The organism is Chryseobacterium sp. 22458 (assembly GCF_052044975.1).
Lineage (GTDB): Bacteria > Bacteroidota > Bacteroidia > Flavobacteriales > Weeksellaceae > Chryseobacterium.
On record NZ_JBQEOA010000003.1, the window covers coordinates 1 to 115,343 of the forward strand.

The following is a 115,343-nucleotide window of genomic DNA, read 5'->3' on the forward strand; positions in this document are numbered from 1 at the left end:
TTACTGAATCTCTTTCGTTTTTCAGTGGGGCAAAGATAGAAACTTCATCATTACCCCGCAAGTTTATTTAACATAAATTTCATATTCGGAACGTATTTTATCATAATGAACTGATCCGTAGAGAGAAAAATTTTAAACGATTGTTTGAGGATGGGGGATGGAGGGCGAGAAAATGGGAAGGTGAAGGTTTTTTTGGAGTATATATAATGAGAATAAGTAATAAGTAATGAGTAATGAGTAATGAGTAATGAGTAATGAGTAATGAGTAATGAGTAATGAGTAATGAGTAATGAGTAATGTTTAATGAGGGTATAAGTGATGGTATACTTATATTATACTATGCTATTAGATTTTTTAATATAAAGAAGCATGTATGAAATGAGTGTTGACATGCCTAAGGCATGACAAACTGGACGCATATGCCTCACGTGGGCAGTTTGTGTTTTCAGGTTTTGGCTAAAGCCTGTGGAATTTTTTCTTTTTGAGGAGAACGGGCTAAAGCCCGTTCCTATTGAATACGGTGTACCTTACTATTATTATTACTTATTACTTATTACTTATTACTTATTACTTATTACTTATTACTTATACTAATGTGTACTTCTCCCCTAGCCCTGATAGGAACGGTTACCCCGCAACATGGGTTGGAGAGCTGCTGGATTGGCCCATGGAAGCGCAAGGCGTGAGGAGTATGAGTGGATAGCAGGAAATAGCTCCTGAAAAAAATTGGAGGTTTTGAGAATATGAAAGATGAGCGAACGGGTTTGAGAGTTTGCGAATTGCTATTCTGCGTGTATAATAGATAGAAAACATTGAAGAAGTGTCTAAAAAAACATTCCGTAAGAATCCTGATAAAGCAGACTCCTACGGAATGATTTTAAAACGAAGTATATTTATTTTTAGTTCAGAACATAGGATGTTCCGTCTCTTCCGTCTTTTAATTCTATGCCTTCAGCAAGCAGTTTGTCTCTGATCTGGTCTGAAAGTTCGAAGTTTTTGGATTTTCTCGCCTGATTTCTTAATTCGATCAATACTTTCAAAGTCTGATCAAGCTTTTCATTATTGTTCTCCTCTACAGTCTGTAATCCTAGAACATCAAAGATAAAGGCATTCAATGTTGACTTTAGATCTTCAATATCTGCCGTTGAGATTGTTTCTTTACCATCATTTAAGGCAAAGATATATTTTACAGCTTCAAATAAATGAGCGATCAGGATTGGAGAGTTAAAATCATCTGTGAGGGCATCATAACATTTGTTCTTCCATTCTGTAAGGCTAAAACCAGATTGTTTTGTATCGTCAGGAGTAATGGAATTCAATACTTTCACAGCCTCCATCAGTCTGATAAATCCTTTTTCACTGGCAATCATGGCATCGTTTGAAATATCCAGCACACTTCTGTAATGTGCCTGCAGGAAGCAGAAACGTACAATTGAAGGGTGGAAAGGTTTTTCAAAGAAGTCATTATCTCCTGCTACCAGCTGCATCGGAAGGATATAGTTTCCTGTAGATTTACTCATACGCTGGGAGTTCATCGTCAGCATATTGGCATGCATCCAGTAATGTACCGGAGCTGCTCCATTGCAGGCTTTCCCCTGGGCAATTTCACATTCGTGGTGAGGGAATTTAAGATCCATTCCACCTCCATGTATATCGAATGTTTCACCTAAATATTTAGTACTCATTGCAGTACATTCAAGATGCCATCCCGGGAAGCCTTCTCCCCAAGGAGAGTTCCATCTCATGATGTGAGCTGGGGATGCTTTTTTCCAAAGGGCAAAATCCTGTGGGTTTTTCTTTTCTCCTTGTCCGTCAAGGTCTCTGGTATTGGCGAAAAGTTCTTCAATATTACGTTTTGACAGTTCACCGTAGTTCAACCCTCTTTTATTGTATTCCAATACATCGAAATATACGGAACCATTGCTTTCATAAGCAAAGCCTGTGTCTATCAGTTTTTGAGTAAGCTCAATCTGTTCAACAATGTGGCCGGTTGCTGTAGGTTCAATATTCGGAGGAAGAAGATTAAACATATCCAGAACTTTATGGAAATCCACTGTATATTTCTGTACAATTTCCATGGGTTCCAGTTTTTCAAGACGGGTTTGCTTAACGAATCTGTCATTATTTACATCTCCGTCATCAGTAAGGTGCCCTGCATCGGTAATATTTCTTACATATCTTACTTTATACCCCAAATGCATTAAGGTACGGTAAATAAAATCGAAGGAAAGGAAAGTCCTTACATTTCCCAAGTGCACGTTGCTGTATACTGTAGGTCCGCAGACATACATTCCTACGTTTCCTTCCAAGATGGGTTTGAATATTTCTTTTTCCGCTGTAAGCGAGTTGTATATTTTTAGTTGCATTTATTTTTTATTAAAAGATTCAATAGTTTTAAGATTCAAAAATTAGTTAAAATAAAAATCTGTCACAACAGATAATTGTTGTGATGAAAATTTTATCGGAAACCTTTTTAAATTTTATCATAATTAAATCGCTTTTAAATGATGCTGCAAATGATCTACATAATCATTGATGATGAACTCCAAGGTAAACCTCTGAGGTTCTGTTTTGGTGGTATCACAGGTTCTTTGCAGTGCCTCATCAGGAATATTTTCTACGACATGAACAATCTGATAATTTAATGCTTTCCAGAGAGCAATAAGCTCTGTTGTGGGAACATTCTGATAGTTCTGGGCCTTTACCCAGGCATTCTGATCGTATACGATATTCTCGTTCTCTTTATATTGAGTGACTACAAATCTACGGATATTTGTCAAAGCACTGTCACAAAGATGCCCAATTATCTCTTTTTTGGACCATTTCTCCGGTGTGGCTTTATAGCTCCATTCTTCTTCAGAAATATTCTGAAATCTAAGAAGCTCTGAGTCAATAATATTTTTAAGGATTTGGTATTCCATAATTAGTAATCCAGTTTTGCATGACTTCCTACATAATGTAAGAATTCCTGTCTTGTGATAGGGTTTGTTCTGAAGATCCCGCTCAATTCTGCTGTAATGGTGGAGCTTGCTGTGTCTTTAATTCCTCTGCAATTTACACAAAGGTGCTTTGCATCGATGATACAAGCTACATCTTTTGTTCCCAGCGCTTCTTTTAAAGCATCTACAACCTGCATGGTCAATCTTTCCTGAACCTGTGGTCTTTTCGCATAGTAATCAACAATTCTGTTAATTTTAGAAAGTCCGATTACTTCTCCGTTGGAGATATAGGCAACATGAGCTCTCCCTATAATGGGTAAAAAGTGATGTTCACAGAAAGAATACACCGTGATATCTTTTTCCACCAGCATCTGGCGGTATTTGTATTTATTGGAAAATGTTGAGATACCCGGTTTGTTTTCCGGAAGAAGTCCTCCGAAAATTTCATTGACATACATTTTGGCAACACGCTTTGGAGAATCTTTTAAGGAATCGTCTGTCATATCCAGTCCCAGGGTTTCCATAATCTCCCCGAAAAGTTCAGTAATCTTTTCTATTTTTTCCTGTGGCGATTTATCAAAAGCATCTTTTCTTATAGGCGTATGTTCTTTTCCAGTGAAAATATCATCGTCGTTATCAGTAAAATCAACCATTTTTATTTAATTTGCAGCAAAAATACGGATAATATCTGTTCCTCTATATTCAATTGGGACGAAAAAGATTATCTTTTATAACCTACTCTGATTAAAAAGCCTATGATTATTGTCGAAGAAGTACAAAGCAAAGACCAAAAAAAGGAATTTCTGGAATTTCCGGCACAACTTTATCAGCACGACAAAAATTATATTCGTCCTCTGGATCAGAATATTGAAGAAATTTTCGATCCCAAAAAAAATAAGTTCTTCAAAAATGGGGAATGTAAGAGATTTCTGTTTAAAAAAAATCACAAAACCATTGGTAAGGTAGCTGTTTTTATCAATAACTGCTATGAACAAAAGCAACCTACCGGAGGAATCGGTTTTTTTGACTGTATCAATGATCAGCAGACAGCCGATTTTATTTTCGATCATTGTAAAGACTGGCTTCAGAAAAAGGGAATGGAAGCAATGGATGGTCCTATTAATTTCGGAGAAAGGGATAAGTTCTGGGGACTTCTGACTGATGGTTTCATTGAACCATTATTTGGAATGAACTACAATTTTCCCTATTACAAAGAACTTTTTGAAAATTATGGTTTTGAGATTTACTTTGAGCAGCTTTGTTTTACAAGACCTGTTTTTGCGGAAGTTTCCAGGATTTTCACCATTGCCTATGAAAGGAATAAACGAAATCCTGCCATTTCTGCACAGCCGATGAAGAAAAACAATCTCGAAAAGTTTGCCAGAGACTTTACAGAAATTTATAATAAAGCATGGGCGGCCCATGGAGAAGGAAAACAGTTGGAAGAAGCGAAAGTCCTGAAGATGTTTACCAAGATGAAACCCATCATTAATGAACATATTTCATGGTTTGTGTATGAAAATGAGACTCCTATTGCCATGTGGATCAATATTCCGGACCTGAATCAGTGGTTTAAATATCTGAATGGGAAATTCGGGTTGTTTGAAAAGCTTGTATTCTGGTTCCTGAAACAGTTTAAAAAGAATGAAAAAATGGTTGGCCTTGTTTTCGGGGTGGTTCCTGAATGGCAAAAGAAGGGAATCGACGGATATATGATCTGGGAAGGCACCCAGCATCTGAGAAAACATACGGACTTTACCATCACTGAGCTCCAATGGATTGGCGACTTCAATCCTAAAATGATCAAAATTGCAGAGACTCTTGATACAACAGTGACAAGAAAACTGGCTACCTACAGATATCTGTTTGACAGGAATAAAATGTTTGAAAGACATCCTTATTTGTAATTTTGACTCCTTTTTTGCTTTAAATACCAGATTTTCGCTATAATTAAAAGATAATATTTGTATTTTTGAAAATAACTTTGAATAAACTTAAATAAAACCATCAAAATGAGAAAAGTAATTATGGGCGCCTTATTGGTGTCTTTCACTATCACTTATGCACAAAATTTAACACCAGGCGGCTATCAGGCCAGCTATTCAAGTACGCTTTCTGTAAACAGTCTTGGAGGAGATCATGCTGTATTCGGAGTAAAATCCGAAAACTCGGGAAGAGCTTTAAAATATGATGAAATCATTGGGTCACCTTATTACAGTACTGAATTCCATTCTGCTAAAGTAGCGGAAAACTTCGATAAGATTCCTGTAAGGTATAACAGCTACAAGGATGAAATAGAGTTTCAGAAGGATGGAAAGCCATGGGTTTTACCTAAAGAAGAGCAATATTCCAGAATTGAAGTGGCTTCTCCTAAAAATACCATCGTATTGCTTCAGACTAATGATGAGTTAAACGGTTATTTCTTTGAAATTGCTAATGGCCAAAATAAACTTTATAAAAAGGTAAAGACCAAATTTAATGATGCTGTACCGGCGTCCAATTCCTATGCTTCTGATAAAGCAGCTTTCTTTAAAACATTAGATCCGGTTTATTATATCAAAACTGAAAAAGGTTTTATCAAGAAACCTAGAAAACTAAAAGATATTGTGGAATTATTCCCGGCAAAAAAAGAATCTCTGGAGACTTTCGTAAAATCGAATAATATTAAATTCAATAAAGAAGAAGACCTCATCAAACTGGTAAGCTTCATGAACGGATAAAAATAAACCCCTGTGAGATTCACAGGGGTTCCTTCATTTTTGGTACTTTTATTAGAATAGCTCACCGGCTACTTTTTTTATGTTATCACTTTTTCCCATTGAGTAAAAGTGTAGAACTGGAACTCCAAAATCCAGTAATTCTTTGCACTGGGCAATGGCCCATTCTATTCCGATCTGTTTAACAGCTTCATTATTTTTAGCATTCTCCACTTCACTGATAAGCTCTTCCGGAAGGTCTATTTTGAATACCTGTGGCAGAATTTTCAAGTGCTTTTTGGTGGCAATCGGCTTTATTCCGGGGATAATAGGAACGGTAATTCCCATTTCTCTTGCTTTCTGAACGAATTCAATATACTTTTTATTGTCAAAGAACATTTGAGTGACAATATAATCTGCTCCGGCATCTACTTTTTGTTTCAGCCACTTCAAATCATAATTCATGGAAGGGGCTTCCATGTGCTTTTCAGGATATCCGGCAACACCGATGCAGAATTTATTCAATTCATCACAAGCTTGTTCTTCATTGTGAAGATATTTTCCTCTTCCCAGATCATTAATCTGATTCACCAGATCCATTGCACTGGCATGGCCACCTTGTGTAGGCTCAAAATACTGATGTCCTTTCATCGCATCACCTCTTAAAGCCATTACATTGTCAATCCCAAGATACATACAGTCTACAAGAAGGTATTCGGTTTCTTCTTTGGTAAAGCCTCCACACAATAAGTGGGGAACGGTATCTACATTATATTTATGCTGAATGGCCGCACAGATTCCCAATGTTCCGGGGCGCATTCTTGTGATACGGCGCTCCATAAGGCCATTTCCTTTGTCTAAATAGATGTATTCCTCTCTTGAAGTGGTAACATCGATGAATGGAGGTTTGAATTCCATCAACGGGTCTATATTCGTGTATAGGTCTTCAATACCAATTCCCTTTTGTGGCGGAACTACTTCTAAGGAGAATAAGGTTTTTCCATTTGCGTTTTTAATGTGTTCTGTTATCTTCATGTTTAATTTTAATCTGCTAAATTGGGTGACAACCATTTTCTAGCTTCCTGGATGCTACAACTTCTTCTGTCTGCATAATCCTTAAGCTGATCTTCTGTAATTTTTCCTAATCCGAAATACTTGGCATGCGGGCTTCCGAAATAGTATCCTGAAACGGATGCTGTAGGGAACATGGCTAAGCTTTCTGTAAGGAAAACACCTGTATTTTCTTCTGCTTTTAGAAGATCCCAGATGGTTTTCTTTTCCAGGTGGTCAGGACAAGCCGGATATCCCGGTGCCGGACGTATTCCTTTGTATTTTTCTGCAATCAGTTCTTCGTTACTCAATTCTTCCTGAACGGCGTAGCCCCAATATTCTGTTCTTACTTTTTTATGTAAAAATTCAGCATAGGCTTCTGCAAAACGGTCTGCCAGAGCTTTTACCATGATTGCATTGTAATCATCGTTAGCTTTTTCATATTCTGCTGCCAATTCATCGGTGCCAAAACCTGTAGTTACACAGAAAGCGCCCATATAATCGGTCTTTCCTGAACTTTGTGGTGCAATAAAGTCGCTTAAAGCCAGATAATCTTTCCCTTTTGATCTTTGAGCCTGCTGTCTCAGGGTTAAAAATTTTACCTGCTCATTATTGTTTTCGTCAAAAATGATGATATCATCAGTTTCATTGGAATTGGCTTTGAAAATTCCAAAGACCGCTTTTGCTGTTAATAGCTTTTCATCCAGAATTCTTTTTAAAATGACCTGAGCATCTTTGAATAATTCTTTGGCCTGCACTCCTACTACCTCATCTTCTAAGATATTCGGGTATTTCCCGTGAAGATCCCAGCTTCTGAAAAATGGAGACCAGTCTATGAAAGGTAACAATTCATTCAGATCCTGATTTTCGATTACTTTTATACCTAAATTGTTCGGTGTAAAAATTTCTTCGTTCTCCCAGTCTATTTTGAATTTGTTTTCTCTTGCTTCTTCAATAGAGACATAATCTTTATCTACCTGTCTGCTCAGAAACTTTTCTCTGAAATCTGAGTAATCATTCTTCAAATCGGAAACATATTCTTTATTTCTGTCTCCCAATAATGAGCTTACTACATTTACGGCTCTTGAAGCATCATTGACGTGAACGACTGCATTTTTATATTTCAAATCGATTTTCACAGCAGTATGTGCCTTTGAAGTAGTAGCACCACCGATCAATAAAGGAAAATCTAAGTTCTGTCTTTCTAATTCTGAGGCGATGTACACCATTTCATCCAAACTTGGCGTAATCAGTCCACTCAATCCTATGACATCTACTTTTTCGGCAATGGCAGTCTGAATGATCTTTTCGGCAGGAACCATTACCCCAAGGTCAACGATTTCATAATTGTTGCAACCCAGCACTACACTCACAATATTCTTTCCGATATCATGAACGTCCCCTTTTACCGTTGCCATTAATATTTTTCCGTTGGCAGGTTTTGATCCGTCTTTTTCAGCTTCAATGAAAGGCTGAAGATAAGCTACTGCTTTTTTCATTACTCTAGCCGACTTCACAACCTGTGGCAGGAACATTTTTCCGCTTCCGAATAAATCTCCCACAACTCCCATTCCTGTCATCAGATTAATTTCAATAACATGAAGTGGTCTTTCTGCCAATTGCCTTGCTTCCTCTACATCTTCTTCAATAAAACGGTCAATTCCTTTTACCAAAGCATAGGTAATTCTTTCCTGCAATGGATTGTTTCTCCATTCTAAGTCTTCCGTCTTTTCTTTTTTTACTGATTTATGTTTTTCGGAATAATCAAGAAGTCTTTCCGTAGCATCTTCTCTCCTGTCAAGGATCACATCTTCTACAAGTTCCAGCAAGTCCTTATTGATCTCGTCGTAAACTTCCAACATGGCAGGATTTACAATACCGATGTTCATTCCTGCCTGAATGGCATGGTAAAGAAATACGGAGTGCATCGCTTCTCTTACCGTATCATTTCCACGGAATGAAAAGGAAACGTTGCTTACTCCTCCACTTACAGATGCATAAGGAAGATTTTGTCTTACCCAGCGTGTAGCTTCAATAAAGTCGATGGCATTTTTTCTGTGCTCATCCATTCCTGTCGCCACCGGAAAGATATTTAAATCGAAAATGATATCTTCAGCCGGAAAGCCGATCTGGTTCACAAGAATGTCATAAGACCGTTTTGAAATTTCGATTCTTCTTTCAAGATTGTCGGCCTGCCCTACCTCATCAAATGCCATCACAATAACTGCCGCTCCATATCTTTTAATGGCTTTGGCATGTTTGATAAATTCTTCCTCTCCTTCTTTTAAGCTGATAGAGTTGACCACACATTTCCCCTGTGCCACCTGGAGACCTGCTTCCAGAATTTCCCATTTGGAAGAGTCTACCATAATTGGAATTCTTGCAATATCCGGTTCAGAAGCTATCAAGTTCAGGAATTTGACCATCGATGCTTTTCCATCGATCAAACCATCATCAAAGTTGACATCCAAAATCTGGGCGCCTCCTTCTACCTGATGGCGGGCAATGTCTAATGCTTCAGAGAATTTTTCCTCTTTGATGAGTCTTAAAAATTTTTTGGACCCGGCAACATTCGTCCTTTCACCTACGTTGATGAAATTACTTTCCGGCGTTATGATAAGAGGCTCAAGGCCTGATAATCTTAAATATTTCATTTTATTCTTCTAAAATATAGTAGGCATTATTGGCATTCTGTCTCAATAAATCCCTATGCTTGCTTAAAGCAGTGATCAATGGAAATCTTTTATAAGCCAGGTCATGTTCTTTTGCAAATTGTTCAATTTCCTCTGTGATCTCATTGTAATACATATAACTGTAGTTCGGAAACAGATGATGGGCAACATGGAAATTAAAATTTCCCAACAAGTTTCTCACAAACCAGTTATTTTCTTTTAAATCATTGGTCACTTCAAACTGGTGATGAAGCCAGCTGAAAGGAAGACCGTTGTCTTTATTTAATTTTGGAAAGGCATTATCAGGAAGCGGATGCAGAGGCAGTAAAACAAACAATGCAAAAATACTTGCTGAAATAACCTGTAAAAACCAGGCTCCCAAAGCCAATCCTATTGATACTTTAAAGAACACAACAGGGATTACAATCTGATAAAAAAAGTAAAACAGCTTATAGCTTATCATTTTTACCTTTTCAATAACCGGTATTTTTCCCTGTGTCTTTAAAATCACCCTTTCCTTATCAAAGAAGTCTCTGAAGTCTCTTATAAACATCCAGTTGAACAAATACAACGGATAGACTAAAAAGAAAAACTTATCCTGATACTTCTGAATACCTTTTGCTTTAATCCATGGGACAATCAAAAGCAAACCGCTCTGCTCAATATCCGTATCCCATCCGTCCACATTCGGATAGGCATGATGGCTTGCAATATGTCTTTTCTTCCAGATATAGGAGTTGGCCCCTACGAAATCAAAAATGTGCAGCACTACCCCATTCAGTCTTTTACTTTTAAAGATGTTATTATGGGCTGCTTCATGGATCAGATTTAAATAAATTAAAACCAGAGAGATTCCCATTAAAACAAAACTGAGTATATACAGCCAATGTTTTTCGGCATTAAAGACTGCGAAAAAATATAAACCGAGATAGATCAGTGGCAGAATAACCGCCTTTATCTTAATATAAATATCCCTGTTTTCAGGAATTTCTTCTACCCGTTGATTTACTTTCTTTCTCAGTTCATTGAACAATCTGGCATCATCTGAATCTTTTAAGTAACTCGGCTTTTCCATTATATTAAATTTTGTGGTTTATTTAAAGATAATATTTATAACCCAGCCTTCATTCTTGATTTTAATTTAAAAAATCTATCTGATCATACAAATTCTTTCAATTTTCTTGGTGGATAAGTCTCTACCAGATCTGCAATTGCCTTGATATGCTCAGGTGTTGTACCGCAGCATCCCCCGATAATATTGATCAGCCCTTTCTCTGCATATTCTTTAATCTGTCTGGCCATATCTTCAGGAGTTTCATCATATTTCCCGAAAGCATTTGGTAAACCTGCATTCGGATAAGCCGAAACATAAAATTCCGAATTATGGGCCAGGGTTTCCAGATAAGGAGTTAACTGGTCTGCTCCTAAAGCACAGTTAAAGCCTACGCTTAATAGATTCAGGTGGGAAACTGAGATCAGAAAGGCTTCAGCAGTCTGCCCGCTCAATGTTCTCCCTGAAGCATCGGTAATGGTTCCGGAAACCATGATCGGAATTTTAATTCCTCTTTCTTCCTGTAATTCATCAATGGCAAACAAAGCAGCTTTGGCATTCAGGGTATCAAAAATGGTTTCTACGAGCAGGATATCTGAACCTCCGTCTAATAAAGCTTCACATTGTTGTTTGTAGGCGACTCTCAGTTCTTCAAACGTAATGGCTCTGTATCCCGGGTCATTTACGTCAGGGCTTAAGCTTGCCGTTCTGTTGGTAGGGCCGATGGATCCTGCCACGAACCTTGGTTTATACGGATTCTTTGCAGTGTATTCATCGCATGCTTTTCTGGCGATTTTCGCAGACTCATAGTTCAGTTCATAAACCAAATCTTCCATGTGATAATCTGCCATGGCGATTGTTGTTCCTGAAAATGTATTGGTCTCAATGATATCAGCTCCCGCTTCAAGGTATTTTTTATGAACTTCTTCAATAGCTTGAGGCTGGGTAAGGGAAAGCAAATCATTGTTTCCTTTTACAGGATGTTCCCAATCTTTGAACCGGTCACCACGGTAATCTTCTTCTTCAAATTTATATCGCTGCAGCATGGTTCCCATGGCTCCGTCCAGGACAAGGATGCGTTCTTTGAGGGCTTTGTTTAATGATTCTATATTTGTCATCTTCTTTATAGTTGTTGAGTGAGCTGATAGGGTTTCGTTCTATCTTTGGGTTAAACCTTGATTAATCTAAAGCCTGTTTTAGGTCTGCAATGATATCATCTACATTTTCCAAACCTACCGAACAACGTACCAGTCCTGCAGTAATTCCCACTTCGTTTCTTTCTTCGTCTGACAGTTTAGAGTGTGTAGTAGAGGCCGGATGGGTAACGATCGTTCTTGTATCCCCCAGATTCGCAGACAATGAACACATTTGTATTTTGTCTAAGAAGTTTCTTCCTCCTTCTATTCCTCCTTTTATTTCAAAGGCAACAATGTTTCCTCCGAGCTTCATCTGCTTTTTGGCCACTTCATAGCTTGGGTGGGATTTAAGGAATGGATATTTTACCAGCTCAACGTTTGGATGTGCTTCTAAAAATTCAGCAACCTTCAAAGCATTTTCACAGTGTTTTTCTACACGGATTGCTAATGTTTCCAAACTTTTTGACAACACCCATGCGTTAAAAGGGGATAATGCAGGTCCTGTATTTCTTGCAAAAAGATAGATTTCTCTGATCAGGTCTGCTTTTCCTACTGCTATTCCTCCCAATACTCTTCCCTGTCCGTCAATCAGTTTCGTTGCAGAATGTACAACAACATCCGCACCATATTTAATCGGTTGCTGAAGATAAGGTGTTGCAAAACAGTTATCTACAATAAAGATCAGATTATGTTTCCTGGCTATCTGCCCAAAAAACTCAAGATCAAGAATTTCAATCGCAGGATTGGTAGGGGTTTCCAGATATAGGATTTTCGTATTGGGTTTGATATACTGCTCAACGTTCTCTGCGTCTTCAGCTTTGAAATAAGTGGTCTCAATATTCCATTTTGGGAAATACTTGGTGAACAGCGTGTGAGTAGATCCGAAAACCGACTGACAGCTTACGATATGATCTCCAGCGCTCAATAATGCTGCAAATGTTGAATAAATGGCAGCCATTCCTGTGGCAAATGCATATCCTGCTTCTGCTCCTTCCATTTTTGCAATTTTCTCTGTGAATTCGCTTACATTCGGATTAGAGAAACGGCTGTACAGGTTTTTGGGTTTTTCTTCTGCAAAGCTTGCTCTCATATCTTCTGCATCCTGGAAAATAAAGCTTGAAGTAAGATATAGTGGAGTGGAATGTTCATCAAACTGAGTTCTTTCAGTCTGGGTTCTTATTGCTGATGTTTCGAAATTTTCCATATAGTTTTAATTGTCAATTTACTGATGAATTGATTTATTTTGTTTCACTTACTCTTAAAATATCTCCGAATACTCCTCTTGCCGTTACCTGAGCTCCGGCTCCGGCTCCCATAATCACGATTGGGTTTTCACCGTAGCTTTCAGTATAAATTTCAAAGATTGAATCTGAACCTTTCAACTGTCCTAAAGCTGAAGTGGCAGGTACAGAAATCAGTTTTACATCCAACTCGCCTTTGTCTTTCTGTAAGTCACCATGTAAATCACCTACATATCTCAACACATGACCAAGTTCCTGGTTTTCTTTTATTTTCTGGTATTCTTCATCTAACTCTTCCAGTCTCGTAAGGAATTCCGGTTTTGAAACAGAAAGAAGACTTTCAGGAACCAGATTCTGAATATTGATATCTTCAAATTCATTGATCAGATCTAATTCTCTGGCCAGGATCAATAATTTTCTTGCCACATCATTTCCTGACAGGTCTTCTCTTGGGTCCGGTTCTGTATATCCTTTTTCCAGAGCTTCATTGATGATTGTTGAGAATTTATCGTCTCTCAAAGAAAAATTGTTGAACACATAGCTTAATGTTCCTGAGAATACACCTTTGATTCTTGTAATATTTTCTCCTGAAAGATGCAGCAATTTGATGGTATCAATTAATGGTAATCCTGCGCCCACATTGGTTTCATACAGATAACGTCTGTTGTTTTTGCTCAACGTATATCTTAGTTTTCTGTATTCTTCAATCGGAAGAGTATTGAAAATTTTGTTGGAAGAAACAAGATCGAATCCGTTTTCTGCCAAAGCATGATAGTTTTTCACAAAATCTTTACTTGCGGTGTTATCCACAACGATCAGATTTTCCAACTGATTTTCGTTGGAGAAATTGATTAATTCTTCAACATTCGATGGATGTTCAGCTGTTAAAACCTCATCAGTCCAATTGGCATCAAATCCCTTTTTGTTGAAAGCAATTTTCTTAGAGTTGGCTACTGCAACTACTTTAAGATCTATCTTTTTACGTTTTTTAATTTCTTCTGCAGACTCCAAAACCTGTTGAATCAATGTTTTTCCTACATTTCCATGACCTATAATGGCCAGATGAACGGTTTTAGGCTTTTTGAAAATTTCAGATTCTATGATGTTCTTTGTTTTCTCATCCTGAGAAGAAGTAACTACAATATTGACTCTGTTTTCTCCTGCCACCTGGTTAAGAAGCAACGGGAATACATTATTTCTCGCCAGCTCGGCAAAAACCTTGTTGAAATCTTCTGCTACGAAACCAATAACAGAAACGTTGTTGATGCTATAGATCTGGGAAACCTTTCCTGATTTTCTTTCTTCTTCAAATTCATCTATAAGACAGGCTACCGCTTTTTCCGCATCATTTTCATGTACCAGTATGGAGATTCCGTTTTCTACCGCCTGCTGGGAGATCACCCCTACACTGATCCTTGCTAAAGTCAGCGCCTTAAAAATTCGTCCGTCAATCCCGATTTCTCCCAGGAAATCTTCACCTTCAAATTTGACGATTGATCTGTTCTTTAAAAATTTTATTTCATTAGCCTTTTTCATTACTTTATAAAATGTTTTTTATGATATTATTTAATTGTTGATATTCCATTAGGAAGGCATCATGCCCATGTATTGATTGAATCTCGTGATAAGAAACAGTCTTGTTTTTCTCTTTTAAACTCTCGAAGCACATTCGGATTTCAGAAGCCGGGAAGAATAAGTCTGTATCTACGGAGATCATGTGCATTCGTGCCTGTATGTTCTCCAGTGCTTCTTCAGCAACATTTATATTCATCAGGAGATGATTCATCAGTTTGTAACTTTTTAAACTAAACCTTTCGTTTAGTGCGTTACCGTGATAAACCAACCAGTCTTCTGATTCCAGACGCTGTTTTTCCTGATTGTATGTATTTTGAAATCTGTCATTGAGCGATTGTGGAGTTCTGTAGCATAACATCGCATGAATTCTCGCTTTTTGTAAAGGTTCATCTTTATCATTCAATAAAAATTTCTGAACCAGACATTGTGCATGAAGCCAATCATGGGTTCTGTAATCACATGCTATAGGGATAAATATTTCAGCAAGATTTGGCTGTTTGGCCAGCATTTCCCATGCAATTCCTCCTCCAAGGGAGCCTCCGATAATGGCATATATATTTTTGATCTCTAAAGCTTCCAGCCCTTTCAGAAACAGATTGGCTATATCTGAAGGGGTGAAGTCTTGATAATCTTCAATTAAAAAATGATCGTAACCGTTTCCGGGAATATTGAAAGACAGAACTGTGTATCTATTGGTATCAACAATCTGATTTTCTCCTACCAATTGTTTCCACCAGCCTTTTTCGCCGGATACTGTTGAGTTTCCGGTAAGGGCATGATTGATCAAAATAATGGGAGCCGTAAAGAGCTCTTTCCCGAAAAGCTCATAGCTCAACGGGATATGGTATTCCTTTTGGGAATTTGTTTGATACGAAAGATTAATATAGTTTAGTTCTGTTTTCAATTCTATTATTTTAATACAATTGAAAATGCCACAGGAAATGGCTGAAAAAGAACTTCAGTAAGTTATCTGTCCAAAATAATTTTGGTAGAACGTAGCACCTTCTTTGCTTTCACAAAGGGTTGCTAAGGTTTCATCGGGTCTAATCCCTCAACCTTTCTTGATAACATTTTCAATATTTGAATGAACGAATGGTGCAAAGGTAGTTCTTTTCTTTTAATTTCAAAATAAAAATATTTTAATATTTAAAAAAGCCCTTAAATACAAGTGTTTCAGAAGCATATTAAGAATTATTCAGATGAAAAAAATTGGAATTACTTTTCAAAAAAACTAACTTCGTATTGAAAAATGACTACCTATGACTGCCGAAAAAGAAAGATTACAAGATACCAAATGGAAAAACTGGGGACCTTATGTAAGCAACCGGCAATGGGGCAATGTACGGGAAGATTACAGCCCGAACGGAAATGCATGGAACTTTACCAATCATCATAATGCCGAAAGCTATGCCTATCGCTGGGGCGAAGAAGGTATTGCAGGAATCTCTGATGTGAAACAGCTTTTCTGTTTTGCTTTTTCATTCTGGAATAAAAAAGATAAAATTGTAAAGGAGCGGTTTTTCGGGTTGAGCAATCCGCAGGGAAATCATGGCGAAGATATCAAAGAAATCTTTTATTATCTGGATAATACACCTACCCACAGCTATATGAAGATGGTGTACAAATACCCGATCAATGAATTTCCATATGATGAGCTTGTACTTGAAAACGGAAGAAGAAGTAAACAGGATCCGGAGTACGAAATTTTTGACACCGGAATTTTTGACAATGATGAGTATTTTGATATTTTCATTGAATACTGTAAGGCAGATCACAATGATATTCTGGCCAGAGTTACCATCTGTAACCGAAGCAGGAATGACGCTCCTATTGTCGTAATACCTACTGCCTGGTTCAGAAATAACTGGAAATGGGGGTATAATACCTATAAAGCGGAAATGAATGCAGCTTCTGATGACGGAAGTATCAATATCGGGCACGACAGTATTTCGATCAAAAAGTTTTATTCGAGAAACGTAAATGCTCAAAGTGTATTTTGTGAGAATGAAACCAATACCCCGAAGCTTTACGGTACTCCATTGGCTGAAAACAGTTACTACAAAGACGGGATTAATGATTTCGTCATTCATAAAACTGATACGGTAAATCCTGAGCAAAAAGGGACTAAGGCTGCTTTTCTGATCGATGAGATTATTGGAGCCGGACAATCTAAGGTCTTTGAATTTAGATTATGTCCTGACGAAACAGAGGAGCCTTTTGAAGGGTTTGATGAAACCTTCAGTATAAGAAAGTCTGAAACAGAAGAATTTTACAATGAAGTTCAATATGATACGGTACATGAAGATGAAAGGAATGTTCAAAGACAGGCATTTGCCGGACTTCTTTGGAACAAACAGTTCTACCATTACAATATCGGAAAGTGGCTGAAAGGGGATCCGAATTTTGAAGCTCCGAGAAATTTCAATGAATATGTAAGAAATACAGAGTGGAATCATCTTCATAATAAGGATATTATTTCCATGCCTGATAAATGGGAATATCCATGGTATGCTACCTGGGATCTGGCTTTTCACTGTGTTCCTTTTTCCATCATTGATGCTGAGTTTGCCAAAGGGCAGCTTTTACTGCTCACCAAAGAATGGTATATGCATCCTAACGGGCAGCTTCCGGCTTATGAATGGAATATGAGTGATGTGAATCCGCCTGTACATGCATGGTCCTGCTTCCGTGTTTTTAAAATTGATGAAAAAAACAATGGAAAGCCGGATTTATTATTTTTAGAAAAAGTATTCCAGAAGTTGCTGCTGAATTTTACATGGTGGGTGAACCGAAAGGATAAAAACGGTAAAAATATTTTCGGGGGAGGTTTCCTGGGACTTGATAACATCGGAGCTTTTGACCGTAATATGGTACTAAAGGATGGGCAGCACCTTGAACAGGCTGACGGAACAAGCTGGATGGCTATGTATGCCCTGAATATGATGCGGATAGCAATGGAGCTTGCCCAATACTATCAGGTATATGAAGATATGGCTATCAAATTTTTTGAACATTATCTGTATATCGCAGAGGCCATGGAAAATCTGGGTGACGGAACAAAAGGTCTCTGGAATGAGGAAGACGGATTCTTCTATGATGTACTTCAGCTCGGGAACGGGGAAAGTGTTTCTTTAAGGCTGAGAAGTATTGTGGGATTAATTCCGATGTTTGCCGTTGAGATAGTAGATCACCGTTTACTGGAAAAGATGCCGAATTTCAGAAGCAGAATGGAATGGATCTTAAAGAACAAACCTGAGCTCACCAAACTGGTATCACACTGGGATGAAGAGGGCCATGGAAGAAAACACCTGATGAGTATTCTCCGTAAAAACAGATTGACAAAGGTTCTCACAAGAATGCTTGATGAGAAAGAGTTCTTAAGCTCTTATGGAATCCGGGCCATGTCTAAGGTGTATGAAGAGAATCCTTTTATTTTTTCTGTACATGGAACTGAAAATATGGTCTATTATACTCCAGCTGAAAGTGACAGCCGGATGTTTGGAGGAAACAGCAACTGGCGCGGACCAATCTGGTTCCCCATCAACTTCCTGATTGTGGAAAGCTTACAACGTTTTCACTATTACTATGGCAACAGCCTTAAGGTAGAATTCCCAACCGGAAGTGGTGATAAGAGAAATCTTGATGAAGTAGCTCAAAATATCAGCAAGAGACTATGCTCGATATTTTTAAAGGATGAACACGGGCAACGTGCCTTCAACGGAGGGAACCCGAAGTTCAATTATGATGAGCATTTTAAAGATTATATTACTTTCTTTGAATATTTCCATGGGGATAACGGAAGAGGTGTTGGAGCATCACACCAGACCGGATGGACAGCCACCGTGGCGAAATTGATAAAACCGAGACTTACTTTTTAATAAGTAATGAGTAATGAATAATAAAAAAGCCGGATAAATCATCCGGCTTTTTCTATTTTTAAATAAGAGATTAAATTTTTTCTCCATTTACATAGACTTCGTATCCTATTTCTACATTCGGTTCTAATGTTTTTGATACGGAACAGTATTTCTCAAAAGATAGTTCTGCAGCTTTCAGTGCCTTTTTAGGATCAATTTCACCTTCTAAAAGGAATTTCACATTGATTGATTTAAAAGGCTTCGCATCATCTACCTGTACTCTCTCTCCTTCTACTTCCGCCTGAAAGCTTCTGATCTCCTGACGCTGCTTTTTTAAAATAGAAACCACATCAATCCCGCTGCATCCTGCTACTGCCATCAGTACACTTTCCATCGGAGAAACTCCTTTTGCTCCCGGCTGGGAAGTGTTATCCAAAAGAATAGAATTGCCCTGAGAGTTTGTACATTCAAATAAAAAATCGTCGTTTATTCTGTTAAGTGTTATTTTCATTATTGCTTATTGCTTATTGCTTATTGCTTATTGCTTATTGCTTATTGCAAAGTTATAAAATTCCTCTTGCTTTTATCTCCAGATATTTATTGATAACATCGATATTTAAATTTTCAGGAAGCGTATATACGGTATAAATTCCATATTTACGGAGTTCCTGAATGATCAGTTTTTTTTCGAATTCAAATTTTTCAGCCACAATCTCATCATAGATTTCCTGCATATTTTCAGGGTTTTTGTTGATCAGTGTCTGTAATTCAGCATTTTTGAAAAATACGACTACCAGTAAATGGTTTTTGGCGATTCCACGAAGGTATTTCAATTGGCGGTTAAGCCCGTCCAGCGTTTCAAAATTAGTAAAAAGCAAAATAAGGCTTCTTTGATTGACGGAATATTTTACATCCTGATACAAGCGGTTGAAATCACTTTCAAAGAAATCGGTTTTAATATTATAAAGGGCTTCTGATATTTTTTTCAGCTGTCCTGATTTATTATCGGCCGCAATTTTATTCTCTGCCTTTTTTGAGAAGGTCATCATCCCTGCCCTGTCTCCTTTTCGGATAATAATATGTGATAATGCCATTGCAGCATTGATTGAATAATCCAGAAGGCTGAGTCCGTTGAAAGGCATTTTCATCGTTCTTCCTTTATCAATCAGCATAAAAATACGCTGTGATTTTTCATCCTGAAACTGATTGACCATAAGTCGGTTGGTTTTAGAAGTTGCTTTCCAGTTGATGGTTCTGATATCATCTCCGGGAACATATTCTTTGATCTGCTCAAATTCCATGGTGTGCCCCAATTTTCTGACTCTCTTGATCCCACCCATCAGAAATTCGCTTTGCAAGGCCATCAGTTCATATTTTCTGAGATGGATAAATGACGGGTAAGCTGGCAGTGCCGCATCTTTCTGAAAAGTATATCTCCTTGAAACGAATCCCAAAGGTGAAGAAGCATAGATATTCAAACCTCCAAAATGGTATTCGCCTCTTTCTTTAGGTTCTAATGTATATTGAAAAAAGGTATTGGCACCGGAGTCTATCTTTTTCTCAATTGAAAAGTCCCTTTTCTGAAACTGGAACGGGATCTCATCAATAATTCTTGTATTGATTTTAAAACTGTAATTATTTTTGATATCAATTTTTACAAAATTCTCATCGCCATTAGACAGTTTTTCAGGCAATATCCTCTGAGCCTGCAGTGCATTCTTCTGATTAAAAAGCAGGAGATAATCTACCATAGCTGCGAGGAAGCAGATCAATAAGGCAATGTGAGCTCCCCACATCAGGACCGGAAAGAAAAATGCCAGAACATACAACACCCCCACTCCGATGAGTGTAAAGAAGAAACGTGTATTGATGTATAAGTTTTTCATTGTTTAGGTTACAGGTTGCGGGTGAAAGGTTTTAGATGGTCGTTTATTAGCTTTTTCACCTCGGAATTTCTATTCCTTCTAAAATCTGGCGTATAATTTCGTCTGCTGTAAGACCTTCCATTTCTCTTTCAGGAGAAACAATTACACGGTGTCTCAGGACTGCATAACTCGCTTCTTTAATATCTTCAGGGGTTACAAAATCTCTTCCTCTTAAGGCTGCAAAGGCTTTTGAAGCGGTAAGAAGGGCTAATGAGGCTCTTGGAGAGGCTCCCAAATATAAAAACTGGTTTTCTCTTGTGTTGATAATAATTTTAGCAATATATTCCATCAGCTGTGTTTCCACAACTATTTCTTTTACAAGATGCTGATAGTTTTTCAGCTGTTCTGCTGTAATGACATGATTAATCCCTTCTGTTTTATCTTCTTTTTTGCTTTCATGCTGATTTTTTATGATCGCAATTTCCTGCTGAAGGTTAGGGTATCCTACATTGATTTTGAACAGGAAACGGTCTAGCTGGGCTTCAGGAAGTCTGTAAGTTCCTTCATGCTCTATCGGGTTTTGGGTGGCAATAACAAGGAACGGGTCTTCCATGATATACCGGGTACCATCCATTGTGATCTGTCTTTCTTCCATAACTTCAAACAAGGCTGACTGAGTTTTGGCAGGCGATCTGTTGATTTCATCAATCAATATGAAATTGGAAAAGACAGGTCCTTTTTTAAATTCAAACTCCGAGTTCTTTACACTGAAAACTGAGGTTCCCAAAATATCAGAAGGCATCAGATCCGGTGTAAACTGAATTCTGCTGAATCCTACATCAATGGTCTTTGCTAATAATTTTGCTGTAATTGTTTTGGCTACTCCCGGGACACCTTCAATAAGGACGTGCCCATTTGAAAGTAATGCCGCCAGAAGATGTTCAATCATACTCTCCTGCCCTACAATGACTTTTCCAATCTCAGCTTTTACTTTATCGAGACTTGCACGAAGTTCAATCATATCTATTCTTGACTGAAACTGATCTTCACTTTTATTAAGATTTATAGAAGTTTGATTTTCTATGTTCGGGTTATCAAGGTTTTCCATAATTTTTTATTTTTTTAATAGGACGGTGTCCTATCTTTTGTTAAATCGTCCCGTTGGGACTCTTTGCTGTTTTATTTTAAAATTTCATCAAGCAGTTTATTGATCCTTACAAGGTCTTCTTTCATTACTCCGGCGTAAGAATCCTGGGCTTTTTTAATAAGATGAATAGCTTCATTGATCATTTCCATAGGCTTTCCTGTTTTCAACTGAAGTTTTTTGGCAAATTCTTCATCCAGGCTCTGGGTATCGATGAGTAAATCCATTCTTACCTTATTCAGGAAATACTGGGCTTTCTTTGCCATCATATCATGAAAATCACCCTCCTGAAGATAAAGATTTCCGATGCTTTTTACAAATTCCAGTGATGTGTTTTTCAAAGGTTCTATTACCGGCACAATTCTCTGCTTTCTTTTGGCATTAAAAAAAATAAACAATACCAATCCTCCGAGTAAAACCCACCATGCATATTTCAGTGCCGGATTTGAGAGTATGAATCTCATAAAGAAACGGGATTCTTTACTGTTACTTTTTACAAACCATAGGGTTTCCCTATCCTGAAGATAAGAAAAAACATCCTGTGCATATTTTATATTTCCGGGTTTCAGCAGGTAGTAATTGGTGAGAAAAAGAGGTTCGCTATGAACATAAATATTTCCTTTTCCGAATTTCACTTTAATAAAATTCGCCTGGTCCGTATTTCTTTTTTCCACTGTTTTTCCTAATACCTGAACTCCGGGCTTGATAAACGAAAATCCTCTTCCTGACGGAAGTTTATCTAATTTAATAAAATCATTCTGATATTTCTTATCTGTAAGTTTCAGTACATTTTCTTCTTCAAATGAGATTTCCGAATCATAATATCCTATACTGTCTGAAACTTCTTTAGGCATACGGCTTACCATCAGCATTGCATCAGATCCTTCTGAAACCTGTTCCAGAATTTTTTTCCAGGATGCTGCATCCAATTCATTTTCGATGACCATTATATTATGAGGGCCTTTTTGATTCCGGCTATAATATTCGTAAGGAGCCTGCTCCATTCTCTTCAGGTTATTCTTAAAGAGGTTTTTCGCTTCATTATTGAAAACAAACAGGCCGAAAGGAGATTTTTCATGAATATCGAAATTCTTACGCCAGTTGACGGTCTCTTTTTTATTAACTTCAAGCAACGCCAGAATAATCATCACAATGATGAAGATTACAGCATATATTTTGAAAGTTTTGTTCATGGTTGATAGGGTTAGGGTTTAAATGCCTGATATTTGTTTTTAAATTTCTGATAGCTTTGTTCTTCAATATTGAACTCTCCATACCAGACATAATCGAAAATATAGGAAAGTTCTGAGAAGTCCTGCTTAAGATGGGCGGCTTTCAGCTCTGCAGCATAGTCTTTATTGGTTTTTTCCGGATTCCAGGTGATCAGCTTTTTATCACTTAATTTTTTCAAAATAAACAGAAACTGATACCGTATTGCTGAACGATAATCTCCTGCATGTTCAAATCCGGCTATACTTTCAGGAAAATTAATCTCATGGATGTTTTCATGGAGTTCCTCTACATTCAGGTCCAGTTTTTTGTTTTTCTTTCCAAAAATGAAGTTCCCGTCTTTTCCAAGAATATATCTGATGATAAAATAAAGCAGAAATCCTACAAGAATAATGACAAACAGACGAATAAGAAGTCCGGTAAACTCCAGGGATTTTGTAAATGCTGTTTCCCCGAAAATACTTTGCAGCAATTTATTTATTTTCCGCATCAGTTTTTGCCCGAAAGATTCTTTAGGTTTTGACACCGAATAATCAAACTCGTTGCCTTTATACCTTGACGGAACATTTTCTTTGAATTGCTTGGGATAGACCACATTTTCCGAAACCGGATTTTTAACCAATACCGAATCGGCACGCAGCATATTCCTGTAGTGCCCGGTGGTATAAAGGGAGTCTACAAGGTCATCTTCCGCAGGTCCGTTGTCCTGAGCACGAACGAGCCCAAGAGAAAGAAAAAACAGTATGAAAAAAATCTTATTCATTGATCCCGATGGTATCTATTTCTTCAAGTTCTACTTTCTGATGAAGATCTGTTCTGCTGTCGTAATACATCAGTCCGACATTCACGTACATGAGATTGGAAAGAAAGAATGATAACAGCATAGAAATTCCATAAAATACAAAAAATACAATTCCTGTAGCGCCGGTAAAGGGATTCTGTTCAAACTTACCGTCCGGGGCAGATGTCAGTACAGCTCCGTAAAAGAATATAAGCGGAATATAAGTGAATACCGAAGAAATAATGGAGATAATGGTAATCATGATGATAGATCCTCCCCAATACTTCCAATAAGGTGATTTCTCTCTTCCGTTCGGATAGGAGAACTGCGCCCGTATGGAATAACTAAGGCTTTCAAAAAATCTTCTGTCCGAATTGAAATAATCATACATCAGAAATGTAATAACATTGAACAGTGTAGGATAAATAAGGAATATGAGGAAAATTCCTATAATCAGAAATATCAGAATATAAGAAAATCCCATCACGAAAAAAGCTAATGGAGTGACAATAAAAATCAGACCAATACACAGCTTGGCTATTTTTCCGGCGTTATTTTTAAAGTCTCCTACAATTTCATCGGTCTTTATGCTATTGGCTCCCTGTGCAATTCTTTTAAGATAAAAAACAGGAAACAGATAACTGACAATGGCAAGTATCATAAAAAGCAGAAAAGTAAGTAAAGCCACTGCGATCAGCATTCCTGCGTTATCGGAAAAATATTTTTCAAAATAATAGGTATCACCATTCATATTGGATCCGAAAATCTGAGAAAAAAGTTCTCTATATCCAAAGATAACCACTACTACCATTAAGATTAACAGTAAACCATTGATCAGCAGGTAGCTCTTAAAGTAGTTCTTCCCATAGAGTTTAAAGAAGTTGAAACTATCACTGATGAAAGTTCCGAAATCTCTTTTTTTATAAAATTGTATCATTGATGTTTTTATTAGTTTTTTTATTGACAACAGACGGATATACAATATAGTAAAAAATGACGATTGCAAGGGATCCGAAAATAATAAGCAAATTCACCATCAAAGGCATTCTCAACGCATGTCTGGTCACATAACCTTCTATAATTCCGGCACAAATTGTGAAAGGAATGGTACTGAGAAATATTTTAAATGAATCTTTAAATCCTTTTTTAAAAGAATTGAATCTTGAAAAAGTCCTGGGAAATAAAATAGATGCCCCAAGAATCAACCCGCACATAGCCTCAATGACCATGGCAAAGATTTCAAATACTCCATGCAGCCAGATTCCCCTGGCACTGTCTTTTAAAGCTCCGTAGTCATAAAAAAAGTACTGAAAGGCCCCAAGCATCACGCTGTTGGAAAGCAGCGCAAATAAAGTCCCTATTCCTCCCGTAATCCCATAAATATATAACTTCGCTCCTACCTGGATATTATTGAAGATAATCCCTATCGTACTTCCCCAGGTAGAACCGCTCTCGTATACAGCAACGGCATTTCCTTTTTTTATATTTTCTATGGTTTCATTCACGTAGGATTCTCCATTGGGAATGGCAACTGCTAAGAAACTTTTGTCATAGATTGCAGAAAGCACTCCGATAGAAGTGAACAGCGTAAAAAACAGAAAAGCATACAACAGATACCTCCGGTAATGATATACCAGTAAAGGAACTTCCGTTCTGAAAAAATAAATCAGCCGGTTTTCTTCTACCCTTTTCGTTTTATAGATCTTTTGAAAAATCTGAGAAGACAGATGATTCAGGTAGACCGTTGTATTACTTTTGGGATAATAAGTCTGGGCAAAAGAAAGATCATTGATCAGGTTTATATATAACGAAGACAGGTCATCAGGATTTTTTTTTATTTTCCCATCAATAACCTGTTCTATTCCCAACCATTTTTCTTTATTTTGTTTAATGAAATAAACTTCTCTCATAACTGTAAGGCTAAAATAATAAAAATTATGTCTCAAATTGCGATAAATACCTCACAAAATGTAAATATCAGCTTCACTATTGCCAGTATAGGAGAAAGAATGCTTGCATTCATTGTTGATCTTCTGATAAGGGTTGCCTATATCGTTGCTATACTTTATCTGTTCTTCAATATTTTCGATTTGGGATATTTATTAAACGGACTGGATGAATGGTCTGTACGGGCTGTTTACATCATTCTTACTTTTCCCGTTTATATCTACCCTGTCGTTCTGGAAAGCTTGATGGAAGGGCAGACTCCGGGTAAAAGACTTATGAAAATAAGAGTAGTGAAGATTGATGGCTACCAGGCCAGTTTCGGAGATTATATGATCCGCTGGATCTTCAGAATTGTAGACGTTTCTTTTGCGGGAATTGTAGGTTTAATTTCAATGGTTGTTTCCAAAAATAACCAAAGGCTGGGAGATATCGCTTCCGGTACGGCTGTCATTTCTTTAAAAAATAATATTAACATCTCTCATACCATCTTAGAAAATATCAAGGAAGATTATGTCCCTTCCTTCCCTCAGGTAATTGCATTAAGTGATAATGATATGAGGATCATTAAAGACAATTATACCAAAGCACTGAAAGTGGATGACCGCCAGATTATCACTAAGCTTTCCGACAAAATCAAAAATATCCTGAAACTGGAAATTGATCCCACAAAAATGACTGAAAGGCAGTTTATCAGTATTATCATTAAAGATTATAACTACTATACAGGGAAAGAGTAATTCAACGCATCTATAAACCGACGGTCTATTTTTTGTATCTTTATTAATAAAATCTGATTTATGAAATTTGAAAACAATAAATCCGGAAACGGTGGCGTCCTTACTTTAAATAATGAAATAAAAGAAGTAGGGAGACTTACCTATACCATCTTCCCCGAAGATCATAAACTGATCATTTCCTTTGTATTGGTACATCCTGAATTTGAAGGCAGAGGAATGGGAAAATATTTAGTTGAGGAAGCCATCAGATTTTCAAGGGAAAATAACTGGAAGGTTTATCCTCATTGTTCCTATGCAAGATCTGTAATGATGAGAATGAATGATGTGGAAGATATTTTTTCAAAGAATTAGAACTTCATTCCTGAGTATTTCTTCAATATCATCAGGGTAGTCGACTTTCAGATGATGATCTGAGGCTACCCATTCCATAATTTCCTGAAGCTTTAAACTTTTGGAATTAGGGATTCCCATTTTATCCAGTGCACAGGCATTACATTCCTGCTCGTATTGGTTATGAATAGGGATTACAAATAATTTTTTATCCATAAAAAGTGCTTCTGCAGGAGTCTCAAAACCCGCATTGCATAAAATTCCATCACAGCCTTCAAAATATTTCAGGTATTCATTTTCGTCAATAGGAAATACTTCAACATTTTTCACTCTCACACGCACCTTACTATATTTCGAGAACACCTTCCACTCCACAGGAATCTTCTTTAAAACCCTGATAATATTCTCATCTGCAAAGCTTGGAAGATAAACAAGATAATACCCCTGTTTGTAAGGGTTAAGATTACGGATCTTTCTTCTGATGACCGGCTTTTTTATCTGTGGATGGTAATTTTCAAAATGGAATCCTATTTTTCTTTCACTGGGAACATAATACTTTAAAATCATTTCTCCCAGAAAATCCTTTTTTAAAGGTTTCGGGGTCTCAGGAAAACTCATTGATGCCTGATGGCTAAGTTCTATCATAGGAAGCTTCTTTAATTTGGAAGCCCAACCTGTTAATGGCTCGTAATCATTAATAATTAGATCATACCCGGAAAGATCAAGCTGTTTTATGATCCTGGCTGCTTCTAAAAATTTATTTTCCGTAAATGTTTTAAGATATGATAAACCGCCTGTTTTATTATAAAGAAGAGAAATTCCTTTATATTGAAAATCAATATCAAACCCGGCCTTTAATTGCGATTGATGGCCACTGATCAGGGTATCCACCGAAGCATATTTTTTCAGAATAGGAATAATCTCCTGTGCCCTGGCCACATGCCCGTTTCCAGTTCCCTGGAATGCATAAAGAACCTTCATTTAGGAAAAATTGGTTACTATTTTCAAAAGCGCTGAGGGATCCATATCCTGAATCTCCTCCATTTCATCATCATTCAGCAAATGTTTATGCTCATCATAGTAGAAGATTTTCCATTCTTTATCATGATATTCTAATGCGGAGAGATTCTCAATCCAGTCTCCTGAATTCAGATAAGTACATGAGCCTTTTTTATTGCTTACTTCACGGATCTGTGGCTGATGGATATGTCCGCAAACCACATAATCATATTGATTGTCAATGGCAAGTTCAGAAGCTGTAAGTTCAAAATCACCGATATATTTTACTGCTTTTTTCACATTGTTTTTGATTTTTTTTGAGAATGAATATTTTTCTTTACCCATTTTCTCCAAGAACCAATTTACAACATTATTGATAATAATTAAGAGATCATATCCTTTTCCGCCAAGTTTGGCGATCCATTTAGAATGTTGGACGGATGCATCGAAAACATCGCCATGAAATATCCAAGTTTTTTTCTGATCAATATTCAGGCAGATCTTATTACAGACTTTAAGTTTTCCAAGTTCAAAATCAGTGAATTTCCGGAACATTTCATCATGATTGCCTGTAATATAATAGACATCTGTATTTTTGGTAGCGAATGAAAGTATCTTTCTGATCACTTTCAGATGAGGTTTAGGGAAGTAAGACTTTTTGAACTGCCAGATATCAATGATATCTCCATTCAGAACTAAAGTTTTAGGCTGTATAGAGTTGAGGTATCGCAACAATTCTTTAGCCTTACATCCATAAGTTCCCAAATGAACATCCGATATAACAACTAATTCAACGTTTCTTTTCATCCGTATATTTTCAGCTTTTTAATTTGGCCGGATGGAACGTCTCGGTATTTCCTGTTTATGTAAAAAACACGGCAAGACGTTTCATAGTTTTGTGCAAAGAAACTAATTGAAAGTTAACTGTATATGAATGCTATATTATTTTTTATAAAGAGTTCATCAACTCTTCTGTGATTTCCATATTGTGGTAAACATTCTGAACATCATCATCATCTTCGAAGCGCTCAAGCATTTTCATATTGGCTTTGAACTGCTCTTCGTTTACTTCTTTTGTATTGTTCGGAATTCTTTGAAGTTCTGCACTCTTTGCTTCAATTCCAAGCTCATCTAATTTATGAGATAAAGAACCGAAATCTTCAAAGGCAGTGGTAATCATTACTTCTTCTTCGTCTTTTTCCACATCTTCTGCACCTCCGTCAATCATTTCCATTTCAAAGTCATCCCATTCCATTTTAACCTGAGCCAGATCAATGGTAAAAATACCTTTTCTATCAAAGATAAATGCCAGTTCACCATTTTTCCCAAGGTTTCCGTCGAACTTGTTAAAAATTGCTCTTACGTTTGCTACCGTTCTTGTAGTATTGTTTGTAGTACATTCTACAAAGAAAGCAACACCTCCCTGTCCGTATCCTTCGTAAGTGATTTCTTCATAGTTTTCAGCATCAGCACCACTTGCCTTCTTGATGGCTCTTTCTACGTTGTCTTTAGGCATGTTTGCCCCTTTTGCGTTCTGGATGCATCTTCTCAATGCAGGGTTAGATTCAGGATCTGTTCCTCCGGCTTTTACAGCCAGTGCAATATCTTTTCCTATTTTAGAGAATGTCTTGGCCATCTTATCCCATCTGGCCATTTTAGAAGCTTTTCTATATTCAAATGCTCTTCCCATTTTATATTTTAAATTTCAACAAAATTACTTAAAAGTCAACAAAAAAAAAATACCTCCAAAAAAATTGGAGGTATTCATTATTTAGAAAAATTAATTATTTTTTCTTTTTAGCAGCAGCTTTTTTCTTAGCTGGAGCTTTTTTAGTAGCTTTTTTAGTAGCTTTTTTCACTGGAGCAACATCAGATTTCTGATATTTGTTCCATTCACTGTCATCACCAATGTATCTAACAGTTACTTTTCTATCAGCTTGTCTTTCAGCATCAGATGCAGTTTCTGCAACTTTAGCATTTTGCTCTCCGATACCTACTGATTTTAATGCATTAGTATCTACACCTCTTGCATCTAAAGCAGCAACTACAGAAGCAGCTCTTTCTTTAGATAATTTCAAGTTGTAAGCATCACTTCCTTTTTTGTCAGTTTCTCCAACTAATAGGAATCTACCCCCATCTTTCTTAATGATTTCAGAAGCAGTATCTAAAGCACCTTTAGATTCAGGCTTAATTGTAGCTTTGTTGAAATCAAAGTATACACTCTTAAGATTCTTTTCAACGTCAGTAGCTGTTACTTCTTTTGGCTTAGGACATCCGTTGTATTCAGGAAGACCTGGAACAGTAGGACAAGCATCATCTTTATCTAGGATACCGTCACCGTCTGTATCTGGCCAAGGACAACCGTTGTTTTCAGCAGGACCTGCTACAGTAGGACAAGCATCATCTTTATCGATTACACCGTCACCGTCTGTATCTGGCCAAGGACATCCGTTGTTTTCAACTGGACCAGCCACTTCTGGACATTGATCATCTTTATCTGGAACTCCATCACCATCTGTATCAGGACATCCCTGGAATTCTGGTAAACCTGGTGTATCTGGACAAAGATCGTCTTTATCTAGGATACCATCCTTATCTCTATCTCTGTTTCCGAATCTGAATAAGATAGAAGCAGAAGCTTGCCAGAAGTTAGCAACTGTAGATTTGTCACCTGGAGTTGATACATAATCTCCCTGGATACCAAGACCGAAGTTTTTAGTTACCCAGAAGTTAGCACCAGCACCTGTAGCTAAAGCAAAGTGGTTAGCTTTACCATTCTCGTTACCATCTTTTCCATTTTGAACAGTTTCGATAGCATTACCGTTAGCATCAACACTTGTTCTTGGGAAAGTAAGTGCAGTATAGTCGTGTCTTAAATAGTTAGCACCAACTCTTAAGTATGGATCAAACCAAGATTCTTCGTTCCATAAAAGACCAGCAGCTTTAGCCTGGAAACCAATACCTGTCATTAGGAAAAATTCTTTCCCCATGTTGAATCTTTTGTTTTCAACATTTCCAACAGAAGTTTGCCAGTCAATTACTAAACCTTTTCCAATGTTTCTAGCAACTGTTAACTTAGATAATGGAGGTGTGATAGAGAAGTTGTTCATATTGAACATTCTCTTCGTTAAATTTTTAGCAGAGAACGTATTACTAAACGTAGAACGTGCTGCTACATGGTTTTCAGCGTGAGCACCAACTCCGATCAACCACGGATTGTTGGTAGTCTGTGCGAAAACAGTAGAAGCGACAGTAAGCGCCAATGCTGAAATTCCTAATTTTAGATTTTTCATAGAATTAAATGATTAAATAATTGATAATGCAAAATAAATATAATTTTTCTTTATATACAAAGTTTTTCAAATGATTTTTAACTTTTCTTTAATATTCTGTCCAGGTTCCGTTTATTTTCTCTATCTTTTATCGCCTCTCTTTTATCGAAAAGCTTTTTCCCTCTACCAAGTGCTATCAGCACCTTTGCTTTGCCCCGATCAGTGATATATAATTTCAAAGGTATAATCGTATTTCCTGCATCTTTTAACTTTTTTTCAAGTTTTTGCAATTCTTTTTTGTGCAAGAGCAATTTCCGTTCCCTTTTTGTTTTGTGATTGTAAAAAGTTCCTAATTTATACTCATCAATCATCATATTAATGATGTATAATTCCCCATCAATAAACTGACAGAAGGATTCTGTGATGGATGCTTTGGATGAACGTAAAGATTTTATTTCTGTACCTGTCAAAACCATTCCGGCTTCATATTCTTCAAGAATTTCATATTCAAAGCGGGCTCTTTTGTTTAATATGCTAACTGTTTTCTCAATCTTCATCATTTTAAAATTTCGTTAATGAAATATATAAAAAATACGATACATTTAAAAACTTGACTATTATATTATTACAAAATACCCAAATTCTTTTTGTATTTTTGCGCCAAATTTACAAAACTATATGTTAACAGTATCTAACTTATCTTTACAATTCGGGAAAAGAGTTCTTTTTGACGAGGTAAATATTATGTTTACCAAAGGAAACTGCTACGGAATTATCGGAGCAAACGGAGCGGGAAAGTCCACATTCCTTAAAATATTAACAGGAAAGCAGGATCCGACAACAGGTAACGTATCTCTGGAACCAGGGAAAAGAATGTCAGTTTTGGAGCAGGATCACTTTGCTTATGATCAGTATACTGTTCTTGAAGCTGTTTTAAGAGGTAATAAGAGATTATTTGAGATAAAAGAGGAAATGGATGCGTTATACGCAAAAGAAGATTTCTCTGATGAAGACGGGATTAAAGCCGGTGAACTAGGTGTAATCTATGACGAAATGGGAGGATGGACTGCAGAATCTGATGCACAGACCATGCTTTCAAACGTAGGTATTTCTGATGACATGCACTGGCAGCTGATGAGTGAGCTTGAGAACAAGGACAAAGTAAAAGTTCTTTTGGCACAGGCACTTTTCGGAAATCCTGACGTATTGATTCTGGATGAGCCTACCAACGACCTTGATATTGACACAATCTCTTGGCTGGAGGATTTCCTTGCTGATTATGAAAATACCGTAATCGTAGTATCTCACGACCGTCACTTCCTTGATACAGTTTGTACGCACATTGGAGACCTTGATTACTCTAAGCTTAACCTTTATACAGGTAACTACTCTTTCTGGTATCAGGCTTCCCAGCTGGCAACAAGACAGAGAGCTCAGGCTAATAAAAAAGCTGAAGAGAAGAAAAAAGAACTTCAGGACTTTATTGCTAGATTCAGCTCAAACGTAGCGAAAGCTAAGCAGGCTACTGCAAGAAAGAAAATGATCGACAAATTAAACATTGACGATATCAAACCTTCTTCAAGAAGATATCCTGCCATCATTTTTGAAATGGAAAGAGAGGCAGGAGATCAGATTCTTGATGTAAAAGGTCTTGAGAAAACAAAAGATGGCGAATTATTATTCTCTAATATCGACTTAAATCTTAAAAAGGGAGATAAAGTAGCAGTACTTTCTAAAAACTCTTTAGCGATTACGGAATTCTTCGAAATTTTAGCTGGAAACGTTGAAGCAGACAAAGGATCTGTTGCCTGGGGTGTTACAACAACTCAATCTCACATGCCACTGGATAACACAAAGTTCTTCCAGGAAGACCAAAGTCTTGTAGACTGGCTGAGACAATTCACTAAAAATGATGAAGAGCGTCACGAAGAATTTGTAAGAGGATTCTTAGGAAGAATGCTATTCTCTGGTGATGAAGCGCTAAAGTCTTGTAAAGTACTTTCCGGAGGTGAAAAAATGAGATGTATGTTCAGTAGAATGATGCTTCAGAAAGCTAACGTTCTTTTATTAGATGAACCTACCAACCACTTAGATCTTGAAAGTATCACGACACTGAACAACTCACTGTCTAACTTCAAAGGAAATATTTTACTGGCATCTCATGACCACGAAATGCTATCAACAGTCTGTAACAGGATCATCGAACTGACTCCTACCGGAATCATCGACAGAGAAATGACTTATGACGAATACCTTGCTGATAAAAAGGTAAAAGAATTAAGAGAAAAAATGTATTCTTAATCACTGAAGCTTTTATTTATAAAACAAATAGCTACTCTTTTCAGAGTAGCTATTTTCATAAAAACACTTAAATAAGCTTATTAATTTTTAATAAACTTATGACGAGAGAATGTTCCGTCAATACTTTTGAAAGAAAGGATATACACCCCTTTGATTAACTGAGAAACATCTATTTTCTGATCAATTTTATCGGATGATAAGACTAGCTTACCTGAAACGTCAAATATTTTAGCTTCTGTAATTTTCTTTTTGCTTCTTATCTGTAAATAGTCTGATGTCGGATTAGGATATACATCCACATTATTATTCTGAAATTCACTATCCTGAGTACTTAAATTAGATTGTGTAACTGAAATATCATCCAACATAATCGTTCCTGACATATTAACATTAGCAGCCGGGGTATAATTTTGAAATCCGAAATAATAAACACCTGTAGATATGGGAGTAACGGTAAATGTTGCTGTTGTTGCTGATGTTACATTCACGTCAGGGTAGTCAGCAATAATATTGACCATAGATGTATCAACAGGTGATTCACCATATGCCACCTTTAAGCTTTGCGGGCTTTGATAATTAGCATAAATAAAGCTGAGTGTATAGCTTGTTCCTGCCTGCAGATTAATACCTTGCGTATAAAACCAAGCATCAGAATCAGCCATGCTATACATACTGCAAAAAATGCCATTAGAATCAAATCCCGGAACAACACCAGTAAGGTCAGACACACTCCATCCTCCAAAGAAGCCCGTTGACTGCATTGAAGTACATGCAGGAATACTGTAATTATTCACCGCATTAAAATTCTCTAAATAAGGCACATCTACAGCATCACAAGCCGTTGTAAAACTAACCAAAGAACTCCAATCACTTGTGCTTCCCGCTCCGCAATTATTTCTTACCCAAACATAGTATAAAGTATTCGGAGAAAGCCCCGGAATATTTATTGATGATCCCGTAACCCCTGTAATCGTAGGTACAGTTGAATGGATTGGAGGCGTATTGTTTGTACTCCTGTAGATTTCATAAGAAGAGCTTGCTGGTACCGGACTCCATGAAATGGTAGCAGAATTTGAAGTTACATTCGATGAAGTTATATTATCCGGCGTTATACAACTGTTTGCAGCTAGATAAGAAAAACCAAACACATTCAATATCTCTGATCCTGATGAAGTTTTAGTTACTTTAACGTTTGCTATATTTTTAGTCTGATTAGCTGCACTTATTGGCAAAGTGATCTCGTACAATCGCGGGTTATATGTATCGTTTTCAATATTATCACTGATACGGCTTACTCTACCAATGCCCTTTATTGTAAAGAAACTTCCCCAGTACCAGTCACTCACAGAATTATCAACAAAAGTTTGAGATGTTCCATCTGTAAAAGTCACAAGAATATCCGCTACAGAATTTCCACTTCCTGTAGTTGCCAGTATATATAATTTAGAAGCTTTTGGAGTAGAATCAAATGATAAAGTTCCGGAATCATTTGCATTTAAAAGCCTTAAGGAATTATTAGAGCTATAAGAGCCCAATTGAAACGATAATCCTGATGTATTTTCAGAATTGATCAATCCATTATCCGGAAGCCCTGATGCAGGGCTAGCTCCTGAAGCATTGACAAAGTCTTTTGACATAAATACAAATCCATTAGCCGGATCATCTACACTTTGAGTGGTACTTGATGAAGCAGCACCTGCTCCATTTGCAATCAGGTCTTCGTTATAACCGCTTGTAACATTTAAGGTTTGATAATTCTGGGCATTGATTTTACTGCAAAGAAAAGCAGCCATAAAGCCCAACAGACAAAATGTAATTTTTTTATTCATTATTTATATTTTTATACAATACAAATATAAATTTAAAAATCAAATAAATAATATATTAACTATTATTAACATATTTAAATCAATAAAACAATATAAAAATTATATTATAATAATTAATTTTTAAAATATTCTGAATCTGATATTTTATATTTTAATGAATATTTTTTCCTCTTATTTAGATTTCTGTTATTTAAAAAAATTGCAAACTTTATTATTCTATTTTTCAAATAGTTATCTGTATTGAACAAAATACCTCAAAGCAATGCTTTGAGGTATTTTCGTTTAAACAATAAATAAAATAATTATTTTGTAAGTTTCGTTGTTGGAATAGCTACTGTTCCCGGATCTTTCCATAAACCGTCTTTTTCGGCTCTCTTTTTGATCGCCTGGGCTCTTTTTTCACTGTCCGGATGAGAATTGAACATTTTCTCAAAACCGGTCTGTGTACTTCCCTGTGAAAGCAAGGCTAATTTTTTGAAAGCAGTATATGCTCCTACCACATCATATTTGTTGGCTTTCATGAAATCATAAGAATAGGTATCTGCCTCAGATTCCTGTTTTTTGCTATGAGAAGCATCTAAGAATGCATTGGCCATTTTCCCTACCTGGCTATCATTAAGGGTAGCTACTGCTGATGACGCAGATGATGCAGCATCCAATGCCGCCGCTTTCAGATAAGCTGATTTCATGGCATCTTTGGTATCCTGATTCTTAACGTGACCGATCTCGTGACCAATTACAGCCAATAGCTCGTTATCAGTCATAATATCCATTAGAGAAGAGAATACACGAACACTTCCGTCTGCACAGGCAAAGGCGTTAATATCCTTTACTTTATACACTTTGTAATTCAGGTTCAGCCCGTCCTGAGATTTGTGCTTTCCAAAAAGTTTATTCAGTCTTACAGTATACGGATCTTTTGGTCCGGCTACAGGATTGTTTTTATCCATCCAATCTACAGATTCTTTGGATAACTTAATGGCATCTTCGTTGGTAAATGTTAAAGCTTTTGCACCATTCGAAACTATTCCGGCTGCTTTGCCAAGATTGATTTTCTGTGCATTGATCGAATGCATTGCCCCTAATAACATAAGGCATACAGTAATTTTTTTCATAATCATTTAAAATTTGGAGCACGAAGATAATTAATTTTTAACAATTATTAAGGCAAAACTTAAGTCTCGTTCTTTACGGAATGCTATTTTTTTTCCTTATTTTTGTGAACATGAGTCAAAAATGGATTTATAAGCCCGAACCCGATGAGGAAATTGTGGACGGACTAAGTTCGTCACTTGGTTTTGGTACTTTTGAATCTAAACTTCTCGTTCTAAGAGGAATTGACAATTATCAGAAGGCGAGAGAATTTTTCAAACCAAACCTTAACGATATACACAACCCGTTTTTAATGGCAGACATGCAAAAAGCCGTAGAGCGTATTGCAACAGCTATTGAAAATGGTGAAAAAATACTGGTATATGGCGATTATGATGTGGACGGAACCACAGCAGTTGCTTTGATGTACCTATACCTCAGCAAAATTGTTGAGAAAAAATACCTGGATTACTATATCCCGGACAGAAATTCTGAAGGGTACGGAATTTCTACGGAAGGAATTGATTTTGCCAAAGAAAACGGCTTTTCATTAATCATTGCCCTGGACTGTGGAATCAAGGCCATTGATATGATCAATTATGCTTCTGATCTTGGTATTGATTTCATTATCTGTGACCATCACCTTCCGGGAGAAGAAATTCCTGATGCCGCAGCAGTACTTGATCCTAAAAGAAGTGACTGCCGATACCCTTTTAAAGAGCTTTCGGGATGCGGTGTAGGCTTCAAACTCTGCCAGGGCCTGAATACCATCTATAAAATTCCGGAAGCGGAATTGTTTGAACTTACAGATCTTCTTGCCATTTCGATTGCAGCCGATATTGTCTCCATGACAGGAGAAAACAGGGTTCTGGCCAAAATGGGATTAAAAACGCTCAGAAAGACCAGAAATCTTGGATTGCGATTATTGATTCCTGAGGATAAACTTTCTCATTTTGAAATTTCAAATATTGTTTTTGAGATTGCCCCAAAAATCAACGCTGCCGGAAGAATTTCACACGGTAAAGCTGCTGTAGAGCTTATGGTTTCTGACAACCTGAAGCATGCCAACCAGATCGTGAATGACATCATGAACCTCAACGATGAAAGACGTGAGCTGGATATGAATTCTACCCTTTCTGCTTTAAACCAGATCATAGAATCCCAGCAGGAAACCAAACATACCACTATCGTTTACCACCCTGAATGGAATAAAGGAGTCATTGGTATTGTAGCTTCCAGATTGATTGAAACTTACTATAAGCCTACTCTTGTATTTACTGATGGTAATAACGGAGAAATGGTGGCTTCTGCAAGATCGGTTTCTGATTTTGACGTACATGAAGCGCTTGATATGTGTTCGGAATACTTCCTTAAATTCGGGGGACATCATGCTGCGGCAGGACTTTCAATGGAGAAAGAGAAGTTTGCGGCGTTCAAAGAAAAGTTTGAGAAAATTGTTTCTGAAAAAATTAAGGAACATCAGAAGGAACCGTCTATCAGTATTGATACTGAAATCAGCATTGATGAAATCAACAGGGAGTTTATCAACTTCCACAGAAAGCTGGCTCCTTTCGGACCTCATAATATGAAACCTATCTTCACATTGACTAATCAGAAGCTTTCCGGCTATGTAAAAACAATGGGAAAGGACAACAATCACCTGAAATTTTATATCAAACAGGAATCTACGGGAAGAAATATAGAATGTGTCGGCTTCAAGCTGGGGCAATTTGTTGAAGATTTTAAAAATAAAAATTTCGATCTGGCATTCACCCTTGAGGAAAATCACTGGAAAGGCAATGTAACGCATTATCTCAATATCAAAGATGTGAAATTCAGGGAGTAAAAAGCTTGCAGGATTTAGGTAAATAAATTTAAAATTCCTTACACCTAATAACCTTATTTTTATACCCTAAACTGTTGTCACCTGTTATCTGCTACCTACTATTAACAAAAAATGAAAAAAATCGGTTTATTTTTTGGGTCTTTCAACCCTATTCATATCGGGCATCTTATTCTGGCCAATTATATTCTGGAAAATTCCGATATGGATGAACTTTGGTTTGTAGTAAGCCCGCAAAACCCTTTTAAGGATAAAAAATCTTTGCTGAAAGACCATAACAGGCTTGATATGGTGCAGCTTGCCGTAAAGAACTATCCTAATATGAGGGCTTCGAATGTAGAATTTTCTTTACCGAAACCCAGTTATACGATCGACACCCTTACCTACCTTCATGAAAAACATCCGGACTATTCTTTCAGCCTGATCATGGGTAAAGATAACCTGGATAGTCTTCACAAGTGGAAAAACTCTGATATTCTGATCGAAAATCACCATATCATTGTGTATCCCAGAGTTTTTGAAGGAGAAAAAAAGGATTCCGAATATTTACAGCATGACAATATTTCCCTGATCAAGGCTCCTGTAATAGAACTTTCTGCTACAGAGATCCGCAATATGATAAAAGAAGGTAAGAATGTAAGACCTATGCTGCCTCCAGAGGTTTTTGACTATTTGGACGGAAGCAGTTTTTACAAGTAGCAGGAGCTCTTTTAATGTGAATGTTGATCCTGATTCTCAAAAACACCATTCAGTTACTGTTGTTACATTAATGTTGGATGAAAAAGGCAATCCTTTAAAGGAAGCTGAATTTCAACACAACATTTACCCTGAGAATAACAGAAAATATATTCCTTATTTTGAAAAAGAGCTTAAAAAGTTTATAAAAACCACTAAATTTGCCCCTGCAAACTACAGAGGCTATCCGATAAAGTGTGAGACCTCATTTTTTATACATTATAAATAGTTATTCATGAACTTCATCGAAAAATTTTTCTCAAAATATCCTCAGGAAAAAATCATCAGATGGTTTAAGCAAATTTGTCTTGCAGAAGCTATTTCTTGTGTATTACTCTATTGTGTGGCCATGATCTGGATCCGGTATGATGAGAATCTTTATTCTATTATTTTCATCAGCGTTATTGGTAGTTTACACGGCTTATTTTTTACACTTTATCTTTTACTCTGTCTACCTGCCAGAAAAATTTATCATTGGGATGATGAAGATTTTGTGTTTGCTTTACTCGCTGCATTTTTTCCTTTTGCAACGGTTTGGGTAGATAAAAAACTGGCTCAATTCGACAGAGAATAAAATTATTTTTCATAAAATTTCAAGTTTTGCTGTAACAAAATTATTGTTACAGTTGTCTTATTATACAGAAAGTTCAGACAATCATTTTTTTAATATGAATTTTTATTAACTGAAAATCAGAATGTTATATTTATTTAAAAATATTTTTAAGTACTTTGTATTGCATGATACTAAATTTATTACATATCTTTGTAATGTTAAATAACAAACCATACAAGCTATTAATTAAAAAATAATAATCATGAAAACTCAAATTTTTATTGCAGCCCTATTTTTCAGCGGACTTGTTGCAGCTCAGAAAAAAGACAGTTTGAAGGTTAACAGCATTGAGGCTGTCAATATTAAGAAACAGGTTTTCAAAAAGCAGGGTGACCGCCTGGTGTATGATGTGGCAGCTTCTCCTATTGCCAAAGGAACCAATACATTCAACCTTTTGAAGCAGACCCCGATGATTTCCAGCATCGATGGAAAAACACTGAAGATTTTAGGAAAATCTGATGCTATCATTTACATCAACAACAAGAAAACCAATATGGATTCTGAGGCATTGATCGAAATGCTGAAATCTACTCCGTCAGAGGATATCCAGAAAATAGAAGTGATTACGGTTCCCGGAAGTGAGTTCCAGGTAGAATCTAAGGAAGGGGTTATCAATATTGTCATGAAGAAAAACAAGAATAACGGCTATAACGGAACTATGAAAATGCAGAATGAGCAGGGTTATTACAACAACCCTAATGCGGGAGGTTCTTTCAATTTCAGGCAGGGAAAATGGTCCGGGAATTCTAATTTCAGAATGGGCAGCTGGACGGAAAGACAAAAGTATACGCTGTCTAACGGAGATCCTACTTTCAGAAATGAGTCTTACGGGTCTAATGATGATCCGAATAAAAATTTCGGCGGCGGCTTCAATATTGATTATGAGATCAGCAAGAAACAAAGTCTGGGGCTGTCTTATAATATGAGATACAACAAGAGCTTCAACTCTGTTCTGGATATGACAAACTGGCAAAACGGACAGCTATCTAACAGAACTGTAAATCACGAGGATGCCCAAACCAGAAATCACTCATTCAATTTAAATTATGAAATAAAAACGGATTCTATCGGCAGTAAACTGACCTCTAATGTTTCTTATCTATGGTTTAACAGGGACAAGGTAAGCTTTAACGAAAGTTTTCCTTTGAACAATGACAAGAATAACAAGTATTCTGCCCTGCATCAATCAGTACCACAGATCATTAACAATTACGCAGCCAATATCGATTATCTGAAAAAAACGTCAAAAGGGGCAACATGGCTCATGGGAATCAGTTATAATCACACCAATACCGATAACGATACCAGACAGGATGTATTACAGAACGGGGGTTTTGTACCGGATTCCAAACAGACGAATCATTTCATTTACAAGGAAAATATTTTAGGGATCTATTTGAACTACGAAAGAAAATTATCTGAAAAGTTATCCGGAAAAATAGGCGCCCGCTATGAAATGACAAGAAGTACAGGAGATATTCTGGGGAAAACGGGTTTTGAAAGAAATTATAATAACCTGTTGCCTTACCTGAACCTTAACTATGCCATCAATTCTGATCACAACCTGAGCTATACTTTTTCCAGCAGAATCAGAAGACCGAGATTCTGGGAGCTGAATCCGTCCAGAACGTATTTCACTCCTGACAATTATACACAGAATAATCCATTTGTACTGGCTGCCAAATTTTATAATCAGGAATTGAACTATATGTACAAGAATGCTTTCTATGCCAATCTTAGTTTTAATATGGTAGAAGATGCTGCTGCTTCTGACCTGCTTCCTCTACAGGGTATTTTAACCAAGCCTAAAAGAGATGAAAATGGTAATATTATCTACAATCAGCAAGGAAATATGATCATGGAAAAAACGAGGTTCCTGAGATATATAAGAACCAATTATGGTAAGAACAGGGAAATCAATTTAACACTTGGAATGAATAAATCCTGGTTTAACGATATATGGACGACCAATTATTCTATGAATCTGAGCTATAATACCTTTACAGGAGGAGTTTGGCAGGACCCAACTTCCCAGCTAGGGCCATACGAAACAGAGGAACTTGAACCTTATATTGTAGATGTTAAAAACTACAATATGTCTGTAACCATCAATAATATTATACGTCTCTCTTCCAAAAAAGACTGGTTTTTAGGGGTTAATTATTTCTTCGGAAGTAAAGTGGCTATGGAAGGAGGCACCATAGGATCAAGACAAAGCTTCGATCTCAGCCTGAAAAAAATTCTTGGTGACTGGACTGTTGTAGCAGAGGTCAACGACATGTTTAATCAAAGTTTTTACAGAGTTGAAGGAATACAGCCTAACGGGAAATATAATAATATTACCAACTTCAATTATCCAAGGCTAATAAGCATCGGGGTTACATACAATTTCGGAAATCAGAAACTGAAAAAAGCAAGGGAGATGAAATCAGCCAATGACGCTGTAAAATCAAGAACCTGATCTATAAAAACTTATCACATCAACCACTCTCAAATACCATAAAAATGAAACGCACTCTCTTATCCATAGCCTTAATTTTCGGGACTTTTGCCTTTGCCCAGGAAAAGAAATCCGATACGGTAAAAACAAAAAGCATAGAAGGCATCACTCTTACCAAACAGGTCTTTAAAAAACAAAGCGACCGTTTTGTATATGATGTTGCAGCCTCTCCTGTTGCCAAAGGAAACACAACTTTTGATCTCCTGAAGCAGACCCCATTATTGTCATCTACGGATGATAAGACATTGAAAATCGCAGGAAAAAACAATGCCCTGATCTACATCAATGGCAGAAAAAGCAATATGGATGCTGAATCTCTGGTTCAGTTCCTGAAAAATACTCCGGCTGAGAATATTCAGAAAATTGAAGTCATTACCGTTCCGGGAAGTGAATTTCAGGTAGAATCATCTGACGGAATCATCAATATCGTTTTAAAGAAAAAAATGAGTGACGGTCTCAACGGAAATATGAGAATGTCTAATACCACCAATAAATACAACGGAAGCCAGGCCAGCTTCTCTGCCAACTACAGAAAAGGGAAACTGGGTGTAAGTGCCAGCCTTAGCGGAGGAGAGAACATTGAGGCTCAGACCTATACTTTAAGAAACGGAACCGCCAGCACTTCTAACGAATCTACAGGAGACATTGATGATCCGAACAAAAACATCGGGGGTTATCTGAACATCGACTATCAACTGAATGATAACAGCAATCTTGCTCTGTCCTGGAACACATGGGCCAATAAAAGCTATAATTCAACAGTCAATCTTTTTAATACGATCAAAGATGATGACGGCACAAGATATACCTGGTCTAAAAACAGGGAAGATGCAAGGTCTTATAACAATTCACTGAATTTAAATTATGAGCTGAAAACAGATTCATTGGGCAGTAAATTGAATTTAAATGCGGCCTACCTTAATTACAGAAGATTCCAGTTTACAGATAACAAAACTTTTATTTCTGATGCTAATATGGGCATAGGAAAGAACTCTACACAGGTGATTCAGAATCTGCCACAGATTATCAACAATTTCTCCGGAATGGCTGATTATATTCAGAAATTTAAAAATGACCTGACTATTTCCGTAGGAGGAAACTACAACAAAACCAAAACAGACAACGATTCTAAAAACATCACTTATTTTTTTGATCCTGCAAAAGATCCGGATCCAAGGCCCAACCATTTTATCTATGATGAAAACATTTACGGTTTCTATGTAACGGCAGAGAAAAAATTCTCGGATAAAATTTCCGGAAAAATAGGTGCCAGATACGAAATTACCAATAGTCTGGGAACTTCAGACAACGCTCCTACTGATGCATTGAAAAGGATTGAAAGAAATTATAAAAATATACTTCCTTATCTGAGCTTCAACTATGCCATCAATGATAAAAATAATATTTCGTATTCCTTTTCAAGCAGAATGAGAAGACCCAGCTTCTGGGAACTGAATCCGGTGAAAAATATCCTTACCGATGATAATTATACCCAGAACAACCCATTTGTAAAAGCATCTTCCACTTACAACCAGGAGCTGACCTATATGTATAAAAACTCTTATTTCCTTATTCTGAACCATTCTTACATTCAGGATGCCATTACCCAGGTTCCGCTGCAGGGATATCCTGTGTCACCCGACGGCACTGTAGGTGAAAATCCTGTTCTCAGATACATCAGAACCAATTTCGGAAATAAGCAGGAAATGTCTGCAATGGTAGGAATTCAAAAGTCTTTCTTTAAACAATACTGGACAACCAACTTCAATATCGGGATTCAGCATAACATCAATAACGGAAGTCTTGATACTGACCCTACTACCGGCGACCGTTTCAAAAACAGGGAAGGTGAATATATCGTCTATACCAACAAAACGAATTCCACCAGTCTCCTGATCCAGACCAACAATACCATCCGCCTGGATAAAGCCAAAACCTGGTTCTTCGGTCTTAATTATTTCTTTGTAGACCGTCAGCAGATTGAGCTTGGTTCACTGAAAAACCTGATGAGCCTGGATCTTAGTATAAAGAAACTCTGGAACGACTGGACCTTTGCTGTGAATGTGAATGATATTTTAAATACCAATATCGTGAAAATTGAAGATTATCAGGCTAACGGAAACTATAATTACATTCATCAGAACCGTTACAACAGAAGCGTAACAGTAAGCCTTACCTATAATTTCGGAAACAAAAAAGTGAAAAAGGTAAGAGACATTGAAGGGGCGTCAGATTCTATTAAGAGCAGAACCAGATAAAATATATCTTTCTTCATATTCAATTAATTATTTTGTATAACCCGTTGATTTTTCATCGGGTTTTTTATCTTTAATGCATGAAAGGATCAACCGCTATATTTGCATTTCTGACTTTATTTCTTCTGTTGATCAGCTGCAAAGATAAAAAGGTCAGCTTCGGAGAGCATATCAGTTTTAATAAAGAGACTGACCTCTCTTACGGACCTGATTCTGATCAGGTGATGGACCTATATATTCCCCACAAAAAAGGAGATACCACAAGAGAAGCCTTCATCGTAATCCACGGTGGTGGTTGGCGTGCCGGAAACAAATCTCAATTGACTTTCTTTACCCTTTCCCTGATGAAAAAGTTCCCGGAGCATATTTTTGTGAATATGAATTACAGACTCGCTTCGGAAACGAATTATGCATTACCCAACCAACTTTATGATATTCGGGAGGTTTCTCAGCTTTTAACGAAAAAATTAGGCTATAGTCCAAGGCTGATTTTATTGGGAAACAGTGCCGGGGGGCATTTATCAATGCTGTATGCTTATCATTCCGATCCTCTGAAAAAGGTTAAAGCAGTCATTAATATCGTAGGACCTGCAGATCTCTCTGATCAGAGTTTCAGAAATTACCAGGAATATTCTTTTGTAGAAAGAAGGCTTGTAGATCCCCGTGTCCCGGAGCCCGGAATTTCCCGGATAGATTTTGCCAGCCCTATCCGCTGGATTGATCACACATCACCTCCTACTTTGTCCTACTACGGAACAACGGACCGTGTTATCCCCTTTACACAAGGTAAAATTCTGGATTCTGTCTTAACCCAAAATAATGTTATGCATGAAAGCTACTCCTTTAATGGTGGCCACCTGGACTGGGACCAGTCTCCGAATGACGCTTTCCTGATTGACAAAATAGACCTTTTCCTTAAACATATTGATAAGAAATAAATGCTTTGGAGGTAAGCAGAAACAAGAGGCAGGAAGTTATTATAAACTCTCATTTCAATCGTAATTATAGATTAAAAAATCATATAAACTTGTAATAGTTATACCTTTCACTCAAAGTACTTCCTACTTCCGGCCTCCAGCTTCCTGACCTTATTCAGATTTCACAATTTCAGTTTTCTCAGACACTCCGTTAGCATTGAAAGCTTCAATCTGGAAATAATAGGCATCCGTTCTGTCTGCACCTGTAAAGAAATATTCATTCTTACCGTATACCATAATGCTGCCGTACATTTTGTCAGGCGATTTTCCCCAGTAGATCACATAACCGTCAGCTTCCGGGTTCTGCTGCCATTTCATCCAGATACTTCTTCTTTCACCATATTTTTTAGGATCAGATCTCAACGGAACAAATCCCTGTACTTTTCCTGGTTTTTCTCCTGCTCCCTTTCCAAATACCCTGAAACCGCTCAGAGCAAATTTTCCGGTAGGCATTTTAAGATTTTCCATTTTAAGGAATCTTGCTTTTGCAGGTTTTTCCAGTTCAACATAATCGTGGGGAACATCTTTTGTATTTTTGCTTTTATCAACAATAACGTTCCATCTTTTGCCGTCATTGGATCCGTAAATCTTATACTGATGCATCTTCCCTGAGGTTTTCCCCATAAACTCGGCATCCTGATCAGCATAATTGATCTGAATGGCATTAATGGCAGAAACTTCACCAAGATCTGTCTGAAACCATTCCCCGGAATTTCCGGTTTTAGCACTCCAATAGGTTTTAATATCTTCATCTACGGCATAATTAGGCTGATATCCTCCCAAAGTGGATGACACCTGAACCGGTTTGTTGTAATTCAGCAGCATCCATCCGGCAAAAAGCCCTTTTGTAAAATCTTTTCCCTGAGCATACTGAGGAAGGTAAGTCGGATAATCACCATAGGCCGTATTGCAGTACATTACATCATCTTTATCAAAGCCTGCAGGCCAGATTCCCAGCCTTCTTTCAAAATTATTTTTAGTGGAAATAAAAATGGTTGAAACATGCCACCAGTTTTTGTAATTGTCTTCAAAAGTGGCTCCGTGCCCTGCCCCTCTGGCAAAACCTCCCGGCTTATAGGAAAAAGGGTTGTGCTGCTGATACTCGAAGCCTTCCAACGGACTTTTACTCACATATACTCCATCAGAATATCCGCTGAATTCCGTTGCCGGGGCTCCATACTGCATATAATATTTTCCGTTATGCTTAGTCATCCAGGCACCTTCCACAAAAGGCTGAAGAAAAACATTGTCATTATACTCCCCGAAACGTTCCCAGCCATGATCTTCTGGCTTTAGCTTGATGATTGGTTTTACAAATCCTTCGGACTGAAGGTTTTTAACTTTCACTTCTGTTCCCAGTAACGGCCATTCATTACTGGATCCCCAGTACAGGTACAGTTTATTTTTATTTTCATCGTAATGAAATGCGGGATCCCATGCGCCAACTTTCAAGGTGTCCACCGCTATTTTCCAGTCGTCTTTAGTAGGATTGGTGCTCTTCCAGATCGGGAAATCCTGTTCCCATGTGGAGCCATAAACATACAGGGTATCTTTCATTGCCCATACCGCCGGAGCATTCAGATCGTGAATGTATTTATTGTCTCTGAGAAATTTTCTTTTAACGAACTTCCAGTCGAGCATATCATCGCTATACCAGTATCCTTCCTGGTTGGTAGAAAAAAGAAAGAGTTTATCTTTAAAATTGACAATTACCGGATCGGCTGTAGCCCGGTGTTTTCCCTGTTTGGAAAAGGCTTCAAAAGGGGTATAACCGTAATCGACATTGATAGGATTACAGAATGTTTTCTGCTGTCCGTTTGCCCATATTCCCAGGAAAATGGCTAATGATAAAAGGTATTGTCTCATTTTTAGATTTTTAACATTCAGGACAAAGTTAACTAACTTTTTTCGGTTTTCTCCAGATAAAACCGTCCAGAAGGTAATGGGTAAGCTGTGGGACCACCAATAAAGGAATTAGGAACTGAAGTATTGTTTCCGGCACAGTAAAATCCAGTGAAAAATGTTCATTCCAGACCAGGGTTTCCCATAAGAACTCTTCAAGCAGGGCAAAACACAGGATCACTCCGATAAACAGGAATATTCCCATGGCAGATTTAAAAATAAGCAATCTGTCCAGCTGATGATTTTCTTTCTGCCTGATCTCCCGGATATAGATCAGTGCAACGTAAGGAATCCCATGTGAGACGACATTCAGAAAGGTAAAAAGAAGGTCATTATTAAAGTAAACAATTCCAAAATACCAGGAAAGGAATGTTCCGGTGATTAGGGATGTTTTAGGGATGTTCAGCTGTTTTGTTTTAAAAGTTTCATCAGCTGTTTTTGCGATCCAGATGATCAGTATGGCAAAGTACAGCGGTGTAGCAATACGCAGGTAATCCGGAAGGTTCTGAAGCCAGTTAAATTCATTGCTGACAAACCATGTAAAGGCTCTCGGGGTTTTAAACCAATACAACATGGGATAAATTGTAGCGGTGTAAACGGCCACCTCATCAATCCTCTTTCTCCAGTTATTCGGTTCAAAGCGTGCATAGATCCGCATAAAACCATACTGCTGACGTATGAAATGGAATACAGCAATCAATGCCAGTACTGACCAGAAAGTGAGCCCTCCCAACTGGAATAAAGCAATCCCAAGTCCCCAGCTCAATAAAGGAATTCCGATATATAAAAGTTTTCTCTTCTGTACTTCTCCTTTTACAAAATACGTTTTGAACAGTGTAGAATAAACATGGGCTACATCTACAAATACAATGAGGAAAAGCCATGTATAAAAAGAATAGCTGTTTTCAAGTGCCTGAATCTGCTTCTGAAAGATGAAAATGATCAGCAATACCAGAAAAGGCGGAGATAATATAAACCACCAGTCTGTTTTCGCATTATGTATCCAAGGCTGTTTCATTTCTATGATATCATTTGTGCCGCCGTTCTGGCTCCCTGATAAAAGGCTTCTTCAAAAATAGATATTCCTGAGAGATCAGAATGGGCAAAAAATATTTTATTGCCAATAGTTTCTTTGGCTGTTTGAGCTGCTTTTCCAAAAATCTGTCCGGGAACCGGAGCGATCATGGCATGCCCTATTTTATGGAACTGCATTTCCAGGATAAAGTCTTCTATCAACGGGTGGGCTTTCTTCAGATCTTCTAAAACTAAAGTTTTCAGTTCAGCTTCTTTCATTGCATAGAGTCCTTTCCTTGCCTTTTTACAATCTGCTGTAGAAAAGCTTTTGTAGTAAGTAATCACCTTTTCACCAAGGATCTGGTTGATGTTCTGATGCTGATCATAAATATATCCCAAACCCGAAGAACCATAGATCACATTATCCCAGGCCAGTTCTTCATCGCCCCCGAATTCATTCCGAAGCGTAATAGTCGTAAGAAGCCAGGGAACATAATGAAATGATGATGCTTTTTTATTATCAAAGATTCTTTCATTCACAAACTGTGGTGTAGCAAACAAGACTTTCTCTGCGATGATCTTCTTTGTTTTTTCCGAAGAATTATCAAAGCTCAATACTTCAACTTTATCATTGATTTTTACATCAAAGACCAGATGTCCGGATAAATGCTTTTCCTCTGTGTATTTTAAAAAATGCCGGGTCAGTCTGGCGTTTCCTTCCGGCCATGTGAATACCTGATCTTTATAGTTTTTGCTCCAGTTATTCTTCCTTCCTGCAAAGTAATGGATTCCCGCCCAGGCTGAAACATAGTCTATTCCCAATCCGTAATCGTCCCTGCAGGAGTAATCCAATAGCCACAACAACTCTTCCGACTGGAAATGCTGTTGTTTAAGCCAATCTCTGAAAAGAATATTTTCTAATTGTACCACCTCATTTTCCTTACTGGAATCATGCACGGGAATGGCAAACCAATATTTCCCTTCAGTGTCTTTTCTGATGCGGAACTCATCCATCATTTTGAAAAAACGGGTAAGTTCGTCCTGGGTAGCAGCTGAAATTCCTTTTTGTGGAACCACATCATTCTGCCATGAATTTTTGAAGAACAGTCTCTCCTGCTGTGGAAAGGTCATCTGGTATTCATCCAGAACAGGCTCTCCGTTCTCTTCTGTTCCGAGACAAATTCCGCCTTCTTTCAGGAATTCTATGATTTCTGTATTTTCTTTATTGGGTAATGGTAAATAGTGAGCTCCCAGAGGGAATTTTGAGAATGTATTCTGCCCATTGGAAGAGTTTCCACCCAAATGGTTTTCCATTTCCAAAAGCAGATAATCTTTCTCATGATTCTGATTAAAGAATCTGCAGGCAGAAAGTCCAGAAATCCCACCGCCTACAACGAGATATTTTGTGTGGATAACTTCTGAAAACTGTGGAAAGTCTTTTGCCCACAGCTTGTGTCCCAATACGTGATCGGTTCCTGTAATTTTAAGCAGTAAGGATTTTACCTTCTTTCCGCAATACTGCAGAAAAGGGATTATAAGGCTACCTAAAAATATAGTTTTAAGGAAATCCTTTCTACTGTACCTTGCCCCACTCTTCATCAAAATAACGGACTAATATCTGGTTATCCAGACGGTTAACTTCTACATCTTTCACCTTCATATCTTTGTTGAAATAAGACATCTGTGGAAAGTTGTAATCATAGTACTTTAAGTCGGGAAGCCTTCTGTAAATTCTGTTATTGACAGGTTCAAATGAAGCCATTGAGAATCCCCATTCCCCAAATGAGGGTACATAGGTATGATAGGCTGCCGTGAAGGGAAAGATCTGATTGATCGTTTTTTCTATACACCAGAAAGATTTGGGTGCAAAGTATGGTGAAGTAGTCTGAACCACAATTTTGGTATCAAGAGTAGCAAGTCTCTCAAGTTCTTTATAAAACTGTAAGGAATATAGTTTTCCTAAGCTGTAATTGGACGGGTCAGGAAAGTCTATGATGATGACATCAAACTTCTTTTTGTTCCCTTTTACCCAAATGTAAGCATCTTTATTGATTACTTCCACTTTGGGATCAGAAAAAGAATTTTGGTTCAGCCTGCGCATCGTTTCATTGTTCTTAAAAAACTGAGTCATTTCACCATCAAGGTCTACAAGGGTAATTTTTTTGACGTCTTTGTATTTCAATACTTCTCTTGCAGCAAAACCATCTCCACCTCCAAGGATCAGGATCTGATCAATATTTTTGGCCATAGACATTGCCGGATGTACCAAAGCTTCATGGTAACGGTATTCATCTGTGGATGAAAACTGTAAGTTGTTATTTAAATATAAACGGAATTCATGGGTATTCCTTGTCAATACAATTCTTTGGTAAGGTGAACTTTTGGTAAACACTACATTTTCGCCATATAGCTTCTCTTCTGAATAAGACAAAATCCTATCTGAAAAGAAGAAAAGCCCCAACAAAAAGGCAAATGCACCAATTGATTTCACTTTTAGAGAAAGCGGTTTCGACAGTTCTTTAGTAAGGTAATAGCAAAGAAATATGGCAATAGAAACATTGATCAGTCCAAAAAACAATGGTGTTTTTACGATGCCCAGTTTCGGAATCAAAACCAGCGGAAAAAGAATTGATGCCAGTAAAGCACCGATATAATCGAATGCAAAGACATTTGAAACTAAATCTTTAAACTGTACCCTGTCTTTCAGAATATTCATCAGAAGCGGAATTTCCACCCCTACCAGACATCCGGTAAAAAAGACAAAAAGATACAGAACGCTTTCAAAATGTGCTAAGGTATTGAAGAGAATAAAAAGAACCACAGAACTGATTCCGCCTACTATTCCAACCAGGATCTCAATCTCAACGAATTTATCGATGAGGTTTCCTTTAATGAATTTCGCCAGATAGGAACCTACTCCCATCGAAAATAAATAAACACCGATAATGAAAGAAAACTGCTTTACAGAATCTCCCAGAAGGTAGCTTGCCAGTGCTCCCGCCACCAACTCATAAATCAACCCGCATGTAGCAATAACAAATACCGAAAACAATAAAAGCAGCTCAAGAGGGATCCTCTTTTTATCCATGAATTGCAGCGCTTATGATCATTGAAATCCCGATGATAAATGCCCCGAACACAATTGCCAGTGCAATATTTTTATTCTGGGCAATCTCGTGCCATGTTTTTTCCGGAGTGAGTTTTTCTATAACGAAATAGCATACCAGCAGAATGGCAATTCCTAAAAATGAATAAAGAACTGAATTGAATATTGGTAATAGATTGATGTTGTCCATAGTTTTATATTTTATTTGTGATAATATCTGTAAAATCCTACTCCACTTCCTCTGGAATGGCTTCTGGTGGTTCCGTCACGATAGGTTTCTGTTTTGGCACAGTCGCAGACCTGATTTCCCTGATAGGTAAGGTATACAAACCATGACAGGAAAAACCCACCAAGCAGGCAGAGGATCCAGTTTTGTCTTATATAGTCTAAAATATTGGTGATCATTATGATGGAGAATAGGGTGAATTTGAGCTATTGTTCCATTTTTTCACATTGAAAAAATGTTTTCCGATAAGCATTGCTACAAAAAGGGCAACCATTATAAACAGAATAAATCCGAAATTCCAGAATGATACGGGAAGCCAGGTAGCTTTAAGCTGTACATAAGTATTGCTTGAAATGGGATCTGTAGTGAGCTTTGGAGCTTCAGCATTAATCAGAGAGTCCAGCTTTTGGGTCCCGAAAGACGCCTTTGTCAACCGGGCAACTTCCGACGTATCTTTTTCCAGTGTCTTCCCGTCTGCAAAGGTTGTCGTCTGTCCCTTATAGATATCGGTAATTTCTATGGTTCCTGATTTATCCCGTGATATCATCACTTTTGAATCCGGTGACTGAAGGTTGGAAAAGGTAGGTAAAGAGCCTTCCTTCTCTGCAGAAATAAGAAAATGATAGTTTCCGGAACCTACTCCGCAAAGATTAAATTCTTCGGCCTGGCTTCCTTCTGACCAGCTTTCTCCATCTTCATAGCCATGATATTGCTCGATATCTCTGGAGGTATAGATAATTTCATTGGTTTTTTCATTCACAAGACTCAGCTGGATATTGGCCCAGGAATTGTCCACTCCTGAAAATGCATTTACCTTTAATGGCGCCGAACCTCCGGAAAGGGTAAAGCTTTTGCTGACCATTTCCTTATCCTGTACATCAGCGAAATTGATGGTCTCTGCAAAAACGGTTTCATTGGTTCTTGAAGTATATACATACATCTGAAGCAGGCATATGAGCAATGCCGCTATACAAAAGATATTGATGGCCTGCCTTGTATCTACGTAATATGGCTGCACGATCCCTATACCGGTATAAAACGGCATATTCGCTATTTTAAAAGCTCTTTTGACTTTATCCCTGGGAATGTGGGCTCCATAGAAATACTGTATTTTTTTTCCTGTTTTCTCCTGAGAGATCATACGGGTTCCATTGACGTATTCTTTGTAGGTAGCAAGACTGAAATCCAGCTTTTCATCAAAAAAGCCTGCAGCAGCGTGAATGCTGCATTGGGAAGTTTCATACCAACGGTAATTTCTCCCGGCATAGGTGGCTATCTGGGAATCCTTGCTTTTAAAATCAGTAGCCGGTATCGGTATCAGGAATACCCAATGCCCGTCACTTTCACTCAAAAAGGCATCATTACCTTTGCTGTCTTTAAGGTAATATTCACGCCAGAAAATACTGGATCCATATTTCCTTACAATAATTGCGGTAACGGTATATTCCGTATCTCCGATTTTACCTTTCTGTCCGATATCCAGTACAACATTTTCAGTGGGTACTTTCAGATGTCTGGCATGGTTATTTAATGCTACATCAATGAGATGGGAACAGGTTTGACAAACATATTCCCTGACAGGAAATGTAAGGTCTAATTTATTTTCCGAATCGCATGCTGGGCAGACATAATGCATATTCTATCTGTAAATTTTGTGTTTCTGAATGGTATTAGCTTTAAAATATTGAACCACCTCATCAGCTATCTGCTCTACTTTTGCCGTGTTATCCTGAGTATAATTACAAAGAAAAACATCAAACGTAAGCTGTCTGAATTCCGGCCATGTATGAATACAAAGATGTGATTCTTTCAGGCATACCGCTGAAGTAAAACTCTGGTTTTCAAAAACATGACTGGTAACACCTACAATTTCCACTTCTTTGGTTCTCAGAATTTGTTCTGTAAATTCCAGAAAACCTTCGCTGTCTAATAACAAATCTTCCGACTCTGTTTCCAAAGTCAGAAGAATATGTAAACCTTTATTTGATAATGGGTTCAATTAATTTTTTCGTAAATATATTATTTTTTTGGAAGAAAAACCTCAGCAAGCATACATCTTGCACTTCCGCCTCCGTTTACTTCGATCGTATTCAGGTCTGAATAGATGATTTCACAGTATTTTTCTATGGCTGCTACCTGTTCATGCGTTAGAGATTGATAAGCGGTCTGACTCATTACCAGGAACTTTTCCCCATCTTTATTTTGAACCTGAAGCATATTTCCTGCAAACTGCTGCATCTGCTCTTCAGAAATTTCAACAATCTCTTTTCCTGAGTTTTTGATGGTTTCAATAACCTTTTCTCTTTCCAGCTCATCATCAATACAATCAAGGCATATCACCACAAACCTGTCTGCAACGCACATCATTACATTGGTGTGGTATATAGGCAGCCTTTCTGTACCTACTGTCTGATAAGAATGGAAAACAACCGGTGTGAAACCGTATTTTGTACAGAATTCCCTGAACAGTTTTTCATCCAGTCTTAAAGAAACCGAACCATATGCAATTTTATTGTCATGATCAAAGATCATACTGCCTGTTCCTTCCAGAAAATGCCCCTGAGTTTCAGAGAATGACCAGTCATCAATTTCATCAATTTCAAATCCAAGGTTTTCGATGCTTTCAAGAATATCTTCTCTTCGCTCCACTCTTCTGTTGGATGCGAACATCGGATATAAAACTACTTTTCCGTCTTTATGAAAACTCACCCAGTTATTGGGGAAAATGGAATCCGGGGTATGAGGATCCAATGTATCTTTTATGGTAATCACATTGATTCCTTTTCCTCTAAGCTTTCCTACAAAAGTATTGAACTCTGCCAGAGCTTTTGACTGGATATCAGAACCTGTTTGCTCCACCTGGAAATAATTGTTTTTCGCCGTTTCCGCGTTGTAGCCGAAAGCGATCGGCTCTATCATTAGTACTGTATCTGTTGTTTGCATTTTTTTTGATTTAAAAATTAAAAGATTGAAGATTGAAAGATTATAACACTTCCACTCTCAAACCCTAAAACACTCCTACCCGATTATTCTCTCACAAGCGGCATGGTAGAGCATCTCAGCAGCCCTCCCATTTTAGAGATTTCTCTGTAAGGAATTTCTTCAACGGTCATTCCCCAGACATCTCTCAGGTGGTTGTTCATTCTTGTGAATGCTTTGTCTGAAACTACTACCTCGGGAGAAATAGAAAAAATATTCGGGAACATTTCAAACATTTCTTCGTCATTGATATGGAAACAGTTTTCTTCTCCGAAAATATCAATGATCAGGCGGTAGTCACTTTCATCTACAAATCCGTTTTTATAGATGATGCATTTATCTTCTCCTACCGGGTTGAAGGTACAGTCCAGATGCAGGATTCCTTCAAACGGGACTTTATCATTTTTCTTAAGTTCAAGATCAATGATTCTTTTCTTAGGAAAATATTCTTTTAAAATTTCGATGGCGTATTCGTTGGTTCTCGCCGTTTTATAGTTTCTGTAATCTTCGCTGAAGCAGGTTCCGATGAAAAGAAAGTCATTCCATACAATAACATCTCCCCCCTCGATATGGGCTGTTTCCGGAAGATTGATAATTTTTCTCCATGCCACTTTTTCAAAAACACTTTTATATGCTTCCTGTTCGTCTGCTCTGTCTGCAATCACATTGGAAATGATCATTTTGTCGTCAATCACAAAGGCTACATCTCTTGAAAAAACCTGATTGTAGTCTTCAATGATGCTTGGACGCAGAACTTCTACGTCGTATTTTTTCAGAACAGCTTCAAAAGCGTTCATTTCGTTGATAATATCCTCCTCTTTAGGATAAATATTATGTTCGATTGAGTAATATGACTTAGCGTCATAACTTTCCTCTAATGTGGGAACGGCTCCCAAAGAATTAGGCTGGCCTAGTACTACTGACCTCAGCCTTCCCGTTTCGTTTTTAATGTTTAGTCTCATAAAGATTTATGCAATACTACAAATATAAGTAAAGGTCTGTATCTGGAAAACTTTTGAATTGCTTTATCCCCTATAATTTTACCCGATATTCCGGTTACTCTAAGGAAGGTTTTATTTACAGTTATTTTATCCTCAGAATACAATATATGCAGAAAATACCACCATAGATTTTCACTTAAAATTTTAGCCTGCGTCCTTGTTGAGCAATTGGTTTCATTTTTCAGGTAAAATTATATTGGCAGTACTCATTTTTGATCATATTTCTATGAAAATCGTCTCATTAGATCAGCAACCAGTTTATTGGCATAGAATTCATTGCCCCCCTACAAACAACTGTTTTCCATCTACATACAACTCTGAAAAAACAATCACAACCCTCTTGAAATTCATAAATTAGTGACATAATTCTCGAGAGATTATACAACAAAATTTTACTATTTAACATCAAAAAAACAAAGTCATGAGCAAGAAAAATCCGGTGCTGAAAAATGCACAAAAATTAGGAAGAGAGCAGCAAAAGTCTGTGATGGGAGGAGAATTTATGCCAGGAACCAAAGTATGCTGTGAGTGGGATGATACCACTGGGAAATGTTTCTTATGGATATGCAGCAAATGCCAGTGCCCATAAAAATATGGAGAAAGCCGTTTCAAATTAATGAAACGGCTTTTATTATTTTATCACGGATCATCAACATAAACTTTCCATTTCATATTACAGAGTGATCGCATATTATTTAAAAACATGACTACTATTACTGGTTTTGATACAACTCATTATATTCCAAACATATAATAATATAATTTCTTTTTCAGAATAAAATAAATTCATATATTAGTGATATAATTTACATGAAATTATATTGTTTTAAAACTTACTATTAACATCAAAAATCAAGATCATGAACAAAAACAATTCAGTGCTTAAGCACGCTCAAAAATTAGGAAGAGAGCAACAAAAATCAGTAACCGGAGGAATCGGTCCTATTAAACCAAGATACTGCTGTGAGTGGAATGACGATGGCAGCTGCAGAATCTGGACTTGTGGTAACTGTGTTTGCCCGTAAGAATAATAAGCCTGCTTTTTCTAAGCAGGTTTTTCTTTTATCTTGCTCTGTTTTCTTCTTCTGTTCTCTGAGTTTCTTTTGCCTGATACTTTGAACTTCCGAAAGTATAGCTTAGCGAGAGAAAAAATCTACTGCTGTCCCACCAATGGGTAAAGCGGTTGTCCATGATCTGTTTATGCCTGAATTCAAGATTCTGATCATTGGAATCAAAAATATTATTGTACCCAATCTTTGTATTCAGCTTATTATCCAGCCATAATTTCTGAACAGACAGATCTACAGCATAGCGTGGTTTAATAATGTAAAGGCTGTTCCCTGTTTTAGATTCATAGTTAGCAAACAGGTTAATTGTATATCCTTTGGGTAAAGTAAAGACCTGGTTTAGCCTTATTTCATAATTATAAACAGCCAATGCGAAGACTTCTTCAAGATAAGGCCTGAATTCGTAATTGTAATATCCCGCCAACTGACTGCTGGCATTCCACCATTTTGTAATTTTTAATGGAAAACTGATCTCCACAGAAGCAAACTTACGGTACGGGAGATTGGTACCGAGATATTGGAGTACATTGGTTTCCGGGTTGTAGACAGGATAACGGGTCATTACATCACTTTCTTTTCCTATGCTAAAGCTGGTAATCCAGTTTTTATAACGGTAAGTAGCCTTAATCTGGCTGGTAAGGGATGGCAAAAGATAAGGATTCCCTATCCAATAGTTCAATGGACTGAAGTAAGACCGGAATGGATTAAGCTGTGAAAAAACGGGTCTGGTTATTTTTCTGCTGTAGGAAAGAGACCATTCATTAGATTTATTGGAAGAATAATTGGCACTGAAAGACGGCAGCCATTCAGGATAGTTTCTCGAAACAACGGAATCAATGGTAACTGCATTTGAAATACTCTGAGTATTTTCAAATCTTAGCCCTACATTCATCTGAAATTTTCCAATTTTCTGCCTGTAAGCGATATAGCCGGCTATAATTTTTTCTTTGTACGTGAAAATATTGCTTCTCGTAGGATCAAATACAAATTGATTGTTGACAGACAGGGTATCATACCTGATATTATTATGAGTAAGTGAATGGCTGTATTTAAATCCAGCTTCTATTTCTGCATTTCCGATTTTTTGTGAGGCATCAATCTGGCCCGTATAAATATCGATTTTATTAAAAAGATCAGATTTCCAATAAGATATAAGTCCCGAAGAAGGTTTATCTCTATTGATGAATTCATCCTGCTGTTTGTTTTTCACAGAAAGATAATTCCCTAAAAAACCTATTTTAAAATCTTTATTCTGAAAAGTATAATCAGTAGCCAGCCCATAATTATTCTGTGAATAGTCTATTGGATTTTCGCTTCCGGTATTAAAAACAACCTGTGTTTCACTTTTATCAGCAGTATACAATGTTCCTGTACGCATACGGTCATTCGTTCTGAAATTACTCCTCAGATATAAACCGAATTTATTTTTAGCATTTAACCTGAAATCTGCACCGGCCTGAATGCTGTAAACCGAGCCCTTGTCTTTCTGATAGGTATTGGTTCGCAAGATATTGGTATTAGCCAATTTCTGTAAAGCATTATAGCGATATGTGGAAATCCCATCATTATAACCCATCAGCAGATTATAGGCAACTTTCTCCGTATTATATGAAAGGTTTACTGTATTTTCTCTGTAATTAAACCTATTGACATAAATATTTCCATTATAATTTCCTCTCCAGCCAAGATTGCTGTTTTTTTTAAATTTAATATCAATAATCCCTTTGAATTCTGCATCGTATTTTGATGATGGATTGGTATTTACTTCAATAGACTCTACCATTTCCGGTGATAATGAGCGCAAATAAGCCTGCAGCTCCTGCGTACTCAGCACTACAGCTTTTCCATCTATAAATACTGCCGGAGTGACTCTTCCCCCCACAAAGATACCGTCTTCCTGATCTACAATTACTCCCGGTGTTTTTCTCAACACTTCAAGAAGGTTGGCAGATGTTTTAAAATCTTTATTACCGGAAACGGCCATCGTCAGATTTCCATCATTCAGCTTTATATTTCTTGTTGGAGATTGAATAATGACTTCTGAAATATCAGTCGTTTTATCATTTATATGCTTCAGAGAATCGGTTGGTTTACCTGTTGTAACCTGTTGTGCTTTTCCAAAAAATGATAAAAAGAGAAGCAGCAATAACAGCCATAATTTGATGATCATATCTCTTAAATTTATGAGATCAAAAATATTGGGCTACCGTAAAAAAGAGGTTTTGAAGTTAAAATCCCGAAGTACAAAATTATAAATCTGAACTCTGAAACCTTGTATCAGAAGGGGATTGAGACTGTTTGTATAAAAGCGGAGTTGTATTTTTAATTTTCTTGAAAGTGGAGAAAAATGTAGACTTGGAGTTGAAACCTACTTCATAGCCGATCTCTTCAATTTTGAAATAAGACCCGTTTTCAATTTTTTCACAGGCTTCATCAATCCTGTATTCGTTAATGTAAGTTGAAAAGCTTTTGCCCAGATTATCATTCAGCAACTGGGAAAGCTGATGGGCAGACATATTCATTCTGGATGCAAGATCACCCAGTTTCAGATTAGGATTTTTATATAATTCTTCTGAATGCATCAGCCGTTCTAATTTTATGGTAAAGCTACTGGCCTGAGCCCCTGAAATCTTTTTATTAGAATATCTTTCAGTTCCTTTTACCGGAAGCTGCTGATATTTTTTGTTGAATAAAATTAAAAAATTGGCATACAGCACAAATGAAAATACCAGACTTCCTCCAGCGCAGTAGATCTGTACCCAGCCTGTTGAAATCAGCTGGTATGTTAAAAAGATAATGATATTACTGATCAGAACCGGAAAAACAAACTGGTTAGGATTTTTGTGATTCTGTTTTGAAAAATTGTAGTATTGATACGCTGCAAGGAAGACAAATACAGACCATACAGTATAAATAAAGGTTCCGAAATAATGTTCCCATGTAACAGGGAAAAGCAGATATAATAAACCGACCGCTCCTAAAATGATAGTTAGTATTCCAAACCATCTCTGGCAGTTCTTCCAATTAAAATGTTCCTGCTGGAAGGAAGATTTCACATAATAATATAGCGCCGGTCCTGTAAAAAATAAGGCAGAAAGTCCCAGATGCGGAATAATTCTTGGCAGATCCGGGTAAAAATAAATGCATACAGCAATGCCGACTCTGGTGCTCAGCATCAGCAAAAGAAGTCCAAGGAAAAAATCCGGAATATATTTCAACTTCTTTACAAACAGCAGATAGATTCCCAGAAGAAGCCCGTTGAAAGCTCCCACTGCACTGAAGAAAAATAGCATCTGTTGCCCGAAAGTCATGGTTTACTTATTTTAAATACAAATACTGATCCCTATCATTCATCTGGTTTTAGCCAGAATTGATATTCTGCAGGAGTAAATTTAGTCATTTATTGCATTCAATTTCAACAGGATATATAATTTTGTGAAAATTTATTTATGTTTTGGCTGAAGCCAATGGATGTTCTGTTTTATGATGTAAACGGGCTAAAGCCCGTTTCTATTGAATGATAATAATTGTGGATAACAATTTGGAGGCAGCTCGTGATCATTAAAAACAAAAAATCCCAAAGCAAGCCTTGGGATTTTTTTATGGTGTAAGCAAATATTATCTGCTTGCAATATCGATGTAGTTTCTTTGCTGAGCGCCTTGGTAAACCTGTCTTGGTCTTCCGATCGGGTCTCCTTTCAGTCTCATTTCTTTCCACTGAGAAATCCATCCCGGAAGTCTTCCTAATGCAAACATTACGGTGAACATTTCTGTAGGAATTCCTAATGCTCTGTAGATAATTCCAGAATAGAAATCTACGTTTGGATATAGTTTTCTTTCTACGAAGTAATCATCTTCAAGAGCTACTCTTTCTAACTGCATTGCAATATCAAGAGCTTTATCCTGAATACCTAATGCTGTAAGGATATCATCAGCAGCTTTCTTGATAATTTTCGCTCTTGGGTCGAAGTTTTTGTAAACTCTGTGTCCGAATCCCATCAAACGGAAGTTATCACTCTTATCTTTAGCTTTAGCAACGTATTTAGATACATCACCACCATCTTTTTCGATCAATTCAAGCATTTCGATTACTGCCTGGTTAGCTCCACCGTGAAGTGGTCCCCAAAGTGCAGATACCCCTGCAGAGATAGAAGCGAAAAGACCTGTGTGAGCAGAACCTACCATTCTTACTGTAGAAGTAGAACAGTTTTGCTCGTGGTCTGCGTGAAGGATTAATAATTTATCTAAAGCATTTACAACTACCGGATCGATTTCGAAATCAGCGTTTGGTAATCTGAATGCCATTTTGTAGAAGTTCTCTACATAGTTTAGGTTGTTATCTCCATGGTTTAATGGTAAACCTTGAGTTTTTCTGTAAGTCCATGCACAAAGGTGAGAGAACTTAGCGATCATCAGCTCAGCTGCGTGATCCATTTCTTCTTTAGAGTTTACGTTAACTGCTTTTGGGTTGAAAGCTGTCAAAGCAGAAGTTAAAGAAGATAAAACTCCCATAGGGTGAGCAGAACGAGGAAAAACATCAATGATCTTTTTCATTTCGTCTGCGATGAAGTTATATTTTTTGATATTGTTGTCGAAAGAAGTAAACTGATCCTGAGTAGGTAATTCTCCATGTAATAAAAGATACATTACTTCTGTGAAGTTAGATTTTTCAGCAATCTGCTCAATTGGATAACCTCTGTAGAATAATTCTCCTTTATCTCCGTCTAAGTAAGTGATGTCGCTAATGGTAGCTCCTGTATTTTTGTAACCTAAATCCAGAGTGATCAAACCTGTCTGGTCTCTTAATTTTGAAATATCAATCCCTCTGTCTCCGATAGTACTATCCACGATTGGATATTCATATGAATTACCGTCGTAATTCAATATTACTTTGTTGTCTGACATTATTTATTTATTTTTTTTAAATATACCACTTTCCATAAAATACGGCAAACTAAAAATTTCGCTTGCCGTTATTTATAAATTCGATTAATTATCTTTTGATTTTAAATGCTTCCAATCCTGGGAAAATCGCAGTTTCGCCTAAAGCTTCTTCGATTCTCAATAATTGGTTGTATTTTGCCATTCTGTCTGATCTTGAAGCTGAACCTGTTTTGATCTGTCCACAGTTCATTGCTACGGCTAAATCAGCAATTGTAGAATCTTCAGTTTCTCCTGATCTGTGAGACATTACTGAAGTGAACTTGTTGTTCTGAGCCATCTGTACGGCTGCCATTGTTTCAGAAAGAGAACCGATCTGGTTTACTTTTACAAGGATTGAGTTGGCAATACCTTCTTTTACTCCTCTTGATAATCTGTCTACGTTGGTTACGAATAAATCATCACCTACCAATTGTACTCTGTCACCGATTTTATCTGTAAGCATTTTCCAACCTTCCCAGTCATCTTCCTGCATACCGTCTTCGATAGAGATGATCGGATATTTATTGGCCAATTCAGCAAGGTAAGAAACCTGCTCTTCTCTTGATCTGTGAGCTCCTTTATCTCCTTCGAATTTTCTGTAATCGTAAGTTCCGTCTTTGTAGAATTCTGAAGCGGCACAGTCTAATGCTAACATAATGTCATCACCAGGCTTGTATCCTGCTTTTTCGATTGCCTGAAGTAAAGTATCCAAAGCATCTTCTGTTCCATTGAAAGTAGGTGCGAAACCTCCTTCGTCTCCTACCGCTGTAGAAAGACCTCTTCCTTTAAGGATTGACTTAAGATTATGGAAAATTTCAGTTCCTTTTCTCAAAGCGTGAGAGAAAGAATCAGCTTTTACCGGCATGATCATAAATTCCTGGAATGCGATAGGAGCATCTGAGTGAGATCCACCATTGATTACATTCATCATTGGAACAGGAAGTGTGTTTGCATTTACTCCTCCTACATATTTATAAAGCGGCATTCCCAATTCTGCAGCGGCAGCTCTTGCTACGGCCAGAGAAACACCAAGAATAGCATTAGCGCCTAGATTTCCTTTGTTAGCCGTTCCGTCAAGATCAATCATAATCTGATCGATATAGTTTTGTTCGAAAACCGGCTGCCCCACTAAATTCTCTGCAATTACTTCTTTTACATTTTCAACAGCTTTCAGAACTCCTTTCCCCTGGTATTCTGAACCTCCGTCACGTAATTCTACGGCTTCGTGTTCCCCTGTAGATGCTCCTGAAGGAACAGCTGCGCGGCCCATAGCACCGTTTTCTGTAAATACATCTACTTCAATGGTAGGATTACCTCTGGAATCTAAAATCTGTCTTGCTTCTATGTAAGAAATTGCACTCATTTTTTATTTTTTTTAGTTTAGACAAATTTAATCAAAATTTAACTTTTAGGGGCATTGAAGCGGCATCTTTTTAAAATAAATCAGAGTTAAATTTTAGTTAATTTATATTATGATAAACACAGTAATTATATTCCCAAAAAGCCTGTGGAAATCTTTAGTTTTGTCATATGCGTTTTCACATAAAAACTTCTCCAATATTTCTGAATAACTGGAGAAGCTGTTGTTTAAATTCATTGAAAAAATTAAAGATATGCTGGTTATTAGTTTCACCGGTTGGGCTATTGTCTGTTGGGTGACGGTGCCAGCAATCCGGCCAAAGTACCAATGGCTCCTGACGAGATCGCTGTACAGATGGTGATCACTTCAATTTTGATACTGCCACCTTTTATACAGAGCGCAAAAATACCTGTAATAATCATCAGTATCACAAGCCCCAGGATGATCACAATGGAGCGGCAGATCCAGATATCATCTCTCGGAGGGATATTAGACCGAACCCATCTGTGGCTTCTATCACTCTGGCCTATGCTATTTCTGTTGGCAAGGGATCTTACATACTGAATCCTTCCGTTTGTTGAAGTTTTCATGGCTATCAGTTTTATAGTATAAAGTTCCGCCAAAAAAACATACGGGTCAATTACCCAAACGGGTGATTTCAAGAAATGGTGGTAAAAAAAGATAATGATTATAATGTTATTTTGAAGAACAGACTTGTTCCCGGCTTTTCAGACAGTATTCTACATTCGCCGTTCAGTTCATCCATTCTTCTTTTCATATTCCGGAGACCGTTCCCTTTCCGGCATTCTTGAGGAATACCTTTTCCATTATCTGAAATTTTCATGATAAAAACATTCGCATTCTGGGAAAACGAAAGCCTGAGCTGATCTGCCCGGCTGTGTTTATAGGCATTGTTAACGGCTTCTTTCAGGCATAGGAACATATTTCTTCTCTGCTCTGTAGAAATAGGGGTTTCTCTAATGAGATCTTCACATTCTGAGCGTAATACGATTTTTGTTTTTTTAAGGAAGTTTCCTGCATATGATATTGCATAATCAGTAAAGCTTCCCAGGGTGTCGTTTCCAGAATTCAAACTCCAAAGCATCTCCCGCATAGAGATATTCATTTCCTCTGAAGTTTTCAGCATTTCGTCAATGTCTTTCTGTAGCTCTCTATCTTCCGCTCTTTGCCTTAGAAATTCTGCCTGAAGTTTCAATGCTGAAATTCCTGCGCCAAGATCATCATGCATATCATGGGAAATGCGTTCCCGTTCATGTTCGAGCATTTTTTGTTTTTCGAGTTCGTTCTGGAGGAGCTGGTTCTGGTATTCGGCTTCTTTGAGCTGTTTTTCTTTTAAATTCAGTAATTGCTTTCGGTTATACATCACAACAATGAAAATAATGAAGCCTACAAATAGCATCATTACAATGATTGCTGTGATATACACTATTTTTAATTCTATAGGAAGATTTTTCATTGCCTGCAAAATAAGCTGCGTAAGAACAGCAAATAAGTTATGATATTTATGAATGTAAAAACTTTAGCAATTTCCATCAAAAAGTTACGATCTGTAGTATTAAAAAAATACATGGGAAGCATTCTGAAAATATAGAACACAGCCCAAAAAAGCAGAGAACTGCTTAACCAGAAGAAACATTGGTTTAAAATATTTCCGTCTTCGTCTTTCCTTGAAATTTTCCTGTAAAGCCAGAATAATGAAATAAAAATAAGGAACAGGCAATACAGATATCCTGTCATAATAGAATAGTTGGTCTCAGAAATAAAAATAAAGAGACAGCCCAACAGCAGAAAAATAAACGATGCCGCCTTAATCACAACACTATTTCCGGTTTCTCTGTAATAAATATACCCGAAATAGCCAATACAAAACAGGTCTAAGTAGTTGTATATTCTTGCTGTAATAAAATTGGCTTTAGCCGTGATTAATATCTCAGCCCCAACAGTCACCCCGAAATAAAGAAAAAAAAACTGTTTCCACAGCCTTTTATACGCTATGGAAACAATAAAATTTGTATTGATTACAGTATAATATATGATATCAGGTATCGTCATTTTTTAACAGTTTCCTGGAGGACAAAGCCCGTTTCTGTCATATAATGCGGTATCATCAGCAGGTTTCAATTCACCATCAACATATTTTTCTACCACCATAATAAAGGTCAACCTATTATAGTATATTTCATTTATCAGATGCATTGCAGGATAAAAAGAAACTACAAAAGTTAATAAAGGTTCTTTTGCAGACTGTCTTAAAAATTCCTGATAAACTCCATCTCTTACAATAAAGCGCTTTGTATTTCCGGGATTAGGATCTCCTTCGGGAATATAAGTATCTAATATACCCTTCAGATTTCTGGCATAAAATTCTTTATGGTCTAAAAACTCCTGTTCTGTTATACTTATTTTAGAATCACAATTGTTTACAATATAGTACTGATCTTCTTTGGAATCCTGCCACATGAAAATCAATCCCTCATTCTCAATCTCTCCTAAAAAGATATAAGCTTCATTTACATTATTGAAAATATCTTTAAGAACGGTTTCTGTAATCAGTAATGGTTTTTCATAATTCTCAGCTACACTGCTATAAAACTTGTTAATCATCCCTGGGGCATCTGCCGGGGCCATAATGCTATCATCCGTTAAAGGAGGATCAGTTTTTACAAGTTCGTTTAATTGCTGATGGTCTAAACCATGGAAGCCTTTATTAAAGTCTCCTGTTATTTTAGTAAGGATATTATCTATTTCTATCCCTGTCTCAGATTGTTCATACACTTTCATTTTACTCCAGTCAATGTGGTCTGCAGTAAGTTTTAGATTTTTTGTACTCATGGTTTCTTAGTTTTTAAAATTGTTAAATTTGTTTATTGCTTCTACTTTATTGCTGACATGCAGCTTCCGGTAGATATTGCCTACATGTTTTTTTACAGTATCAATGCTAATGCATTTCTGATCTGCAATTTCTTTGTACAAAAGTCCTTGTGAAAGCAGTTCCAGTATTTCCTTTTCACGTTCTGTGAGCTCATCGAAGCCTTTGATCTCGGGCAGTTTCTTTTCAAAGTGTTTCAGGACTTTTCTGGCGATCGAAAAGCTCATAGGTGCTCCACCGTTATAGATATCCCGGATGGAAGACAGAATTTTATCCATGCTTTCTCCTTTTACAAGATAGCCCATGGCCCCGGCTTTTAAGGAATTAAAGATTTTTTCATCATCTTCAAAGCTTGTACACATGATGAACTGGGTATCCGGCATATCCTTCCTGAGGTGTTGAATGATTTCTATTCCCAGCATATCAGGAAGCTGGATATCCATCATCACTACATTCGGGGAAATTTCCGGGAGCTTTTTCAATGCTGTGCTTCCGTCAAAGAACTGAGCCGTCACCTTCATATCATTCTGATAATTGATGATCTTCTTCAACGCATTGTTGTAGTTCTTTTCGTCTTCTACTATGGCAATGGAAATGCTCATGTCATTTTTGTTTGAAGCAAATTTCAACAGAAAACAGGTAAGAAGCAATTACACCTTTGTGTAATCTTATAATGAGTTTACAATTATGGTTAGTTTTTGGTCTATTAAATTTAATCAATTTTTCATTGCGAAGTTCAGTTTCATTTAAATAATTTATGAATTATTTAACCAACTGATCCAGGATCGGATGATCTATGCTGCTGACCGTATTCTGAGACCTGATCTGTTCAAAAATCTGAATGAGGTTCTCTCCTTTTTTTAACCAGACTCCGGGAATATACAATGTTTGCTGGGGCCCTACCATGCTCCAGTATCTCCCGATATTTTTACCGTTGATAAAGACAATCCCTTTACCAAATTTCCGCATATCCAGAAAAGTATCTCCGGTTTCTTCCAGTTTAAATTCTGCTTCCTGAATCACCGGAACACGATCAGCAATATTTTTTTTCTGATATGTATGTTTGGGGAATTGATCAAATGGTAAAGAAAACATCTGCCAGTTTCCTGAGATGATATTTCCATTGATCCGGATAGGTTCTATGATGCCTTTGAGGTTATGGACAATCTCTGCACCGTAATTGATGCGGCCCATATTTTCCACAACAATATCCAAACGGTCTCCGGTTTTGAGGTCAATCTCAATATCGTACTTTTTATTGATCCTGTTCATCTCACCTTTCCAGACTCCATTCACATAAATATTGGCATAATCTCTTAATCCTTTGATGTTCAATAATCCTTTTTGGTCATTATCAAATTGTCTCCTATATATCACATATCCGTTTCCGATATTAAGATCTTCAAATGTAAGAGGCTGATCATTGGTAACAGGTTTTTTCTTATCTATGAGGTCAAACAGACTGTTGATTTTTGTAAACTCAATAGCCGGAATCGTAATTACTTTTGGCGGTTTCGGAACTTCCGGCAGTGTGGTCTGATTTATTTTTTGAAATATTTCTCTTAAAGCATTGTATTTTGGAGTAGCCCAACCTGATTCACTGATAGGGGCATCATAATCATAGCTTGTGAGATCCGGCTGAATATCGAAATCTTTATTGTAATTGGCTCCGCTTGTAAAACCGAAGTTGGTTCCACCATGAATCATATAATAATTGCAAGAAATTCCATTTTTTATGTATAGATCTGTTTGCTTCACTACTTCTTCTGTAGCAACTTTCACAAAGGGCTCTGCCCAGTGGTCCAGCCAACCCGGATAATATTCTGCTACCATATACGGGCCTTTCCCTGCATTGTATTCATTGATGCTTTTCTTTAACACCTCAATATCACTTTCTCCGTTGGCAGTAGGTAAAGCTCCTTGTATAGAACCTCCTTTAAAAAGTGAGCTTCCATCTGAAGTAAATAACGGAACAGTGATACCACCTTTTAACAGCATATTCTTTATTTTGTGGCTGTATTTCCTGTGTTCTTCCAACGGTATATCTTTTCTCTGGGCGACGTAAGATCCAAATTCATTCTCTGCCTGAACCATGATCACAGGGCCACCATTACTGATCTGCAACGGAACGATCTGCCTGGCAAGCTGATTGATGTATTTTTCACATTCATCCAGAAATGCTTTATTATCTCTTCTTATTTCCAGGTTTTTATTCTTTTGCAGCCACCACGGGTACCCTCCGAATTCCCATTCTGCACATACATAAGGCCCGGGACGAATGATAACGTACAAGCCAACCTCCTGTGCTGTTTTTATGAATCTCCGCAGGTCTTTCTCTCCTGAAAAGTTCCATTTTCCGGGTGCTTCCTCATGGTAGTTCCAAAAGACGTAAGTAGTCACGGCATTCAGTCCCATTGCTTTCATCATCTGCATTCTGTGCTTCCAGTATTCAGACGGTACTCTTGGGTAATGCATTTCTCCGGAATAGATGGTGAATGGTTTTCCGTTCAATAAAAAGTGGCCGTTTTTAATTTCAAAATTTCCTTTTTGAGAAAACAACGTATTAATGAAGAAAACAAAAAGAATACTATATAAATACCGGCTGAAATTTCTCATATTTGAAGGCATGATTTTTGTAAAATTAAAGAATAAAAATCATATTGAATATCAAATAATATAATCATGAAAAAAAGTCTTCTGGTACTGGGTGCAGTACTAACCTTAACAGCCATCAGCTGCAAAAAAAATGAAAGCGGAAATAAAAGCGTTATCAAAACAGACAGCTCAGAAACAGTTATTACAGATACCAATGGAAAAATAGATTCTGTAACTCAAAGTTCTTCTACAACAAACATAAATGGTCAGAAAACTGAGAAGACCGATTTTGTTTATAAAGCTACAGACGGAACTCTGGTAAAAGTAGTATTCAAAAATGATCCGAAGGAAAGCACGGTAGCTATAACCAGCAACAAAAAAACGTTTACTCTTCCAAAATCGGAAACCAATGGGGATGAAACCGTCTACAAGAAGGATGATATGACCGCAAGAATAAAAGGAGACAGTATTCACCTTGAGCAGGGCAATAACATCATCGAACTGAAAAGAACAAAGATTTAAAATACCATGTCCCTCGATATTGAGGGACATTTTATTTTATGTTGATAAACTCAGACTTTCTCCAGCAGATCACTATTGATCCATCCGTATACCGGCTCGCCATCTTTTCCTGCCTCCATTAAAACATACACATAAAACCATCCCAATTTACTTTTAATAAATTCAACCGGGGTATCTTTTTTGAGTTTAACGATAAGATCTGATTCAGTTCTGGCATCTTTTCTTACATTGGCAAAATCGGCCGCTACATTGTACATATCTGCGGTATCATCTTCCCTTCCAAATAATTTTGCTCTGAGGCTTTCCATAGGAAATGCAGGTCCCGGATCGTTTTTTCTGAAAGGCGCAATATCATCATGCCCCAGAATATCTTTGATATTATATGTTTCCGTCAGGAGTTTACACACCTGAAAACAGCTTTCAATCTGTCTTTCTGTAAAGCTATGCCAATAGGAGGTTGTATTCTCATGTTTATGCATAGCCTCTACCACCACATCTTTCGGATATTCCTTTTCAAACCATGAGTAGTATCTTTCGTTGACTTTTGTAAGTTTCCCCGGATTTTCCAGTTCGATACTTATAGAAAAATCATTGAATCCTGATCGGTCTGCCCAACGGCTTCTTCCCGCATGCCAGGCTTTTTTATTGAACTCTACCATTTGAGTGATCCTGCCGTCTCTATCAATAATGATATGAACGGAAGCTTTTGCTGTAGGTTCTTTAAACCAGTTGATCGTATTTTCAACTCCATGCCCCGCAGTAAAATGAATGATAATGTATTCAGGAATAATAATTCCCTCTTTATTAGGTGTCTCTATAAAGTTAACACTCTCCCCGGAAATTGTTTTTTCTAACTTATCCTCTACAATAATCATGATTAGTTTTATTAAGCCTGCAAATTTATTCTAAAAAAATTAATTAAGCGTTAAAGAAATAAATAAAACCATCCGTAATTCGAATTATTTTATTAAAATTTAATATTATATTTTGATTTACAGCCTTACAATATTCATGATTAATTTATTCAGGATATTATTTTTAGATATTTCGTCTTTTGAAAAGAATTATTTGAAGTTGGTGTAAAAAAAACCATCCGGAATCCGGATGGTTTTATATTGATATCTGAATGAATATTATTCTTCAGTTTTTTCTTCAGTAGTGTCAGCTTTAGCTTCTTCTACTTTCTCTTCTACTGCAGGAGCTTCAGCCACTACAGCTTCAGCTTTTTTAGGTGCAGCAGTTGATCTTCTGCTTCTTCTTGTAGCTTTTTTCTCCTCAGCATTCGGGTTGTAAAGCTCGTTGAAATCTACTAATTCGATAAGAGCAGTATCAGCAGCATCACCTGGTCTGAATCCTGTCTTGATGATTCTTGTATAACCACCGTTTCTTTCAGCGATTTTAGGAGCTACAGTTCTGAATAATTCAGCAACCGCAAATTTATTTTGAAGGTAAGAGAATACTACTCTTCTGTTGTGTGTAGTATCTTCTTTTGCTTTTGTTAATAGAGGCTCAACATATACTCTTAAAGCTTTAGCTTTAGCTACAGTAGTGTTGATTCTTTTATGCTCAATTAGAGAACAAGCCATATTAGAAAGTAAAGCACTTCTGTGAGAAGCTGTTCTTCCTAAGTGATTGAATTTTTTACCGTGTCTCATTATTAATTATTTATCAGCGTCTAACTTATATTTTGCAACGTCGAAACCGAAGTTAAGACCTTTTGAATGCACTAATTCTTCTAGTTCTGTCAAAGATTTTTTACCAAAATTTCTGAATTTCATCAAATCAGACTTACTGTAAGAAACCAGTTCTCCAAGAGTTTCTACTTCAGCTGCTTTCAGACAGTTAAGGGCTCTTACGGAAAGATCCATATCTGCTAATTTAGACTTAAGTAATTGTCTTGTGTGAAGAGTTTCCTCATCATATTGGATAGATGCTTTTACAGCTTCAGTTTCAAGGGTAATTCTCTCATCAGAGAACAACATGAAGTGATAAATTAATATCTTAGAAGCTTCTGTTAAAGCATTCTGAGGGCTGATAGACCCGTCAGTTTCTATATCTAATACAAGTTTTTCGTAGTCTGTTTTTTGCTCTACACGATAATTTTCAATGCTGTACTGTACTTTCTTGATCGGCGTGAAAATAGAGTCAATAGCAATAGTACCTACAGGTGCATTGTTTGACTTATTTTGTTCAGAAGGAACATATCCTCTTCCTTTTTCAATATTGAAAGTAATTTCGAAAGTTACATCAGTGTTCAGGTTACAAATCACTAAATCCGGGTTTAAAACCTCGAATCCGTTGATCGATTTTCCTAAATCACCAGCAGTAATAATCGTTTGACCTGAAACTTTAGCAACAACCTGCTCGTTAGCCTGGCCTTCTGCTGCAGCTTTTAATCTTACCTGCTTTAGGTTAAGAATAATTTCGGTAACGTCTTCGATTACTCCTGGAATAGTTGAAAATTCGTGCTCTACACCTTCTATTTTGATAGATGAAATAGCATATCCTTCCAGAGAAGAAAGCAACACTCTTCTCAAAGCATTACCGATTGTAAGCCCGAAACCTGGTTCTAAAGGTCTGAATTCGAATTGACCTTTAAATTCATCAGAGTTAAGTAAAATTACTTTATCGGGTTTTATGAATTGTAAAATTGCCATATTATTGGGTTGAGCAAAAATTTGATTAAAAAATTATTTAGAGTAAAGTTCGACGATAAGGTTCTCCTTGATGTCTTCCGGAATCTGGATTCTTTCAGGAGCAGAAATGAAGGTACCTTCTTTCTTCTCATCGTTGAATTGTAACCACTCATAGTTTGACTTAGAAGCCAATGCATCGGTAACAACTTCAAGAGACTTAGACTTTTCTCTTACAGCGATTACATCACCAGCTTTTACCAAGTAAGAAGGGATGTTAAGAATTTCTCCGTTCACAGTGATGTGTCTGTGAGAAACCAATTGTCTAGCACCAGATCTTGTTTTAGCAAAACCTAATCTGTATACTACGTTATCCAATCTTGATTCACAAAGTTGTAATAGAACTTCCCCTGTTACCCCTTTACTTCTGTGTGCTTTTTCAAATAAGTTAGCAAACTGTCTTTCTAAGATACCGTAAGTATATTTAGCTTTTTGTTTTTCAGCCAACTGAACTGCGTATTCTGATTTTTTAGCACCTCTTCTTTTGTTAGGACCGTGTTGTCCTGGCGGTTGGTTCTTTCTTTTTTCGAAGTTTTTATCATCTCCGTAGATTGCAGCACCAAACTTTCTAGCAATCTTAGTTTTAGGTCCAATATATCTTGCCATAATGGGTAAATTCTAAAAATTAAACTCTTCTTCTTTTTGGTGGTCTACATCCGTTGTGTGGCATTGGAGTCACATCAACGATTTCGCTAACTTCAATTCCTGAATTGTGGATAGATCTGATAGCAGATTCTCTACCTGCACCTGGACCTTTCACAAACACCTTTACTCTTCTTAAACCAGCTTCGTGAGCTACAGCAGAGCAATTTTCAGCTGCCATCTGAGCAGCAAATGGAGTATTCTTTTTAGAACCTCTGAATCCCATTTTACCGGCAGAAGCCCAAGAGATAACCTCTCCGTTTTTATTTGTTAAAGAAATGATGATGTTATTGAAAGAAGCCTGAATATGAGCTTCACCAATAGCTTCAACTTTTACTTTTCTTTTTTTAACTACTTTAGTTTGTTTTGCCATAATTCCTAACGATTATTTACTAGCTTTTTTCTTGTTAGCAACAGTTTTTCTCTTCCCTTTACGTGTTCTAGAGTTGTTTTTCGTTCTCTGGCCTCTTAAAGGTAATCCAAGTCTGTGACGTATTCCTCGTTGGCATCCTATGTCCATCAATCTCTTGATGTTCAATTGCACTTCAGATCTCAATTCTCCTTCTACTTTTACGTTTTCAGAGATATATGTTCTGATTGCAGCCAATTCATCGTCATTCCATTCGTTGACTTTCTTGTCTTCGCTGATACCGGCAGCTTTAAGGATTTCAGAAGAAGTACTTCTTCCTACTCCATAGATGTAAGTTAAACCGATAACACCTCTTTTGTTTTTTGGTAAATCAATACCTGCAATTCTCGCCATAATTTAATGTTAACCTTGTCTTTGTTTAAATTTTGGGTTCTTCTTGTTGATTACGAATAGTACACCTTTTCTGCGTACGATTTTGCAATCAGCGCTTCTTTTTTTAATTGATGCTCTTACTTTCATTTTGATAGTATTTATTTTTTACAAATGCCAAATGGAATGTGTATTCCATTTGGCTAATTGTTTTAGTATCTAAATGTGATTCTCCCTTTTGTTAAATCATAGGGAGACATTTCTAGTTTTACCTTATCACCAGGTAAAAGTTTAATATAATGCATTCTCATTTTGCCGGAGATATGAGCAATAAGGATATGCCCATTTTCCAGCTCTACACGGAACATGGCGTTCGAAAGTGCTTCCACGATCACGCCATCTTGTTCAATATGTTTTTGTTTTGCCATAAATTAATATCCAGTCGTTCTTGATAATTTAGACTGCATTAAGCCATCATAGTGATGGTTCAGCAGATATGTATTAATCTGTTGAACTGTATCTAAAATTACACCCACCATAATTAATAGGGACGTTCCCCCGAAAAATAGGGCAAACGCATCTGTCTGAACAAAGCTTCCATGCACAATTGCTGGAAGGACTGCAAAGATAGATAAAAAAATTGCACCTGGCAAGGTAATTTTTGATAAAATATCATCTAAATAATCAGCGGTCTCTTTTCCGGGTCTTACTTTCGGTACTAAACCTCCGTTTCTCTTTAAATCATCAGCCATCTGGTTTACCGGAATCGTAATCGCAGTATAGAAAAATGAGAAGATAATAATTAATAGCGCAAACAATACGTTGTACTGCCAGCTAAAAACATTCTTGAAACCTGCAAGAAAAGTGTTAGACTCATCGAATTTTGTTAATAGTCCTGGTACGAACATCAATGCCTGGGCAAAGATAATCGGCATTACACCAGCAGCATTTACTTTCAATGGAATCCATTGTCTTGCTCCCTGCATAAGATTTCTGTTTACACCTCCTCTCGCTTGAGCTCTGCTTACATACTGAATCGGAATTTTTCTAACAGCTACTGATAAGATCACTGCTAAAAGAACTACCAACATCCAGAATAATACTTCAATAAGGATCATGATAGATCCCATTCCTCCTTTACCGTTCTGCACGGCCATCTCCTGTACGAATGCCTCAGGTAATCTTGAAAGGATCCCCACCATAATAAGGATAGAGATACCATTTCCGATTCCCTTGTCGGTAATCTTTTCACCTAGCCACATTGCGAATACTGAACCGGCAACCAAAATAACAATACTTGGTAACCAGAACATGATTGAATTAGGCTCTACATAATATGCAGACTGGAACTGAGCATATGGTAAGAATAATTGAGTAATAGAAGTTAAGTAAGAAGGTGCCTGTACCAGACAAACCCCGATCGTTAACCATCTTGTAATTTGGTTCAATGTATTTCTACCTGACTCTCCATCTTTCTGAAGCTTCTGAAGATAAGGAATAGCCATCCCCATCAACTGAACAATAATAGAAGCAGAAATATAAGGCATGATTCCTAACGCCATTACGGAAGCGTGGCTGAAAGCACCCCCCGTAAACGACGAAAGCAAGCCAAGGAGACCTGCTCCTTGCTTGTTACCGCCTTGATTTTTATAATGCTCTAAGAGATCTCCCACCTCTGCAAGGTTAATTGCGGGAAGTGAGATATAAGATGCGAATCTATACACAAGGATAATTCCTAAAGTAAAGAGAATTTTATCTCTAAGTTCTTTAAGACTCCAAATATTTTTAAGTGTTTGTATAAATTCTTTCATTAGTAAGTATTATAAGGTAATTGCTTTTCCACCTGCCTTAGCAATAAGCTCCTCAGCAGATTTAGTGAATTTGTCAGCAGAGATTGAAACCGCAGATTTCAATTCTCCTCTACCCATAATTTTCACTAATTCGTTTTTAGAAATGATTCCGTTTTCTACTAAAACTTCTTTCGTGATATCTCCAGTGATGGATTTGTTCTCGATTAAAGTTTGGATCGTATCAAGATTCACTCCTCTAAACTCTTTTCTGTTTACGTTTTTGAAACCGAATTTAGGTAGTCTTCTTTGTAAAGGCATCTGTCCACCTTCGAAACCGATTTTCTGAGAATAACCAGCTCTAGATTTTTGACCTTTGTGTCCTTTTGTTGAAGTACCTCCTTTTCCAGTACCCTGACCTCTACCAATTCTTTTTGAGTTGAAAGTAGATCCTGCAGCAGGTTTTATGTTATTTAAATTCATTTTAATTTCTCTTTTATAAAATTATTTTTGAACTTCCAGTAAGTGACCCACAGCAGCTATCATTCCTAAGATAGAAGGAGTAGCTTCGTGCTCTACAACTTGGTGAAGTTTTTTTAATCCTAATGCTTCAAGCGTTCTCTTTTGGGTTTTTGTTCTACCAATAGCGCTTCTTACTTGCTTTACTTTAATTGTTGCCATTGTTTTAATTATTAACCGTTAAACACTTTACTTAGAGAAACTCCTCTCATTCTAGCGATTTCTTCAGGTCTTCTGATATCCAATAACGCTTTGAAAGTAGCTTTCACCACGTTGTGAGGGTTAGAAGATCCTTTAGATTTTGAAAGGATATCGTGAATACCAGCTGATTCCAATACCGCTCTTACCGCACCACCGGCGATAAGCCCTGTACCGTGAGAAGCAGGTCTTAAGAAGATATCTGCACCACCGTATCTAGCAGTAGTCTGGTGAGGAATAGTGTGGTTCATTACAGGAACCTTAACAAGGTTTTTCTTAGCGTCTTCAACTGCTTTAGCAATTGCAGAAGCAACCTCTTTAGATTTTCCTAAACCGAAACCGATTACACCATCTTCGTTACCTACAACTACGATAGCAGAAAATCCGAAAGCTCTACCTCCTTTTGTTACTTTTGTTACTCTGTTAACAGCTACGAGACGATCTTTTAATTCTAATCCTCCCGGTTTTACTCTTTCTATATTATCTAGTCCTAACATATTTTCCGAAATTTAATGATTAGAATTTAAGTCCTCCTTCTCTCGCACCATCTGCTAGAGCTTTCACTCTACCGTGGTATACGAAACCGTTTCTGTCGAATACAATATTTTCGATTCCTGCAGCGATAGCTTTAGCAGCAATAGCTTTACCAACAGCAGCAGAAACTTCTGTCTTAGTACCTTTAGCGTCTACTCCTTTCTCTCTTGAAGAAGCTGATGCCAGAGTTGTACCGTTTTTATCGTCGATTAACTGAGCGTAAATTTCCTTATTACTTTTGTATACAGATAATCTTGGCAATTCAGAAGAACCAGAGATTTTTCCTCTTACTCTTCTTTTGATTCTTATTCTTTTTTCTAATTTACTTAATGCCATAATACTTATAATTTATTAAGCAGATTTACCAGCTTTACGTCTAACATTTTCACCAACGAATCTTACACCTTTTCCTTTGTATGGCTCAGGCTTTCTGAAAGAACGGATCTTTGCAGTAACCATTCCTAGAAGTTGTTTGTCATGAGACGTTAAAGTAATAATTGGGTTTTTACCTTTTTCAGTCAATGTATCAACTTTCACTTCGCTTGGAAGTTCTAATACGATACCGTGAGAGAATCCTAAAGCCAACTCAAGTTTTTGACCTGCGTGAGAAGCTCTGTATCCTACCCCTACTAGTTCTAGTTTCTTTTCGAAACCTTCTGAAACACCAACAATCATGTTGTTGATCAACGCTCTGTATAAACCGTGAAGCGCTTTGTGTTGTTTAGAATCAGATGGTCTGTTTACGTTAAGTTCACCATCTTTCTGTTCTAAAGTAATTCCTGCAGTAAGCTCCTGAGAAAGTTCTCCTTTAGCTCCTTTTACAGTTACTACACCGTTGTTTTCAGTGATTGTAACTCCTGCTGGAATTGTTATAATTGCTTTACCAATTCTTGACATTTTCCTCTGATTAAAAATTAATAAACATAGCAGATTACTTCACCGCCTACTTTCTCTTCTCTAGCTTTCTTGTCAGTCATTACTCCTTTAGAAGTAGAGATGATAGAAATACCCAAACCGTTTAGTACTCTTGGAAGCTCAGCTGAACCTTTGTACTGTCTCAAACCTGGTCTAGAAGCTCTTTGGATAGACTTGATAGCCGGTTTGTTGGTTTGCTTATCGTACTTTAAAGCGATTTTGATCACTCCTTGAACAGCGTTATCTTCAAACTTATAGTTTAAGATATACCCTTGATCAAATAGGATCTTAGTAATCTCCTTTTTGATTTTCGATGCAGGAATTTCCACCACTTTGTGGCCTGCGCTTTGTGCGTTCCTTACTCTTGTTAGGAAATCTGAAATTGGATCTGTTACCATTTTTCTTTTATAAATTATTGGTTAAAGAACAATCAGTATTGAAAAGACTTGAAGATTAAAATATCAGACTTCAGAAATCTTCGGTCTGATATTTTTATTCTTTAGTATCCTGACAACTTAATTGTCCCGATTTTAATTAGTAATTATTACCAACTAGCTTTTCTTACACCTGGGATAAGACCGTTGTTTGCCATTTCTCTGAAAGTTACTCTGGAAATACCGAACGTTCTCATGTATCCTCTTGGTCTACCTGTCAGTTTACATCTGTTGTGTAATCTTACAGGAGAAGCATTTTTAGGCAATTTTTGAAGTCCTTCGTAATCACCAGCTTCTTTAAGAGCTTGTCTTTTAGCAGCGTATTTAGCAACTAGTGCTTCTCTTTTGCGCTCACGCGCTTTCATTGATTCTTTAGCCATTTCTTAGTTCTTTTTAAATGGTAAACCGAAGTGAGTTAATAATGCTTTAGCTTCTTTATCTGTTTTCGCAGTTGTAACGAAAGTGATGTCCATCCCCTGGATTTTTTTCACTTTGTCAATTACGATTTCAGGGAAGATAATCTGCTCAGTAATACCTAAGTTGTAGTTACCTCTACCATCGAAACCATCCGCTTTGATTCCAGAGAAATCTCTGATACGAGGCAAAGCAGAAGAAGTAAGTCTGTCTAAGAATTCATACATCTGGTTTCCTCTAAGGGTAACTTTTGCACCTACCGGCATACCTTTTCTCAATTTGAAAGCAGCTTCGTCTTTCTTAGAGATCGTACCAACAGCCTTTTGACCAGTGATATTTGTAAGCTCTTCTACAGCATAATCAATGATTTTCTTGTCTGCAGTAGCATCACCTAAACCTTGTGATACAACGATTTTCTCTAATTTAGGTACTTGCATTACTGACTTATACCCGAATTCTTCCATCATTGCAGGAACAATTGTCTCTTTATATGCTTTTTTGGGTCTTGCTATATATTCCATGTGTTATTTAAAATTATAAAGTTTCACCCGTTTTTTTGTTGATTCTTACTTTCTTATCTCCTTCGATTTTGTAACCTACTTTGATAGCTTTTCCGTCTTTACCAACTAAAGCTACGTTTGAGATATGAATAGAAGCTTCTCTTTCAACGATTCCTCCTTGAGGATTTGAAGCTGAAGGCTTAACGTGTTTTTTGATGATGTTAAGTCCTGCAACAACTACTCTAGGGTCTCTTCCTTCTTTCTTGATCACTTCAATAACTTCACCAGTCTTACCTTTGATATCTTTCTTACCAGTAGTAATGATTACGTTATCTCCTCTTTTTATTTTTAACTTTGACATTTCTTTAAAAAATTTTAAAAATTAAAGTACTTCAGGAGCTAATGAAATGATTTTCATATATTCTTTGTCTCTCAACTCACGAGCAACCGGTCCGAAAACACGCGTTCCTCTCATTTCTCCTGCTGCGTTTAGTAATACACAAGCATTGTCGTCGAATTTGATGTATGAACCATCTTTTCTTCTTACTGCTTTTTTAGTTCTTACTACTACAGCTTTAGATACCTGACCTTTTTTTGCGTTTCCTGATGGTGTAGAATCTTTGATCGTAACAACGATTTTATCACCAACTGAAGCATATCTTCTTCTGGTTCCTCCCAGAACTCTGATAACTAGTACTTCTTTTGCACCTGTATTATCAGCAACTTTTAATCTTGATTCTGTTTGTAACATTATTACTTAGCTTTTTCAATGATTCTTACTAATCTCCATCTCTTGCTCTTACTCAAAGGTCTAGTTTCAGAAATTAAAACTGTATCCCCCTCGTTGCACTCATTGTTCTCGTCGTGTGCAGTATATTTTTTCGTTTTCAAAACGAATTTACCGTACATCGGGTGCTTTACTCTTGTAGTCTCGCTAACAACAATAGTTTTTTCCATTTTATTGCTGGAAACCACTCCGATTCTTTCTTTTCTTAAATTTCTATCCATTGTAAAATGAAATTATTGTTTGTTAGTTAACTCAGTATTTAGTCTAGCGATTGTTTTTCTCAAATCTCTGATTTGAATCGGGTTTTCAATTGGGCTGATTGCATGAGCCAATTTCAATTTAGAATATTGAGCTTTTGCTTCAGTTAATTGAGCTTGAATGTCACCCGCGCTTAAATTTTTAATATCAGCTTTTTTCATTGTATTCAAAGATTAAAGAGGTTTAACAAAATCGTTAGCAACGATGAATTTAGTAACTACTGGTAATTTTTGTGCAGCAAGTCTAAGAGCTTCTTTCGCAACTTCGTAAGGAACTCCACCTACTTCGAACATAATTTTACCTGGTTTTACTACAGCTACCCAGTATTCAACAGCACCTTTACCTTTACCCATCCTTACTTCGGCTGGTTTCTTAGTAATTGGCTTATCCGGGAAGATTTTGATCCATAGTTGACCTTCTCTCTTCATATATCTTGTCGCAGCAATACGAGCAGCTTCAATTTGTCTTGCAGTGATCCAAGCCCCCTCAGTTGCTTTGATCCCAAAAGTTCCGTAAGCAAGTTGACTACCTCTTTGGGCATTCCCCTTCATCTTCATCTTGTGAACTCTACGGAATTTGGTTCTTTTTGGTTGTAACATAATTTCTAAATTTTAGATTTTAGATTTTAGATTTTAGATTTTTTTTAATTTTAAAAAAGTAACGGTAATTTAAAATTCAAAATTTCTAATCTAAAATTTTAATTATTATTGTTATTGTTGTTGTTTTTTCTAGGTCTTCTGTTGTCTCTGTCTCCTCCTCTGTTTCCTCTGTCTGACTGACCTCCTTTTTTCTGTTGTCCCACTAGTGGAGAAAGTTCTCTTTTACCGTAAACTTCACCTTTCATGATCCAAACTTTTACTCCTAGTCTACCGTAAGTAGTGTGAGCTTCTGCCCAGTGGTAATCGATATCAGCTCTGAAAGTTGACAATGGAATTCTTCCTTCTTTGAAAGATTCTGATCTTGCCATCTCAGCTCCGTTCAATCTACCAGAGATCTGAACTTTGATACCTTCAGCACCCATTCTCATAGTACTTGCCATTGCCATTTTAACAGCTCTTCTGTAAGAAATTCTGTTTTCAATTTGCTTAGAAATACTATCAGCAACTAATACAGCATCTAATTCAGGTCTTTTGATTTCGAAGATGTTGATTTGAATATCCTTACCTGTAAGTTTCTTCAACTCTTCTTTCAATTTATCAACTTCCTGACCTCCTTTACCGATGATAAGTCCCGGTCTAGCAGTAGTGATTGTAACTGTTACTAATTTAAGGGTTCTTTCAATAAAGATTTTTGAAATACCACCTTTAGATAATCTAGCCTCAAGGTATCTTCTGATTTTGTAGTCTTCAGCGATTCTGTCTCCATAATCGTTTCCACCAAACCAGTTAGAATCCCATCCTCTGATGATACCTAATCTATTACCAATTGGATTTGTCTTCTGTCCCATACCTTGATTAATTTTCTTTATTACCTAAGATTAATGTAACGTGGTTAGATCTTTTTCTGATTCTATACCCTCTACCTTGTGGAGCTGGTCTTAGTCTCTTCAATTGTCTTGCGCTATCCACGAAGATTTCTTTAACGATAAGGTTAGCTTCTTCAATATCCGCACCTTCGTTTTTCACCTGCCAGTTTGCCATAGCAGAAAGAAGTAATTTTTCTAACTTGTTAGAAGCATCCTTCTTAGAATATTTTAGGATATAAAGAGCTTTATCTACCTGCTCTCCTCTAATGATATCAGCAACTAATCTCATTTTTCTTGGAGAAGACGGGCAATTATTTAATGAAGCTTTTACAACGTCTTTGTTAGCTTCTTTTCTTGCGATTGAACTATCTTGTTTTCTTGATCCCATGATTATCTGCTTCCTTTGTTTTTGTTACCACCATGACCTCTGAAAGATCTTGTTGGAGAAAATTCGCCTAACTTGTGACCAACCATGTTTTCTGTAACGTAAACTGGGATAAAAGATTTCCCGTTGTGTACAGCAATAGTTTGTCCTACGAAGTCCGGAGAGATCATAGATGCTCTAGACCAAGTTTTGATAACTGTCTTCTTACCAGACTCTATATTTGCCTGAACCTTCTTATCTAAAGTATGATGAATGAACGGTCCTTTCTTAAGTGATCTTGCCATAATTATTTTCTTTTAGATACGATGTAACGGTTAGACACTTTGTTTTTCTTTCTAGTTTTGTAACCTTTAGCCGGTTTACCGTTTCTAGATCTTGGGTGACCTCCTGAAGAACGTCCTTCACCACCACCCATTGGGTGATCTACTGGGTTCATTACAACCGCTCTTGTTCTTGGTCTTCTACCTAACCATCTGCTTCTACCAGCCTTACCTGATACAGTTAATTGGTGATCTGAGTTGGAAACTGATCCAATCATTGCCATACATTCAGTAAGGATCATTCTTGATTCTCCTGAAGGTAATTTGATGATTGCATACTTACCATCTCTAGACGTCAATTGAGCTGAAGAACCAGCACTTCTTGCTAAAATTGCACCTTGACCAGGCTTCATTTCAACACAAGAAATCACAGTACCTAATGGAATGTTTTTCAACTTCATTGCGTTCCCTACATTTGGTTCTACGCTTTCACCAGAAATTACTTTCTGATCAACTTTGATACCGTTTGGAGCGATGATATATCTCTTCTCTCCGTCAGCATACTCTAATAAAGCGATAAATGCAGTTCTGTTTGGATCGTATTCTACAGTTTTTACAGTGGCTTCAACGTTTGCTTTGTTTCTTTTGAAGTCAATAATTCTGTATTTCTTTTTGTGTCCACCTCCGGTGTAACGCATGGTCATTTTACCTGTTTGGTTACGTCCACCTGACTTTTTAATACCAACTGTCAGAGATTTCTCTGGCTTGTTAGTAGTAATTTCCTCAAAATTGTTTACAATTCTGAATCTCTGTCCCGGGGTGATAGGTTTTAATTTTCTAACAGACATTACTATTATTTATAATTAATAATTAATTTACAGCAAAAATATCGATAACCTCACCTTCAGCAAGTTTGATTACCGCTTTTTTCAATTTGTTTGTCTTTCCTACTTGAAGACCTTTTTTAGTGTACTTTGAAGAAACCTTCGGAGCATAAATCATTGTGTTAACGTCTGCTACTTTTACACCGTAAGCTGCTTCAACAGCTTTTTTGATCTCGATCTTATTCGCCTTAGGGTTTACTAAGAAAGAATAAGTACCTCTTAAATCTGTAAGGTAGTTAGCCTTTTCTGAAATAACTGGTTTAATAATAACTGACATGACTTATTTCTTTAAATTTTCCTGGAATTTTTCAACTGCACCTTCTAAGAAAATGATCTCACCAGCGTTTACTAAATCGTAAGAACTGATCTCATTGAAGTTCATTACTTTAGTTTTAGGTAAGTTTCTTGAAGATAAATACACATTCTTGTTAGCTTCAGGAAGAACGAATAAAGATTTTTTACCGTTAAGTTCCAATGCATTCAATACATTGATGAAATCTTTAGTCTTAGGAGCACCAAAGCTCAAATCTTCTAAAACTTTAATGCTGTTGTCTCTCATTTTCTGAGATAAAACAGATTTTTTAGCTAATCTCTTAAGAGCTTTGTTCAATTTGAATCTGTAGTCTCTTGGTTTTGGTCCGAATACTCTACCTCCACCTCTGAATACTGGAGATTTAATATCACCGTATCTAGCAGATCCTGATCCTTTTTGCTTCTTAAGCTTTTTAGTAGAAGCAGTAATTTCGCTTCTTTCTTTTGCTTTATGAGTTCCTTGTCTTTGTGCAGCAAGGTACTGTTTAACTTCTAAGTAAACCGCGTGCTGATTTGGCTCAATTCCGAATACTGTTTCGTCTAGAGTTACTTTTCTTCCGGTCTCTTTTCCTGATGTATTTAATACTACTAGTTCCATTTTCTGATAATTACATAAGAATTTTTAGCTCCCGGAACAGCACCTTTTACTACTAAAAGATTTTGTTCTTGATCAACTTTTAACACTTGAAGGTTCTGAACAGTCACCTGCTCACCTCCCATTCTTCCAGCCATTCTCATCCCTTTGAATACTCTTGAAGGGTCTGAACCAGCACCGATAGAACCTGGAGCTCTAAGTCTGTTGTGCTGACCATGAGTTGCCTGCATTACACCTCCAAATCCGTGTCTCTTAACAACACCCTGGAAGCCTTTACCTTTTGAAGTTCCTGTCACGTCAACAAATTCTCCTTCAGAGAACAAATCAACTTTTACTTCTTCTCCTACTTTTACTTCATCAACGAATTCTCTGTAGAATTCTACCAATTTAGCTTTAGGAGCAGAACCAGCCTTTTTAAAATGACCAGCTAACGCTTTACCAACGTTCTTCTCACTCTTGTCATCGAAACCTAATTGAACAGCTTTATAACCGTCTTTTTCTAAGGTTCTGACCTGTAAAACCGAGCATGGACCAGCTTGAATAACTGTACAAGGAATGTTTTTCCCTTCTTCGTTAAACAAAGATGTCATACCGATTTTTTTACCAATAATACCTGACATTGTTTATATTATAATAAAATTTATCCTTTATTTTTTCCATTTTCCGGGAGTCTGAAGTGATTTCTAATTCTGATATAGGCACACTACGCTCCTAAAATGAGTGTGCAAATTTATGAATAATTTTGTAACTGACAAATATTTCAATTAAAATATTTTGATTTTTAATCATTTAGATCATTTTTGAAAACAAAACAGGTTTTGAAAAAACGGATCAGATATAAAAAACAGTCTTTTCACTTCAATTGTTAATCCTCACTATTCAAAGTCAACAGCAAGAATCAAATAAAATGCCATAACTATTGGATAATGAAACATTTTCAATATATCACGTCAAAAAAAATGACAGCTACAAGACCGGACATTATGACACCGCCATTATATTCAAATAAAAAAACCTTATGAGAGCATAAGGCTTTATATTTTCAATACTTCATGTTACAGACTACGGAACCAGTTCTATAGGATTATTACGTTTTTTCAGTTTTTCTTTTACCTGATTCTCGGCATCAGAACTAAGATTGAATCCACTTTTGGACATTTCAAGAATAATATTATCCTGACTGTTCTTTAATGCTTTATAATAATCTGCTTTTGCAATCTTTTTTCCGCCTAGTCTTCTTTCCGATATCCACAACGGTTTTTCGTCAGCCAGATTTTTATAACTGATCAGCTCAAATTTATAATGTTTTTTATCATCCTCCATTTCAACAATCAGCCCTGGTAATCCATAAAATTTATAAGGACCATCCGAAACCGGAATATCATTCGTAAACCAGGCTTTATAATTACGTCCTCCATATTTAAGAAGTGCCGCCTGGCAGTTGAGATCACCAATCTTCTTCTTTTGATCAGTGATCATCCATTTGAACCCCGGACTTTCTTCGTATAAAAAATCAGCCCTTATTATTTTGTCATAAAATTCTATTGTATTCTTACTTTGGTCTTTAACAATCCTGAAAGCAAAGTCAGTCTTCGGAATATTCCCCAGGTTAAGATTAGCAACTGAAGATCTATTATTGATCAGATCTGTTGTAATAGAATCTCTTTTGTATGAATTCAAACTCATAAACTGTGATTTCTGTTTTCCTCTTTGCAATATAAAATATTCCTGCCCTATGTTTTCCTTATCCAATGAATCCCGCTGGCTTGTCAGCAAATAAACATACTGAGATTTCACCACATCTAAATTAACAGCCTTCTGACCACTCGCATAACTGAACAGCAATAAAGACAAAAATATAATTCCAAGTTTCTGCATAAAAAACATCAATTTTAATTAATAAAAAAGAGGATACGAAATCCTCTTTGTATACGTTATTTTATCAATAATTAAGGACACAGTAATGCGTCAGCTACAAGAACAACATCTATAATATCTCCCAGAGTTTCTCCACAAGCTGTACCTTGAATCCCACAGGAAAGTGTTGCAGGAACACAGGCAGCAGCCGCTTTTGTCACCTCAGGAGCTTCCGCTTCTACTACAGGTGTACTTTCTGTAATTTCAACTTCAGGAGCGATTGTGTTTGCACTCATCAGACCAGCAACCATCAATGTTGCTACTAAGAATAATTTTTTCATGGTAATATTTTTTAGTTTTTAACTTCACTAAGTAATGAATAAAAAGACAAATAACCAAATTTCTATCAATAAAATTTATAAATAAACATCAAAAACACAAACAATACAACCAATTGATAAATATTTACCAAAACACATTCAACCCTCTACATCAATACAATGGTCATTTCATCACATTAACTCCAATTTCTTCAAGCTTAGCCTGATCTTCAGCTGTGATACCATCATCCGTAATCAGATAATCCACCTGATCCAGTGAAGCAATTTTCCCGAAACCTTTTTTATTTAATTTGGAAGAATCTGCAAGAACCACAGTTTTATCCGCACATTCAATCATCACCTGATTAAGATGCGCTTCGGCAGCGTTGGAAGTACTGATACCAAATTCGAGATCAATTCCGTCTACACCCAGAAAAAGCTTATTGCAGGAAAACTGTTTGAGAATTCCTTCCGAAATAGACCCTACAATGGAAGTAGAGCTTTTCCTCACTTCACCTCCCAACTGAATGACATTAATATTAGGATTATTGCAAAGTTCAATAGCTACCCTCAACGAAGAAGTCAGAACGGTAAGCGGGCCAAAGCTCATCAGCATTCTTGCCAGATAGTGCATCGTAGTTCCAGATGCCAGTATGATACAGTCATTCTCATGAATCAACGAAAGAGCAGCCTTAGCAATAGCCTGTTTTGCATCTACATTTATATTTTCTTTTTCCCCCACATTTTTTTCATAAGCATATCTCACCTGCTTACTTGCTCCCCCATGATTTCTGAAAAGAAGCCCCAGACTTTCGAGATAGTTCAGATCCTTTCGGATCGTAACCGAAGAAACATTTAATTTTTCGCACAAATCCTGAACAAGAACGTGACCTTTTTCATCTAGCTCTTTCAATATTTCATCATGCCTTGGAATTAGCTTTTCCATTTTATTTGTTTCCTCAAAAATACCGCTTTTTTTTATATCTGCATTTTTTATTGTTTGGATAAGAATACAGGTAATCCCATCATCTTCAATCATAAAGGCAATTGTAAATCATAAGTATACCCAATTTTAAAATTTCATTTATTTTCTTTTTGCTTTCATTTTTAATTTATATATTTGAAAACGAAACATAAACGAAACATTTATGAAACGAAACGAAGAACTCAGTAAATTAACCAATGTAAAGGAATGGGACTTTATTGTCATAGGAGGAGGAGCCAGTGGTTTAGGTTCAGCATTAGACGCAGTAAGCAGAGGATTCAAAACTTTATTGCTTGAATCTCATGACTTTGCGAAAGCAACATCCAGCAGAAGTACCAAACTGGTACATGGCGGAGTAAGATATCTTGCCCAGGGAGATGTCGGTCTGGTGAAAGAAGCATTAAAGGAAAGAGGGCTATTGGCAAAAAACGCAGCCCATATCGTAAAAAACCAGTCTTTCATTATTCCTAATTACACCTGGTGGGGCGGAATTTATTATAAAATAGGATTGTCTGTTTACGATTTCCTTGCCGGAAAATTAAGTTTGGGTAAGACAAAATATATCAGCAAATCGAAAACCGTTGAAAAGCTTCCGACTATTGAACAAAATCATTTGATGAGTGGAGTTGTTTACCAGGACGGGCAATTTGACGACGCAAGATTAGCCGTTAACTTAACCCAGACTATTATTGAAAAAGGTGGAACTGCAATCAATTATATGAAAGTGGTTGGCCTTTTAAAAAATGATTCCGGCAAGATCATCGGAGTTACAGCTGAAGATCAGTTTAGCCGGCAGCAGTATCAGATTCACGGAAATGTTGTCATCAATGCAACAGGGGTATTTACCAATGATATTCTTAATATGAACAATCCTAAGCATGGTAAACTTGTAGTACCAAGCCAGGGAATTCACCTTGTACTGGATAAATCTTTCCTGAAGAGCGATGATGCCATTATGATCCCGAAAACCTCAGACGGCAGGGTCCTGTTTGTTGTTCCATGGCATGACAGAGCTTTGGTAGGAACTACGGATACCCTTCTTAAAGATGAAAGTTTTGAGCCCCGTGCTTTGGAGGAAGAGATCAGTTTCGTTTTAAATACCGCAAGACAGTATCTGGCTAAAAAACCAACCCGTGAGGATGTAAAATCTGTATTCGCCGGACTTCGCCCCCTTGCAGCACCTAAAGACGGAAGCAAAAACACCAAAGAAGTTTCCCGAAGTCACAAAGTGATCACCTCTCCTACCGGACTGGTTTCCATCATCGGAGGAAAATGGACAACCTACCGAAAAATGGCTGAAGATACAGTAAACGAAGCCATGAAAATTCACAGACTGGGAAATACTCCTTCTAAAACAGAGCATCTTTCTATTCATGGAAATGTAAAACCTGAACAGGTAGACAGAACGAACCACCTGTACGTTTACGGATCTGATATCCCGGCCATCAAAGCTTTACAGGATAGCAACCCACGCTATGCCCAAAAGATTCATCCGGATCATCCGTTTACTGTGGCGGAAGTTGTATGGGCAGCAAGAAATGAAATGGCAGAAACTGTTGAGGATATTCTGGCAAGAAGAGTACGTCTTTTATTCCTGGATGCAAGAGCTGCTATAGACAGCGCTCATAACGTAGCAAAAATCATTGCTGAAGAAAAAGGACATCCTGAAGAATGGGCCCAAAAGCAGGAAAGCGAATTCATTGATCTGGCAAGAGGTTATTTATTAACACCTTATTCACCGAAAGTCATTAACCTAAATTAACACTCTATATAATATGAATGAAAAATTAATTCTCGCTTTAGACCAGGGAACAACCTCTTCCAGAGCGATTCTATTCAACCACAGCGGAGAAATAAAATATCTGTCTCAGAAAGACTTCAGACAAATCTTTCCTACCCCGGGATGGGTAGAACACGACCCGAATGAGATCTGGTCTTCACAAATCTCCGTAGCAGCAGAAATCATAGCAAAAGCAGGAATCTCCGGATTGGAAGTAGCCGCTATCGGTATTACCAACCAGCGGGAAACTACAATTGTCTGGGACAAAGAAACCGGAGAACCTATCTACAATGCCATCGTATGGCAGGACAGGAGAACATCAAAATACTGTGATGAACTGAAAGAACAGGGACATGCTGAAAAAATAAAAGAAAAAACCGGACTTGTACTTGACGCTTACTTCTCAGCTACAAAACTAAAGTGGATTCTCGATAATGTAGAAGGAGCAAGAGAAAAAGCTGAAGCCGGAAAATTATGCTTTGGAACGGTTGACACCTGGCTGGTATGGAAACTGACCCGTGGTAAAATGTTTATTACCGATGTATCTAATGCCAGCAGAACCATGCTTCTGAACATTCACTCCCTTGAGTGGGATAATGATTTGCTGGAATTATTCAATATTCCGAAAGCAATTCTTCCTGAAGTAAAGCAAAGCAGTGAAGTATACGGAGAAACAGCCACTACCCTGTTCTCTACTAAAATTCCGATTGCAGGAATCGCAGGAGATCAGCAGGCAGCCTTATTCGGGCAGATGTGTACCTCTCCGGGAATGGTAAAGAATACCTATGGAACGGGATGTTTCTTATTGATGAATACAGGAAAAGAAGCCGTCTCTTCTAAAAACAACCTTCTGACTACTGTGGCATGGAAGATCAATGGTGAAGTTAATTACGCATTAGAAGGAAGTGTATTTGTAGGCGGAGCAGCTATTCAGTGGCTGAGAGATGGGCTTAAATTAATTGATTCTTCTGAACAGGTGAATGAATTGGCAGCATCTGTTGAAGATAATGGCGGTGTTTATTTTGTTCCGGCTCTTACAGGGCTGGGAGCTCCTCACTGGGATCAGTATGCAAGAGGAACCGTGGTGGGAATTACAAGAGGAACCACAGACGGACATATTGCCAGAGCTACTCTGGAAGGAATCGCATTCCAGGTGTATGATATTGTGAAGGCTATGGAGGCGGATTCAGGAAGAGAAAGCCTTGAACTGAGAGTAGATGGTGGTGCTTCGGCCAGTGACCTGCTCATGCAGATCCAATCTGACCTGTTCGGCTTTAAAATCACAAGACCAAAAACGTTGGAAACTACAGCCCTTGGTGCGGCTTATCTTGCCGGTCTTGCTGTAGGATACTGGAAAAGCATAGATGAAATACAGGCTCAATGGATCATAGACAAAGATTTCCATCCCAAACTGGAAAGGGAAAAGGTGGAAAAAATGGTACATCTATGGAACAGAGCTGTATCACGTTCTCAAAACTGGATCGAAGATTAACTCCCTGACCTTAAAAAAACTCATATGACACCATTTATCGCAGAATTAATAGGTACAGCACTTCTTATTTTATTAGGAAACGGCGTTGTAGCAAATGTTGTATTAAAAGATACCAAAGGAAATAATTCAGGCTGGATTGTAATTACCACTGCATGGGCACTGGCCGTTTTTATCGGGGTAACTGTTGCAGGGCCTGTAAGCGGGGCACACCTGAACCCGGCTGTAACCATTGGCCTGGCAACGGCGGGAAAATTCTCCTGGGACCTTGTTCCTTCTTACATCGCAGCCCAGATGATGGGTGGGATGATAGGCGCATTTCTGGTATGGCTGTTTCATAAGGATCATTTTGCAGTTACAGAAGATGAAGGAGCCAAACTGGCCTGTTTCAGCACCGGCCCTGCCATCAGAAAAACATCATCCAATCTTATCAGTGAAATTATTGGGACTTTTGTTCTGGTATTTGTGATCTTTTATTTTTCAGATCCCAGCATTTCACTTCATGCAGATCCGTCAGCGAAAGTAGGGCTTGGCTCTGTAGGAGCCATTCCGGTTACCTTCCTTGTCTGGGCAATCGGACTATCTTTAGGAGGAACTACGGGATATGCTATCAATCCGGCAAGAGATCTCGCTCCAAGAATCATGCATGCTATTCTCCCTGTAAAAGGCAGTAGCGACTGGGGATATGCATGGATTCCCGTAATAGGACCTGTAACAGGAGCTGTTATCGCCGCTCTTTTATATGGATGTTTAAGCTAAAAATTTAGATTATTTAACGCAAAAGCCTTATGAGACAAATCGATAAGGCTTCCATTAAACGCTTTGCGAGTCATGGCGTGGTGGGTTTTGCGTATTGAATTCATATTTAACTAAAAAAAGAATGCAAATGATGAAAATCTTTAAGGCAATTTTCCTGATGGTATTAGGCACAGGAAGATTATTTTCTCAGGAAAGCGGTGAAGACAAACAAACCAAAGAAAGCAGACTTAACTTTACTGCCAATATCCAGAACAATCACTTGTGGAGAGGGCTGATCATTACAGATAAACCAGTGGTCATGGGAAACCTTTCTTATGCTCTTGATGCAGACAAGAAATGGAAAGCGGGAATCTGGGGAGCTTCTGCTCTTGCCGATGACAAGGACAACACCCATTATAAAGAGATCAATTATTATATCCAGTATTCTGACGGACGTTTTTATATCGGATTATGGGATCTTTACAATTCAAGGAATATCAATACTGCAGTGGCGGCTGATGACATTTTCAGCTACTCTCAAAGAAGAACAGCCCATATCATTGATCTGAGGACCAATTATACTTTCGGGCCTGCTTTTCCCATTAATATTGAAGCTGATATTATGCTATACGGAGGAGCCAATGCAGGGGAGGTTATTCTGGAACCGGACGGAAGCTATAAAAAGAACAGGTATTCTACCTATATTCAGGCAAGCTACCCTGTGATCAGTGGACAAAAAGTAAATCTGGATGCCTTCGTAGGTGCAGGATTTTCATTGAATGGCAACACTTTTTTATATGGCAATGGAAAAAATAATTTTGACATCGTCAATGTAGGTGTAAAAGCCGGAAAGGTTATTAAAATCACAGACCACTACAGCTTACCTGTTTCCATGATGGCCATGTGGAATCCTTCTAATAAGTACGCAAGGATCCAGCTGGCGGCGACTGTTTTTTAATTCTGCTTTAGCCGAATGATATAGACCACTCCCCCGGGAGTGGTTTTTGTATATTGGAAACCACCCCGTCAAATCATAGATCCCCCCTCCGGCGGAAGGGAATGGTAATACAAATTGCAGATATTGATTGTGATAGAAGTTTGATATTACAGATTTAACTTTAATCACCGGGATTTTACGGTTTACAGATTGGGTAAATATTTTTAATTTTGAAAAAAAAATTCATGAAAAAGATTTTCAGTTTACTCATTCTTTGCATCAGTATTTTATCTTTTGCACAGGTAAAGGCTCCTTTTACAGGATACAGAAGTTTTGATATTATGAAAGGATATAGTGGTACGGGCACCCCTCATTATTATCTGGATGTGAAAAAAAACGGGGATGTCTTTTTTGGATATGTACAGGTAAACCAGGCGAACCAGGAGGAAACCAAGGAGGAAATAAATGCAGGAAAATATGCTCCCAATAAAGTACTGAAAGTACAGTTCAAAAAATACAAAGAAACTTTCCTTGTAAAATTTGACAAGAATAAAATCTTTATGACAGATGAAAAAGGAAATGTCCTGAATCTGGAAGGTTGCTGTTCTGCCAGGGAAAGCATAGATAAAGAGACCTGCACCTGCGAAAGTGAATTGTATGAATAACGATATAAAGCCACTCCTTTAGGGGTGGTTTTTGTATATTGGAAACCACCCCGTCAAATCATAGATTTGCTACTCCTTCAGCGGAGGGGAATGGTAATACAAATTGCAGATATTGATTGTGATAGGAGTTTGACATTACAGATTTACCTTTAATCACCGGGATTTTACGGTTTTGAGGGTTGGTAAATATTTTTAATTTTGAAAAAAAAATTCATGAAAAAGATTTTCAGTTTACTTATTCTTTGCATCAGTATTTTATCTTTTGCACAATCGCAAGCACCATTTACGGGAAAAAGAGATTTCAATATTGAAACCGGAGAGGAAGGTTCGGGAACACCGGCCTATTATCTGGATGTGAAAAAGAACGGGGATGTACAGTTTGGATTTATTCAGGTAGATCCGGAAACCGGGAAGGAGACAAAAGAAGTCATCAATGCCGGGAAGTATAATCCGAAGGTGATGAAGGTTCATTTCAAAACCTATAATGAAACCTTTTACGTAAAATTTGACAAAAAGGATATTTACCTTACCGATGCGAAGGGAAATATCAAAAAATCAGATGGCTGCTGCCCGGAAATGAATCAGAAGAATTGTGACTGCAAGAGCATTTTATATCAATGAAAGCAGTAAGATTTCTATTCATTCTGTTCCTCATTGTTTCATGCAGCAGGAAAGAGCAACATCCTTATACCTTTTATTATTGGAAAACCAATCTGAAACTTGACCGGGAAGAAAAAACGGTACTGGATAAAGCGCCGGTGCCTTTTCTCTATACAAGATTTTTCGATGTTGACAAAATCGGGGGAAAATTTCAACCTGTAGCCGTGATCACGAAAGATGCCAGTTTTCAGACCGACAAACAAATTGTACCGACTGTTTTCATTACCAACCCTACTCTTTTGGGGATCAGCCCGGATGAGATTACATTTCTGGCAGAAAGCATTCATCATTTGGTTCAGAAGAAAGCGGAAGAATATCATTTAAAGATCAATAATGAAATTCAGATCGACTGTGACTGGACGGCAGGTACCCGGGAAGATTATTTTAAATTTCTAAAGGAGCTGAAAAGGGTCTCAGGAAAAGAGATTACGTGTACCTTGCGCCTTCACCAGGTAAGAGATAAAAAAAACACCGGGATTCCTCCTGTAGAAAAAGTATACCTGATGTGCTACTCTACTTCCTCACCTCTGGAAAAATCAGATAAGAATTCTATCCTGGATGTTGGCACCCTGAAGAGCTATCTTTCAAAACTGGAAGATTATCCGATTAAAAAAATTGAAGTTGCACTTCCTGTTTATTCATGGGGAATTGTCACCAATCATCTGGAAAAGCACAAACTCATCAACGCCCTTTCTAAAAAGGATCTCGATAATCCCAATTTTAAAAAGATTTCATCTGAAGAAATTGAAATTATGAAAGATGGATTTTACTTCGGAAATTATTTAAATAAAGGATTTAAGATCAAGGTGGAGGAAATTTCAGAAGAACAGCTTGAAGAAGTTATTCGCTATCTGCAGAAAAAAATCCCACACTTTAATATCATTTATTATCAATTAGATAGTAAATTTGTGTCAGACAGAAAATTTTAAATCTCCTGCAGATTAAGACAGCCCTTTCATCCCAATTTACGAAAGTGTCTGCCCGATATTGTAATCATAAACTATTATATTAAACTAAAAACACAACAAACCCTATGAAAAAGTATCTTCTTTCACTTGCGGTTGTATCTCTTTTCTATACACAATCAGATGCCTGTGCGTGGTCTGACCCAGATTATGAATATTTTAATCTCTTTACACAGAGTATTATCCGGGATAAGTCTTATCTTCCTTTCCTGCACAATTATTCTTCAAGATTCTACAGCGGATACAATGCTGCTCTGATTCCTGATGATAATATTGAGACCTGGAAGAAATTCTTTAACAATCAGCTGAGCTATACGGAAACACAAAATCTGGTATACAAACTGAGTATGAATGATCTTAATGCGTTAAAGAACGGTACTCCCGGCAACCCGCTTTTACAAAAACTTGGCACCGGGTTTTATCATAAATACAAAGAAGGAATTGATTATCTGATTGAGGCCAAATATCTGGAACCTTATATGAGCATCAATTATGTGGAAAGTGAAAATTCATTTTACTATGACAGAAGTAACAATAGTAAAGATGCTACTTCACTGGATTACAATAAAACAATTGCAGCTTTAACTTCATTATATCATGCCGCCAGAAATCCTGAAATCAAACAGCGTTACGGATATCAGCTTGTACGTTTCAATCATTATACGAGAAATTACGATGCTGCCCTGCAGGCATTCAAAACTTATATAGAGCCTATTAAACTGAAAGGAACGGTTTACTTCATGGCTTTGGATCAGCTGGCCGGAGCCCAGAGAGGTCTGGAAAAGAACAGTGATGCCAACTGGAACTTCTTCCAGGTATTCATGAACCGTAAAGACCGTAAGGAGTCTGCTTTTATTTCTATGAAGCTTTCAGATACTGCTTCCTTCAGCAATATCATGAAAAGAGCGGGTACGAATGAGGAGAAAAATATGGCATATTTCCTTTTAGGCTATGAAGATTTCAATAATCCTATTCCTATTATGGAAAAGATGTATGACATCAATCCGGATTCCGAGATCCTGAAGGTATTGGCGGTAAGAAGCATCAACGAACTGGAAAGAAGTTATCTTCCGACTTATTATTATACTGATGCCGCTTCCGGAAAAGTATCTGTACAGAGAGGGAAAGCTGATACCAAGGGTTCAGCAGATCCGCAAAAAGATAAAGCCAATCAGGAGGTAAAGGAAGAAAAGGTTTCTTTCTGGCAGAAAATCGTAAGGTTTTTCAAAAATCTTTTCGGAGGCTCCAAGTCTGATAAATCCGGCAGTGAAGCAAAGGCTGACCAGAGTGATGATGAATTATTCAGCAATCCGGACCGGATTCCTTTCTATACAAGAACGGGGTATTACTATGATGAAAAGACAAAGGACTATCTGGATGACCTTGAAAAATTCACTGAGAAGACCAAGGAAAAATCCAAAGATGAATACTGGCAGATTGCGGATGCCTATCTCAAGTTCCTGAAAAAAGACTATAAAGGAAGTTCTGAAATCCTCAATGACATTAAAACCACCAACCCGGAATACCAGGAAGAGATCAAAAGGATGAAAGTGCTGAACGATATTGTTTCCCAGCCCAAAATAGATGCTGCCTACGAAGATCACTTAATGAAAGATTATGCTGAGTATTTTGTAGAGAAAAAGGTAGAAAAAGACACCGCCAATGTCAATGATTATGATTATTATGGCGATGCCCCTTCTACTGCTGATTTCCTTAAAGACGTTCTTGCCAACCGATACTTCCTTCAGGGAGAAGACGGAAAATCATTCCTGATGAATAATAAGCTTTCTGATCTTCAGTACAATCCTAACTCCAGTTTGGTAAAAAGTGTGGAAAACTTCTACAGAAAAACCAACAAAACGCAGTTTGAACAGCAGATCATTGCTAAAAATATGGACAGTGTAGGGAATATTGAGGCCTTCTTTAATACCATCTATGGTGACAGGGCCATGAGGCTTGCCAATTTTGAAAAGGCCAAATCTTATTACGAAAAAGCACAGCAGTTTGCAGGAATTCCGAGAGTGAATTATGACTGGTCTGAAAAAGAAGGTCAGATCATTACTCCAAAACAATATACACCTGCAGAATACGATGGTTATGATAATATTTCCAGCCTGGTTTTTGGTCATAATGTATGGGAAAGCTTCGGAAGTCCGGAAGCGGAAAGTATGAAAGCCGAAAACTATGCAAATTTCCCTTTCATTAAGGAGAATATGAATAAACTGACATTGTGTGACGCATTAATCCAGCTTAAAAAGATCGGAAACGGAAATGACGAAAAAGCAGCGAAGGCCAACCAACTGATCGGAAATCTGCTTTATAATACGTCTATTCTGGGATATTACCGACAGCTGTTTGTAATGGACATTGATAATAGCAACGGAGGGAAATACAATTTCTGGAACACGGACCGTACTAATCCTTACAAATATTATTATAAAAACTTCCTGGACACTTCTTATATTGAACCTGATAATTTTGACCTGGCCATCGGTTATTACCAGAAAGCCCTTAAACTGTCCGGCAATAAGGAGGAAAAGGCAAGAATCCTGTTCCAGATGGCAAGCGCCGAGCAAGGTAAATATTACCAGTATGAAGCAAAAGCTCCGAAAGATTTCGATTATTCTGATCCGAAATGGTCTGAAAAAGAAGATGCCCGCCAGAAAGAAATGGATAATCTTAAAAATCAGAAATACAGGACATATTTTGCACAGCTGAAAGCCCAGTATTCAGATACGGAAACCACAAAAAATCTGATGGGAAGCTGTTCTTATTTTAGTTATTTTATGAGGTAATAGTAGCAAACAGGCTTTTTATCGCAACTACAGAAAACCTTTCTCAAAAAGGAAGGTTTTTTTGTAAAAAAGCTTGAATTTTGAACCTGAAAATTTAAAATACTAATCCATGAAATCAACAAGTCTTGTAGAAAAAGGCAACAAACCCCACCAGCAAACGAAAAAGCAGACCGCTCATCATTCGGATCTTAGTAAAGAAGCGCTGTATAAAAAACTCAAAGAAAGCTTAGAAAGAACCGGCAATATCAATCATCCTGAGACTAAAAAGATTGAAAAAGACAATATAAGGATATTAAGTATTGATCAGATGCGCCAATATAACGATTTGAAATCGAGAACGTTTCAACCAGATGGTTCACTAAAAAAAAGAAATTGTGGTACCTGTGGTAGAAAAGAATCTAGTGACCAAAAGAATTATAGGCTTAAATATCAAGGAATTGCTTCAGCAGCTGATATACTTTCTCAGGGGAGACTTTCTCGTGAACAATCAGATAAAGAAGTTGATCCATATTCGCTATTTTATCAATGGGTATATGGAAAAGGTAAAGCCGTTAGAAACTTTGATGAAAATTCTAAAATGGGAAAACAATTCTTACGAATTGATGAAATACACGATGGAATCGAAAAGCTTGTGGAGAGTTATAGAGATAAAGGTACCAGAAGCAGGGATGTCAGCCGAAATAATCCTGTAAAATTTAATACAGGAAATCAGTGGCTGGATGATAAAAAATATATGGCTGATGCTTTAAGCACCATTGTTTCTAATCCAACAAGTACATTTCATGGAAGTTTTAATGCAACGGCAAGTATTATAAAAGTGGATCTTGGCAATCTTGTAGATACTTATACTGTAAAAGTAACTTGTACAGATCTTATGGGCGCAACATCGGGTACCAGAAATCCTCCGGTTAAAGGTAAATATTCCGGCAAAGCTACGATTCCAAACAACTATTATGGTACCAATGGATATATGAGAACAATACAAGTCAACTATAATCTGAAAACCACAATATATAGGCCTGCTATCTCAAGACAAGTTTCTAATTTATTCAAATAAAAACATAATAACTTAATAAATAATATGAAAAATAATACGTTTGTAAAGCTTGTGTTAATACTACTATTTTCTATCGGTTTATTCAGCTGTAACTCTTATAGTGAAAAAGATGCAAAAAAATACTTACCCGGTCAATACTTATATACATTTCCATCAGGAGAGGCTTCAATACTAAAAGTTAATTCAGACTTTACATTTAATAATAAAGTTTATTCCAAAGATAAAAGCCAGGTATTATATGAAACAAATGGAACCATTGAAGTAGATGGGAGACACATTACATTTAATAATTTTTTATTGTTTACTGATCACAATGAATCGGAGATGATATTCTCAAAACCTCTTGTGGGTGATTCACCAAACGGTTATTGGGAAAAACCAAAAAATGATAAAGATGTTTTAGAAATTATATATAACGCATATAATTTCATATTCAAAAAAATAGAATAATGATGTTAATCTAAAGTTTGTGCCGCCTTTTTGCTGTTCAAGATTGAATGGATAAAATAACTACCCAATTCGGAAGTTTCTGATATTTCAAAAATATCAATACATTTACAAATACAGTAAAAGGCTATTCTAAACTTTGGAAGAACTCTTTGCTGCAGCTACAGGAATCATCACTTAAAAAACAAGGAATTCTCCCGGAAAAAGGCGAATTTTGAACCTGAAAAACTAATAAATATGAAATCAATAAACCCTGTAGAAAAAGGTATTAAACCTCACCAGCAAACGCAACGGCCAACGGCTCATCATTCGAACTCCAGTATGGAAATACTGTTTAAAAAACTTCAGGAAAGCCTGGCAAGAACCGGCAATATTAATCATCCTGAGACTAAAGAGGTTGAAAAAAGTTTTATGACCACTTTGAATGTTGATCAGATGCGTACTTATCTGGATATGAAATCGGGAATGTATACCTCACAAACTATTACACCTGATAACTGGCCATATCCAATTTACATAAGAGCATTTGCTCCATTTAAAACTTTCGGAAAAGGTTTTGACGGAGATGGAGAAAACAGAGGATATACAACTTCATTGAACGCTACTTCCAGATTAAGTCAAAGCTATATTATGGATCCTTCCACGCATAAATATACCAATTTAGTAACAAAATCAGATCCGTCACACCATCCTTGGTTTGGAACAAAAACAGCTTCAGATGATAAAGGAAGTATTACTGATTTTGTCTATAAGGTTAATAAAGATGGTAGCAATACAATATCATGGACTTCAACAATGGCAGGACATAATCCGCTGATACCAGCCTCACCCGATATAGATGTTAAAACTAAATTTTCATTAACGGAGAATACTAAAACGGGGACTTTGGATATTATGGCACAACAATTCGGAGACAGATTTCCAGCGGCTGAGACCTTTATTCAAGACACTAAAGGAAATGCCTTGTTTATTGGGGTGAGTCCATATGATGGTAACCCTTATACAAGTTTACCCGGAGATAATGACAGACCTATGATGACGGCTAATTTCACTGTTAATATTGATAAAAATGGAGTATTCACCGGTATAAAAATGGGTAGCACTATATTTAGTATACAAGAATGGAATAAAATGATGCAAAGCACTCCACTGAATGTTGATGATAAGGATAAATCAGAAAAAGGAGGATCATTTGGCGGAAGAGGGGCAGGAAGACGTTGGTAATAACAATTTAATTTATGAAAAATATAAAAACCTTATTATTATTAATTGTATGTATGTTAATAATAAGCTCATGTACAGAGCAAAGACCCGAGCCTGAAATATACCTGATACCTCATGGCTATAGAGGAAAAGTTAATATAATTTTTAATCAGTTAAAAGGGCAGGAAATTACTTACGAAGGAAATAAAAAAGTATATAAAGTTCCTGAAAATGGGATACTTTTAGTAAAAGTTAAACCTAAATATGGCTTTATAAAACATGAATATTATTTTGTTGATTCTTTAGGTAACAGAGCCCCGATTAATATACTTTTTGATAATCATAAAAATACAAAAGAGATAGGGATATATAGAGATGGTACTGTTGGAACATATGGCAATAATGACCAAGACTTAAAATTTCAGGAATTCTATGTAACGGATAAACAATCTTTAGATAAATATTTTTCCGTTCAATATAATAATGATTTTTTAAAAACTGTTAAACAAATTACGGGAACTGAGTTTTAAGTTCTTCACATTTGCCCGAGTTTATCACTATGCTTACACGTAGAGAATACTATCTTGTACGACTACAAGAAGGCTTTCTTTGTGGGGGCAAATGTTTTCTATGGCAGAATATCTTTGAATCATTTTTTAATGCTAAAGTTGCAATAGATTGTAGAAAATATAATCTACGTTAGCTCGGCTACTACTTATAATCAAGTATTTTCCATTTGCAGAATCTCCTCTTTATTGCTGTTTTTTCTGCAACCATTCTTCATGCTTTCTTTTGAAGAACTCATACTTATAATCCTGGTTTCTCTGTGCTGCATCAATGGAGTGCGAGGTATGAATGTCTGAATCTTTTTTGGCAAGTTCTGCCAGTCTTTCATAATAATGATGAAGCTGATCCAGTTCTTCTTCTGTAAGGTCTTCTATATCTACGATCCTGTTGCTTGCTTTTTCATGGGCTGCAAGAATCTCATTAAGCTTTATCTGTATTGCTTTTGAATCTTTATTCTGTGCTTTCTGAATAAGGAAAACCATCAAAAAAGTAATGATGGTGGTGCCTGTATTGATCACCAGTTGCCAGACTTCTGAATAATCAAAAAAAGGCCCTGTTATTGCCCAGACAATAACAATAGCCATTGCTCCTAAAAACGCAGCCGGACTTCCGGTAAATTTCACGGCCCAGTTTGAAAACTTTTCAAAAAAGTTATGATTCTTATGCTCCATAATATAAGTGATTTGGAGAATAAATGTATAAAATTAACCTGAACCGTGAGTAAAGAATAGTAAAAATGAGGTATGAAAAACAGAAAAGCAATGTTTTTACTTCGTTTTTCTGAACCTGTGCCACCAGATCAGAAATCCTGTAACCGGCAAAGAGCATCCGATAAGGGAGACCAGAAAATATAGAATGATACTTGGCAGCCCCATAATTTCCCCGGTATGCAGAGGTTTTGCCAGAGAGGTGAATTGTTTATTCAAAGGTTTGTCAGAAAATAACTCTTTGGTCTTGAAGACTCCTGTTTTATCAAAGGTAACTTCATCAGGCAACATCATTCCCAAAAGGTTATGGGTATTGGTCTTGATCACCACATATCTCGGATTATCTTTATTGGGAAGCTCTATACTTGTTACAGCGGTATAAGGCAGATGCTGATCGGAGTTTTTCAAAATCCGGGCAATAGAAGCGGAAGCGGCATCTTTCAGGTTTTTCTTCTCATCCTGTTTCTGAAGCATATCTTCAAGAAGTCCGCCGAAAGCATCATCTTCATCATCTTTCTCTTTTGAAATATGATCTATGGAAGATCCTCCAAGACTTACAATAAGTGCATTTTTCACCCATGGATAGGTCACATACAATCCCGTCACTGCAATAAAGAACAGCATAAGGAAAGTATAAAAACCAAGTGTATTATGAAGATCATGATTGACACGCTGAAATTTTGCTTTCCACATGACCGTCAGTCCCTGCTTTAAAAACTTCAGTTTCTTAGGCAGCCAGAGAATAAGACCGGAGATCAGCAGAACACAGAACATCAGTACTGCAGCTCCCACAATCTGCCTGCCGGCATTTCCCATCATCAGGTTTCTGTGCAGGTCAAGAACCACTTCAAAGAATCTGCCTGAACCGACTTCCGGCTGTCCCAGAATTTCTCCCGTATACTGGTTATAATAGGCACTTTTATCCAGCTGATTTTCACGGTATCCGATGACATAGCTTTTTCCTTTATCATCAGGAATCAGCAGGGAAGTAAGCTCTTTGTTCTGCTTCAGCAATTCAGCCTGGATCAGGTCCGGATTTTTTACCTTAACTGATAGCGGGCTGATATATACTTTATCCCTGTTACTTAAATCCGTAATCTGGTTTTTAAAAGCATACAGACAACCGGTGAGGCACATTATAAAAACAATTATACTAGATAAAAGCCCCAGCCACAGATGCAAAAGCCACATCAGGTATTTGGTAACCGATTCGTTTTTCCTTCTTTTTCTGTAAAGACTTTTAAATAATGTTTTCATCCGGGTCTTAATGACAAAAACATTAAGACCTTTGACGATCTTAATGTTCTTTAAATTAAAATTAATATGAATGTTTAAAGTTATTTTCTTCCTTTGAACTGTACATCCTTCACAATTTCTTTGAATTTTGTATAGTGCTCAGGCGTCAATGCTTTCTGAATAGCCGCTTTTCTCTGGGCATCAAATTTTTCCCAGTATTCTTTAGCAAGATCATTGTTCCCGTGGTATACATCATGGGCATCATTGAAGGCTTTTTCAAAGGCATCATTAGCAGCGTTCACCACTTTGAATTCATCTTCTGAAAGCTGGGCTTCTGCTTTTATTTTTTCTAAAAGAGCATTATCATATCTAGGTCTCTTTCTGGAATTTTCATCCACAAACTTTTTGAATCTTTCCATTTGAGGGCCATCCAGCACTTTTGCCATTTCAATAGCTTGCTGTGCTCTCAGTTCTTCTCCTTTAATTCCCAATGCAACACGGTCCATATTCCCACCCTGTGCCTTTGCTGCCTGGTAATTCTGTTCCTGCAGGTCCTGATACTTTTTCGTGATCTCATCGAAGCTCTTCACCTGATCCGGGGTAAGCTGTACTTCAGTTTTGAACTGATTATAATCGATTCCCTTTTTCTTATCTCCTGAACATGACATTGCAACTGCTCCCAGAGCTAATGCAAAAAATACTGTTTTTACTCTTTTCATTATTGATGATTTGTTGATTAGAATTTATAGTTCACCTGTACGGCAAAGTTTCTTGGCTGAATCTGATCGATGTATCCACCTCTGAAATAAGAGTTATACCCTACACTATCAAAAATATTGTTGAAGAACCCTCTAAGACCCAAACCATTTTTGAAAGAATATCCTATCTGAGCATCAACTGTAGTATATTGTGGCATAAAGAAAGGTTTTTCACCAGGCTGAGTTCCGTTTACATGGCCGTTATCTGTATTGGAATAGGTTTGTTTATAATCATCCACAGGTCTTTCTCCCACAAAATAAATTCCCGCACCTACATCAAGACCTGTAAGAACTCCTGTATCAAATTTATAGTTCAACCATGCATTGGCAGAGTGCTTAGGGGTATTAATAGGAGCTGAACCGTTAACAAATGACGGACTGTCTTCATATTGAGCATCAACATAAGCCCAGCCTGTCATCACCTGAAGGTTGGGAAGAATTTTACCTATCAACTCAACTTCAACACCCTGTCTTTTCAAATTACCTGCAAGCGCATATTTTCCTGTTGGGTTTCCTGCATTAAGGAGCTCATATGATAAATTATCTGTTTTGATATCAAATAATGTTACGTTAAATCTCAATCTTTCATTTAGCCAATCAGATTTAATTCCCGCCTCCCACTGTTTTGTTGTGGATGCGCCTACTGTTCCTCCGCTGAATAGTACATTGTTTGAACTTCTCAAAGCCGTGGTACTTGTATATGACCCAAATATGTTCATATTTTCAATCGGTGAAATCATAATTCCTAAGGAAGGGTTCCAGGCATAATCTTTTTCTTTATCTGATCCGATTAATCTGCTATAACGAACACCAAGGTGAGCTTTAATATACTTATTGAAAGTAATAACATCCTGTGCCATTAATCCCATAGTAGGAGCTACTGTATTAATCGCATTAGCTGTGGATAAATCAATATTAATATTATTAGGAAGAATATTATTAATATCATTCAAAACATTGATCTGATCTACATCTTTAGCTTTATATGAAGTGGTTGTAACATTCGATTCTTTCCAATCAAAGCCTACCTGGAATGTATGCTTCATAAAGCCGGTCATCACATCTGCACCAATAAAGTCAAATTGAAATACTTTATTCAAGTCTTCTCTGTCAGATCTGGTCAGGGTTCTGTTACGGAACTCCGTAGGATTATCTCTTTTTAAAGGAGCCAAAGCTGCACCTACAATTTCAGTCTGATATGTTGAGCTCATGTATGCAGCTCTTAATTTTAATTTATCAGTTAGCTTTCGTATTACAGTAGTTGAAAAATTGAATGTTTCAGTTTTTGCATTATCTGTGGAAAATCCAAGGAATTTTCTTCCCGTCATTTTGTAGATAGCTTCTTTATCTCCTTTCGCAAGGTTTACTGTTCCCCTGTCTGGTGTCGTATTATTATGCATATAATCCATTTCCACTATAATTTCCGTTTTATCGTCCGGACGAATGGCAATTGATGGATTTACATAAATACGTTCTGTATTAATAAATCTTCTGAAACTATTATTATTTTGATAAGCGGCATTTAATCTTACCGCTACTTTTCCCTGGGTATCCAATACTCTTTGGAAATCAACTGTTGGTCTATAGAAATCCCAACTTCCATATCTGAAACCTACATTGGTCTGATTAATAAACTTAGGAACTTTAGTAACTACATTAATGACACCTCCGGCAGATCCCAGACCATCCCCTATTCCTTGTGTAACAGCAGCAGATCCTTTAATAATCTGGATACTTTCTATCCCCTGCATATCAGTAAGCATACCAGCGGTACGGAAATCTGAATCCATCTGTACTCCGTTTTTTAAAACCGGAACTCCTCTGTATCCTCTGATAGACATACTTTCTCTAGTTCCTCCATAGCTGCCGAATTGAGTAACACCCGGGACATTTTTTGCAACATCGGTAACAGTGAGTCCTCCTAAATCTTCAATTACTTTATGGGAGATCACAGAGATACTCTGAATCTGATCTCTGGTTTTTAACGGCAATCTTGTAATTGCTTCTAAACCTTGCGGCTGTTTTTTTCTTTCACCAAATAATTCTACTTCGTCAATTTCTTTCGACTTCTTAATAGAATCATTTACCTTCTGTGCGTTTACAAAAACCCCACCCAATACAAGCAGAGAAAAGGATACTACTTTATTCATCTGATAATTTTTTACAAAAATATTATTTTTATTAATTCTAAATAAATTATAAGGTCTGATATATCTCACATTTCCCACATTTAATCACAAAAAATCCCTCTTCGGAAAAAAGAGGGATACTATCTGTACGCTGTTTGGATTCTATCTTAGATTCAAAGGATACTTTACGGCTTTATCAATTTCGATAGGATTGTTTTCTCTGAGCATCATTTTTCTTCTTTCATCGGACATTCCTTTTAACTGATCCAGGCTTTTTATCTGCACGCCCAAAACATAATAGGTGTTGTCAGGATTGGTATTTGATTTAAATGCTTCTGCAACATCATGCAGAGGGTCATTGTAGAGCTCCAGCTGTTTTTTGGCAATAGTCTTTTCATTCACAGCAAGAGGCTTCTTTCCGCCAAAACTATCCAGGAACGGTGTTGCATAGGTCTTGGGAAACTTCATGCTTTTAGCCAGTTTAAAAATATAATTCTTATCAGTATCTTCTATTTCAAAGATAAGACCCGGAAGCCCACGGAACTTATAAGGTCCTTCGCTTAAGCTGATATCTTTACAAAACCAGGCGATCCATTGTCTTCCTCCAAAATCTGTTGTTGCTTTCTGCAAATTATACTGCCCTTCAACTTTTGTATCACTGAGCAGTTTCCAGTTCATTTTATCAGTTGACTTTAAAGAAAAAAAATCATTCATCAAAATCAGTGACGTATTTTCAAAGGAATCTCTCTTTCTGATAATAGCTGGAAGGTCATCATCCCACCTTGATCTCCTCTGACCACGGACAATATTCAAAGAATCAGTCTGAGCATAAGAGTAAGGATAAAACTTGACATCATCAGGATTGACGTCCAGAATCATATTGGCTTTGGTAAAATCCTGAGCTAATGAGTCTTTTTTGTATTGAAGAAGATATACAAAGCGATGGGTCTGTGCACTCAACAGTAAAGGAAATAATAGAAGTATCAGTTTTTTCATGGTATAGGTTTGGCCAAAAATATCAATAATATTTGGATCCATCTAAACAGGCATCCATCATTTTGAAAATAAAAACAAAAAAATCCGTCCCTGAAAAGGAACGGATTTGTATAATCATTGCAAAGTATGCAGTTATCACACTTTAATTTCAACGTCTACACCTGAAGGAAGTTCTAATTTCATTAGAGCATCAACAGTTTTAGAAGAAGAAGAGTAGATATCCATCAGTCTCTTGTGAGCTGATAATTGGAACTGCTCTCTTGCTTTCTTGTTTACGTGCGGAGATCTCAACACTGTGAAGATTCTCTTGTTCGTTGGTAATGGAATAGGACCGTTTACAACAGCACCAGTAGCCTTTACCGTTTTTACGATTTTCTCAGCAGACTTGTCTACCAAGTTGTAATCGTAAGATTTTAGTTTTATTCTGATTCTTTGTGACATTTCTTTAATTTAAAAATTAACCTTTTGCTTTAGCTATGATTTCTTCAGCAACGTTTTGTGGAGTAGCCTGGTACTTCTCTAATTCCATAGAAGAAGTAGCTCTTCCTGATGAAAGTGTTCTTAGAGTAGTTACGTATCCAAACATTTCAGAAAGTGGAACTGAACCTTTGATTACAACAGCACCGTTCTTTTCTTCCTGACCACTGATTGTACCTCTTCTCTTGTTAAGGTCACCAATGATGTTACCCATATATTCTTCCGGAGTTACAACTTCCAGTTTCATAATTGGCTCCATAATTACCGGCTTAGCAGCACGTCCCGCTTCTTTAAATCCTAACTTAGCAGCCATTTCGAAAGAAAGGGCATCAGAATCCACTGCGTGGAAAGATCCATCTTTAAGAGTAACTTTAATACCTTCAACTTCGAAACCAGCCAATGGACCGTTCTTCATCGCAGCTTTAAATCCTTTTTCAATTGCAGGAACGAATTCTCTAGGAACGTTACCACCTTTGATCTCATTGATGAATTCTAAACCAACTTTACCTTCGTCTGCAGGTCCTAGTTCAAATACAATGTCAGCAAATTTACCTTTACCACCAGATTGTTTTTTGTAAACTTCTCTGTGTTGAGCAACTTTTGTTAGGTTTTCTTTGTACTCTACCTGAGGTTGTCCTTGGTTTACTTCAACTTTGAATTCTCTCTTCATACGGTCAACAATGATATCTAAGTGAAGCTCACCCATACCAGAGATGATCGTTTGTCCAGAAGCCTCGTCAGTTCTTACAGTAAACGTAGGATCTTCTTCAGCCAATTTAGCTAAAGCGTTACCCATTTTATCCTGGTCAGCTTTAGTTTTTGGCTCAACAGCGATACCAATTACCGGATCAGGGAAAACCATAGATTCAAGAATGATCGGGTTTTTCTCATCACACATAGTATCACCAGTTTTGATAGACTTGAATCCTACCGCTGCACCAATATCACCAGCTTCAATATATTCTACCGGGTTTTGCTTGTTAGCGTGCATCTGATAGATTCTGGAGATTCTTTCTTTATCTCCTGAACGGGTGTTCAAGATGTAAGAACCTGCATCCAGTCTTCCAGAGTAAGCTCTGAAGAATGCCAATCTTCCCACGAACGGGTCAGTAGCAATCTTAAATGCCAGAGCTGCGAAAGGCTCATCTACAGATGGCTTTCTTGTAATTTCAGCGTCTGTTCTTGGATCAGTACCTTTGATATCATCTTTATCCAATGGAGAAGGAAGGTATTTACATACTGCATCCAACATAAACTGTACTCCTTTATTCTTGAATGAAGAACCACAAGTCATTGGGATAATAGATAAATCGATAGTAGCAGCTCTCAATGCAGCATTGATTTCTTCTTCTGTAATTGAATCCGGATCTTCAAAGAATTTCTCCATCAAAGTTTCGTCATATTCAGAAACAGCTTCTACTAATTTCTCTCTATATTCAAGAACTTCATCTTTCATGTCTTCAGGAATTGGAACTACCTCGAAAGTAGCACCTTGTCCAGCTTCATCCCAGATGATCGCTCTGTTTTTAATTAAGTCTACAACACCTTTGAAATCTTCTTCAGCACCGATTGGTAAAACGATTGGAACTGCGTTAGATCCTAACATTTCTTTAACCTGGTTTACCACGTTAAGGAAGTCAGCACCTTGTCTGTCCATTTTGTTTACGAATCCCATTCTAGCCACTTTGTAGTTGTCAGCAAGTCTCCAGTTTGTTTCAGACTGAGGCTCTACTCCATCTACTGCTGAGAATAAGAATACCAATCCATCCAATACTCTTAAAGATCTGTTTACCTCTACAGTGAAGTCAACGTGTCCCGGTGTATCGATGATGTTGAAGTGGTAAGGTTTAGTATCTGCAACAGGTTTTCCTTGATCAGTTGGGAAGTTCCAAGAACAAGTAGTTGCAGCGGAAGTAATAGTAATACCCCTTTCTGCTTCCTGCTCCATCCAGTCCATTGTAGAAGCACCATCGTGAACCTCTCCAATTTTGTGGTTTACCCCTGTATAGAATAAAATCCTTTCTGTAGTGGTAGTCTTACCCGCATCAATGTGAGCAGCAATACCAATATTTCTTGTAAATTTAAGATCTCTACCCATTTCAGATTAGAATTTAAAGTGTGAAAACGCTTTGTTAGCTTCCGCCATTTTGTGAGTATCAGTTTTCTTTTTGAAAGCTGCACCTTCTTCTCTTGAAGCAGCTACAACTTCATTAGCTAATTTCAAAGCCATAGACTTATCATTTCTCTTTTTAGAGTAGCTAATTAACCATTTCATTGCCATAGAAATTTTTCTGTCAGCTCTGATTGGCATAGGGATCTGGAAGTTAGCTCCACCTACTCTTCTAGAACGTACTTCTACGTGAGGCATTACATTTGTAAGTGCATCTTTCCAGATTTCAAGGGCTGTTTTCTCAGTTTCTCCTTTTTTAGTTTCTACGATATCTAATGCATCATAGAAAATTTTGAATGCGATAGACTTCTTACCGTCTAGCATTAAGTTGTTTACGAATCTCGTTACCAATTGATCATTAAATTTCGGATCTGGTAACAACGGTCTTTTTTTCGCTTTTGTCTTTCTCATTGCTTCTGTACCTTATTTAATGATTATTTTTTCTTTCCTTTTGCAGGAGCTGCAGCAGCTTGTCCTGGTTTAGGTCTCTTAGCTCCGTACTTAGATCTTCTCTGAGTTCTTCCATTTACACCAGCTGTGTCTAATGCACCTCTTACGATGTGGTAACGTACTCCCGGTAGGTCTTTCACCCTTCCGCCTCTAACCAATACTATCGAGTGCTCTTGAAGATTGTGTCCTTCGCCCGGGATATAGGCGTTAACTTCTTTACCGTTAGAAAGTCTTACCCTTGCTACTTTTCTAAGTGCAGAGTTAGGTTTCTTAGGTGTAGTAGTATATACTCTCGTACATACTCCACGTCTTTGTGGACAAGAATCAAGGGCAGCCGATTTGCTCTTCTTGGCAAGCGTGGCTCTTCCTTTTCTTACTAATTGTTGAATAGTAGGCATTTAATTGCTTTTTATTTTAGGCTGCAAAAATAGTAATATTTTTTTAATTGACAAGCAGTTATGAAATTTTATTTTATAAGAATTTTTCTTGATTTATTTCAAAAATAATCGAAAACCTGCACTACTTTTACGTTGTTGAATCATTTTAAGCAACGCAGATCAGGATCAAAAAATCAAAGTTTTATTTAAAGGCATCCTTATTTATCTTTAAGGAAAAATTTCTTCACAGCTTTTTTATTTATATTATATTCCGGAGACAAAGCTAGAAAAAGGCAACCAAGGACTGATTAACAAATTGTTATCTATCTCTTAAGAATTCAGTAAGATAGAATAATTATATTTTTATAAAAGTTATTTTACAGCAATTTAATCTATAATTGTAACTATTACATTTTTATTCCATTTGAAATTTTTCACATTTTGTTTCAACGAATTATAGATATCGGGATCTATAGCATAAATAAACAGATGTTTTTTCCCTAATACAGCGCTGCGTCCCTTAATCTTCAATTCGGCTACTTTTTTCCAGTTTTCCGGAACATGCCCGTCCAGCCATTCTTCATAAGCAATCGCCAGCTGGTAGCCATTTTCAGGCAAATAACCGTTTAAAAAAGCTTCAATTTCATCATCTGTTTCATTTTTCCGCATTCTGAAAGGAACTATTTCCTGTGACCCCAGTCCTACAAAATCAAACAGACGGATATTTGTAAAGTAACAGATTGCCCCAATATCATTCGCAACGACTTTGGATTTTTCATAATATTTTTTTAAAAACTTCGCTGACTGTATCTGCTGCTCATAGATATTTTTACTCCCGATCACGATTAAAAAACTGACAATACCTATCTTTAAAGTTAATGCAGCAAATGAAGAAAACGTCAGGCCAGTCAATAGTTTGTTTTGTTTCAACCCCAAAGCAATATTTTTAAATCTCGGAACCAGTGCCATTGCAAAACCTGTGAGAATATAAGCCTCATACCTGTAAAAATTGGTAAGCTGGCTAAAAATACTATGCATAAATAAGGTAAGGATCCATGCAAAAAGAAGAAAGTTCTTTGTAATCAACTCTTGAAAACCTAACTTCTGTTTAACATCTTTCGCAATCATCCATCCTGAAATCAACAATGGAAATAAAGCGGCATTATAGAAATAAGGATTATATACGATTTTAAATAAAAAGATATCCAGGATCTGCTCAAAATAATTCCCTGAAAAATCAAATCTCAAACCTTTTATCAATACAGAGTTAGGGAACAAATAACCGGTATGCTGATAGGTAAAATAACCAAATACTACAATTGGGACAAAACCAAAAATCAGAATCTGAACAGTAAGTTTTAATTTTTTGAGTGATACTGCCACTACACTTAGCCCAAGAAAATAAAACATACTTTCAAACCTTATGAGCCCCAGTACGGCAAGGGATACAAAAAACCATCCGGCATAATAAGAGTTTTTCCATTCCGATCTCAGCCATTTTTCAAACAAAAAGATATTAATCACAATCATCATTACCTGTAACACGTGCTCCATTCCTGAGAAAAGCAGAAGATGAACCGACGTAAAAAGCATAGTAAAAAGAGTCGCTGCTACTATTGCTTTATTCTTATGATAATATTGACCATAATATGTATTCAGGAAATAAATAATGAATAGTACACATACAAAATTAAAGATCAGAGAAATGATTTCGCTATTCCCGAATATATAAATAAGACCACTCAGAATAAGAGTAAATGCAGGTGATGAAGATGAGGATGAAAAAATATATTCTGTTACTCCCCATACCCCATGCTGTGCAAAATTTTTGGCGATGGCAAGATGAATATAAGCATCATCCAGTATATAGGTAAAATAGCTTTCTGTTTCTGACAGCATAAGAAGCATGTAGGCCAGACACATCCCGAAAAAAATGGCTGCCGATGTAATAAAGCTCTTAATCATCTGCAATATTAAACAAATTTATCTAAATCATTTTCAAAAAATTTCCCATAGTTATCATCTATTAATATTCCGGGCGGTTCGGCACGATATTTCGTAAATTTGAGATAGAAAAAGATAAACTAAAAAAATAAATATATACATATGAAAAACGCTAGTATTATCGGTCTTAAAGAAGCCGACTGCAAAAAGATTTCAGAAAAATTAAATGTACTGTTAGCCAACTATTCCATATTCTATCAGAACACACGTGGTTCTCACTGGAACATTAAGGGAGATCAGTTTTTTACCCTTCACCCGAAGTTTGAAGAATTATACAATAGCCTTGTATTAAAGATTGATGAGATCGCAGAAAGAATCCTGACGTTAGGAGCTACCCCTGCCCATAACTATTCCGACTACCTGAAAGTAGCTACTATTAAAGAAAGTAAGGAGGTAACTGACGGAACCAAAAGTGTTGAACAGATTTTAAGTTCATTCAAAGTGGTGATTGATCTGCAGAGAGAGCTTCTGGATATTACAGATCAGGCAGGAGACGAAGGTACCAATTCTCAGATGAGCGATTATATTACCGAACAGGAGAAAGAAGTCTGGATGTACAATTCTTACCTTGGAAAGTAAGCTTATCAACTGCTTTAAAATATTTCAAAAAAATCGCCTTACATTTAGGCGATTTTATTTTTTATTTTTATATTTGCGTTAAAATTACACATATTATGAACGACGTACGACTGAACTCAATATTAGATAATGATTTTTATAAAATAACCATGCAGAATGCAGTGGTGAAATTGTTCCCAAGCTCTATTGTAAAGTATGAATTTATCAACAGAGGGAAACACCACTTTCCGGAAGGGTTTGACGCAGCTTTAAGAGAAGCGGTCAATAAAATGGCAGAACTTAAGCTTACCAAAGATGAGAAAAAATTCATGGCTAAAACCTGCCCTTACATCGATCTGCCTTACCTTGACTTCCTGGAAGGTTATCATTATGATCCCTCTGAAGTAAAAATCCATCAGGAAGGAGGTGATCTATCTGTAGTGGTTGAAGGGCTTTGGTACAGAACCATTCTTTGGGAAGTTCCGTTGTTGGCTCTCATCAGTGAACTTCACTATGAAATGAATCATATGGAAAGAGATTCCAATGAAGTTGTCATGAGCAAGACCATCGAAAAGGCTGATTCACTAGGTCGGCTTGGAGTAACCTTTGCAGAGTTCGGAACCAGAAGAAGACATTCCTACAAAGTACAAAACCTGGTGATGGAAGCTTTGACACAGAAAAAAGATTCTACTTTCATTGGAAGTTCAAACGTCCATTTTGCAATGAAATACGGTGTAAAACCTATCGGAACACATGCCCATGAATGGTTTATGTTTCATGCCGCTGAATATGGATTCAAAATGGCGAACGAACTGGCTTTAGAGCATTGGGTAGATGTGTACAGAGGAGATCTTGGGGTAGCACTTTCAGACACCTATACCACGGATGTTTTTTTCCAGCAGTTCGACAAAAAATTCGCCAAGCTTTTTGACGGTGTACGTCACGACAGCGGAGATGCACTGGAATTTGCAGACAAAACAATTGCCCATTATCAGAAAAACGGCATCAATCCGATGTTTAAATATATCATCTTCTCCGATGCCCTGAATCTTGAAAAAGTAGAAGAGATCACCAACTACTGCAGAGGTAAAATAGGCATATCTTTCGGAATAGGAACCAATCTTACCAATGATGTGGGATTAAAACCAATGAATATTGTTATGAAACTTATCGGTGTACAGGCTCCCAATAAAGAATGGATCCCTACTGTAAAACTTTCTGACGAACATGGAAAATATACCGGAGATCCTAAAATGATTGAACTGGCTAAAGAATTTTTAAGAATTAAAGATTAAAATAAACTCATCAGAATAATTAGATTCAACCTCGTAACCATCGAGGTTTTTTTGTATTATATTATTTTTGAAATTGGGTGTTCATAGATCTTTAATGTTTTATTATATTTATCAAAATAAAACAAGATGAAATCAAAACCATTATTCACCGCATGCCTCCTCATATCAACATTATCCTTAGCACAGGAAAAGAAAGCAGAAAAATCTAAATATAACCAGGAACTGGCAACTTCATTAGGAGCCGATAAATATGGAATGAAACCTTATACGATTGTCATGCTGACAACAGGCTCTGCTAAGATTGAAGATAAAGCTAAAATGGGAGAACTCATGAAAGCTCACATGACCAATATCGGTAAACTTGCAGATGAAGGAAAGATCGTTGTAGCCGGGCCGTTTTTAGAAAAGAATAAAGAAAACTACCGTGGCATGTTTATCTTTAATACAAAATCTAAAGAAGAAGCTGAGCAATGGGTAAAAACAGACCCTGCAGTTCAGGCCGGAATTTTCAGTTATGAAATTTTCCCCTGGTATGGTTCAGCAGCTTTGCCTTTGTACCTTAAGCATCATGATGAAATCTCGAAAGAAAATCCTTAAACATTATAAGAAATCCCTCAGTTGAGGGATTTTTTATTAATCAATACAGATATACGGCTTTCTTGGCGGATAACAGCAATAAGGGTTACTGCAGAAAATATATCCTGGTTGGCATCCTCCATTTATAGGGGCTTCGCAAGCCAATACTGCACCACCTAAGACAGTTTTTAATTCTTTTCTGTTTAAGCTTTTTAAATTTTTCATGATGAATTTAGTTTAATTTGTTTCCTACTCTTGAAGATTTTCGGATTTCTCTTTATTATTTCTCTTTGAATGGAAATAAATATACAATTTATTTTTTAATCTACTACATTTCAATATATTCCTTATTAAAAAATTAAAATTTTAAATTATATTTCTTTTTAAAATGAATTAAATTAATTACTTTAGCCTATAAGCAATTAAAATTAACTTACTTACTGTAAGCAAGTTACCCAACACCATAATTAAAAATTAATCTCATGAAAAAATTGAATTTTACAAAACTTTCAAGAATTGAACTTAAAGATGTAATCGGAGGAACACTTTACCCTGCAGAATGCCCCGGAGGATGCCATGGTGAAGGCATGATCAGATGTCCTGACGGCACCACCACTATGACTAATTTTATATGCATGGGAGGAACCTGTCAACCGGCAGCAATGTGCAAACCACTGGTTCTTGAGCCTATCGGCCCTATTGATCTGGAGCCACTGGTTCCGTAAATCCATTTTGTAAGAAAAACAGATATCAAAGCCATCTCCAGCGAGACGGCTTTTATTTTATCCGGTTACAGTATTTTCACTTTCAGCCATTCTCTGCTTTTTTTATCTTTAACGAAACAAAATACTCATGAAAACCATCGAAGAAGTTCTAAAAAAACTGGATGAAATTATTCTCTGGTGCAAGGAAAACAAAAGCCCGGCAGGATATTTCGCCTGTACTTACCGGATCATGAAAAGCCGGGACCTTCCTCACGGATCCCGGCCTCATAATGAACAAAATAAAAGAAACTATATTGCTTCCTTATGCTTTTTACAATAGGCATAATGGAAAATAATCGGTAATACGGTAAAGGATAATAGCATACAAATAATCAGCCCTCCTACGATCATAATGGCTAAAGGTTTCTGAATTTCCGAACCCATTCCGTTTGACATCGCAGCGGGAAGAAGTCCCATAGATCCCATCAGTGCTATCATAACAACCGGACGGATCCTGCTTTGAACTCCCAGGGCAATAGATTCTTTAAGAGACATTCTGTTCTGCAGATTTTCCTTCATTACTCCTATAAGAACAATGCCATCAATGGTTGCCACTCCGAAAAGGATAATAAACCCTATCCCTGCCGAAATTCCGAAAATAGTCCCTGTAAACCAAAGTGATAGAAATCCTCCGATGAATGCAAAGGCTAATGTAATAGAGGAAATCAGAGTATCTTTCATATTTCCGAAGTTGAAGTACAGCAGCATCAGAATTAAAACTAAAGAGATCGGTACTACCATTGCCAGCTGTTTTGCAGCTCTTTCTTTACTTTCAAATTCTCCCGCCCAGGTCATTTTATGATTTTTCGGAAGTTTTACTTCTTTATCTACTTTCTTTTTCGCTTCTGCTATAGTACTTCCCAGGTCACGGCCTTCAATATTAAATCCTACACCAATGTATCTGCTGTTTCCTTCACGGTAAATAAATGACGGTCCTGTGTGATAATCGATGGTTGCAATTTCTTTCAGCGGTACTTTTTTATTATCCTGGGTCGGGATGAGAATATTCCCCATCTTTTCCGGAGTATCTCTGTAATCTTTTTCAAACCTAAGCATTACGTCAAACATTCTTTCCTCTTCGTAAAACTTGGTGGCAGCCTGACCACCGATGGTCATTTCGATGACCGCCTGTGCATCCGCTGTTGAAACCCCATACTTTGCCATTTTAGAGTCGTGAAGCTGGATTCTCAATTCCGGAAGTCCGATATTTTTAAAAACATTCACATCTGATATTCCCGGTACCGTCCTGATAGAATTGGCAACCTGATTGGCATAGTTTTCAAGCTCAAACAAATCATTTCCAAAAATCTTAATGACTAACGGTGCCTTTACACCGGCAACATATTCTTCCACATTATCCTGTATCGGCTGGCTGAATCCGAAATTGATTCCCGGATATTTTTCAAGGGAAGCTCTCATTTCTTCAAGAAGTTCGTCCTTGGATATTTTTTTCTTCCATTCACTTTCCGGTTTCAGCTGAATATTAAATTCGATATTAAAGAATCCGGTGGGATCTGTTCCGTCATTGGGCCGTCCGGTCTGTGTCATTACAAATTTTACTTCATCATATTTCATTAAGATCTCCTTCATTTCCTTGGTAAGCCTTACCGATTCATCTAGATTCACACTGTTCGGAAGCGTAGCTCTTACATAGATCGCTCCTTCATTAAGCTTAGGCAAAAATTCTGATCCGTAATTGGAAAATCTCCATCCACAAACAGCCAGCAGAGCAACAAAACCAATGATAAATCCTTTTTTATGACGGTCACTGAACTCATAAATTCTATAAATATTCACTCTGAAGAATC

119 protein-coding genes and 1 riboswitch (1 of these 120 running past the window's edge) are annotated in these 115,343 nt (G+C 37.1%); of the genes, 32 read left to right on the plus strand and 87 right to left on the minus strand.

Features of this window, described 5'->3' with window-relative positions:
- Positions 1–899: 899 nt before the first annotated feature.
- From cysS to folE, 3 genes are all read right to left on the minus strand, one after another.
- Positions 900–2,366: a cysteine--tRNA ligase gene (gene cysS, locus ACTJJF_RS10925; RefSeq protein WP_440699683.1), complete on the minus strand. Its 1,467-nt coding sequence runs from the start codon at positions 2,364–2,366 to the stop codon at positions 900–902.
- Between the two features lie 123 nt (positions 2,367–2,489).
- Positions 2,490–2,921, minus strand: coding sequence for a DinB family protein (locus ACTJJF_RS10930; RefSeq protein ID WP_312306616.1), 432 nt, complete (start codon positions 2,919–2,921; stop codon positions 2,490–2,492).
- A 2-nt stretch (positions 2,922–2,923) separates the two neighbouring features.
- Positions 2,924–3,592 (minus strand): GTP cyclohydrolase I FolE, encoded by a 669-nt coding sequence (folE, locus tag ACTJJF_RS10935; protein ID WP_065400384.1) that lies wholly within the window; start codon positions 3,590–3,592, stop codon positions 2,924–2,926.
- A gap of 102 nt (positions 3,593–3,694) precedes the next feature.
- On the opposite strand from folE, the gene ACTJJF_RS10940 reads away from it, so the two are divergent.
- Together ACTJJF_RS10940 and ACTJJF_RS10945 are read left to right on the plus strand one after the other, a co-directional pair.
- Complete coding sequence (locus tag ACTJJF_RS10940) at positions 3,695–4,846, plus strand: hypothetical protein (RefSeq protein WP_440699684.1); 1,152 nt, start codon at positions 3,695–3,697, stop codon at positions 4,844–4,846.
- Positions 4,847–4,951: 105 nt separating this feature from the next.
- The gene (locus ACTJJF_RS10945; protein WP_312306621.1) at positions 4,952–5,659 is read left to right on the plus strand and encodes a hypothetical protein; all 708 of its coding nucleotides are present in this window, start codon (positions 4,952–4,954) and stop codon (positions 5,657–5,659) included.
- A gap of 51 nt (positions 5,660–5,710) precedes the next feature.
- Here the strand turns inward: ACTJJF_RS10945 and metF are convergent, their stop codons facing one another.
- The 7 genes from metF to ACTJJF_RS10980 all read right to left on the minus strand — a co-directional run bounded on the left by metF (position 5,711) and on the right by ACTJJF_RS10980 (position 15,264).
- Positions 5,711–6,670: a methylenetetrahydrofolate reductase [NAD(P)H] gene (gene metF, locus ACTJJF_RS10950; protein ID WP_440699685.1), complete on the minus strand. Its 960-nt coding sequence runs from the start codon at positions 6,668–6,670 to the stop codon at positions 5,711–5,713.
- A gap of 8 nt (positions 6,671–6,678) precedes the next feature.
- Positions 6,679–9,339: a methionine synthase gene (gene metH / locus ACTJJF_RS10955; RefSeq protein ID WP_440699686.1), complete on the minus strand. Its 2,661-nt coding sequence runs from the start codon at positions 9,337–9,339 to the stop codon at positions 6,679–6,681.
- Between the two features lies 1 nt (position 9,340).
- Entirely contained in the window at positions 9,341–10,432 is a 1,092-nt protein-coding gene (locus ACTJJF_RS10960; protein ID WP_440699687.1) for a fatty acid desaturase family protein, read from the minus strand.
- Positions 10,433–10,515: 83 nt separating this feature from the next.
- The gene (locus ACTJJF_RS10965) at positions 10,516–11,526 is read right to left on the minus strand and encodes a homocysteine S-methyltransferase family protein (protein ID WP_440699688.1); all 1,011 of its coding nucleotides are present in this window, start codon (positions 11,524–11,526) and stop codon (positions 10,516–10,518) included.
- A gap of 61 nt (positions 11,527–11,587) precedes the next feature.
- Positions 11,588–12,748 carry an O-succinylhomoserine sulfhydrylase gene (locus ACTJJF_RS10970; protein ID WP_312299950.1) on the minus strand — a complete coding sequence of 387 codons (1,161 nt, stop codon included), beginning with the start codon at positions 12,746–12,748 and terminating at the stop codon, positions 11,588–11,590.
- Positions 12,749–12,782: 34 nt separating this feature from the next.
- Positions 12,783–14,321 carry an ACT domain-containing protein gene (locus ACTJJF_RS10975; RefSeq protein ID WP_440699689.1) on the minus strand — a complete coding sequence of 513 codons (1,539 nt, stop codon included), beginning with the start codon at positions 14,319–14,321 and terminating at the stop codon, positions 12,783–12,785.
- Positions 14,322–14,325: 4 nt separating this feature from the next.
- A complete protein-coding gene (locus ACTJJF_RS10980) occupies positions 14,326–15,264 on the minus strand; it encodes an alpha/beta fold hydrolase (protein WP_440699690.1) in 939 nt (312 codons plus the stop codon).
- 59 nt (positions 15,265–15,323) lie between these two features.
- Positions 15,324–15,431, minus strand: a riboswitch (SAM riboswitch).
- 188 nt (positions 15,432–15,619) lie between these two features.
- Between ACTJJF_RS10980 and ACTJJF_RS10985 the strand changes: the two genes are divergently transcribed.
- Complete coding sequence (locus ACTJJF_RS10985) at positions 15,620–18,238, plus strand: MGH1-like glycoside hydrolase domain-containing protein (protein ID WP_440699691.1); 2,619 nt, start codon at positions 15,620–15,622, stop codon at positions 18,236–18,238.
- 70 nt (positions 18,239–18,308) lie between these two features.
- On the opposite strand, the gene ACTJJF_RS10990 is transcribed toward ACTJJF_RS10985, so the two are convergent.
- The 7 genes from ACTJJF_RS10990 to ACTJJF_RS11020 all read right to left on the minus strand — a co-directional run bounded on the left by ACTJJF_RS10990 (position 18,309) and on the right by ACTJJF_RS11020 (position 25,147).
- Positions 18,309–18,728, minus strand: a complete 420-nt coding sequence (locus ACTJJF_RS10990; RefSeq protein WP_312299958.1) for an OsmC family protein — start codon at positions 18,726–18,728, stop codon at positions 18,309–18,311.
- A 52-nt stretch (positions 18,729–18,780) separates the two neighbouring features.
- Positions 18,781–20,103, minus strand: coding sequence for a DUF58 domain-containing protein (locus tag ACTJJF_RS10995; RefSeq protein ID WP_440699692.1), 1,323 nt, complete (start codon positions 20,101–20,103; stop codon positions 18,781–18,783).
- A 55-nt stretch (positions 20,104–20,158) separates the two neighbouring features.
- Positions 20,159–21,190, minus strand: coding sequence for an AAA family ATPase (locus ACTJJF_RS11000; RefSeq protein WP_440699693.1), 1,032 nt, complete (start codon positions 21,188–21,190; stop codon positions 20,159–20,161).
- Positions 21,191–21,261: 71 nt separating this feature from the next.
- A complete protein-coding gene (locus tag ACTJJF_RS11005) occupies positions 21,262–22,419 on the minus strand; it encodes a DUF4350 domain-containing protein (protein ID WP_440699694.1) in 1,158 nt (385 codons plus the stop codon).
- Between the two features lie 11 nt (positions 22,420–22,430).
- Entirely contained in the window at positions 22,431–23,219 is a 789-nt protein-coding gene (locus ACTJJF_RS11010; protein WP_440699695.1) for a DUF4129 domain-containing protein, read from the minus strand.
- A complete protein-coding gene (locus ACTJJF_RS11015) occupies positions 23,212–24,174 on the minus strand; it encodes a DUF4013 domain-containing protein (RefSeq protein WP_440699696.1) in 963 nt (320 codons plus the stop codon). Before ACTJJF_RS11015 ends, ACTJJF_RS11010 begins: the two co-directional genes overlap by 8 nt.
- Positions 24,158–25,147: a stage II sporulation protein M gene (locus ACTJJF_RS11020; RefSeq protein WP_440699697.1), complete on the minus strand. Its 990-nt coding sequence runs from the start codon at positions 25,145–25,147 to the stop codon at positions 24,158–24,160. Before ACTJJF_RS11020 ends, ACTJJF_RS11015 begins: the two co-directional genes overlap by 17 nt.
- A 27-nt stretch (positions 25,148–25,174) precedes the next feature.
- Here ACTJJF_RS11020 and ACTJJF_RS11025 point away from each other — a divergent pair, with 27 nt between their 5' ends.
- Both ACTJJF_RS11025 and ACTJJF_RS11030 read left to right on the plus strand, forming a co-directional pair.
- Complete coding sequence (locus ACTJJF_RS11025; protein WP_440699698.1) at positions 25,175–25,921, plus strand: RDD family protein; 747 nt, start codon at positions 25,175–25,177, stop codon at positions 25,919–25,921.
- 60 nt (positions 25,922–25,981) lie between these two features.
- Positions 25,982–26,272 carry a GNAT family N-acetyltransferase gene (locus ACTJJF_RS11030; protein WP_440699699.1) on the plus strand — a complete coding sequence of 97 codons (291 nt, stop codon included), beginning with the start codon at positions 25,982–25,984 and terminating at the stop codon, positions 26,270–26,272.
- Here ACTJJF_RS11030 and ACTJJF_RS11035 read toward each other — a convergent pair.
- The 5 genes from ACTJJF_RS11035 to smpB all read right to left on the minus strand — a co-directional run bounded on the left by ACTJJF_RS11035 (position 26,261) and on the right by smpB (position 31,079).
- The gene (locus ACTJJF_RS11035) at positions 26,261–27,232 is read right to left on the minus strand and encodes a glycosyltransferase family protein (protein WP_440699700.1); all 972 of its coding nucleotides are present in this window, start codon (positions 27,230–27,232) and stop codon (positions 26,261–26,263) included. The two genes, ACTJJF_RS11030 and ACTJJF_RS11035, sit on opposite strands and share 12 nt — an antisense overlap.
- Positions 27,233–28,057: a UDP-2,3-diacylglucosamine diphosphatase gene (locus ACTJJF_RS11040; protein ID WP_312299977.1), complete on the minus strand. Its 825-nt coding sequence runs from the start codon at positions 28,055–28,057 to the stop codon at positions 27,233–27,235. It abuts the gene before it with no gap.
- 142 nt (positions 28,058–28,199) lie between these two features.
- On the minus strand, positions 28,200–28,940 hold the full coding sequence (locus ACTJJF_RS11045; RefSeq protein ID WP_065400360.1) for a YebC/PmpR family DNA-binding transcriptional regulator: 741 nt from the start codon (positions 28,938–28,940) through the stop codon (positions 28,200–28,202).
- Between the two features lie 94 nt (positions 28,941–29,034).
- Positions 29,035–30,543, minus strand: coding sequence for an OmpA family protein (locus ACTJJF_RS11050; protein ID WP_440699701.1), 1,509 nt, complete (start codon positions 30,541–30,543; stop codon positions 29,035–29,037).
- 77 nt (positions 30,544–30,620) lie between these two features.
- On the minus strand, positions 30,621–31,079 hold the full coding sequence (gene smpB / locus ACTJJF_RS11055) for an SsrA-binding protein SmpB (protein WP_034694839.1): 459 nt from the start codon (positions 31,077–31,079) through the stop codon (positions 30,621–30,623).
- A gap of 121 nt (positions 31,080–31,200) precedes the next feature.
- Here smpB and ACTJJF_RS11060 point away from each other — a divergent pair, with 121 nt between their 5' ends.
- Positions 31,201–32,823: an ABC-F family ATP-binding cassette domain-containing protein gene (locus ACTJJF_RS11060; RefSeq protein ID WP_440699702.1), complete on the plus strand. Its 1,623-nt coding sequence runs from the start codon at positions 31,201–31,203 to the stop codon at positions 32,821–32,823.
- An 80-nt stretch (positions 32,824–32,903) separates the two neighbouring features.
- Here the strand turns inward: ACTJJF_RS11060 and ACTJJF_RS11065 are convergent, their stop codons facing one another.
- On the minus strand, positions 32,904–34,652 hold the full coding sequence (locus tag ACTJJF_RS11065) for a T9SS type A sorting domain-containing protein (RefSeq protein WP_440699703.1): 1,749 nt from the start codon (positions 34,650–34,652) through the stop codon (positions 32,904–32,906).
- 302 nt (positions 34,653–34,954) lie between these two features.
- The gene (locus ACTJJF_RS11070; protein ID WP_312299986.1) at positions 34,955–35,767 is read right to left on the minus strand and encodes a M48 family metallopeptidase; all 813 of its coding nucleotides are present in this window, start codon (positions 35,765–35,767) and stop codon (positions 34,955–34,957) included.
- 110 nt (positions 35,768–35,877) lie between these two features.
- Between ACTJJF_RS11070 and recJ the strand changes: the two genes are divergently transcribed.
- The 6 genes from recJ to ACTJJF_RS11100 all read left to right on the plus strand — a co-directional run bounded on the left by recJ (position 35,878) and on the right by ACTJJF_RS11100 (position 44,628).
- Positions 35,878–37,590: a single-stranded-DNA-specific exonuclease RecJ gene (gene recJ, locus ACTJJF_RS11075; protein ID WP_440699704.1), complete on the plus strand. Its 1,713-nt coding sequence runs from the start codon at positions 35,878–35,880 to the stop codon at positions 37,588–37,590.
- Between the two features lie 111 nt (positions 37,591–37,701).
- Positions 37,702–38,286 (plus strand): nicotinate (nicotinamide) nucleotide adenylyltransferase, encoded by a 585-nt coding sequence (gene nadD / locus ACTJJF_RS11080; protein WP_440699705.1) that lies wholly within the window; start codon positions 37,702–37,704, stop codon positions 38,284–38,286.
- Positions 38,287–38,557: 271 nt separating this feature from the next.
- Positions 38,558–38,896, plus strand: coding sequence for a DUF3817 domain-containing protein (locus ACTJJF_RS11085; RefSeq protein ID WP_065400354.1), 339 nt, complete (start codon positions 38,558–38,560; stop codon positions 38,894–38,896).
- A 241-nt stretch (positions 38,897–39,137) separates the two neighbouring features.
- A complete protein-coding gene (locus tag ACTJJF_RS11090) occupies positions 39,138–41,396 on the plus strand; it encodes a TonB-dependent receptor domain-containing protein (protein WP_440699706.1) in 2,259 nt (752 codons plus the stop codon).
- 44 nt (positions 41,397–41,440) lie between these two features.
- Positions 41,441–43,693 (plus strand): TonB-dependent receptor domain-containing protein, encoded by a 2,253-nt coding sequence (locus tag ACTJJF_RS11095; RefSeq protein ID WP_440699707.1) that lies wholly within the window; start codon positions 41,441–41,443, stop codon positions 43,691–43,693.
- Positions 43,694–43,770: 77 nt separating this feature from the next.
- A complete protein-coding gene (locus ACTJJF_RS11100; RefSeq protein ID WP_440699708.1) occupies positions 43,771–44,628 on the plus strand; it encodes an alpha/beta hydrolase fold domain-containing protein in 858 nt (285 codons plus the stop codon).
- Between the two features lie 150 nt (positions 44,629–44,778).
- Here the strand turns inward: ACTJJF_RS11100 and ACTJJF_RS11105 are convergent, their stop codons facing one another.
- The 10 genes from ACTJJF_RS11105 to ACTJJF_RS11150 form a co-directional block, all read right to left on the minus strand.
- A complete protein-coding gene (locus ACTJJF_RS11105) occupies positions 44,779–46,533 on the minus strand; it encodes a discoidin domain-containing protein (RefSeq protein WP_440699709.1) in 1,755 nt (584 codons plus the stop codon).
- 28 nt (positions 46,534–46,561) lie between these two features.
- Positions 46,562–47,587 carry a hypothetical protein gene (locus tag ACTJJF_RS11110; RefSeq protein WP_440699710.1) on the minus strand — a complete coding sequence of 342 codons (1,026 nt, stop codon included), beginning with the start codon at positions 47,585–47,587 and terminating at the stop codon, positions 46,562–46,564.
- A gap of 2 nt (positions 47,588–47,589) precedes the next feature.
- Positions 47,590–49,044, minus strand: coding sequence for an NAD(P)-binding protein (locus tag ACTJJF_RS11115; protein WP_440699711.1), 1,455 nt, complete (start codon positions 49,042–49,044; stop codon positions 47,590–47,592).
- A 112-nt stretch (positions 49,045–49,156) separates the two neighbouring features.
- Positions 49,157–50,671, minus strand: a complete 1,515-nt coding sequence (locus ACTJJF_RS11120; RefSeq protein WP_440699712.1) for a polyamine aminopropyltransferase — start codon at positions 50,669–50,671, stop codon at positions 49,157–49,159.
- Positions 50,664–50,879: a DUF350 domain-containing protein gene (locus ACTJJF_RS11125; protein ID WP_440699713.1), complete on the minus strand. Its 216-nt coding sequence runs from the start codon at positions 50,877–50,879 to the stop codon at positions 50,664–50,666. The genes ACTJJF_RS11120 and ACTJJF_RS11125 overlap by 8 nt, the downstream gene beginning before the upstream one ends.
- An 11-nt stretch (positions 50,880–50,890) precedes the next feature.
- Positions 50,891–51,094 (minus strand): hypothetical protein, encoded by a 204-nt coding sequence (locus tag ACTJJF_RS11130; RefSeq protein ID WP_440699714.1) that lies wholly within the window; start codon positions 51,092–51,094, stop codon positions 50,891–50,893.
- The gene (locus ACTJJF_RS11135; protein ID WP_440699715.1) at positions 51,094–52,551 is read right to left on the minus strand and encodes a DUF4178 domain-containing protein; all 1,458 of its coding nucleotides are present in this window, start codon (positions 52,549–52,551) and stop codon (positions 51,094–51,096) included. Before ACTJJF_RS11135 ends, ACTJJF_RS11130 begins: the two co-directional genes overlap by 1 nt.
- A 3-nt stretch (positions 52,552–52,554) precedes the next feature.
- The gene (locus ACTJJF_RS11140) at positions 52,555–52,914 is read right to left on the minus strand and encodes an S-adenosylmethionine decarboxylase family protein (protein WP_312300017.1); all 360 of its coding nucleotides are present in this window, start codon (positions 52,912–52,914) and stop codon (positions 52,555–52,557) included.
- Positions 52,915–52,934: 20 nt separating this feature from the next.
- A complete protein-coding gene (ctlX, locus tag ACTJJF_RS11145) occupies positions 52,935–53,858 on the minus strand; it encodes a citrulline utilization hydrolase CtlX (protein WP_312300019.1) in 924 nt (307 codons plus the stop codon).
- Positions 53,859–53,941: 83 nt separating this feature from the next.
- Positions 53,942–54,856 carry a dimethylarginine dimethylaminohydrolase family protein gene (locus tag ACTJJF_RS11150; RefSeq protein ID WP_440699716.1) on the minus strand — a complete coding sequence of 305 codons (915 nt, stop codon included), beginning with the start codon at positions 54,854–54,856 and terminating at the stop codon, positions 53,942–53,944.
- A 460-nt stretch (positions 54,857–55,316) separates the two neighbouring features.
- Between ACTJJF_RS11150 and ACTJJF_RS11155 the strand changes: the two genes are divergently transcribed.
- Both ACTJJF_RS11155 and ACTJJF_RS11160 read left to right on the plus strand, forming a co-directional pair.
- Positions 55,317–55,484: a hypothetical protein gene (locus ACTJJF_RS11155; protein WP_312300025.1), complete on the plus strand. Its 168-nt coding sequence runs from the start codon at positions 55,317–55,319 to the stop codon at positions 55,482–55,484.
- Between the two features lie 271 nt (positions 55,485–55,755).
- Entirely contained in the window at positions 55,756–55,920 is a 165-nt protein-coding gene (locus tag ACTJJF_RS11160) for a hypothetical protein (RefSeq protein WP_312300027.1), read from the plus strand.
- Positions 55,921–55,957: 37 nt separating this feature from the next.
- Here ACTJJF_RS11160 and ACTJJF_RS11165 read toward each other — a convergent pair whose 3' ends face one another.
- The 9 genes from ACTJJF_RS11165 to ACTJJF_RS11205 form a co-directional block, all read right to left on the minus strand.
- Entirely contained in the window at positions 55,958–58,132 is a 2,175-nt protein-coding gene (locus tag ACTJJF_RS11165; RefSeq protein ID WP_440699717.1) for a TonB-dependent receptor domain-containing protein, read from the minus strand.
- A gap of 79 nt (positions 58,133–58,211) precedes the next feature.
- Entirely contained in the window at positions 58,212–59,273 is a 1,062-nt protein-coding gene (locus tag ACTJJF_RS11170) for a helix-turn-helix domain-containing protein (protein ID WP_440699718.1), read from the minus strand.
- A 307-nt stretch (positions 59,274–59,580) separates the two neighbouring features.
- Complete coding sequence (locus ACTJJF_RS11175; protein ID WP_312300033.1) at positions 59,581–60,867, minus strand: citrate synthase; 1,287 nt, start codon at positions 60,865–60,867, stop codon at positions 59,581–59,583.
- 88 nt (positions 60,868–60,955) lie between these two features.
- Positions 60,956–62,248, minus strand: coding sequence for a phosphopyruvate hydratase (gene eno, locus ACTJJF_RS11180; RefSeq protein WP_440699719.1), 1,293 nt, complete (start codon positions 62,246–62,248; stop codon positions 60,956–60,958).
- 278 nt (positions 62,249–62,526) lie between these two features.
- Complete coding sequence (locus tag ACTJJF_RS11185) at positions 62,527–62,835, minus strand: hypothetical protein (RefSeq protein ID WP_440699720.1); 309 nt, start codon at positions 62,833–62,835, stop codon at positions 62,527–62,529.
- Positions 62,836–62,933: 98 nt separating this feature from the next.
- Complete coding sequence (locus ACTJJF_RS11190; RefSeq protein WP_440699721.1) at positions 62,934–63,722, minus strand: sensor histidine kinase; 789 nt, start codon at positions 63,720–63,722, stop codon at positions 62,934–62,936.
- A gap of 599 nt (positions 63,723–64,321) precedes the next feature.
- Entirely contained in the window at positions 64,322–65,098 is a 777-nt protein-coding gene (locus ACTJJF_RS11195) for a hypothetical protein (protein WP_440699722.1), read from the minus strand.
- A 6-nt stretch (positions 65,099–65,104) separates the two neighbouring features.
- Entirely contained in the window at positions 65,105–65,737 is a 633-nt protein-coding gene (locus ACTJJF_RS11200; RefSeq protein WP_440699723.1) for a response regulator, read from the minus strand.
- Between the two features lie 160 nt (positions 65,738–65,897).
- A complete protein-coding gene (locus ACTJJF_RS11205) occupies positions 65,898–67,751 on the minus strand; it encodes a beta-galactosidase (protein ID WP_440699724.1) in 1,854 nt (617 codons plus the stop codon).
- Positions 67,752–67,817: 66 nt separating this feature from the next.
- Between ACTJJF_RS11205 and ACTJJF_RS11210 the strand changes: the two genes are divergently transcribed.
- Positions 67,818–68,252, plus strand: coding sequence for a hypothetical protein (locus ACTJJF_RS11210; RefSeq protein WP_212650354.1), 435 nt, complete (start codon positions 67,818–67,820; stop codon positions 68,250–68,252).
- Between the two features lie 50 nt (positions 68,253–68,302).
- Here ACTJJF_RS11210 and ACTJJF_RS11215 read toward each other — a convergent pair whose 3' ends face one another.
- The 32 genes from ACTJJF_RS11215 to ACTJJF_RS11370 all read right to left on the minus strand — a co-directional run bounded on the left by ACTJJF_RS11215 (position 68,303) and on the right by ACTJJF_RS11370 (position 85,696).
- The gene (locus tag ACTJJF_RS11215; protein WP_212650353.1) at positions 68,303–69,127 is read right to left on the minus strand and encodes an N-acetylmuramoyl-L-alanine amidase; all 825 of its coding nucleotides are present in this window, start codon (positions 69,125–69,127) and stop codon (positions 68,303–68,305) included.
- A gap of 258 nt (positions 69,128–69,385) precedes the next feature.
- The gene (gene rplQ / locus ACTJJF_RS11220; RefSeq protein ID WP_027371704.1) at positions 69,386–69,907 is read right to left on the minus strand and encodes a 50S ribosomal protein L17; all 522 of its coding nucleotides are present in this window, start codon (positions 69,905–69,907) and stop codon (positions 69,386–69,388) included.
- A gap of 6 nt (positions 69,908–69,913) precedes the next feature.
- Complete coding sequence (locus ACTJJF_RS11225) at positions 69,914–70,909, minus strand: DNA-directed RNA polymerase subunit alpha (protein ID WP_065400328.1); 996 nt, start codon at positions 70,907–70,909, stop codon at positions 69,914–69,916.
- 33 nt (positions 70,910–70,942) lie between these two features.
- On the minus strand, positions 70,943–71,551 hold the full coding sequence (gene rpsD, locus ACTJJF_RS11230) for a 30S ribosomal protein S4 (RefSeq protein WP_312300060.1): 609 nt from the start codon (positions 71,549–71,551) through the stop codon (positions 70,943–70,945).
- A 19-nt stretch (positions 71,552–71,570) separates the two neighbouring features.
- A complete protein-coding gene (gene rpsK, locus ACTJJF_RS11235; RefSeq protein ID WP_034694697.1) occupies positions 71,571–71,960 on the minus strand; it encodes a 30S ribosomal protein S11 in 390 nt (129 codons plus the stop codon).
- A gap of 12 nt (positions 71,961–71,972) precedes the next feature.
- Positions 71,973–72,350, minus strand: coding sequence for a 30S ribosomal protein S13 (gene rpsM / locus ACTJJF_RS11240; protein WP_002983260.1), 378 nt, complete (start codon positions 72,348–72,350; stop codon positions 71,973–71,975).
- Positions 72,351–72,359: 9 nt separating this feature from the next.
- Complete coding sequence (gene rpmJ / locus ACTJJF_RS11245) at positions 72,360–72,476, minus strand: 50S ribosomal protein L36 (RefSeq protein ID WP_007839480.1); 117 nt, start codon at positions 72,474–72,476, stop codon at positions 72,360–72,362.
- Positions 72,477–72,538: 62 nt separating this feature from the next.
- Positions 72,539–72,754, minus strand: coding sequence for a translation initiation factor IF-1 (infA, locus tag ACTJJF_RS11250; protein ID WP_002983257.1), 216 nt, complete (start codon positions 72,752–72,754; stop codon positions 72,539–72,541).
- A gap of 3 nt (positions 72,755–72,757) precedes the next feature.
- A complete protein-coding gene (gene secY / locus ACTJJF_RS11255) occupies positions 72,758–74,137 on the minus strand; it encodes a preprotein translocase subunit SecY (RefSeq protein WP_002983253.1) in 1,380 nt (459 codons plus the stop codon).
- Between the two features lie 9 nt (positions 74,138–74,146).
- Positions 74,147–74,596 carry a 50S ribosomal protein L15 gene (rplO, locus tag ACTJJF_RS11260; RefSeq protein WP_065400327.1) on the minus strand — a complete coding sequence of 150 codons (450 nt, stop codon included), beginning with the start codon at positions 74,594–74,596 and terminating at the stop codon, positions 74,147–74,149.
- A gap of 21 nt (positions 74,597–74,617) precedes the next feature.
- Positions 74,618–74,794 carry a 50S ribosomal protein L30 gene (rpmD, locus tag ACTJJF_RS11265; protein ID WP_027371710.1) on the minus strand — a complete coding sequence of 59 codons (177 nt, stop codon included), beginning with the start codon at positions 74,792–74,794 and terminating at the stop codon, positions 74,618–74,620.
- Between the two features lie 11 nt (positions 74,795–74,805).
- Complete coding sequence (rpsE, locus tag ACTJJF_RS11270; protein ID WP_065395922.1) at positions 74,806–75,327, minus strand: 30S ribosomal protein S5; 522 nt, start codon at positions 75,325–75,327, stop codon at positions 74,806–74,808.
- Positions 75,328–75,346: 19 nt separating this feature from the next.
- Positions 75,347–75,700 carry a 50S ribosomal protein L18 gene (gene rplR, locus ACTJJF_RS11275; protein ID WP_065400326.1) on the minus strand — a complete coding sequence of 118 codons (354 nt, stop codon included), beginning with the start codon at positions 75,698–75,700 and terminating at the stop codon, positions 75,347–75,349.
- Between the two features lie 15 nt (positions 75,701–75,715).
- The gene (gene rplF / locus ACTJJF_RS11280; protein WP_065400325.1) at positions 75,716–76,261 is read right to left on the minus strand and encodes a 50S ribosomal protein L6; all 546 of its coding nucleotides are present in this window, start codon (positions 76,259–76,261) and stop codon (positions 75,716–75,718) included.
- Between the two features lie 17 nt (positions 76,262–76,278).
- Positions 76,279–76,677, minus strand: a complete 399-nt coding sequence (gene rpsH / locus ACTJJF_RS11285; RefSeq protein ID WP_002983236.1) for a 30S ribosomal protein S8 — start codon at positions 76,675–76,677, stop codon at positions 76,279–76,281.
- Positions 76,678–76,823: 146 nt separating this feature from the next.
- Positions 76,824–77,093 (minus strand): 30S ribosomal protein S14, encoded by a 270-nt coding sequence (gene rpsN, locus ACTJJF_RS11290; protein WP_002983233.1) that lies wholly within the window; start codon positions 77,091–77,093, stop codon positions 76,824–76,826.
- A 3-nt stretch (positions 77,094–77,096) separates the two neighbouring features.
- On the minus strand, positions 77,097–77,648 hold the full coding sequence (gene rplE / locus ACTJJF_RS11295; protein WP_065400324.1) for a 50S ribosomal protein L5: 552 nt from the start codon (positions 77,646–77,648) through the stop codon (positions 77,097–77,099).
- Positions 77,649–77,661: 13 nt separating this feature from the next.
- Entirely contained in the window at positions 77,662–77,988 is a 327-nt protein-coding gene (gene rplX / locus ACTJJF_RS11300) for a 50S ribosomal protein L24 (protein ID WP_002983229.1), read from the minus strand.
- 21 nt (positions 77,989–78,009) lie between these two features.
- Positions 78,010–78,378 (minus strand): 50S ribosomal protein L14, encoded by a 369-nt coding sequence (gene rplN, locus ACTJJF_RS11305; RefSeq protein WP_002983226.1) that lies wholly within the window; start codon positions 78,376–78,378, stop codon positions 78,010–78,012.
- 2 nt (positions 78,379–78,380) lie between these two features.
- A complete protein-coding gene (rpsQ, locus tag ACTJJF_RS11310; protein ID WP_034678021.1) occupies positions 78,381–78,635 on the minus strand; it encodes a 30S ribosomal protein S17 in 255 nt (84 codons plus the stop codon).
- Positions 78,636–78,647: 12 nt separating this feature from the next.
- On the minus strand, positions 78,648–78,833 hold the full coding sequence (gene rpmC / locus ACTJJF_RS11315; RefSeq protein WP_027381309.1) for a 50S ribosomal protein L29: 186 nt from the start codon (positions 78,831–78,833) through the stop codon (positions 78,648–78,650).
- A gap of 12 nt (positions 78,834–78,845) precedes the next feature.
- A complete protein-coding gene (gene rplP, locus ACTJJF_RS11320) occupies positions 78,846–79,271 on the minus strand; it encodes a 50S ribosomal protein L16 (protein ID WP_002983219.1) in 426 nt (141 codons plus the stop codon).
- A 98-nt stretch (positions 79,272–79,369) separates the two neighbouring features.
- Positions 79,370–80,119 (minus strand): 30S ribosomal protein S3, encoded by a 750-nt coding sequence (gene rpsC, locus ACTJJF_RS11325; protein ID WP_027371718.1) that lies wholly within the window; start codon positions 80,117–80,119, stop codon positions 79,370–79,372.
- A gap of 7 nt (positions 80,120–80,126) precedes the next feature.
- Positions 80,127–80,525: a 50S ribosomal protein L22 gene (gene rplV / locus ACTJJF_RS11330; RefSeq protein ID WP_002983214.1), complete on the minus strand. Its 399-nt coding sequence runs from the start codon at positions 80,523–80,525 to the stop codon at positions 80,127–80,129.
- A 2-nt stretch (positions 80,526–80,527) separates the two neighbouring features.
- Complete coding sequence (gene rpsS, locus ACTJJF_RS11335) at positions 80,528–80,806, minus strand: 30S ribosomal protein S19 (protein WP_002983209.1); 279 nt, start codon at positions 80,804–80,806, stop codon at positions 80,528–80,530.
- Positions 80,807–80,808: 2 nt separating this feature from the next.
- Positions 80,809–81,630, minus strand: coding sequence for a 50S ribosomal protein L2 (rplB, locus tag ACTJJF_RS11340; RefSeq protein ID WP_065400322.1), 822 nt, complete (start codon positions 81,628–81,630; stop codon positions 80,809–80,811).
- Positions 81,631–81,652: 22 nt separating this feature from the next.
- The gene (gene rplW, locus ACTJJF_RS11345) at positions 81,653–81,943 is read right to left on the minus strand and encodes a 50S ribosomal protein L23 (protein ID WP_045491154.1); all 291 of its coding nucleotides are present in this window, start codon (positions 81,941–81,943) and stop codon (positions 81,653–81,655) included.
- 3 nt (positions 81,944–81,946) lie between these two features.
- Positions 81,947–82,576 (minus strand): 50S ribosomal protein L4, encoded by a 630-nt coding sequence (gene rplD / locus ACTJJF_RS11350; RefSeq protein ID WP_065400321.1) that lies wholly within the window; start codon positions 82,574–82,576, stop codon positions 81,947–81,949.
- Positions 82,567–83,193, minus strand: a complete 627-nt coding sequence (rplC, locus tag ACTJJF_RS11355; protein ID WP_065400320.1) for a 50S ribosomal protein L3 — start codon at positions 83,191–83,193, stop codon at positions 82,567–82,569. The genes rplD and rplC overlap by 10 nt, the downstream gene beginning before the upstream one ends.
- A gap of 442 nt (positions 83,194–83,635) precedes the next feature.
- Positions 83,636–84,451, minus strand: a complete 816-nt coding sequence (locus tag ACTJJF_RS11360; RefSeq protein ID WP_440699725.1) for a GLPGLI family protein — start codon at positions 84,449–84,451, stop codon at positions 83,636–83,638.
- A 71-nt stretch (positions 84,452–84,522) separates the two neighbouring features.
- Complete coding sequence (locus ACTJJF_RS11365) at positions 84,523–84,771, minus strand: hypothetical protein (RefSeq protein WP_440699726.1); 249 nt, start codon at positions 84,769–84,771, stop codon at positions 84,523–84,525.
- Between the two features lie 163 nt (positions 84,772–84,934).
- Complete coding sequence (locus ACTJJF_RS11370; protein WP_440699727.1) at positions 84,935–85,696, minus strand: DeoR/GlpR family DNA-binding transcription regulator; 762 nt, start codon at positions 85,694–85,696, stop codon at positions 84,935–84,937.
- Positions 85,697–85,898: 202 nt separating this feature from the next.
- Here ACTJJF_RS11370 and ACTJJF_RS11375 point away from each other — a divergent pair, with 202 nt between their 5' ends.
- The 12 genes from ACTJJF_RS11375 (at position 85,899) to ACTJJF_RS11430 (ending at position 99,001) form a co-directional block, all read left to right on the plus strand.
- Complete coding sequence (locus ACTJJF_RS11375) at positions 85,899–87,497, plus strand: glycerol-3-phosphate dehydrogenase/oxidase (protein WP_440699728.1); 1,599 nt, start codon at positions 85,899–85,901, stop codon at positions 87,495–87,497.
- A gap of 13 nt (positions 87,498–87,510) precedes the next feature.
- Complete coding sequence (gene glpK, locus ACTJJF_RS11380; protein WP_440699729.1) at positions 87,511–89,007, plus strand: glycerol kinase GlpK; 1,497 nt, start codon at positions 87,511–87,513, stop codon at positions 89,005–89,007.
- A gap of 24 nt (positions 89,008–89,031) precedes the next feature.
- Positions 89,032–89,763, plus strand: coding sequence for an MIP/aquaporin family protein (locus ACTJJF_RS11385; RefSeq protein WP_440699730.1), 732 nt, complete (start codon positions 89,032–89,034; stop codon positions 89,761–89,763).
- A gap of 130 nt (positions 89,764–89,893) precedes the next feature.
- Positions 89,894–90,700 carry a hypothetical protein gene (locus ACTJJF_RS11390; protein WP_440700074.1) on the plus strand — a complete coding sequence of 269 codons (807 nt, stop codon included), beginning with the start codon at positions 89,894–89,896 and terminating at the stop codon, positions 90,698–90,700.
- Between the two features lie 224 nt (positions 90,701–90,924).
- Positions 90,925–91,344 carry a hypothetical protein gene (locus tag ACTJJF_RS11395; RefSeq protein ID WP_312300093.1) on the plus strand — a complete coding sequence of 140 codons (420 nt, stop codon included), beginning with the start codon at positions 90,925–90,927 and terminating at the stop codon, positions 91,342–91,344.
- Between the two features lie 213 nt (positions 91,345–91,557).
- A complete protein-coding gene (locus ACTJJF_RS11400) occupies positions 91,558–91,965 on the plus strand; it encodes a hypothetical protein (protein WP_440699731.1) in 408 nt (135 codons plus the stop codon).
- On the plus strand, positions 91,962–92,933 hold the full coding sequence (locus ACTJJF_RS11405) for a hypothetical protein (protein WP_440699732.1): 972 nt from the start codon (positions 91,962–91,964) through the stop codon (positions 92,931–92,933). Before ACTJJF_RS11400 ends, ACTJJF_RS11405 begins: the two co-directional genes overlap by 4 nt.
- Positions 92,934–93,037: 104 nt before the next feature.
- Complete coding sequence (locus tag ACTJJF_RS11410; RefSeq protein WP_440699733.1) at positions 93,038–95,764, plus strand: hypothetical protein; 2,727 nt, start codon at positions 93,038–93,040, stop codon at positions 95,762–95,764.
- Between the two features lie 109 nt (positions 95,765–95,873).
- Positions 95,874–96,821 (plus strand): hypothetical protein, encoded by a 948-nt coding sequence (locus ACTJJF_RS11415; protein WP_440699734.1) that lies wholly within the window; start codon positions 95,874–95,876, stop codon positions 96,819–96,821.
- A 24-nt stretch (positions 96,822–96,845) separates the two neighbouring features.
- Positions 96,846–97,271, plus strand: a complete 426-nt coding sequence (locus ACTJJF_RS11420; RefSeq protein ID WP_312300103.1) for a hypothetical protein — start codon at positions 96,846–96,848, stop codon at positions 97,269–97,271.
- Between the two features lie 234 nt (positions 97,272–97,505).
- The gene (locus ACTJJF_RS11425) at positions 97,506–98,492 is read left to right on the plus strand and encodes a hypothetical protein (RefSeq protein ID WP_312300106.1); all 987 of its coding nucleotides are present in this window, start codon (positions 97,506–97,508) and stop codon (positions 98,490–98,492) included.
- 14 nt (positions 98,493–98,506) lie between these two features.
- Positions 98,507–99,001 carry a DUF6843 domain-containing protein gene (locus tag ACTJJF_RS11430; RefSeq protein ID WP_312300108.1) on the plus strand — a complete coding sequence of 165 codons (495 nt, stop codon included), beginning with the start codon at positions 98,507–98,509 and terminating at the stop codon, positions 98,999–99,001.
- Between the two features lie 222 nt (positions 99,002–99,223).
- Here the strand turns inward: ACTJJF_RS11430 and ACTJJF_RS11435 are convergent, their stop codons facing one another.
- From ACTJJF_RS11435 to ACTJJF_RS11480, 10 genes are all read right to left on the minus strand, one after another.
- The gene (locus tag ACTJJF_RS11435) at positions 99,224–99,709 is read right to left on the minus strand and encodes a low affinity iron permease family protein (protein WP_312300110.1); all 486 of its coding nucleotides are present in this window, start codon (positions 99,707–99,709) and stop codon (positions 99,224–99,226) included.
- Positions 99,710–99,805: 96 nt separating this feature from the next.
- Positions 99,806–101,002 (minus strand): PepSY-associated TM helix domain-containing protein, encoded by a 1,197-nt coding sequence (locus ACTJJF_RS11440; protein ID WP_440699735.1) that lies wholly within the window; start codon positions 101,000–101,002, stop codon positions 99,806–99,808.
- Between the two features lie 80 nt (positions 101,003–101,082).
- Complete coding sequence (locus tag ACTJJF_RS11445; protein ID WP_440699736.1) at positions 101,083–101,700, minus strand: hypothetical protein; 618 nt, start codon at positions 101,698–101,700, stop codon at positions 101,083–101,085.
- A gap of 17 nt (positions 101,701–101,717) precedes the next feature.
- On the minus strand, positions 101,718–103,889 hold the full coding sequence (locus ACTJJF_RS11450) for a TonB-dependent siderophore receptor (protein ID WP_440699737.1): 2,172 nt from the start codon (positions 103,887–103,889) through the stop codon (positions 101,718–101,720).
- Between the two features lie 141 nt (positions 103,890–104,030).
- Complete coding sequence (locus ACTJJF_RS11455; RefSeq protein ID WP_440699738.1) at positions 104,031–104,864, minus strand: GLPGLI family protein; 834 nt, start codon at positions 104,862–104,864, stop codon at positions 104,031–104,033.
- A 135-nt stretch (positions 104,865–104,999) separates the two neighbouring features.
- Positions 105,000–105,305 (minus strand): 30S ribosomal protein S10, encoded by a 306-nt coding sequence (rpsJ, locus tag ACTJJF_RS11460; RefSeq protein WP_002661363.1) that lies wholly within the window; start codon positions 105,303–105,305, stop codon positions 105,000–105,002.
- A gap of 16 nt (positions 105,306–105,321) precedes the next feature.
- Entirely contained in the window at positions 105,322–107,439 is a 2,118-nt protein-coding gene (gene fusA / locus ACTJJF_RS11465; protein WP_312300123.1) for an elongation factor G, read from the minus strand.
- 6 nt (positions 107,440–107,445) lie between these two features.
- Entirely contained in the window at positions 107,446–107,922 is a 477-nt protein-coding gene (rpsG, locus tag ACTJJF_RS11470) for a 30S ribosomal protein S7 (RefSeq protein WP_027371737.1), read from the minus strand.
- Positions 107,923–107,945: 23 nt separating this feature from the next.
- Entirely contained in the window at positions 107,946–108,359 is a 414-nt protein-coding gene (rpsL, locus tag ACTJJF_RS11475) for a 30S ribosomal protein S12 (protein ID WP_002983146.1), read from the minus strand.
- 366 nt (positions 108,360–108,725) lie between these two features.
- Entirely contained in the window at positions 108,726–110,303 is a 1,578-nt protein-coding gene (locus tag ACTJJF_RS11480; RefSeq protein WP_440699739.1) for a hypothetical protein, read from the minus strand.
- A 141-nt stretch (positions 110,304–110,444) separates the two neighbouring features.
- Between ACTJJF_RS11480 and ACTJJF_RS11485 the strand changes: the two genes are divergently transcribed.
- From ACTJJF_RS11485 to ACTJJF_RS11495, 3 genes are all read left to right on the plus strand, one after another.
- Entirely contained in the window at positions 110,445–110,921 is a 477-nt protein-coding gene (locus ACTJJF_RS11485) for a Dps family protein (protein WP_440699740.1), read from the plus strand.
- A 95-nt stretch (positions 110,922–111,016) separates the two neighbouring features.
- Positions 111,017–112,195 carry a nicotinate phosphoribosyltransferase gene (gene pncB, locus ACTJJF_RS11490; protein WP_312300130.1) on the plus strand — a complete coding sequence of 393 codons (1,179 nt, stop codon included), beginning with the start codon at positions 111,017–111,019 and terminating at the stop codon, positions 112,193–112,195.
- 126 nt (positions 112,196–112,321) lie between these two features.
- Positions 112,322–112,792: a YciI family protein gene (locus ACTJJF_RS11495; protein ID WP_440699741.1), complete on the plus strand. Its 471-nt coding sequence runs from the start codon at positions 112,322–112,324 to the stop codon at positions 112,790–112,792.
- A gap of 36 nt (positions 112,793–112,828) precedes the next feature.
- On the opposite strand, the gene ACTJJF_RS11500 is transcribed toward ACTJJF_RS11495, so the two are convergent.
- Positions 112,829–112,996 carry a bacteriocin-like protein gene (locus ACTJJF_RS11500; protein WP_440699742.1) on the minus strand — a complete coding sequence of 56 codons (168 nt, stop codon included), beginning with the start codon at positions 112,994–112,996 and terminating at the stop codon, positions 112,829–112,831.
- Positions 112,997–113,253: 257 nt separating this feature from the next.
- Between ACTJJF_RS11500 and ACTJJF_RS11505 the strand changes: the two genes are divergently transcribed.
- Both ACTJJF_RS11505 and ACTJJF_RS11510 read left to right on the plus strand, forming a co-directional pair.
- Positions 113,254–113,496, plus strand: coding sequence for a hypothetical protein (locus tag ACTJJF_RS11505; protein WP_312300136.1), 243 nt, complete (start codon positions 113,254–113,256; stop codon positions 113,494–113,496).
- Between the two features lie 127 nt (positions 113,497–113,623).
- Positions 113,624–113,815 (plus strand): hypothetical protein, encoded by a 192-nt coding sequence (locus tag ACTJJF_RS11510; protein WP_440699743.1) that lies wholly within the window; start codon positions 113,624–113,626, stop codon positions 113,813–113,815.
- Here the strand turns inward: ACTJJF_RS11510 and ACTJJF_RS11515 are convergent.
- Positions 113,785–115,343, minus strand: partial view of an efflux RND transporter permease subunit gene (locus ACTJJF_RS11515; protein WP_440699744.1) — the 3' portion only. It continues 1,540 nt past the right edge of the window; only the last 1,559 of its 3,099 coding nucleotides appear in the window; its start codon lies beyond the right edge, outside the window; it ends in the stop codon at positions 113,785–113,787. The genes ACTJJF_RS11510 and ACTJJF_RS11515 overlap by 31 nt on opposite strands.

Coding starts and splice junctions, on each gene's coding strand:
- ACTJJF_RS10960 (WP_440699687.1), bottom strand. CDS start 10,432: ATGGAAAAGCCGAGTTACTTAAAAGATTCAGATGATGCCAGATTGTTC.
- ACTJJF_RS10970 (WP_312299950.1), bottom strand. CDS start 12,748: ATGGAAAATTTCGAAACATCAGCAATAAGAACCCAGACTGAAAGAACT.
- ACTJJF_RS11190 (WP_440699721.1), bottom strand. CDS start 63,722: ATGAAAAATCTTCCTATAGAATTAAAAATAGTGTATATCACAGCAATC.
- ACTJJF_RS11110 (WP_440699710.1), bottom strand. CDS start 47,587: ATGAAACAGCCTTGGATACATAATGCGAAAACAGACTGGTGGTTTATA.
- rplD (WP_065400321.1), bottom strand. CDS start 82,576: ATGGAACTAGTAGTATTAAATACATCAGGAAAAGAGACCGGAAGAAAA.
- ACTJJF_RS11125 (WP_440699713.1), bottom strand. CDS start 50,879: ATGGACAACATCAATCTATTACCAATATTCAATTCAGTTCTTTATTCA.
- ACTJJF_RS11085 (WP_065400354.1), top strand. CDS start 38,558: ATGAACTTCATCGAAAAATTTTTCTCAAAATATCCTCAGGAAAAAATC.
- ACTJJF_RS11390 (WP_440700074.1), top strand. CDS start 89,894: ATGAAAATCTTTAAGGCAATTTTCCTGATGGTATTAGGCACAGGAAGA.
- ACTJJF_RS11375 (WP_440699728.1), top strand. CDS start 85,899: ATGAAACGAAACGAAGAACTCAGTAAATTAACCAATGTAAAGGAATGG.
- ACTJJF_RS11445 (WP_440699736.1), bottom strand. CDS start 101,700: ATGAAAAGAGTAAAAACAGTATTTTTTGCATTAGCTCTGGGAGCAGTT.
- metF (WP_440699685.1), bottom strand. CDS start 6,670: ATGAAGATAACAGAACACATTAAAAACGCAAATGGAAAAACCTTATTC.
- rpsN (WP_002983233.1), bottom strand. CDS start 77,093: ATGGCTAAAGAATCAATGAAAGCGCGTGAGCGCAAAAGAGAAGCACTA.
- ACTJJF_RS11070 (WP_312299986.1), bottom strand. CDS start 35,767: ATGAAAAAAATTACTGTATGCCTTATGTTATTAGGGGCAATGCATTCG.
- ACTJJF_RS11105 (WP_440699709.1), bottom strand. CDS start 46,533: ATGAGACAATACCTTTTATCATTAGCCATTTTCCTGGGAATATGGGCA.
- ACTJJF_RS10975 (WP_440699689.1), bottom strand. CDS start 14,321: ATGAAAAAGGCTAATGAAATAAAATTTTTAAAGAACAGATCAATCGTC.
- ACTJJF_RS11165 (WP_440699717.1), bottom strand. CDS start 58,132: ATGATCATCAAATTATGGCTGTTATTGCTGCTTCTCTTTTTATCATTT.
- rpsE (WP_065395922.1), bottom strand. CDS start 75,327: ATGTTAGGACTAGATAATATAGAAAGAGTAAAACCGGGAGGATTAGAA.
- ACTJJF_RS10995 (WP_440699692.1), bottom strand. CDS start 20,103: ATGAAAAACTTATACATCAATACACGTTTCTTCTTTACACTCATCGGA.
- ACTJJF_RS11500 (WP_440699742.1), bottom strand. CDS start 112,996: ATGAAAAATTTAAAAAGCTTAAACAGAAAAGAATTAAAAACTGTCTTA.
- ACTJJF_RS11210 (WP_212650354.1), top strand. CDS start 67,818: ATGAAAAAAAGTCTTCTGGTACTGGGTGCAGTACTAACCTTAACAGCC.
- ACTJJF_RS11420 (WP_312300103.1), top strand. CDS start 96,846: ATGAAAAATAATACGTTTGTAAAGCTTGTGTTAATACTACTATTTTCT.
- ACTJJF_RS10940 (WP_440699684.1), top strand. CDS start 3,695: ATGATTATTGTCGAAGAAGTACAAAGCAAAGACCAAAAAAAGGAATTT.
- ACTJJF_RS11195 (WP_440699722.1), bottom strand. CDS start 65,098: ATGAGTACAAAAAATCTAAAACTTACTGCAGACCACATTGACTGGAGT.
- rpsQ (WP_034678021.1), bottom strand. CDS start 78,635: ATGGATAGAAATTTAAGAAAAGAAAGAATCGGAGTGGTTTCCAGCAAT.
- rplR (WP_065400326.1), bottom strand. CDS start 75,700: ATGGCATTAAGTAAATTAGAAAAAAGAATAAGAATCAAAAGAAGAGTA.
- ACTJJF_RS11360 (WP_440699725.1), bottom strand. CDS start 84,451: ATGCAGAAACTTGGAATTATATTTTTGTCTTTATTGCTGTTCAGTTAT.
- rpsK (WP_034694697.1), bottom strand. CDS start 71,960: ATGGCAAAACAAACTAAAGTAGTTAAAAAAAGAAAAGTAAAAGTTGAA.
- rplE (WP_065400324.1), bottom strand. CDS start 77,648: ATGGAATATATAGCAAGACCCAAAAAAGCATATAAAGAGACAATTGTT.
- fusA (WP_312300123.1), bottom strand. CDS start 107,439: ATGGGTAGAGATCTTAAATTTACAAGAAATATTGGTATTGCTGCTCAC.
- rpmC (WP_027381309.1), bottom strand. CDS start 78,833: ATGAAAAAAGCTGATATTAAAAATTTAAGCGCGGGTGACATTCAAGCT.
- rpsH (WP_002983236.1), bottom strand. CDS start 76,677: ATGGTAACAGATCCAATTTCAGATTTCCTAACAAGAGTAAGGAACGCA.
- ACTJJF_RS11215 (WP_212650353.1), bottom strand. CDS start 69,127: ATGATTATTGTAGAGGATAAGTTAGAAAAAACAATTTCCGGGGAGAGT.
- ACTJJF_RS11385 (WP_440699730.1), top strand. CDS start 89,032: ATGACACCATTTATCGCAGAATTAATAGGTACAGCACTTCTTATTTTA.
- rplC (WP_065400320.1), bottom strand. CDS start 83,193: ATGTCAGGTATTATTGGTAAAAAAATCGGTATGACATCTTTGTTTAAC.
- ACTJJF_RS11415 (WP_440699734.1), top strand. CDS start 95,874: ATGAAATCAACAAGTCTTGTAGAAAAAGGCAACAAACCCCACCAGCAA.
- eno (WP_440699719.1), bottom strand. CDS start 62,248: ATGAGTGCAATTTCTTACATAGAAGCAAGACAGATTTTAGATTCCAGA.
- ACTJJF_RS11090 (WP_440699706.1), top strand. CDS start 39,138: ATGAAAACTCAAATTTTTATTGCAGCCCTATTTTTCAGCGGACTTGTT.
- ACTJJF_RS11045 (WP_065400360.1), bottom strand. CDS start 28,940: ATGGGAAGAGCATTTGAATATAGAAAAGCTTCTAAAATGGCCAGATGG.
- ACTJJF_RS11505 (WP_312300136.1), top strand. CDS start 113,254: ATGAAAAAATTGAATTTTACAAAACTTTCAAGAATTGAACTTAAAGAT.
- rplN (WP_002983226.1), bottom strand. CDS start 78,378: ATGTTACAAACAGAATCAAGATTAAAAGTTGCTGATAATACAGGTGCA.
- secY (WP_002983253.1), bottom strand. CDS start 74,137: ATGAAAGAATTTATACAAACACTTAAAAATATTTGGAGTCTTAAAGAA.
- ACTJJF_RS11030 (WP_440699699.1), top strand. CDS start 25,982: ATGAAATTTGAAAACAATAAATCCGGAAACGGTGGCGTCCTTACTTTA.
- rpsL (WP_002983146.1), bottom strand. CDS start 108,359: ATGCCTACTATTCAACAATTAGTAAGAAAAGGAAGAGCCACGCTTGCC.
- ACTJJF_RS11480 (WP_440699739.1), bottom strand. CDS start 110,303: ATGATTAAGAGCTTTATTACATCGGCAGCCATTTTTTTCGGGATGTGT.
- ACTJJF_RS11035 (WP_440699700.1), bottom strand. CDS start 27,232: ATGAAGGTTCTTTATGCATTCCAGGGAACTGGAAACGGGCATGTGGCC.
- ACTJJF_RS11100 (WP_440699708.1), top strand. CDS start 43,771: ATGAAAGGATCAACCGCTATATTTGCATTTCTGACTTTATTTCTTCTG.
- nadD (WP_440699705.1), top strand. CDS start 37,702: ATGAAAAAAATCGGTTTATTTTTTGGGTCTTTCAACCCTATTCATATC.
- ACTJJF_RS11150 (WP_440699716.1), bottom strand. CDS start 54,856: ATGAGACTAAACATTAAAAACGAAACGGGAAGGCTGAGGTCAGTAGTA.
- rpmJ (WP_007839480.1), bottom strand. CDS start 72,476: ATGAAAGTAAGAGCATCAATTAAAAAAAGAAGCGCTGATTGCAAAATC.
- rplQ (WP_027371704.1), bottom strand. CDS start 69,907: ATGAGACACGGTAAAAAATTCAATCACTTAGGAAGAACAGCTTCTCAC.
- ACTJJF_RS11225 (WP_065400328.1), bottom strand. CDS start 70,909: ATGGCAATTTTACAATTCATAAAACCCGATAAAGTAATTTTACTTAAC.
- ACTJJF_RS10985 (WP_440699691.1), top strand. CDS start 15,620: ATGACTGCCGAAAAAGAAAGATTACAAGATACCAAATGGAAAAACTGG.
- ACTJJF_RS11120 (WP_440699712.1), bottom strand. CDS start 50,671: ATGGATAAAAAGAGGATCCCTCTTGAGCTGCTTTTATTGTTTTCGGTA.
- ACTJJF_RS11400 (WP_440699731.1), top strand. CDS start 91,558: ATGAAAAAGATTTTCAGTTTACTTATTCTTTGCATCAGTATTTTATCT.
- rplB (WP_065400322.1), bottom strand. CDS start 81,630: ATGTCTGTTAGAAAATTAAAACCTATCACCCCGGGACAGAGATTCAGA.
- smpB (WP_034694839.1), bottom strand. CDS start 31,079: ATGAAGATTGAGAAAACAGTTAGCATATTAAACAAAAGAGCCCGCTTT.
- metH (WP_440699686.1), bottom strand. CDS start 9,339: ATGAAATATTTAAGATTATCAGGCCTTGAGCCTCTTATCATAACGCCG.
- ACTJJF_RS11170 (WP_440699718.1), bottom strand. CDS start 59,273: ATGACTTTCGGGCAACAGATGCTATTTTTCTTCAGTGCAGTGGGAGCT.
- ACTJJF_RS11005 (WP_440699694.1), bottom strand. CDS start 22,419: ATGAACAAAACTTTCAAAATATATGCTGTAATCTTCATCATTGTGATG.
- rplO (WP_065400327.1), bottom strand. CDS start 74,596: ATGAATTTAAATAACATAAAACCTGCTGCAGGATCTACTTTCAACTCA.
- ACTJJF_RS11095 (WP_440699707.1), top strand. CDS start 41,441: ATGAAACGCACTCTCTTATCCATAGCCTTAATTTTCGGGACTTTTGCC.
- rpsS (WP_002983209.1), bottom strand. CDS start 80,806: ATGGCAAGATCACTTAAGAAAGGACCGTTCATTCATCATACTTTAGAT.
- ACTJJF_RS11405 (WP_440699732.1), top strand. CDS start 91,962: ATGAAAGCAGTAAGATTTCTATTCATTCTGTTCCTCATTGTTTCATGC.
- ACTJJF_RS11440 (WP_440699735.1), bottom strand. CDS start 101,002: ATGAAAACATTATTTAAAAGTCTTTACAGAAAAAGAAGGAAAAACGAA.
- ACTJJF_RS11185 (WP_440699720.1), bottom strand. CDS start 62,835: ATGAAAACTTCAACAAACGGAAGGATTCAGTATGTAAGATCCCTTGCC.
- ACTJJF_RS11200 (WP_440699723.1), bottom strand. CDS start 65,737: ATGAGCATTTCCATTGCCATAGTAGAAGACGAAAAGAACTACAACAAT.
- folE (WP_065400384.1), bottom strand. CDS start 3,592: ATGGTTGATTTTACTGATAACGACGATGATATTTTCACTGGAAAAGAA.
- rpsC (WP_027371718.1), bottom strand. CDS start 80,119: ATGGGACAGAAGACAAATCCAATTGGTAATAGATTAGGTATCATCAGA.
- ACTJJF_RS11025 (WP_440699698.1), top strand. CDS start 25,175: ATGTCTCAAATTGCGATAAATACCTCACAAAATGTAAATATCAGCTTC.
- ACTJJF_RS11050 (WP_440699701.1), bottom strand. CDS start 30,543: ATGAAAAATCTAAAATTAGGAATTTCAGCATTGGCGCTTACTGTCGCT.
- ACTJJF_RS11430 (WP_312300108.1), top strand. CDS start 98,507: ATGAAAAATATAAAAACCTTATTATTATTAATTGTATGTATGTTAATA.
- pncB (WP_312300130.1), top strand. CDS start 111,017: ATGAACGACGTACGACTGAACTCAATATTAGATAATGATTTTTATAAA.
- rplF (WP_065400325.1), bottom strand. CDS start 76,261: ATGTCAAGAATTGGTAAAGCAATTATAACAATTCCAGCAGGAGTTACA.
- ACTJJF_RS11000 (WP_440699693.1), bottom strand. CDS start 21,190: ATGGAAAACCTTGATAACCCGAACATAGAAAATCAAACTTCTATAAAT.
- rplX (WP_002983229.1), bottom strand. CDS start 77,988: ATGTCAAAGTTAAAAATAAAAAGAGGAGATAACGTAATCATTACTACT.
- rpsJ (WP_002661363.1), bottom strand. CDS start 105,305: ATGTCACAAAGAATCAGAATAAAACTAAAATCTTACGATTACAACTTG.
- ACTJJF_RS11160 (WP_312300027.1), top strand. CDS start 55,756: ATGAACAAAAACAATTCAGTGCTTAAGCACGCTCAAAAATTAGGAAGA.
- ACTJJF_RS11410 (WP_440699733.1), top strand. CDS start 93,038: ATGAAAAAGTATCTTCTTTCACTTGCGGTTGTATCTCTTTTCTATACA.
- rplW (WP_045491154.1), bottom strand. CDS start 81,943: ATGTCAGTTATTATTAAACCAGTTATTTCAGAAAAGGCTAACTACCTT.
- infA (WP_002983257.1), bottom strand. CDS start 72,754: ATGGCAAAACAAAAACATATTGAACAAGATGGCGTGATCGTGGAAGCA.
- ACTJJF_RS11455 (WP_440699738.1), bottom strand. CDS start 104,864: ATGAAAAAACTGATACTTCTATTATTTCCTTTACTGTTGAGTGCACAG.
- ACTJJF_RS11205 (WP_440699724.1), bottom strand. CDS start 67,751: ATGAGAAATTTCAGCCGGTATTTATATAGTATTCTTTTTGTTTTCTTC.
- rpsM (WP_002983260.1), bottom strand. CDS start 72,350: ATGGCGAGAATTGCAGGTATTGATTTACCAAAAAACAAAAGAGGTGTT.
- ACTJJF_RS11175 (WP_312300033.1), bottom strand. CDS start 60,867: ATGTCAGACAACAAAGTAATATTGAATTACGACGGTAATTCATATGAA.
- ACTJJF_RS11510 (WP_440699743.1), top strand. CDS start 113,624: ATGAAAACCATCGAAGAAGTTCTAAAAAAACTGGATGAAATTATTCTC.
- ACTJJF_RS11435 (WP_312300110.1), bottom strand. CDS start 99,709: ATGGAGCATAAGAATCATAACTTTTTTGAAAAGTTTTCAAACTGGGCC.
- rplV (WP_002983214.1), bottom strand. CDS start 80,525: ATGGGATCAAGAAAACAAGATAGTTCAATCGCAAGAAAAGAAGCTAAC.
- rpmD (WP_027371710.1), bottom strand. CDS start 74,794: ATGGCAACAATTAAAGTAAAGCAAGTAAGAAGCGCTATTGGTAGAACA.
- ACTJJF_RS11395 (WP_312300093.1), top strand. CDS start 90,925: ATGAAAAAGATTTTCAGTTTACTCATTCTTTGCATCAGTATTTTATCT.
- ACTJJF_RS11060 (WP_440699702.1), top strand. CDS start 31,201: ATGTTAACAGTATCTAACTTATCTTTACAATTCGGGAAAAGAGTTCTT.
- glpK (WP_440699729.1), top strand. CDS start 87,511: ATGAATGAAAAATTAATTCTCGCTTTAGACCAGGGAACAACCTCTTCC.
- ACTJJF_RS11425 (WP_312300106.1), top strand. CDS start 97,506: ATGAAATCAATAAACCCTGTAGAAAAAGGTATTAAACCTCACCAGCAA.
- ACTJJF_RS11020 (WP_440699697.1), bottom strand. CDS start 25,147: ATGAGAGAAGTTTATTTCATTAAACAAAATAAAGAAAAATGGTTGGGA.
- cysS (WP_440699683.1), bottom strand. CDS start 2,366: ATGCAACTAAAAATATACAACTCGCTTACAGCGGAAAAAGAAATATTC.
- ACTJJF_RS11365 (WP_440699726.1), bottom strand. CDS start 84,771: ATGAAAAAATTATTCTTAGTAGCAACATTGATGGTTGCTGGTCTGATG.
- rpsD (WP_312300060.1), bottom strand. CDS start 71,551: ATGGCAAGATATATTGGACCTAAAACTAAGATTGCTAGAAAGTTTGGT.
- ACTJJF_RS11130 (WP_440699714.1), bottom strand. CDS start 51,094: ATGATCACCAATATTTTAGACTATATAAGACAAAACTGGATCCTCTGC.
- ACTJJF_RS11450 (WP_440699737.1), bottom strand. CDS start 103,889: ATGAATAAAGTAGTATCCTTTTCTCTGCTTGTATTGGGTGGGGTTTTT.
- ACTJJF_RS11495 (WP_440699741.1), top strand. CDS start 112,322: ATGAAATCAAAACCATTATTCACCGCATGCCTCCTCATATCAACATTA.
- ctlX (WP_312300019.1), bottom strand. CDS start 53,858: ATGCAAACAACAGATACAGTACTAATGATAGAGCCGATCGCTTTCGGC.
- rpsG (WP_027371737.1), bottom strand. CDS start 107,922: ATGAGAAAGACAAAAGCGAAAAAAAGACCGTTGTTACCAGATCCGAAA.
- rplP (WP_002983219.1), bottom strand. CDS start 79,271: ATGTTACAACCAAAAAGAACCAAATTCCGTAGAGTTCACAAGATGAAG.
- ACTJJF_RS11155 (WP_312300025.1), top strand. CDS start 55,317: ATGAGCAAGAAAAATCCGGTGCTGAAAAATGCACAAAAATTAGGAAGA.
- ACTJJF_RS10945 (WP_312306621.1), top strand. CDS start 4,952: ATGAGAAAAGTAATTATGGGCGCCTTATTGGTGTCTTTCACTATCACT.
- ACTJJF_RS11370 (WP_440699727.1), bottom strand. CDS start 85,696: ATGGAAAAGCTAATTCCAAGGCATGATGAAATATTGAAAGAGCTAGAT.
- ACTJJF_RS11015 (WP_440699696.1), bottom strand. CDS start 24,174: ATGATACAATTTTATAAAAAAAGAGATTTCGGAACTTTCATCAGTGAT.
- ACTJJF_RS11135 (WP_440699715.1), bottom strand. CDS start 52,551: ATGCATTATGTCTGCCCAGCATGCGATTCGGAAAATAAATTAGACCTT.
- ACTJJF_RS10965 (WP_440699688.1), bottom strand. CDS start 11,526: ATGACAAATATAGAATCATTAAACAAAGCCCTCAAAGAACGCATCCTT.
- ACTJJF_RS10930 (WP_312306616.1), bottom strand. CDS start 2,921: ATGGAATACCAAATCCTTAAAAATATTATTGACTCAGAGCTTCTTAGA.
- ACTJJF_RS11065 (WP_440699703.1), bottom strand. CDS start 34,652: ATGAATAAAAAAATTACATTTTGTCTGTTGGGCTTTATGGCTGCTTTT.
- ACTJJF_RS11010 (WP_440699695.1), bottom strand. CDS start 23,219: ATGAATAAGATTTTTTTCATACTGTTTTTTCTTTCTCTTGGGCTCGTT.
- ACTJJF_RS11040 (WP_312299977.1), bottom strand. CDS start 28,057: ATGAAAAGAAACGTTGAATTAGTTGTTATATCGGATGTTCATTTGGGA.
- ACTJJF_RS10990 (WP_312299958.1), bottom strand. CDS start 18,728: ATGAAAATAACACTTAACAGAATAAACGACGATTTTTTATTTGAATGT.
- recJ (WP_440699704.1), top strand. CDS start 35,878: ATGAGTCAAAAATGGATTTATAAGCCCGAACCCGATGAGGAAATTGTG.
- ACTJJF_RS11485 (WP_440699740.1), top strand. CDS start 110,445: ATGAAAAACGCTAGTATTATCGGTCTTAAAGAAGCCGACTGCAAAAAG.